The organism is Paenalcaligenes suwonensis (assembly GCF_011290505.1).
Classification (GTDB): domain Bacteria; phylum Pseudomonadota; class Gammaproteobacteria; order Burkholderiales; family Burkholderiaceae_B; genus Paenalcaligenes; species Paenalcaligenes suwonensis.
In genome coordinates, this window is the sequence record NZ_JAANPV010000006.1 from 1 (window position 1) to 115343 (window position 115343).

A 115343-nucleotide genomic window follows, 5' to 3' on the forward strand; every position below is an offset into this window, starting at 1 on the left:
CATCAGTATGATGCAGTGTTTCATGTTTGGGATTGCGTTATTGTACTACTAAATTTGTTTGAACGACACTTAAAACTTATAACCTTAAGAGTTATAGGATCAAGCCGCACGGGCAATTAGTACTGGTTAGCTACGTGCATTACTGCACTTACACACCCAGCCTATCAACGTCCTGGTCTAGAACGACCCTTTAGGGGAATCAAGTTCCCGGGATACCTAATCTTCAGACGAGTTTCCCGCTTAGATGCCTTCAGCGGTTATCTCTTCCGTACTTAGCTACTCGGCAATGCCATTGGCATGACAACCGATACACCAGCGGTACGTCCACTCCGGTCCTCTCGTACTAGGAGCAGGCTCCGTCAAGTATCCAACGCCCACGGCAGATAGGGACCAAACTGTCTCACGACGTTTTAAACCCAACTCACGTACCTCTTTAAATGGCGAACAGCCATACCCTTGGGACCGGCTACAGCCCCAGGATGAGATGAGTCGACATCGAGGTGCCAAACACCGCCGTCGATATGAACTCTTGGGCGGTATCAGCCTGTTATCCCCAGAGTACCTTTTATCCGTTGAGCGATGGCCCTTCCATACAGAACCACCGGATCACTATGTCCTACTTTCGTACCTGTTCGACTTGTCAGTCTCACAGTCAAGCACGCTTATGCCATTGCACTATCAAGACGATTTCCGACCGTCTCTAGCGTACCTTCGAACTCCTCCGTTACACTTTAGGAGGAGACCGCCCCAGTCAAACTGCCCACCATGCACGGTCCCCGATCCCGATAAGGGACCTAGGTTAGAACCATAAACAGACCAGGGTGGTATTTCAAGGTTGACTCCACGCGAACTAGCGTCCACGCTTCAACGTCTCCCACCTATCCTACACAGGCCGGTTCACAATCCAATGCAAAGCTACAGTAAAGGTTCATGGGGTCTTTCCGTCTAGCCGCGGGTAGATTGCATCATCACAACCACTTCAACTTCGCTGAGTCTCAGGAGGAGACAGTGTGGCCATCGTTACGCCATTCGTGCAGGTCGGAACTTACCCGACAAGGAATTTCGCTACCTTAGGACCGTTATAGTTACGGCCGCCGTTTACCGGGGCTTCGATCAAGAGCTTGCACCCCATCACTTAACCTTCCGGCACCGGGCAGGCGTCACACCCTATACGTCCACTTTCGTGTTTGCAGAGTGCTGTGTTTTTAATAAACAGTCGCAGCCACCGATTCACTGCGGCCCTTTCATGCTTTGCGCGCAGGCGCATCACACTACCGGGGCATACCTTCTCCCGAAGTTACGGTATTAATTTGCCGAGTTCCTTCTCCTGAGTTCTCTCAAGCGCCTTGGAATATTCATCCCGTCCACCTGTGTCGGTTTGCGGTACGGTCTTGTAAAGCTGAAGCTTAGAGGCTTTTCTTGGGACCACTTCCAATCAGTTTAGAGCCGTAGCTCTATCAGTGACATCCTTGAATTCGCGCCCGGATTTGCCTAAGCGCCTTCTTCGATGCCCCAACGGAGATATCCAACACTCCGATGACCTTCTGCAATCCGTCCCCCCATCGCACTTTACAACGGTGCGGGAATATTAACCCGCTTCCCATCAGCTACGCATTTCTGCCTCACCTTAGGGGCCGACTCACCCTGCGCCGATGAACGTTGCGCAGGAAACCTTGGACTTACGGCGAGGGGGCTTTTCACCCCCTTTATCGCTACTCATGTCAGCATTCTCACTTCTGATACCTCCAGCATTCCTTACGGAACACCTTCGCAGGCCTACAGAACGCTCTCCTACCACGCACAGTCAAACTGTGCATCCGCAGCTTCGGTAACTGGCTTAGCCCCGTTACATCTTCCGCGCAGGACGACTCGATCAGTGAGCTATTACGCTTTCTTTAAAGGGTGGCTGCTTCTAAGCCAACCTCCTGACTGTCTATGCCTTCCCACTTCGTTTCCCACTTAGCCCGTTTTAGGGACCTTAGCTGGCGGTCTGGGTTGTTTCCCTCTTGAGTCCGGACGTTAGCACCCGGTGCTCTGTCTCCCGTACTGTACTTGTTGGTATTCGGAGTTTGCCATGGTTTGGTAAGTCGCTATGACCCCCTAGCCAAAACAGTGCTCTACCCCCAACAGTAATATACGAGGCACTACCTAAATAGTTTTCGGAGAGAACCAGCTATCTCCAGGCTTGTTTAGCCTTTCACTCCAATCCACAGTTCATCCCCTAATTTTTCAACATTAGTGGGTTCGGTCCTCCAGCACGTGTTACCGTGCCTTCAACCTGACCATGGATAGATCGCCTGGTTTCGGGTCTACACCCAGCGACTAAATCGCCCTATTCGGACTCGCTTTCGCTACGCCTCCCCTATTCGGTTAAGCTTGCCACTGAATGTAAGTCGCTGACCCATTATACAAAAGGTACGCAGTCACACCACAAGGGTGCTCCTACTGTTTGTATGCATGCGGTTTCAGGATCTATTTCACTCCCCTTCCGGGGTTCTTTTCGCCTTTCCCTCACGGTACTGGTTCACTATCGGTCGATCACGAGTATTTAGCCTTGGAGGATGGTCCCCCCATATTCAGACAGGATTTCACGTGTCCCGCCCTACTTATCTAACGCCTAGTACCACCGATTTGATTTCGCTTACGGGACTATCACCCACTACGGTAAAACTTTCCATTTTCTTCAGCTATCAAATCGACTATCACGTTAAGGCTGGTCCGGTTTCGCTCGCCACTACTTCCGGAATCTCGGTTGATTTCTTTTCCTCAGGTTACTTAGATGGTTCAGTTCACCTGGTTCGCTTCGCTACACCTATGTATTCAGTGTAGGATACAGTATCGCTACTGTGGGTTTCCCCATTCGGACATCTACGGATCAAAGCTTGTTTGTCAGCTCCCCGTAGCTTTTCGCAGACTACCACGTCCTTCATCGCCTGTGATCGCCAAGGCATCCGCCGCATGCACTTATTCGCTTGATCCTATAACACTTAAGGCTACAGGATTATGAGTTTTAGCAATTGTGCCGTTCATCAAGTTTCGCTTGGATTCGATTTCTCGAATTCAATAAAAGAACTTTGTTTGAACAAAATTGTTGATTTGCAATCACAACCCGTCTATTCATACAGCCAACAATTAAGTTGGTGTATACATGAATACACTTCGTTGTGCTTTTTCCAGATTGTTAAAGAACATAACCAGCATTGAGCTTTATCAGCCCAACGAGTAACACTGTCATAAACAATGCTATTCGTTAAACTGTCAGAACCCGAGTAACTCGACGTTTCAAGCTACCCTTCACTGATTGTCATGACCAATTTTCAAATCACCACCGCAAAAATCGTGGTGGAGGATGACGGGATCGAACCGACGACCCCCTGCTTGCAAAGCAGGTGCTCTCCCAGCTGAGCTAATCCCCCGTGGTATTCGTGGTGGGTCAAGTTGGAATCGAACCAACGACCCCCGCCTTATCAAGACGGTGCTCTAACCGACTGAGCTACTGACCCAATTCGTTACTGCTTCGTTGGTGACTACCTTGGTCATGAACTTTTATAACAGCCAATAAGTGTGGACGCTTTCGCTTTGTGAACCTTCGCTCTTAAAGGAGGTGATCCAGCCGCACCTTCCGATACGGCTACCTTGTTACGACTTCACCCCAGTCATGAATCCCACCGTGGTAAGCGTCCTCCTTACGGTTAGACTACCTACTTCTGGTGAAACCCACTTCCATGGTGTGACGGGCGGTGTGTACAAGACCCGGGAACGTATTCACCGCGGCATTCTGATCCGCGATTACTAGCGATTCCGACTTCACGCAGTCGAGTTGCAGACTGCGATCCGGACTACGATCGGGTTTATGAGATTAGCTCCCCCTCGCGGGTTGGCGACCCTCTGTCCCGACCATTGTATGACGTGTGAAGCCCTACGCATAAGGGCCATGAGGACTTGACGTCATCCCCACCTTCCTCCGGTTTGTCACCGGCAGTCTCACTAGAGTGCTCTTGCGTAGCAACTAGTGACAAGGGTTGCGCTCGTTGCGGGACTTAACCCAACATCTCACGACACGAGCTGACGACAGCCATGCAGCACCTGTGTTCCGGTTCCCTTGCGGGCACTTCTAAATCTCTTCAGAATTCCAGACATGTCAAGCGTAGGTAAGGTTTTTCGCGTTGCATCGAATTAATCCACATCATCCACCGCTTGTGCGGGTCCCCGTCAATTCCTTTGAGTTTTAATCTTGCGACCGTACTCCCCAGGCGGTCAACTTCACGCGTTAGCTGCGCTACTAAGGCCTAACGGCCCCAACAGCTAGTTGACATCGTTTAGGGCGTGGACTACCAGGGTATCTAATCCTGTTTGCTCCCCACGCTTTCGTACCTGAGCGTCAGTATTATCCCAGGGGGCTGCCTTCGCCATCGGTATTCCTCCACATCTCTACGCATTTCACTGCTACACGTGGAATTCTACCCCCCTCTGACATACTCTAGCTAGGTAGTTAAAAATGCAGTTCCAAGGTTGAGCCCTGGGATTTCACATCTTTCTTTCCTAGCCGCCTGCGTACCCTTTACGCCCAGTAATTCCGATTAACGCTTGCACCCTACGTATTACCGCGGCTGCTGGCACGTAGTTAGCCGGTGCTTATTCTACAGGTACCGTCATCTACAGAAGTTATTAGCTCCTGTCATTTCTTCCCTGTCAAAAGTGCTTTACAACCCGAAGGCCTTCATCACACACGCGGGATGGCTGGATCAGGGTTTCCCCCATTGTCCAAAATTCCCCACTGCTGCCTCCCGTAGGAGTCTGGGCCGTGTCTCAGTCCCAGTGTGGCTGGTCGTCCTCTCAAACCAGCTACGGATCGTCGCCTTGGTAGGCCTTTACCCCACCAACTAGCTAATCCGATATCGGCCGCTCCAATAGTGAGAGGTCTTGCGATCCCCCCCTTTCCCCCGTAGGGCGTATGCGGTATTAGCCACTCTTTCGAGTAGTTATCCCCCGCTACTGGGCACGTTCCGATACATTACTCACCCGTCCGCCACTCGCCACCAAGAGAGCAAGCTCTCTCGTGCTGCCGTTCGACTTGCATGTGTAAAGCATCCCGCTAGCGTTCAATCTGAGCCAGGATCAAACTCTTCAGTTCAATCTCTGTATATTTTGCTTCAAATAACCGTAGTCATCTGAAGCGGAGTAATTCGTACTCAAAGAAACTTAGAGTGTTTTGCACAAGGCAAAAACCTAATTTTCTTTATGTGAGCACTTGATCTATATGTTTGGCGAACCTTCGTGAGAAGGTTGGTCCACTCATTCCAAGCGCCCACACTTATCGGCTGTTAAATTTTTAAAGAACACTCACTACCGAAGTAGCTCGTCGCTGCCGTTGCAGCTAAACTAGAGAAGCGAAATTATGAAGCATTTTGTTTTTGGTGTCAAGTTGTTGCTGCCTTGCTGAACAATCTGTTTGTTTAGCGAAGAAGAGAACTATAACTCGCTTTCTTTGTGCCTGTCAAACATTTGTTTTGCTTGGCTTTTGCTGCTTCGTTTTGAGCCCCCCCTAGGGAAAACCCGTATGCGCTGCTGCGAAGAGAAAGAACTATAGCACCGTTAATGAACAACCCACAAGCTATTTATGACAAATAAATGAAGAATTTATGAAGATTTTCACAATACCTCATTAATTCAATGGGTTAGTAGTTTGAGGGTTTTGAGGATACTCGCCTCTCAACGCTGCTACCTTAACCAAAGCGCACTCCGCACGCCTCAGAACACACCAAAAATTAGCTGCGCATACACTATATGCGCTCACTCCCCTCAGCAATCCAGCATAAAAAGGCCAAAAACTTGCCACTTCTCTACATTCCCAGCCTAGCAGTCAAATGATTTACTCCATCTGTAATGACAAACATGGCGCATGCACTCCATCGTAAACAAAATCAGAGGTAGGCTCTGCCACCCCTGTTTACATTAGGCCAATCCGCTGGCGCTACACAGCACACACTTACGGAGAATGCGGCTTCCTCTATTAGGTATTTCACTTGATTGCTATATAGAGACAGAGCCCCTCTTCCTATACCTCTCTCTATCTATATATAGGGAGAATAACTAACACAGCCCCATGTTCAACCAACCTTGATGAATGGCGTTACCTGCTAGACCCATAAAGTTGCTTACAGCTCTGTCACTTTATGCTAGCCCGTACAGGCACCCCGTCCACAGCTGAGAAAACCGGCGTTGTTTTCCATCTATAGTGCCACCTGCTATCTATATAGAGCATATGCAGGCCACCTCTTCTAAGCTAAAGCCATCCAACAAGTTTCCGTGAGTCTTCATTCACTACACTATCTATATATAGTCTCTATAGCGTAATTAAAGAAACTCTCACTCTTCTTACTCTATAAAATAGAACACTAGCACCTTCTTACACTTCCCCCTACACTGGGTTGATTGCAACTTTGCCCCTACCAACATGCCTGAAGATATTCTGATCAACATCACCCCCTTTGAAACTCGCGCCGTTGTGGTAGAACAAGGGGCCGTGCAAGAGCTACACATAGAACGTAGTATTCAACGCGGATTCGTGGGTAATATTTATTTGGGTAAAGTGGCTAGGGTATTGCCTGGCATGCAAAGTGCTTTTATAGACATAGGCCAAGAGCGTGCCGCCTTCGTGCATATTTCTGACCTGCGACAAAATCGAACTGAGCGCCTAAATGGCAGTAACCCTACTCCTATAGAGAAACTGCTATTTGAAGGTCAGTCGCTTATTGTTCAGGTAACCAAGGATCCACTAGGAACAAAAGGGGCTAGAGTTTCTACACAAGTCAGTATTGCTGGCCGCATGTTGGTGTATTTGCCTTTTGATCCACACATAGGCGTATCGCAACGCATAGAGGACGAAGCTCTGCGTTTTGCGCTGAGAGAGAAAATTGAAGCGCTAAATGGCCCAGATGAAAAAGGTGGCTTTATCGTACGCACACAAGCAGAGCAAGCAAGTGATGAAGAACTGCGTGCCGACTGCGAATATTTGCGAAAACTATGGAGCATTATTCAGCAGCGACTGCGTACACAGCCCTGCCCTTCTACGCTGTATACCGATTTAGATCTGACTCAACGCGTGTTGCGCGATATGGTTACGCCCGAGACGCACAACATTATTGTGGACTCACGCACTGTTACGCAGAAAATGAAAGAGTGGGCTGAAATTTATACCCCCTCCGTACTAGATAGAATCCAGCTTTACACTGGTACTCGCCCCCTCTTTGATACCGTGCATGTGGATGAGGAAATTTCTAAAGCCTTGTCTCGTCGCGTGGACTTAAAATCGGGTGGCTATTTAATTATCGACCAAACTGAAGCGCTCACTACCGTAGATGTAAACACAGGCGGCTATGTGGGTGGTCGTAATTTTGGTGACACAATATTCAAAACCAATTTGGAAGCTGCGGGCGCCATTGCTCGCCAATTACGTTTGCGTAATCTAGGCGGCATTATTGTGCTGGACTTCATCGATATGGATAACGATGAACATCGGCAAAGCGTATTACGCGAATTAAACACGGCGCTCAGCAAAGACCGCACACGTATCACGGTGAGCAACTTTAGTCAGTTAGGTCTGGTAGAAATGACCCGCAAGCGCACCAGAGAATCATTAAACAATCTACTGTGTGAACCCTGCCCTACCTGCCAGTCTCGCGGCAGCGTCAAAACTTCACGCACGATTTGCTACGACATTTTGCGCGAAGTACTTAGGGAAGCCAGGCAGTTCAACCCTAAAGAATTTAGGGTTCTGGCGTCACAAGAAGTTGTAGATTTATTTCTTGAAGAAGAAAGTGAGCACTTAGCCCAAACTGGGGATTTCATTGGCAAGCCCATTTCGCTTGAAGTCGATCCCCAGCATGCACAAGAACAGTACGACATCATACTGTTCTAAATACCGCGTTATCACTCTTCAGTAGCCCAGCACACTTTAGGGTCTTGCAAGATACGCAAGGCCTTAGTGGCTTCTTTACCCGACATGGGGAAGTAGCTATATACCGTCGCAACAACGTAGCCTGTGCCATATGACGTCAAGTCAAACAAAATGCTTTCTTTAAGCTCTGCACCAGGTTGGGGCTTATACACGACTGTGGCGTAATGAATTTGGTAGGGGTCTAATACCCAATCAAACTCAGAACCACATAAACGTTGGTTTGCAAATAAATTCTGCTGCACATCGGCCAACGAGGCATAAAAACGATATTCGTCTCTTTTATAGAGATCCTGTCGCAATGTGCTTTGCCCCTCATCTACCGGAGCCGTGGCCACACACCCGCCAAGCCCACGGCAGCCACCGCCATTATTTTCCCCAACACATTCATACCTGCCTTCCTTGTTTCGAGTTTCACTGCGGTTTGTTTGGTTTTAGGATACCTACTGCGAGGCATCATTATCTTTTTCGGTAAATTCCATGTTATAGAGCGAGGCATACATACCGCCCAGCTCTAACAACTCTTGGTGCGTACCTTGCTCAGCAATTTGACCTTTATCCAATACCAAAATGGAATTAGCGTTTTGAATGGTCGTTAACCTATGCGCGATCACCAAAGTTGTGCGGTTTTCCATCAGTTTGTCTAACGCATTCTGAATTTGCCATTCAGACTCGTTATCCAGCGCCGATGTCGCCTCGTCCAGAATCAAGATCGGACTATCTTTAATCAAAGCACGCGCTATAGCCAAACGTTGTCGCTGGCCACCCGACAACATATTTGCTTTTTCACCCACCGGCGAATTCAGCCCCTCAGGCAAAGCGCGCACAAAATCAGCAAGGCTTGCTGCCTCTAAGGCAGCCCACACTTCATCATCTGTTTTATCAGAGTAACCACCATACGCCACGTTTTCGCGGATGCTACCTTCAAACAGCACCACATCTTGGCTCACCATAGAAATCTGAGAACGTAGCGCTCGCAGTTCGATATCTTGAATATCCATGCCATCAATAAGCACTTGCCCACTATCAGGCACGATAAATCGCGGCAGCATATTCGCCAAGGTCGTTTTCCCGCTGCCTGAACGCCCTACCAAAGCAATGGTTTGCCCTGCCTGCACACTGAAGCTTAAGTTACTCACGACGGGGTTATCAGAACCATCAAAAACATGCGTAACCTGCTTGTACTCTACATTCCCAACTACTTTAGCTGGCAGAGGTTGCTTCGCCCCCTCTTCTTCCACTTCCGCATCAATCAGCGAGAACACGCTTTCTGCAGCCACCAACATACGTTGTGTGGTGCCAGCCATACCCGTAATACGGCGAATAGGGTCAAATAGCTGCGCCAAGGCTCCCAAGAAAGCCGCAAAACTACCTACCGTCAAACCACCTACGGATGACTGGTACAACGCCATAGCAACCACCCCTGCCACAGCCAGAGAGATAAAGAACTGGGTAATGGGCGACAAGGCCGAGTTCGCTGTGGCCGCACGCATTGCAAAACGACGCAGCTTGCCATTTACATAAATAAAGCGATCGTTCTCATGTTTATAACCATCGAACAACTTAACAACACGCTCGCCCTCAATAACTTCGCTTACCACTCGCACCATCTCGGCGTTCATGTTGATGGTGTCGCGGTTAATTTTCTTTAAGCGCAGCGCCACAATGCGCGCCGTAATAAAGGAAATGGGCAGCATGATAAATACAATCAGCGTTAGCTGCCACGACATGTAGAGCAATACTGCAATCAGCGCGATGATCGCAATGGTTTCCCGCACTAACACAGTAATGACTTCGGTTGCCACCGTTGCCATTGTTCCCGCATCAATAGTGAACCGGTTTAATAAGCGCCCTGTATCACCACGCTTGAAATACACATCGGGTAGCGTCAGCAACTTTTTAAACATATCAGCGCGCATAGTGCGCAACATATTGTTGGCAATTAAAGCCAATAAGTAATCGCTACCAAATGACGCCACACCACGTACAAACATCAACAACACAATGACAAGCGGAATGCTCCACACATAGTGTGGTTTTACGCCGGAGAACCCCTCATCCAGCAATGGCTCCATAATCAAGGCCAACACTGGTTTCGTAGCGGCAACAACGACCACTAAGATCAAAGCTACGATGGTCAATTTCCAGTAAGGAGCTACACGCTGATAAATACGCTGCCAAACGTCGGCATCAAATAACTTCTTTTTTAGATCCGATGATACTTTTTGTGTCTTCAACTGTGGCTCACTTTATACTAAGAGTCTGCGTGCATTTTAACGCTGATCTGCACCCAGTACTCAACCCATGACGTGATGCTGTTTGTATGCCTGTTACTACCACCTCTGAATCGCCTGTAATTTATCTACGGATGCCCAACTGGGTAGGTGATTGCCTCATGTGTTTACCCATACTGCATGCGCTGCTAGAACAACGTGTGCGAGTCGTTGTGTGTGCCCGTCCTTGGGCCAAAAGCCTACTGTCGGCTTATACACCACAACTGGAAGGTATTGTCGCAATATCGGGAAAAACGGTGGCAGATGCCTCGACAGTACGTAAGTTTCGTCAGCAACACGAACACTCTACTGCCTACGGCCTTATTCTACCTGACTCACTTTCTAGCGCCTTGGTGTTTAAACTCGCTGGGTTACGTAGTGCCGGCTATAAAGATGAAGGGCGTGCCATTTTGTTGAAATGGCCAGAAGCTAAACCTTCTACCCCCATGCATGCCGTAGAGTTCTGGTACCACTTAGCGCGTCAAGCCTGCCTACACTGGCAGATCGCTTTACACTATGCTCCCGCCAAACGATTAGCCTTGCTATTACGCCCTGAGGCGACGTCTACATGCTTACAGGCCATGCAAGCAGCAGGATTGGAATCAGGCCGCTTTATACTGCTGGCCCCTACAGCCAAAGGCATACATAAAGGACAAATCAAAACCTGGGCGCAGTATGACGAGTTATATAAAGCGCTACAGCCCTTAGGCATCCCCATCGTAATGTGCCCTCCCGCCAATGAAGTCGCTGCGGCACATCAACAAGCCCCTACCATTCCCATCCTGCCTGCTTTACCATTAGATAGTTTTGCAGCACTGTGCCAACATGCCGCCCTTGTGGTGTGTAATGATTCTGGTGTTTCCCATTTAGCTGCCGCCGTGGAAGCTCAACAGCTTAGTCTCTTTGGGGTCACATCCCCCTCTCGCACGGGTCCTTGGTCTCCCGTTGCCCATAGTTTGGGGGAACAAGGCAAATGGCCTACTTTGGATGAAGTGGTGCACGCAAGCCAAGCATTGTTAAACGCTCACGAGAACGTTGTAGTATGAACCTGACCTCCTGGCTCCCCCAACTCGTTATTCCCATCAACCTCGCTGGCACGCTGCTGGTTGTAGCCTTCTTGTTTTTCCTGATACGCTGGCGAAAATTTGCTGCGTTACTGACCTTACTCGCCGTAACGTGGGTGGTGGGCTGGTCGCTACCTGGTGTGTCGTTATGGGCAGGCGGCTACTTAGAGCAACGCTACCCCCATATCAGCATAGACAGAATCCCTGAGGCCCAAGCCATTATTGTGTTGGGTGGAAACACCGCCAATAACCGTACCAACTGGTTTGAGGAGCTAGATCCAAACAACACGTTGTCTAGAGTAGATTACGCCGCCTCACTGTATTCTGCTGGCAAAGCCCCCCAAGTCATTGTGTCGGGAGCCGCTCTAGATGGCGGTATGAGTGAAGCCCAGATGATGGCTCGTTCGTTAGAGCAATTAAATGTGCCTAGCAACAAAATCTTGCTAGAGCCTGAAAGTCAAAACACACGCGAAAACGCACTATTCAGCATTAATAAATTACGCACTAACAGTATTACTAAAGTACTACTGGTGACGTCTGCCCTGCATATGCCACGCTCTATGGCCACATTCGAAAACCGAGGCATAGAAGTGATTCCTGCTCCCGTAGCACCACAAATTGTGCTGCCTGAACGTAGTGATGTGGATCTATGGGTGCCATCATGGCGTACGCTACATGCCAGCCGCTCTATCATCAAAGAGTACGTAGGCTTAATCGTATATTGGGCTAGAGGCTGGATTTAATGCAATGTAGGCCGCAATGCGGTGCATGCTGCACCGCCCCTTCCATTAGCAGCCCTATACCAGGTATGCCACAGGGCAAACCAGCCGGCATACCCTGTATACAGTTAGACCAGCAATTACGGTGCAAAATCTTTGGTCTACCAGAACGCCCTAGCTGCTGTTCAGGCTTACAACCCTCGGAAGAAATGTGCGGCGATACAAGGGAAGAAGCACTAATTTGGCTGGGCACCCTTGAGCGCCTGACGCTTCCCTCATAATAGAAACCACCTAAACCTAGCGGTTTTTCAGTTTTCTACTAAGCAACTTCCAGTTATTAAATACCGGTGCGATCAACGGATGATGGCTGGCTCGTATGCGTTTAGCTAAGGTTTTAGCGGAACGATTACGTACTGCAAAACGGTGTATGCGTGCGCTATCTGTATCAGACGTGTTTCTGCCAAAAGCCATCGTTGTATAAAGATGGCTAAAGCCATTCTTCTGCGCAATGGCGATGTAGTCATCATCGAAGTAACCTTGCGGCCAACACAGGTGTTCAGACACTTCACCTAACTCTTTTTGCAAACACAGTCTGGACTGCTCTAGCTCCCACTGCATGCGTTCGTTCTTAGCTTCATCTGGCATCAAATCCCAGCGTGTATGAGTATGGGTATGGCTATGAAACTCAATGAGGCCACTCTCGCGCATGGCGTGCACCTCACTCCAACGGGCAATGACCTCATCACTACGGCCTGCCTCAATTAAGGCTTCACACTCTCTATGTTCTGGGCAATTTGGTACATTTTCTTGCCCCATTACCGGACGTACTGGCCCATGGTGCAACCATGAGGTCACCAAGAAAATAGTCGCTTTGAACTGATATTTTTGCAGTAAGGGAAACGCATAGACCCAATTATCGAGATAACCATCATCAAAGGTGATCAGCACTGCTTTACCTTGATCTTTCCCTGCCAAGTGCTGCGCGAACTCATCTAAGGTCAGTGACTTATAGCCCTCTTGTTTCAACCAACGCAGTTGGTCTTCAAAATGCTCAGGCGTGCAACCAATCATGCCGCCAACTGGACTCACATGATGGTACATCAACACAGGTACAGAAGACTTAAACATGTTGTAATTGCTCCAACCAACGGTAATAACTGCGTTCGGTTTGATCGCATAAGGCACTGAGCGTAAATCGATTCTCGATAATAGCGTACTGGTAGCCGACATCCCCCATTTTCTGCCGCAACACAGGGTCATCCAATAAGCGCGATATCGCTTGCGTTAATGCAGGTACATCACCTAAAGGCACTACAAATCCGCTTTTCTCAGGGACCATCATTTCAGATACGCCCCCCACATCGGTACCTACAACAGGAACACGCGCAGCAGCCGCTTCGGCAAAGGCGGTACCCGATGCTTCTATATGAGTCGCTAAGGCAAACACATCAAAATCACCAATAAGCTCAGGCACATCATTGCGGTTGCCTAGAAAATGTACCTGTGACGCAACTCCCGCTTGCTGCACCTGTGCTTGCAACTTCTGCATTTCACCACCATCGCCCACAATCACTAGGTGTGCGTGCGACTTAGCATGTAACAATGGCACCATCGCCTCAATCAGGGCATCCATCCCCTTAGGGCGACGCAATACGGCAATACTACCCACAACCAAATCGCTGGCTTCTAAGCCTAGCTCTTGACGCAGCTTTTGCGGCGGCAAAGGATCAGGCAAATTGACCGCAGGCGGTGCAATATCCACGTAATCTTTAGGTATACCTCTGTCGGTAATTTGTTTGCGTACAAACTCACTTACCGTGATGAGCCTATGCGGAATCCATTTGTAGGTCAGCAAAGAACCTATGGGTCTCGCTAAATGCCGGCTACGCACTACCAATGGCACTCCAGCCAAGCGCGCTGGAATACCAACTTGCACGGTATCAATGCGACTTGCTGTATTGACTACATCATAATGATGAACTTTGAAGAACTTACGCAGTCTGAACAGGTTACGCCAGAAATCCAACCCTTTTTTCATTCTAACCGTGTGCACAACAAAACCGTCTTGCTCTAACAAGGTGCGCAATTGAGCCTGCGGCTGGCACAGCATCTCCACCGAATGTCCTTTAGCGCGCAGTTCTAGCATCAGGCGGTGCACATAGCGTTCCTGGCCACCATAACTGGTGGCTGCTTCAGCAAATAAAATGCTTAATTTACGCATGCTTAATACTCTATTTCCATAGCGTCTTCCCCTAACCAGTCCGCAAGTTGTACGAACATAGAGTCAGCCAAACGCACCCTCCATTCATCACCCAATCGTACGGTACACGAATAATCCGGGTGATGAATTTGTACATCCACCCATACGCCCGGAATGTTATTTTCAGGTTCTGCTCTAAACGGGTTCAAGACTTGGCGTAAGCGCTGTACGTCTTGATTGTCTTTCAACACCAAGCTCAAACTGCGTGCTCTGGCTTCGCGAGCACCCTGCAAGCTAAGAATTTCATCGGCTGTCACGCGTAAGCCACCGGTGTAATCATCGTGGCTGACTTTGCCTTGAATAATCACCAACTGATCTTCGCGCAAATGCTGCTTGTTGGCTTCAAAGACCTCGTTAAAGATAGATACCTCTACCTGCGCGGAACCATCATCCAACAAGGCATAGAGCATTTTTCCTCGGCGAGTCATGCGTACACGCACAGACGCCAGCACACCAGCAAACCACTGCGGTGAACGAGATGGCTCTAATTTGGCTAAGGGACGTGGAGCAAAACGTCGTACCTCATCACGCCATGCATCAAACAAGTGCGCACTGAAATAGAAACCAATGGCGGTTTTCTCTTCGCGTAACTTAGTTTGCAAATCCCACGGACGCACACGCGCCAATTCGCTTTCTACAATTTCATCGGTACCGCTGTCATCAAACAAACTCGCTTGATTAGCATTTCTAGCCACTTGTTCGGCGGCTTCTACAGCATGTCCAAGAGAGGTTAACAACGCGGCACGGTTTTCTTCCACACTATCAAACGCTCCGGCACGTATTAACGCTTCAATGGTACGCTTGTTCACCACTTGGCGGTCTACCCTACGGCAGAAGTCGAATAAGCTGACAAAGTTGCCGCCCTCTTTTCTGGCTTGAACAATAGACTCTACAGCTGCTTGGCCTGTGCCTTTAACCGCCCCCAAACCATATCGAATGGTGCGAGGTGGCTTACCTTCTTTGGTATAGCGATCTTGTACCGGTTCAAATCTATAGTTAGACGCATTGATATCCGGTGGCAACACATCAATACCGTTGGCAATAGCGTCTTGCCAGAAAATTTGCACTTTGTCGGTATCGTCCATATCCGACAACATCGTCGCGGCCAAGAACTCAGCCGGGTGATGCGCTTTGAGCCACGCCGTATGGTAGGCAATCAATGCATAGGCGGCAGAGTGACTTTTGTTAAAACCATAACCTGCAAATTTTTCCATCAGGTCAAACAGCTTCACCGCCAAATCGCCGTCATACCCTTTTTCTATCGCGCCTTTTTCGAAGATCTCGCGGTGCTTGGCCATCTCTTCGGGCTTTTTCTTACCCATGGCTCGACGTAATAAGTCTGCACCGCCCAGCGAGTAGCCACCGATGATCTGTGAAATCAGCATCACCTGTTCCTGATACACAATCACCCCATAGGTGCTGCTCAGTACAGCTTCTAGATCTGGGTGAAAGTAGTCTACTTCGGCCCTACCGTGCTTACGGTTTACGAAATCCACCACCATCCCAGACTCTAACGGACCGGGACGGTACAAGGCTAACATCGCGATAATATCTTCAAAGTTACTGGGTCGTAGGCTACGCAGTAACTCTTTCATCCCCCGCGACTCCAGCTGGAATACGGCGGTGGTATTGCCCTCACACAGAATACGATACGCATCTGGATCATCTAAGGACAAAGACATTAAATTGAAGTCAGCTCTGGACGGGTTAAAAGCACGCACGTACTTCTCGGCCCAGTCCAAAATGGTCAGGTTACGCAACCCCAAAAAGTCGAACTTCACTAACCCAGCTTGCTCAACGTCGTCTTTATCGTACTGGGATACAGCATTGGTATCGATGCCTGGCTGTCGATACAGCGGGCAGAAATCCACCAATTTACCGGGGGCAATTAATACGCCCCCAGCGTGCATGCCTACACTTCGCGTCAAACCCTCTAGTGGCTTAGCCAAATCGATGAGCGCGCGCACTTCCTCATCGTTCTCGTACCTGTCTTTAAAAGCAGGTTCGTCCGATAACGCTCTAGATAAGGTCCATGGGTCAGCCGGGCTAAAAGGAATCAGCTTAGATAAGCCATCACACATGCTATAAGGCAGTTCTAATACACGCCCTACGTCACGCACCACGGCCTTCGCCCCTAAGGTACCGAAGGTGGCAATCTGACTGACGGCCTGAGGACCGTATTTTTGCTTAACGTAATCAATGACCCGCTCGCGGTTATCCTGACAAAAGTCGATATCGAAGTCAGGCATGGATACACGTTCAGGATTCAGGAATCGCTCGAACAGCAAGTCATAACGTAAAGGATCCAGATCGGTGATCCCCAAACTGTACGCCACCAACGAACCAGCACCGGACCCACGCCCTGGGCCCACAGGCACGCCATTGTTCTTACCCCAGTTAATAAAGTCGGCCACGATTAAGAAATAACCGGGGAACCCCATCGTCACGATGGTGTTGCACTCCCAATCCAAGCGCTTACGGTATTCCGGGTACTGTGAGTTGCGTTCTTCCTCGTTGGGATACAACTGCTTCATGCGCACATCTAGCCCTGCTATGGCTTCTTGCACCAAGAAGTCATCCAGACTCATGCCATCAGGTGTAGGGAAGTCAGGTAGGCAGGCTTTACCCAACGTCAGCGTCAAGTTACAGCGTTTGGCGATTTCCAAGGTATTTTCTAACGCAGAAGGAATGTCAGCAAATTTGCTGTACATTGCCTCTGAGTCTAAAAAGTACTGCTCTGTAGTAAAACGCTTAACCCGGCGTGGATTTGCCAGTTGCTCACCTTCGGCAATACACACCCGTACTTCGTGAGCACGGAAATCCTCAGGCTCCATAAACTGAATGGGGTGTGTAGCCACTACAGGCAGACTAAGCTCGGCCGCTAAGCCGCACGCTGCCTGCACATAAGCGTCATCACCATCGTGCCCGGCACGCTGCAACTCTATAAAGAAACGATTGGGATAATGCTCTGCCCAGAAGCTGGCATACTCACGCGCCAAATCGGCATTACCCGCATCAATAGCCTGACCTATATCACCCATGCGTGCGCCAGATAACAGGATCAAGTTTTGTTGGTTTTCTAGCCACTCGCGACGTACTTCGCCGCGGCCTTTGTATTGGTTTTCCAACCACGCTTTGGTCAACAAATCACACAGGTCTAAATAACCTTGATGATTCATCACCAACACTAAAAGCCGGAATGGTTTTTCCCGGTCGTGCTCGTTTTCCACCCACAAATCAGAACCAGCAATCGCCTTGATACCTTTTTTGCGTGCTTCTTTATAGAACTTGATCAACCCAAACAAGTTACACAAATCAGTCAGCGCCATGGCGGGCTGCTCTGAAGCGACTGCTCTAGATACCAGGTTTGGTATGCGTGCAATACCATCCACCACCGAAAATTCGGAGTGACTACGTAAGTGCACAAAAGGAAAACTCGTCATCGTTATAGTGCCAACCTGTATTCAATTCGTATTTAGCGCTGCATGGCTGCCCATGCTTTTTCCAAACGTTTGGCGGAAATAGGCATAGGAGTGCGTAGCTCCTGAGCAAACAGCGAGACCCGCAACTCTTCTAGCATCCAGCGGAACTCTTCTAACTGCTGGTCTTCAGCCCCTTTAGCCGCCACAACCGCTCGCAAAAACTTTGTTTGCAACGGTAGTAATTCTGCCATCCAACGCGCATCTCGCGCTGGATCAGTACGTAACTTATCTATACGCACCTGCGCAGCTTTCAAGTAGCGAGTAAAGTGCGCAAGTCGCTGAGGGCTATTGTCGCTGATAAAGGCCTTATGCATCAAACGAGATTGGTGCGCTTGCATGTCTTCATACGTTTGAGTATGGCTCTTAATACCTACTACCTTGCGCTGCAATGCCGTCCACTCTGTTAGTACTGCCAAGGTTTGTCTGGCGATTTCTCGCACAATCAAGCCTAGTCGTGGGCGTGCTTGCTCGACGCGTGCAGCAAACTGCTCTGCATTCACGGGCAACGGGTCCATCAAACAGACGCTATCAATCGCGGCATCCAAGATTTGGTCGCGCAGCACATTCTGTGTACCTAATGGCATAAACAACATGCTCATTTTGGTAAGATCCGGAATATTTTTTTCCTGGAACTTCAAGGGTTCACGCAAGGCGATTCTAAATAGCCTACGCAACCCTGCACGGTGCTGACGCAAGGCTTGTTCTGGCTCGTCAAAGACGTCCAACTCGCAATACTCACCTTGATCTATCAGTGCCGGATAGCCTACTACGCTGCGCTGATTTCTACGTATTTCCAGCAGTTCAGGCAACTCACCAAATGACCACTCGGTAATTTTTTCGTGGTCTAACGCTTTGGCCACCTCTGTATCTTCAGCGGCTAAGCGTTGGAAGGACTCTTGTGCTTTTTTCCCATGTTCTGCTTTGAGCTTATCAAGATTGCGACCACCGGCCAGCATACGCCCATGCTCGTCCACCACTTTAAAGTTCATGAACAAGTGAGCAGGTAAGGTTTCAGGCTTAAAGTCGGTAGCTTGCAAGCGCTGTCTACGCTCTTGCCATACATCGTCTATCAAGGCTTGTATCAGCGACAGCTTAGGGTCTTGGGCTTGTTCAAACCACCGCTCATGAAAGCCCTCGGCGTACTCAGGAATGGGCACGCAATGCCGGCGCATGCGCTGCGGCAATGAACGCAACAACCACTGCACTTTTTCTTTCAGCATCCCCGGCACCAACCATTCACAACGCTGATTGTTCAGACGGTTTAACTGAAATACCGGTACCGTCATGGTGACACCGTCACGCAAGGAGCCTGGCTCGAAGTGATAATCCAACGCCATGCTGACGCCTTCCCACGTCACGTTACGCGGAAACACATCGGTGGTAATACCGGCCGCATCATGACGCATCAGCTCATCGCGGTTCAGTAACAATGCTGCCGCTTGCTGTTTATCCAGCCCCTTGTACCATTTCTCTAGTGTGGCAGTCTGATGTATATGAGCAGGAATATGGCGTTCGTAAAAGGCTTGAATCAGGCTATCGTCCACCAAAATATCAGGACGTCTAGATTGATGCTCCAGCTTTTCAATCGCTTGCACCTGCTGCTTGTTATGACGCAAAAAAGGCAAGTTGGATTGGATTTCCCCAGCCACTAGCGCATCGCGGATGAAGATCTCGCGAGACTCCTCGGGATTGATACGACCATAGTGCACACGTCTACCATTGTAGATTTGCAGGCCATACAAGCTGGCACGCTCATTAGCCACTACGCGGCCACTACGCTTATCCCAACGCGGATCAGACCACAGTTTTTTCAGCAAGTGATCGGCTACTTTTTCAATCCACTGTGGCTCTATACGTGCTAAGCAACGGGCAAACAAACGCGTGGTTTCTACCAGCTCGCCAGCCAACACCCAACGCCCCGCCTTCTTACCTAAGGTAGAGCCGGGGTGCAACACAAAACGAATGTCTCGTGTGCCTTGATAGAACGAACCTTCCTCTGCTTTATAGCCTACGTTCGCCACCAAACCTGTTAGCAGCGCACAATGAATTTGTTCGTACGTGGCTGGTTCGGTATTCACACGCCAGTCTGCCTCACGCACCAAATTCAATAACTGCTTGTGCACTTCGCGCCATTCTCTAAAGCGCATGGGCGACAAGAACTGATCTTTCAGCGCTTTACTGAGTTTTCGCTGTGACAAGCGACTTTTCACCTGCTCGCCATACCATTCCCACATTTTCAGAAACGACATGAACTCTGACTGTGCATCGACAAAACGTTGATGCGCACGCTCGGCCCCTTCCCTGTCATGCATAGGGCGCTCACGTGGATCTTGTACCGACAACCCCGAAGCAATAATCAGCATTTCGTGCAAACACTGCTGATCTTGTGCGGCCAAAATCATGCGGGCTACACGAGGGTCTACCGGCAGGTGGGCCAATGAGCGGCCTACTTTGGTTAAGTGACGCTCGTCATCTAATGCCCCCAATTCGTGCAAGAGTTGATAACCATCGGCAATCGCCCTGCCTGTGGGTTTATCAACAAAGGGGAAATGCTCTACATCGTCTAGCTTGAGCACTTTCATGCGCAAAATCACCCCTGCCAAGGATGAGCGCAGAATTTCCGGATCACCAAAGGCAGGACGCTGCGCGTAATCTTGTTCGGCATAAAGCCTAATGCATACACCTGGACCTATACGACCACAACGCCCCGCACGCTGGTTTGCAGATGCTTGGCTGATCGGCTCTATACGTAGCTGCTCTACTTTGTTGCGCCACGAATAACGCTTAATGCGTGCCAAGCCGCTATCAATCACATAGCGTATGCCGGGTACGGTTAGCGAAGTTTCAGCCACGTTAGTCGCTAACACGACTCGTCTAGCATTACCCTGAGGGTGAAAAATACGACTTTGTTCGGCATTACTCAACCGCGCATACAGCGGCAAAATTTCCGTGCCACGTAATTGCGCTTTACGCAGGCTTTCCGCGGCATCACGAATCTCTCGCTCACCAGGCAAGAACACCAAAATATCGCCTTCGCCATAGCGACTACATTCGTTCACCGCGTCTACGATGGCGTCATTTAAATCACGCTCATCGTCTTTTTCTTTCTCTTTGCTACTACCCTCTTCGGTTTTCTTATCTTGCAGTACCGGACGGTAGAGCACCTCGACTGGGTACAATCGCCCTGACACCTCGATAACAGGTGCCGCCACACCGTCTATGGCGAAATGCTCGGCAAATTTTGCTGCATCAATGGTGGCCGACGTAATGATCAGTTTTAGATCTTTGCGTCGTTGCAACAACTGCTTCAAAAACCCCAGTAAAAAATCGATATTCAAACTGCGCTCGTGCGCCTCATCGATAATCAGGGTATCGTAGCGGCGCAGCAAAGGATCTCGTTGGCTTTCCGCCAACAAAATACCATCCGTCATCAGCTTAATGGCTGAGTTGGGGCCACTACGATCGGCAAAACGAATTTGGTAACCTACCCATTCGCCTATCTCGGTATTCAGTTCCTCTGCGATACGCTGGGCCACTGAAGTCGCCGCCAAACGGCGCGGCTGGGTATGGCCTATCATTTTTTTGTGGCCACGTCCCAGCTCTAGACAAATTTTTGGTAGCTGCGTGGTTTTCCCTGAACCGGTTTCACCGCTTACAATAACCACTTGATGCTTTTGTATGGCGCGCGCGATTTCCTCGCGGCGGGCGCTAACCGGCAACTCTTCTGGGTACTCAATTACTAGGGGAAATGTTGGCTTTCCCGCAACGTCTACAGGCTCTTGCATGAAACTCGCTTCTCTAAATAGTCCCTCATTATAATTTTGTTTTGGTTTTGATCACTGACCCATTCAGGCAGGCTTATGAGCAACAATGACAGCGACACCCTTTCCGCCCATGATGCACCAGAATTCGCTCCCGCGCAGTTTGTACGCTGGTTTAGGGAAGTTGCTCCGTATGTGCACCGATTTCGTGGAAAAACCTTTGTAGTAGGCTTTGGCGGTGAGCTCATTGCTGATGACTTTCTATCCACGCTAATACCCGACTTATCCTTGCTTTCTGCGCTAGGTATACGCCTAGTGCTGGTTCACGGTTCTCGCCCCCAAGTCAATGAGCAGCTACTGTTAAAGGGCGAGAAAAACACCTTTGGACGTGGAACATCGCCCACCAGCCCCGCCGCCTTAGAATGCGCTAAAGAAGCCGCAGGTGAAATACGTTTGGATATTGAAGCGGCTTTTAGCCAAGGTTTGCCCAATACCCCTATGTCCCATGCGCAAATACGCGTGATTTCCGGTAACTTTGTGACGGCTAGACCTGTGGGCGTCATTGATGGTGTGGACTACCAACACGCTGGTGCCGTACGCAAAATGGATACCGAATCCATGCGTAAGATTCTGGACCAAGGCGCTATTGTACTGCTGTCACCGCTGGGCTTCTCGCCTACCGGTGATGCCTTTGACCTGAGCATGGAAGAATTGGCGTTAAATGCCGCTGTAGCCTTGCGTGCAGAAAAACTGATCTACCTAACCCCAGCCCCTCTCGCTAACCTAGACGCTGACCAAACCATTGATGGCGAGCTAGCTCGTGCGGATGCGGATCAGCTCTTGAGCGCTAATGCATTAAGCGAGGACTCCAGCGTATTTCTACGTAGCGCCTCTCAAGCCGTCAAACGCGGTATTGCTCGTGCACACATCGTGCCCTACCCGCTGGATGGCAGTATTTTGTTAGAGATCTTTACCCACGACGGTGTAGGCACCATGGTGGTAGAAGACACACTGGATGACCTGCGTCCCGCTACGTTGGATGATGTGGCATCCATCTTGCAATTAATTGAGCCCTTAGAGGCTGATGGCACCCTAGTACCTCGCGGCCGTGCTGTGGTAGAGCGCGAAGTAGAACGCTTCACCGTACTAGAGCACGACGGCATTATTTACGGTTGCGTGTCGGTCACTCCGTACCTGGACGAAGGCATGGTAGAAATGGCCTGTTTGATCGTCCACTCAGAATGGCAAGGCAGTGGTGAGGGTGAACTCTTGCTGCGCCACGCAGAAAGTCGCGCCCGTGCTATGGGTGCAAAACGTTTATTCGTACTCACCACTCGTACATCGCACTGGTTTATTAAGCGCGGTTTTGTGCAAGGTGGCGTATCCGATCTTCCCAAAGAAAAACGGGCTTTGTACAACCGCTCGCGCAATAGCCTAGTATTCATCAAAAAACTTTGACGAGGAATTCTTCATGACCCGTATGGTTGACTGTATCAAACTCAAACGCCAAGCCGAAGGGCTTGATTTCCCACCTTACCCCGGTGAGGTAGGCGTCAAAATCTGGCGTTCCATTTCCAAAGAAGCTTGGAATAACTGGATGGGTATTCAAACCCGTTTAGTGAATGAAAACCGCCTGAATTTGGCTGATGCTCGTGCTCGCCAATATTTGGCTGAACAAATGCAAAACTACTTGTTCGACGATAAAGACGTTGAAGCTCAAGGCTTCGTACCGCACAACGACTAACGTGTAGAGTCGCTCATCAGTGGCTCCAGCAAACGCGTTAAGCTGGGCGAAAAACACTTACTACGATGAGCAATGCGATACAACATGCGTTCTAGGGGCGGTAACGCTGTAGTCAATACAGTCAACCGCCCCAGTGCTAACAAATCTTGCACTGAACAGCTAGACAAACACGCAATCCCTAACCCCGCCCCCACCGCCTGCTTAATGGCTTCCGTACTGCCCAGTTGCATACTGCTGGAAAAGCCACCCAAATGCGGCAGCAACACATTATCTACTGACTCTCTAGTACCTGAACCTGCTTCTCGTACCAGCCAGCGCTGCGCGCGCAATGCCTCTATAGAGCAACGCTGGGAGTCCCTGGCCAGTTTGTGCTCAGGCGATGCCACCACCACCAGCTCATCAATACCCCAAGGTTGCACATCCAAATCATCTGCATGACAGGGGCCTTCAATGACTCCCGCGTCTACATCTAGTCGCTGCACAGCACTGATAATTTCTTGTGTGTTGCCTATACGCATCTGTACTTGCGTAAGCGGCTCGGTACGTAGCAGCTTAGCAATACGCTCAGGCATCACGTAATTACCCAACGTAGTACTAGCCCCCAAGCGTATCCACGCTGGCAAACTACGCCCTTCACCCATACCAAAATTGCGCTCTATTTCTTGCACATTATTGATAGTCCCCCGCGCCGCCTCCAGCAAACTACGACCTGTCTCGTTTAGCGATAAACGTTTACCTATGCGGTCAAAGAGGCTAGTACCCAACAATAGCTCTAGCTCTGCCAAGGCCGCACTGGTTGCCGATTGAGACAAGGGGATTTGCTCGGCCGCAGCCGTGGTACTGCCATGCTCGGCAATAGCGACAAAGATCTGCAACTGACGCAAGGTAATTTTCATGACGCTCTATATCTATAGATTAGATCAACTATAACTATATAACCAATTTAACAAATAAGACAAAGACGGTCATGATGTCTATCACTGTTGTATTGCGAGTACTATCATGGCCACATCACATTCTTCATCTCATCAGGTTACGACTTGGCCCAAGTCGTCTTCTATGTTCGCAGGTTTGCTGCTCACCGGTTTACTGGGGCTAGTCTCCATGTGGTTAGGGCAACAACCTTGGTTTATGGCCAATGGCTTAAGCCCGCTTACCATTGCCATTGTGCTGGGCATGATTTGTGGCCATACCTTCTACCCTAGCGTTCAACCCTATACATCAGCAGGCGTGGATTTTTCCAAAACCCGTTTGTTGCGTACCGGCATTGTGCTCTACGGCCTGCGCCTGACCTTTCAAGACATTGCACAAGTAGGCGTGACAGGGGTTGTGATTGATGCGTTGATGTTAGGCTCCACCTTTGCGATCGCCTGCTTCTTAGGGATGCGCTTATTCAAGATGGACCGACACACCACCTTGCTGATTGGTACCGGCGCTTCAATTTGTGGTGCTGCTGCGGTGATGGCTGCAGAACCCATTGTGAAAGGCCGTGCTGAACACGTCACCGTCGCCATTGCTACCGTCGTCATCTTCGGTACCATCGCTATGTTCTTGTGGCCCGTGCTGTACAACCTGTTCTTCCAACAAGGTTGGTTAGCCATGGATGCCCAGCAATACGGTGTGTTCGTTGGTTCTACCGTGCACGAAGTAGCCCAAGTCGTGGTAGCAGGTCGTGCTGCAGGTGAAGAAGCGGCTGGTGCGGCCGTGATCAGCAAAATGGTACGCGTGATCATGTTGGCTCCTTTCCTGATGCTGTTGGCCTGGGGCTTGCTGCGCTACGAGCGCAAACACAACCCACAAGCCGAACAATCCGGTAAGAAAATTGTGATCCCTTGGTTTGCCTTAGGCTTTATCTTGGTGATAGCCATTCACTCCACATCGGTACTGCCTCGTACTGTGGTTGAAAACGGTATTGTGTTGGATAACTTGCTGCTGGCGATGGCGATGGGTGCCTTAGGCTTAAGCACACACGTTTCTGTGTTGCGCCGTGCTGGTATACGCCCACTACTGTTAGCGTTGATATTGTTCGGCTGGCTGCTGGGTGGTGGTTTACTGATTAACTTGGGTGTGCATGCTTTGCTAGGCTAACCCCAACGTTGCAACGTATAAAAAGTCCCGCTTCGGCGGGATTTTTTTGTGCTTGCAATCTCGTAATATTGCCTCTTCATCATGTCGTCAGTGCATACTCAAGGCTCGCTGCCATAGCCTAAGGTTAGCCTCTAAACGCATGTAATGAGCTTAAAGCCCACTTACTCACGACTGGACTGCATTAGCCTAAGGCTGCGAAAGTATTTTTTTATTTGAGACACCAAATAAAAAAACACTTCCATCCGCCTTTTGCTCGTCGCTTGCAGAGGTTTTTAGGTAGGTGATTTCTGTGGGTGTGCGTACTTCTGTACAAACACATAGTGTCACGCTGTGCCTTTTATTCAATGCTGTTGCTAATTGCCTGGCTTACCTCAGAGTCGCAGTCGCTAAGCTAAAACAAAACTGTCCCAGTAGCTCCCCAACACTCAGCATAGAAGCCTACCTCAGCTCTTAGCAGGGCATTTCGAGCCTACTAGAACGGCCCACAAGAAAGGGCGGTAAACCTATCAGTAGCAGCATGTTCAGGGGGGCGGAAAGAAAATTTTTTTGATTTGGTGTCTCAAATCACAAAAAATTCTTCTGCAGCTCCCCAGCATGTGCGATGGATACAGCCGTTATCTTGAGCCAGTATGACGAGTAAAGGCCACTCACCGTTAACCCACATCACGAATAAAACCGTATGACGCTTAAGAGAGGGTAGTAAATCTATCAATCGCGAACAACCCTGAGGAAACGGAGGAAACAAAAAAGCTCCGGCATCACACCAGAGCTTTTTTAATCGTCGCCCCGCTTTCACGGAGCGTTTAGCACAACCTCACAACCTCTTAGGCTTGCTCAGACGCTGTGCTATCTGTTGCTGCAGCTTCAGCAGTCGCTTCAGGGATAGCATCCATGCTTTCCCCTCTGGCCACACGCTCAGCTGTTTTCACACCAGCGTGACGCACATCATCGCCATGCACCATGTAAATCACACGTTCTGCCATGTTTTTCGCATGGTCACCAATACGCTCTAGCGCACGGGCCAAGAAAATCAGGTCTATAGAACGCGAGATAGTACGTGGGTCTTCGATCATGAAGGTACTGATGTGACGCAAAGAGGCTTTCCACTCACGGTCCACTTCTTTGTCGCTACGTACGATTTCTGCTGCACGAATCGCATCTTGGCGCGCAAAGGCATCCAACGTGTTTTTAATCATGCTAATCACAGACATGCTCATGTGGCGTAGTTCTACGACTGGCTCGTAGCCAGATTCGTTTTCGTAAAGTCGGCGCACCATTTTGGCAATGCGTTCGGCCTCATCACCACAGCGTTCCATGTCGGTCAGCATTTTGGAGATGGACAGCAGCATACGCAAGTCGATAGCGGTAGGCTGATTACGAGCGATCAAGTGAGTAATGCGACTGTCGATTTCGACTTCCAGTGCATTCACCTCTTTCTCTCGCTCACGCACTTTTTCAACTAAAGTGAGATCACCGCTGAACAAGGCTTCCATTGCTTCACGCACCATAGACTCCACGATGCCACCCATTTTCAAGAAAAGGGAGCGTGTGTTTTCTAAATCGCTGTGAAATTGTTTGTTGGTGTGTTCAATCATGGATACTACCCTTGATAGACGCTACTGAATAAAAATAAACCTTAGGATACCGCCTCATTATGACAGAGGTGTTACGAGTCCGATAGCTCTCGTCGTTGTACACCCTCTTGAGAGGCGATCAAGGCGATACTCGCACCTGACAAGGCAAACAAGCCACAACACACCACACCAGGAATATTGTTAATACGTTGTTCTAAGGCTTTAGGATCTTGAATCTGCAAACCATGCACATCCAAAATCTGGCAACCGTTATCCGTGATGAAATCAGCACGCAACACAGGATTACCACCCAATGCTGCCAGTTGACGCGCAACGGCTGCACGCGCCATAGGAATCACCTCTACGGGTAGAGGGAATGCACCCAACACGGCTACTTCTTTGGAAGCATCTGCAATACATAAGAAGTTCTTAGCAACCGACGCCACAATCTTCTCGCGAGTTAGTGCACCGCCACCACCTTTGGTCATGGCAAGACTAGGATCCAACTCATCGGCGCCATCCACATACCACAGCAAGGACTCCACATCGTTTAAGTCGTAAACCGTAATACCCAAATCACGCATGCGGCGAGTAGAGCGCTCGGAGCTAGAAACCGCCCCCTTAAATGCCCCTTTATGTGCCGCCAGAGCATCTATAAACAAATCCACAGTGGATCCGGTACCTACACCTAAAATGCTGTCGGTACGCAGTTGTGGCAATACAAATTCCACAGCTGCTTGTGCAACGTGGGCCTTTAGTTCTGTTTGGGTATACATAGTCATTTTTACTCGTTACAACCACAACCACGCAAAACGCGTGGCCTACGTATTGAGTGATAGGCTTAGCCTAAAAACTCTATCATTTTCTTTTCGTTAAAACCGGCTATGGCACTACCATCCGCTTTAACCGTTACGGGACGACGCACCACTGTTGGATGTGTCGCAATAATGGCCAACCAATCGGCATCGCTTGCTGGTGTTTTTAATGCATCGTCCAAATTACGCCATGTCATCGAAGCACGGTTAACCAGCTTGGGCCATTCGCCTAATTGCTTTACCCAGTCTTGCAACAGTGCAGGATCAACCGGATTAGCACGGTAATCGATGAACTCCACTTGCTGGCCTTGAGCTTCCAACCATTTCAGGGCTTTTACACACGTACTGCAATTTTTGATGCCATAAACACGTAGCATGGTGACTCCTTACTGTTCTGCTTTATTCACTTGGTGCTGAAGACGATTCGCCACAATCACCACCAAGCCAACGATTAAGATAAACAGTGTAGCAAGCGCATTGATTTCTGGCTTCAACCCTAAGCGCACGCGCGAGAACACCTCTACTGGCAAGGTGGTATAACCCGGGCCAGACAAGAAGGAGGCAATCACCACATCGTCTAAGGACAAGGTGAAGGCTAACAGCCATGCTGCCATTAATGCAGGCGCTATCAAGGGCAAGGTAATCAGGAAAAACACCTTTAGTGGTGTTGCCCCCAAATCCATGGCCGCCTCTTCCAGTGAACGATCGAAGTCACGAATACGCGACTGCACCACCACCGCCACATACGCCATACACAGCAACACATGCCCCACCCAAATGGTGAAGATGCCATTTTCTGCAGGCCAACCAAAAAGCTTGGAGAACTCCACAAACATCAACAACAGAGAAATACCCAGTACCACCTCGGGAATCACCAGCGGCGCGCTGAGCATACCTACATACATAGCAAAGCCACGGAATTTACCCATGCGTGCCAACACATAGCCTGCCCACGTGCCCAAAACCACCGCTGCCGTCGCTGTCATGCCAGCGATCAAAAAGGACAGCTTTGCAGCATCCAGCAGCGCATGATCGTTCATTAGCGATTTGTACCAACGCAATGAAAAGCCAGACCACGACGTCATCAAGGTGGAATCATTAAATGAAAACACCATTAAGAACAGGATGGGCATGTACAAGAAGCCAAAGCCTATGAACAGTACGATGCCTCGTAACCAAGGATTAGGACGCACCATCGCTATTTCCTTTCGTTTTGCAGATGTCGCATTTGGCTGTACTGGAACAGCACCAACGGGATAATCAACAGCAACACCATCACACACGTTACCGCTGCTGCCATCGGCCAGTCTGCATTATTAAAGAACTCGTTCCACATAATGCGCCCCATCATCAAGGTGTCCGCGCCACCCAGCATTTCCGGGATTACGTATTCACCTATAGAAGGAATAAAGACCAACATGGCACCGGCAATCACACCCGGCATAGAAAGCGGCAAGGTCACATGCAAAAATGTGGACCATGGACGCGCACCTAGGTCAGATGCTGCCTCTAGCAAACGCACATCTAGCTTCACTAGGTTGGCGTACAAGGGCAAAATAAAGAAAGGCAGATAGGCATATACCAGCCCTATATATACCGCCAATTCAGTGCGGTACAACGTTAAGGGGCTGTCTATCACCCCCAGCCACAGCAAGACGTTATTGATCACACCGTCAGTACGCAACAATCCTACCCATGCATAGACTCGCAGTAACAGTGAGGTCCAAAAGGGCAAAATTACCGCTAACAACAAATAATGCCGAATACCCGGCTTGGCTCTGGCGATGTAATACGCCATGGGATAACCTATCAACACACAAAAGAAGGTGGAGATAGCAGCAATTTTGACCGAGCTGAAATAGGTATCCAGATACAAATTATCGCTAAACAGCAGCACGTAACTACGTAAGTGCAACAGCAGCGACAAGGTATCGTCTTGCATTTCAGCCAGCGGCGTATAGGGCGGCACGCCAAATTTAAGATCCGCAAAACTGATCTTAAATACCAGCAAGAAAGGAATAAACAGGAACAAAAACAGCCAGACAAAAGGCAGACCTATGACTAACGACCTGCCTGATGGCACATAGCGGCGCCAGCTAAAAATCTTCATGATGGCAACACAATCGCACTGTCGTCAGACCAACTGACGTACACCTCATCATCCACGCCGGGCGCATCGGCTTGAGCCAAGGTTAGGCTAGGCATGTGGGACTCCACCACCTTGCCCGAATCTAGGCGTACTTGGTAGCGCACGTAGCTACCCATCCAAGCCATATGGCTGACCACACCGTGGCCCCAGTTTTTTTCCTGCTCGGGTTGAGCATGGCTAACCACTATCTGTTCAGGGCGTATGGACACATAGACTTCCATGCCCAGTGGCTCACTAATACCGTGGTTCACATGCAGCACGCGAGACAGTTCATCGCTACCTATTTCCACATGGTCAGGTTCGTCTACTACGATCTCACCGGTAAACAAGTTTGTAGAACCGATGAAACCCGCCACAAAACGCGAATTAGGAAAGGCATACACATCGTAAGGCGTACCACATTGCTCTATCTGGCCTGCCGTCATCACTGCAATACGGTGCGCCATGGTCATGGCCTCTTCTTGGTCGTGAGTCACCATAATGCAGGTCACACCCACTTGCTCCAAGATTTTGACCAACTCAACCTGTGTTTTGGTACGAATCTGCTTATCCAATGCCGACATGGGTTCGTCTAGCAGCAACAGCTTAGGTCGCTTCACCAAACTACGCGCCAATGCTACACGCTGCTGCTGACCACCCGACAGTTGGCTAGGCTTACGACGTGCATAGCCTGCCATTTGTACTAAATCTAACGCCTCAAAAACGCGCTCATGAATTTCATTCTTAGGCACACCTTCTTGCTTCAGACCAAAAGCCACGTTGGCTTCTACTGTCATGTGCGGGAATAGCGCATACGACTGGAACATCATGTTGACCGGCCGCTTATAGGGCGGCAGGTCAGTGATGTCTTCGTTGTCGAGATAAATACGGCCGGAAGTCACTTCCTCAAAGCCAGCTAACATGCGCAGCAGTGTAGACTTTCCACACCCAGAACTGCCCAACAGAGCAAAAAACTCGTGACGCTGTACCGATAAATTTACGGATTTCACCGCCACGGTATCGCCAAAAATCTTGACGACGTTTTCTACTCTGACGAACTCATCCTCTGCTCCCGCCCACGATGTTGCGGCTGAACGGTTTTCCAACATCGAGTTAGCGTCCTGATTTCAGTTCTGCCCACATGCGTGTTTGCAAACGCTGTACAGGCAATGGTTGCGGCTTAATCACAAACAACGTTTGTGCTACCTCTGCAGGTGGATAAATCATCACGTTATCCGCCACTTCTTTCACCACGAACTCACGTGCTGATTTATTCGCGTTGGGGTAGAACATGGTGTTGGTAATAGCAGCGTGTACTTCAGGCGTTTCAATGTAGTTAATGAACGCGTGTGCAGCCTCTACGTTGGAGGCATCCTTAGGGATAGCCATGGTGTCAAACCAGATGGGCGCACCGCCTTCAGGAATGTAGTAATCCACCTTGTAGGTTTTACCTGCTTCTTTGGCACGATTCGCTGCAATCATCACGTCGCCCGAGAAGGCATACACCATACACAAATCGCCGGTAGCCAACTCGTCAATAAAACCTGACGAACTAAACTGGCGAATGTAAGGGCGTATTTGCTTGAGCAACGCCAAGGCTTCTTTGTAATCTTCTGGGTCAGAACTATTGGGGTCTTTACCCAAGTAGTACAGTACGGCGGGGAACACTTGTGCTGCCTCATCCAACACGGAAATACCGCAGGACTTCAGCTTCTCAGCGTTCTCGGGTTTGAACAACATATCCCAGTTACCTAGGTCTACGTCATCACCAAAAATCTCACGTACTTTGTCTACGTTATAGCCTAGACCATTGGTGCCATAGCCCCATGGAATCAAGTAATCGTTACCAGGGTCTACATCGGCCAATACCGCCATGATGTCGGGATCCAAGTGTTCCCAATTAGGCAGTTTGCTTTTATCTAATTTTTGAAACAGGCCGCCTTCAATTTGGCGCGCTGCATAATGCGTAGAAGGTACTACAACGTCGTACCCTGATTTGCCCGTTAACAATTTGGCCTGCAACGTATCATTACTGTCGTACACATCGTACCGAACCTTGATACCTGTTTTTTCTTCAAAACCGGATAAGGTATCTGGAGCCGTGTATTCTGCCCAGTTGTATACATTAACAACTTTCTCTTGGGCCAAAACGGAAGTAGCTGAAAGCACCAGCGCGGCACCCAACAGGGTGTGTTTTGCATAACCGAAGCTCATTGGCGAACCCCTTTGAAAACGTACAAACCAAAAACCGTGATGATAGCGGTTTTAGCATGGCGAGGTCATCGTTTATTTGGCTATTGTTGCAGATAAGCCCGATTTAATTCCTGCCACCATAATCCGCCATCCGGACCACACACTTTCTGCAAAGATCGCTGCAATCTTTGTAGGTTTCCTTGGCGTTTTTTATCGTCCATGGTGACGCGTCTGGCCCTATCAAAATCGATAAGCCAAACCTGATCAAACGCATCCAACAAAATATTGTAGGCATTCAAGTCAGCGTGCCACACACCCACCTCATGCATCGCCAAAATAGCCTTGGCGACGACTTGTGGATCGGCTTTATCCAAACAAGTCGCCAAGGGCTTAACGTTAGGCACTCGCTCAACAATAATGGCGGCCTCGTACGACCAGCCAAAACGTTGATACATCGCAGCTAACGGTGCAGGCACATGCTGTGGAATACGCGCATGTAAATACTGCATGACCACGAACTCAGCCCACGAGCGTGTATTACCCGCCCCTAACCACGCGTAACGTTGACGCACTACCTTGCCGACTAACCCGCCACGTCTATAAAAACGCAGCACCCCTTGCATATCTATAGGTAGATCCACAAACCATGCCGCTTGACGCCCCCCTTGGCTCACCTTCTCGGCACGTAGCTCTGGGTTTTCAGGATCAAACAAGTTTTCGTCAAACACCCTGCCTAAAGGATTGGCATACAAGGTGTGATACTGCCCATGATGCACATGGAAGGTACGTGAATCCAGCAATGTCATATCAAATCTTTAGAAGCAAAAGCACCATGATTAACAATAACATGCAGGCAAAAATCAGCTTTAGCCTTGGCTCTGGCATACCGTGCGCTAACCGCACACCTACGGGCACCAAACACATACTGCCTAGCGCCATAGGGATACCAATATGCCAATCTACCTGCCCATGTGAAGCGTAGGTTAACAACGCCACCGTCAACCCCGGTAGCACCATCGTCAACCCTAATGCTTGTGCATTGAATTGGGATAATTTAAAAAACCGTGTTAGCACGGGTACGGCGACTACCGATCCACCCACACCAAAAATACCGCCCGCTAAACCCGCTAGCACACCCAATAACGCAAAAGAGGAACGCGAATGGTCTGAGGCTTGTTTGGTAGGTGGTGAGCGGCGATTCCGCAGTGCAGCACTTTGCTGAAAATAGTACAACGCCACTGCCAATACGAACAGGGCATAGATCAAACGTAAGGTATCGGAAGGCAAGCTTAATGCAAAAAAAGCGCCTACCCAGGTAAACAAACTGGCACTGGCAGCACCCGCCAGCGCAGAACCTCTATCTATACGTGCATATTGGTTGTACTTACGTATAGTCAGCATAACGGCGGGTAACACCATAATCAAGGCCGTACCTTGTGCTAACTGTTGATCCATATCTTGCATCAACACGAGCAAGGGAATCGCGAGCAAGCCGCCACCTATACCCAAGATACCACCAATAAACCCTATACCGGCACCTATTGCCATGAATAGGATAAGCTGCAGCACCATATCCATGACTTAGCGTCCTCGCAGTCTATCTACCGCTTCTTCTATTCGTGCCACAGGCCATACTTCTAAGCCTTCAATAGCTTGGCGGGGAGCATTAGCCTGTGGGATCAAGGCGATGCTAAAGCCCAGTTTCGCGGCTTCCTTAAGGCGCTCTTGGCCTCGAGGTGCCGGACGTATTTCGCCTGACAACCCCACCTCTCCAAACACCACCAAACCTTCAGGTAAAGGCTTGTTATTAAGCGACGACATGATAGATAGCAGCACAGCCAAGTCAGCGGCAGGCTCCGTAATACGCACACCGCCTACCGCATTCACAAACACGTCTTGATCATAAGTAACGATGCCAGCATGACGGTTCATCACTGCTAGCAACATTGCCAAACGGTTACCTTCTAGCCCTACCGATAAGCGTCTTGGGTTAGGTACGTGGGCTGTATCAACTAACGCTTGGATTTCCACTAATAAAGGACGGGTTCCTTCTTGGGTGGCCATCACGCATGAACCCGGTACTTTCTGCTGGTGCTGCGACAAAAACAAGGCCGATGGGTTGCTCACCCCTCGTAACCCTCTGTCGGTCATCGCGAATACGCCCAGTTCGTTTACCGCACCAAAGCGGTTTTTGAAGGCTCGTATTAACCTATACGACGAATGGGTGTCCCCTTCAAAGTACAAGACCGTATCAACGATATGCTCTAACACACGAGGGCCTGCCAGCGAACCATCTTTGGTCACATGCCCTACAAACACAATAGAAATACCTTGCTGCTTGGCAACGCGTGTCAATTGCGCCGCGCACTCACGTACTTGCGACACAGACCCCGGTGCAGCGCTAAGCTCACCGGAATACAAGGTTTGAATAGAGTCAATCACCGCCACCAACGGGCGACGCTCTATCAAGGTTTCAATAATGGATTCCAGCCGGATCTCAGCCAGCAGATCTACCCCTTCCGTATCTACCGCTAAGCGCTTAGCACGTAAGGCTACCTGCTCGGCGGATTCCTCGCCGGTGACATAAAGTACAGGCTCAATTTTGGCCAAAGCCGCCATGGCTTGTAGCAACAAGGTGGATTTCCCAATACCGGGGTCACCCCCGAGTAAGATCACCCCACCAGGTACTAAACCACCGCCTAATACCCTGTCAAACTCTTCTATACCGCTAGGCTGGCGCGGCAATTCTCGCGCCTGCACGTCAGTCAGTTTTTGTACAGGACTCGCACCGGCCAGCGCTGCAAACCTATTCGTTTCACCCGCCCCGCCAGAGCTATCTTTAAACTCTTGCAAGGTGTTCCACTCATTACAATGTGGGCACTTACCTTCCCAGCGAGGGCTTTCGCCCCCACACTCGGAACACACAAAGGTAATTTTTGCTTTTTTTGCCGCGCGGCGTTGTGTCACCATAAGGCTTTATCGTCCTGCCAAACTACTTCCACCATCTACACCAATTTCTTGACCTGTGATGTAGCCAGCTTCATCACTTAATAAAAAGGCGACTACAGCAGCCACTTCGCTGGCCTCGGCAATACGCCCCATAGGGATAGACGCCAGCGTTTTTTTCTCGGCCTCGCCACCGTGAGGGTGACCTGCACGGAACAGTTCAGTTTCCACTGGCCCTGGCGATACGGCGTTTACCGTGATGCCATAAGGAGCCAGCTCCAGTGCCCAGGTACGTGTGCACCCCAACAAGGCACTTTTAGCTGCCGAATAACTGGTGCGATCGTAGGCACCATTCACTACTCGGCTACAAATATTCACGATACGCCCTTCTCTGCGTGCTTTCATGGAGGGCAGAAAAGCTTGGGTAACCTGCACGGCGACACGTACGTTTAGATCAAACACTTCGTACAACGCCGCCAGATCCACTTCACCCAATGGGCTAGGCCGCACAATACCTACATTATTAACAATAGCGTCTACCGGGTATTTTTCGCGAATCAATCGCAACATTTCCTCGGTTTCCCCAGCATTGGTCAAATCACATGCGTAGAGATAGCCTGGAAAGTCTATATCTTGCGTGTTACGCGCCAACCCCACTACATGCGCTCCCGCATCGGCCAAACGCTGACTGATCGCCCAACCTATGCCTTTGGTGGCACCCGTTACCAGTACACATTTATTTTTCATTGTAGACCTCGCGATTATTCTGCCTGAAAGTCTAAACCAGAATGTGGCAATACGCTAAGGGGTGAGCACCTTGCGCCACACTGTGCTTTATACTTGCTACATGTCTGTAGATCACTATGAAAACTTCCCAGTAGCCTCTGTTTTACTGCCTAGAGCATTGCGCCCGGCCGTACACGCCATCTATAGGTTTGCACGTAGCGCCGATGATATTGCTGATGAAGGCGATGCAAGCAGCGAACAACGCTTGACAGCCTTGCACAACTATGAAGAGGCCTTGCAATACCTAGAAAAAGGCCACGCGCTTCCTGCAAAACTGGCTGAGCTACAACCCATATTTGAGCCACTGGCCACCCAAATACAGCAGCATCACCTGCCGTATAAACCGTTCTATGATTTGCTGTCGGCCTTCTGCCAAGACGTTCAACAAAGCCGCTATAACGAGCTAGAAGAACTCATGGATTACAGCCGTCGTTCTGCCAACCCAGTGGGACGCTTGATGCTGGGGCTGTATAAAGCGGACAACGCCGAAAACCTGCACTGGTCAGATGCAATTTGCACAGGTCTGCAATTAACCAATTTCTGGCAAGACGTCGCCATTGATTGGCAAAAAGATAGAGCCTATTTGCCACAACACTTGATGCAGCAATACGGGTTGCCGCACGATTTCCCCACACTCTGCCAACAAAACCCTAGCGCGTATCTAGACCCAGCATGGCAAGCACTCATGCAGTTTTTAGTGCAACACGCTCGCCACTTGCTACTCAGTGGTGCTCCGCTGGTTAAACAGTTACCTGGCCGTATAGCCCTAGAGCTAAAGTTGGTAATCTTGGGAGGCTTGCGTATACTTGAACGCCTTGAGCAAGTAGGCTTTGATATGTTCCATCAACGCCCCGTTCTGGCCAAAGCCGATTGGGGGTGTTTGCTCTGGCGTAGCCTACGACCATTGCCTTCCCCTACTCCTTGATAGATGCCCGCTACGCCGCATGAGTCCTGACGAATATTGCCAAAACAAAGCCGCCCAGAGTGGCTCCAGCTTTTATTATGCATTCCTGTTTCTGCCACAGGAGCGACGCCGCGCCATCACCGCTTTATATGCTTTCTGTAGGGAAGTAGACGATGTAGTCGATGAAATTCGTGAAGCATCCGTTGCGCGTATGAAACTGGTTTGGTGGCGCGAGCAAGTCGATGCGCTTTACCAAGGCCAAGCTACACACCCCGTAATGAAAGCATTGTCTGAGCATGTAGCTGTTTACGACATTCGTGCCGAAGAACTCTTGGCCGTTATAGACGGCATGGAAATGGATCTGGACGAAGTTCGGTACGAAACCTGGGAAGATCTACAACGCTACTGCTGGCATGCCGCTGGCGTAGTAGGCGTGATGTCTGCCAAAATCTTTGGTCAGACCTGCCCTGAAACTACCGAATATGCCCAGAAGTTAGGCTTGGCTTTTCAGCTCACGAATATTATTCGTGATGTGGGTGATGATGCCCGCCGTGGGCGTATCTACTTGCCTATTAATGAATTAGAAAAATTTTCGGTCAAAGGCGTCGATATTCTAGACCGTAGACACAGCAGCAACTTTGAAGCCTTAATGGCCTTTCAAACTGAACGCGCCTATGGTCTATACCGTGACGCCCTACAAAGCTTGCCCGAACAAGATCGCCGTGCTCAACGCCCAGGGTTATTGATGGCCGCCATCTACCACGCGTTATTGGTAGAGATCGCACGCGACAAATGGCCCGTACTGGATCAGCGCATTTCTCTGACCCCCATTAGAAAATTCTGGCTAGCATGGAAAACATGGGTACGTGGTGGCCGTAACCTAAAACGTCTTTTTGCACGATGAAGATTGCCATTGTTGGTGCTGGTTGGGCAGGTGCTGCGGCAGCCAGCCAGCTTAGCCACCAACATCAGGTCACCGTTTTTGAGGCAGCACGACAACTAGGTGGACGTGCGCGTTGTGTGCCCAATAGCGTCTTTGGTCATCCCATAGACAACGGCCAGCACCTGATGCTGGGTGCCTATACTCAGACCCTGCAATTGATGCGCAAGCTGGGTATCAACACAGAACAAGCGTTCCATCGTACTGAACTGGGAATTATCAGCGCTGATGCCCAGTATCAATTACGCGCTAAAGCGCTACCCGCCCCCTTACACATGGCGGCAGGTTTACTGATGGCTAAAGGCTATAGCTGGTCAGACAAACACAAGCTCATACGCTTACAACTGGCACTACAACAGCAGCAGTGGCAAGTTCCCCCACAACAAACCGTGCAGCAACTGCTACAACAGCACCAACAGAGTCACACCCTGATTGAGCACTTCTGGCAGCCCCTCTGTTTGGCAGCCATGAACACCCCCATAGACATTGCGTGTGCCCAACTGTTTGCCAATGTGCTGCGCGATAGCCTAGGTGGTAGGCGCGTAGACAGCCAAATGCTCATCCCCAAGCAGGACCTCTCAACACTATGGGCTAGCCATGCATTGCAGCACAGTGAACTATTGCTTGGTCATAGAGTACAAAGTCTGATCCCTACCGATATGGGCGTACAAGTAGATGGGCAGCACTTTGATGCGTGTATCCTAGCGCTCCCCCCGTACGATTGCGCACGCCTACTGGAACCTCTTGCCAGCACGCTTCAAGAGCAAGCGTGGCTGCAGCAGGTGCAAAGCGTGCGCCATCGCCCTATTGCCACCCTGTACTGGCAACCACGTAGCCCTTGGTTAGAACCCGAACCACTACTGATGTTGCACGAACAGCCGCACAAACAGCATTACGGACAATGGCTATTCAACCACCACGCTATTCCCAATAGCTTTGCACGCAATTTAATTAGTGTAGTCATTAGCAATGCAGGTGATGCCAGCCTACTGGGGCGCGAAACACTGGCTCAAAAGACGGAAGCACAACTACGTGAGCAAACACAATCACGCAGCCCGTTACCTGCCTTTAAACAACATGAGTTGATCATAGAAAAGCGCGCTACCTTTGAAGCCACCCCCACCGCCTTCAGAGCCGAAGAAAACACATTCTGGCCTGCTATTAAACTTGCTGGAGACTGGTTACAGAACCCCTACCCTGGCGTGCTGGAAGGTGCCGTACGTAGCGGCATTAAAAGCGCACAAGCACTGACCAAACAGCCATAAAAAAAGCTGAAACGCATCAACGTTTCAGCTTTTTCTTCCCTCTTGCCTACAACTTACTGAGGCAACGCAGCAATCACTACAATTTCCACGCCCAACTTAGGGTTAGCCAGTTCTACTTTACCTGTAGCACGTGCAGGCGGGTTTTGTGGATCAATCCACGCATCCCATACGGCATTCATGGCCGCAAAATCATTCATATCGCTTAGCCAGATAGTGGCTTGCAAGATGTTGGATTTGTTAGTACCTGCCAAGGCCAGAGCACGATCAACCTCGGCCAACGCGGTGCGAGTTTGCTCGGTGATATCTTGGCCTTCGTTACCAATCTGGCCTGCCAAGTACACGGTATTACAGTGCACCACAGCTTCACTCATTCTGGCATTGGGTTCAAAACGTTGAATACTCACGCTGTGCTCCTTGTTACGTGTGCGTGATCATTAAATAGCCGCGTGTGTTTCCACATAACGGCGGATTTGCTCTACATCAGCATCCAGCACTTCTACTTTCTGTGGCAACGACGCCAAGTGTTGCAGATGTGCAGGTACCGGTGCGGGTTGGCCAATAGCTTCTTCAATAGTTTCCGAGAACTTGGCCGGCAAAGCTGTTTCCAGCACCAGCATAGGAATACCCTCTTCCACAAACTGAGCCGCTACTTTTACACCGTCAGCAGTATGAGGATCGATGAGTACACCCGTTTCTTGGTGCACCGAACGAATGGTTTCTAAACGGTCTGCGTGTGAGCTTGTACCCGCAACGAAACCATAGGTGTTTTCAAACTCAGCTTTTTTATCGCTAAGATCGAAATAACCTTGAGTGCCCAATTGTGCCCACAAAGCGGCTAGAGCCTTAGGATCACGCCCCACTAGATCAAACACAAAGCGCTCAAAGTTAGAGGCTTTGGAAATATCCATAGAGGGGCTAGAGGTAGCATAGGTATTTTCTGAACTGCGAGGCTTGTACACACCGGTGCGGAAGAACTCTTCCAGCACGTTGTTTTCGTTAGTCGCCAAGACCAACTTACGTACAGGCAAGCCCATTTGTCGTGCAATATGGCCCGCCAGAATATTACCGAAGTTACCTGACGGTACGGCAAATGATACTTGCTGACCGGGTTTCTCGGTGGCACGTAGCCACGCCCAGAAGTAATACACCACCTGAGCCGCAATACGTGCCCAGTTAATGGAGTTCACTGCGCCCAAGTGCCAGCGTGATTTGAAATCCAAATCACCAGCCAAGGCTTTAACGATATCTTGGCAATCATCAAACACCCCTTTCACCGACAGGTTATGGATGTTGGCATCTTGCAAGCTGTACATCTGTGCACGCTGGAATTCACTCATACGGCCAAAAGGCGACAGCATGAATACATTCACGCCTTTTTTGCCTTTCAGTGCGTACTCGGCAGCAGAGCCCGTATCACCTGATGTTGCGCCCAGAATATTAATGGTGGTGCCGCGCTGTGTCAGCACGTACTCAAATACTTGGCCTAAGAACTGCATGGCCATGTCTTTAAAGGCTAAGGTAGGGCCTTGCGACAAGCCTACCAAACTAATTTGCCCTTTCAAGGGCTTCAGAGGCACCATCACGCCACCGTCGTACAACGCAGGGTTGTAGGCAGCTGCTGTCAGTTTAGCTAAGTCAGCACGCGGAATATCGGTCACGAAAATGGACAGAATTTCCAAAGCCAATTCGTGGTATTCCAGCTTGCGCCAGCTTTCTAATGTAGTGCTGTCTATTTGTGGGTAGTGTTCGGGAATAGCCAAACCGCCGTCTGGAGCCAAACCTTCCAACAAAATATCAGCGAATTCTTGGGGCTGCATGCCACCACGTGTAGAAACATAACGCATTACAAACTCTCCACGCGCAAACGGATTAGGTCTGAACGCACAAATGGCAATTGCTGAATTTGAGCAGTAGCTTGGTCAATATCGCCTTCGCGAGCCACGTGTGTCAGGAAGATGATATCGGCTTCACCATCTTGTGCAGGCTCTTGGAACATGGACTCAATAGAGATTTTGCCCTGCGCCAGAATACGGGCTACATCTGCCAACACGCCGGGTTGATCGGCTACACGCAAGCGCAAGTAGTAAGCGGAACGCACTTCTGCCATAGGCAAAATGGGGGTGTCAGCCATCGCATCTTGTTGGAAAGCCAAGTACGGTACGCGGTGTTCGGGATCAGCCGTCATTAAACGTGCCACATCCACCAAATCTGCCACTACGGCAGAAGCAGTAGGCAACTCGCCAGCACCAGCACCGTAATACACGGTAGAACCTACCGCATCACCATGCACCATTACCGCGTTCATGGCACCTTGCACGTTAGCCAACAAGGAGTCCGTAGGAACCAGTGTTGGGTGCACGCGCAGCTCAATACCTTCTTCGCGGTGACGGGTAATACCCAACAGCTTCACGGTGTAGCCAAGACGCTCAGCATGGCGAATATCTTCAGCAGCCAAGGACGTGATGCCTTCAATGTGTGCCGTGCTGAACTGTACAGGAATACCAAAGGCCAAAGCCGACAACAAGGTCAGTTTGTGCGCCGCGTCCACACCTTCAATATCGAAGGTAGGATCCGCTTCAGCGTAGCCTAGCTTTTGTGCATCAGCCAGCGCTGCCTCAAAAGACAGGCCTCGCGAGCGCATTTCAGACAAAATAAAGTTGGTTGTACCGTTGATGATGCCTGCTACCCATTGGATGCGGTTAGCACTCAAGCCTTCTCTAATGGCTTTAATGATAGGAATACCACCGGCCACCGCCGCCTCAAACGCCACCATCACACCTTTGTTATGTGCAGCAGCGAAAATTTCATTGCCATGCACAGCCAACAGTGCTTTGTTCGCAGTGACTACATGCTTGCCTAGTTCAATTGCGCGCATGATCCAGTCTTTGGCCAGTGTTTCACCACCCACCAACTCAACCACTACATCAATATCAGGATTATTCACTACATCCATGCCATCTGTACTGATGCTTACACTGTCGCCCAGTAAGTCACGTGCTTTTTGCACATCACGAACAGCTACAGCAACCACTTCAATACGTCTACCTGCACGTCTAGCGATTTCATCCGCATTCTGTGTCAAGACTTTCCAGGTGCCACCACCAACAACACCTAAACCCAGCAAACCAACTTTTATTGGACTCATTTCAACAACCCGTCCTTTCGGAACATTTCTTTGATACCACGTACCGCTTGGCGTGTACGTTGCTCATTTTCTATCAGTGCAAAACGCACATACTCGTCGCCGTACTCGCCGAAGCCAATACCAGGGGACACCGCAACTTTGGCATCAGCCAACAAACGCTTGGAAAACTCTAATGAACCTTGAGCACGGTAAAACTCAGGAATTCGTGCCCAGATGTACATAGATGCTTTTGGCACGTCTACATCCCAGCCAATTTCTTTCAGGCCTTTGGTCAATACATCGCGGCGGCTACGGTATTGCTCTACCACTTCTTTGACGCAATCTTGTGGACCTTCCAATGCTGCAATTGCTGCAACTTGCAGCGGAGTGAACGTACCGTAGTCATGGTAGCTTTTGATACGAGCCAATGCAGACACCAGCTCTTTATTACCCACCATAAAACCAATACGCCAGCCGGCCATGTTGTAGCTTTTGCTCATGGTGAAAAACTCCACCGCTACATCACGCGCCCCTTCAACTTGCATAATAGAAGGTGCTTCGTAACCATCAAAAGTGATGTCGGCATACGCCAAATCGTGCACCACCAAGATGTTATGTTCTTTTGCCAAGGCCACAATACGCTCAAAGAAGGACAAGTCCACACATTGCGCTGTAGGGTTACTTGGAAAACCCAAAATCATCATTTTAGGTTTAGGAATCGTTTCGCGCACTGCTCGTTCTACTTCTTCAAAGAAGTCAGTACCTGGAATCACCGGTACGGAACGAATATTGGCACCCGCAATAACTGCACCATAAATATGAATAGGGTAGCTAGGGTTTGGTACCAGTACAGTATCGCCTTGGTCCAAGGTAGCCAGCATTAAGTGCGCCAGACCTTCTTTGGAACCAATAGTCACAATGGCTTCGTCATCAGGATCGATTTTCACATCAAAACGACGCTCATACCAATCAGAGATCGCTTTGCGCAAACGAGGAATACCACGGGAAACAGAATAACCGTGCGTATCTGGACGAGAGGCTGCTTCAACCAGCTTATCCACAATATGCTGTGGTGTAGCCCCATCGGGGTTCCCCATCGACATATCGATAATATCCTCACCGCGACGGCGCGCCGCCATTTTTAATTCGCCAGTGATGTTAAACACATAGGGCGGTAAGCGTTCAATACGAGGAAAACCGGTCATGATCGTCCTTGAGATCAACAAAAGCCACAAAAAATTAATACTAAACCAACAAGTTTAATCTATCGCTGGCAAAGAGGAAAACATCTGCAAAATATTGGCAACACCGTAGTTTGCGCTATGATCATAATTGTTCTCTGGAGATGCACCGTGCTATTGCAAAAAGAAAACAATCCTCACCTAAATACGATTACTGCTTATGGCGATGATTACGTGGAAATCAACCGCGAAAAACACCACCAAAGCATCTGGTTTATGCCTGAAGGCGCCGTACAACCATTGGCCATAACATCGGTCAGTCAGATCACGCCAGATACGCTGCGCATGCTGGCAGGCCTTGATAATATTAAGCAAGACCCTATGGCTTTCTTAGAAGGTGCACCACAAGCACTGCCTGACGATGCCCCCGAAGTATTACTGGTGGGCACTGGTCTGCGCCAACAAATGCTGCACCCTTCTCTTACCGTAGAGTTACTACGTTTGCGCATAGGCGTGGAAGTCATGGACACGCCCGCTGCCGCACGTACCTACAATATTTTGATGTCTGAAGGCCGCAGGGTTGTGGCCGCCTTACTACTCTAAGGAGCACCTATGACTACCTTGGCTGTTGGCCAACCCATTCCCGCTTTTAGCGCTGAAAGCACACAAGGCACCATTTCTGCAGAATCGCTGAAAGGTCAAGCTTATGTGCTGTACTTTTATCCACGCGATAACACGCCTGGCTGCACCACAGAAGCCCAAGGCTTTAGAGACGCTATTGCTGACTTTGAAAAGCTAGGTGTACGCATTATTGGCGTCTCACGCGACAGCATGAGCTCACACCAACGCTTCATCGAGAAACAGGCTCTACCTTTTGCTTTAATCAGTGACCCCGATGAAACACTGTGCGAATTATTTGCTGTCATGAAAATGAAAAACATGTACGGTAAACAGGTACGTGGTATTGAACGCAGTACTTTTTTAGTGAATGCCGAAGGTAAACTGGTACAGGAATGGCGTGGGCTGCGCGTCCCGGGCCATGTTCAAAATGTACTGGAAGCCGTCCAACAACTTTAGTCTTAAGCTGTTCACACTACTTACGGACTAACTCAGTCAGGAGCACTGAATACATGCCTCTACCTCCGCTGCCCAAACGCCTTGGTAGTACTCTGGATGCACAAAGCATCCGTACCACCAACTCTAGTAAAAAAACAGCCAGTGCCGCCAAGAAAGCAGCACCAGCCCCCAAACCAGCGTCAGTGGCCGCCCCTTCAGTACCGGTTTCCCCTCCCCCTGCTGTGGCAACAGCCGAGGTAAAAACCACAACCCCTGCACCGGCGAAGCGCACTGAACGTCGCAGCACACCGCCTAGCACGACCAAAAAACCTATTCGTAGTAGCAAACGCAACCAGTCTCACAAACTGTTTGTGCTGGACACTAACGTATTGCTGCACGACTCGAATTCGCTGTTCAAGTTTGAGGAACACGACATTTACCTACCTATGATGGTCCTAGAAGAATTGGATCATCAGAAAAAAGGGATGTCTGAAGTTGCTCGCAATGCCCGCCAAGTCAGCCGTAACCTCGATGGTTTAGTGGGTGACAATACGCTGGATCACGGCTTACCACTGAATGCTCTGGGAAACATCGAAGCCAAAGGGCTGCTGTTTTTCCAAACCGAAGCACTGGAAGCTGATCTAAGCGTTAAGCTGCCTCTGGGCAAAGCTGACAACCTTATTTTGAGTGTTGTAAGCGCATTGAAAAAAACCATCACCGACAAAGATGTGGTGATGGTGTCTAAAGACATCAATATGCGCTTGAAAGCCAAGTCACTAGGCTTACTAGCAGAAGACTACCTGCACGACCAAGTGCTGGATGATTCAGACTTGCTGTACGAGGGCGCTCGCGCTCTACCCGAAGATTTCTGGCGTCAACACAGCAAAAAGCTCGAGTCATGGCAGCAAGCTGGCGCGACGTACTACCGCATACATGGCCCCATTTGCAATCAGCTACATGTCAATGAGTTCGTCTACACCGAAGGCGAGCAACCGTTGTATGCACAAGTAAAAGAAGTGGCCGCTAGCACCGCTGTGTTGGCAACGATTCGTGATTACAGCCATCACAAAAATAACGTGTGGGGCATTACCGCACGTAATCGTGAGCAAAATTTTGCGTTAAACCTGCTCATGAACCCAGACTGTGATTTCGTCTCACTACTGGGGCCTGCTGGTACAGGTAAAACCTTGTTGGCCTTGGCCACAGCTCTGACACAAACACTAGAAACACGCCTGTATAGCGACATCATCATTACGCGTGCCACAGTACCTGTAGGTGATGACATCGGCTTCTTGCCAGGTACTGAAGAAGAGAAAATGGCTCCGTGGATGGGTGCACTGGAAGATAACCTAGAAGTGCTACATCTAGGCCCTAACAGCAAAGGCGGGGCGAATAACACGTCAACGGAAAATAACCGCAGCAGCACCATGGAAGTGATCCGATCCAAAATTCAGATCAAATCCATGAGCTTTATGCGTGGCCGCACCTTCCTCAATAAACTGCTCATTATTGATGAAGCGCAGAACCTCACCCCTAAACAGATGAAAACACTGGTGACCCGTGCGGGCCCCGGTACCAAAATCATCTGCTTGGGTAACCTCTCGCAGATTGATACCCCTTACCTCACCGAAGGTAGCTCAGGTCTAACCTACGTGGTAGATCGCTTTATGGGGTGGCCACACGCTGGTCATATCACCTTGCAACGAGGTGAGCGCTCCCGATTGGCTGATTACGCCAACGACGCTCTGTAATCGTCCAACCCCGCCCCGGCATTTCGCCGGGGCTTTTTTGTTTTTTGCATTATGACAGCCCTTAGCTCCCTCCCTCTGGGGATCACCATGGGTGATGCTGCAGGCATTGGCCCTGAACTCATAGTCTCTCTACACCACCAAGGCCTTCCCCACCCCACAGTGGTGTACGGCGATGCTGGCATACTTAGACGAGCCGCCAAAGTACTAGGGCTAGAGCAACACATCACCGTTGTAGAGGCCCACAACCTACCCGACAACAGCACACCACCTGCAGGCACCATTGTGGTGCGTAATCGCTGGCAAGCCCTGCCTGACGACCTCGCTTTTGGTGAAATCAATGCTCAGGCAGGACGTGGCGCTTACGAATACCTGTGCCATGCCATTGATGACGCACAAGCCGGCCTCATACGCGGGATTGTGACAGCCCCCTTGCATAAAAAGGCTATGCAAGCAGGCGGTATTGATGCGCCCGGGCACACAGAAATTTTGGCAGAACGCTCACAAACCCAAGACTTTGCCATGATGCTTGCCAACCACGAACTGCGCGTATTGCTAGTCACCATACACATGGCTTTAGCCGATGTACCACGCCACATCACCTTTGATGCTGAATTACGTGCTATACGCTTGGCGCACCTAGCCTGTAAGCAAGCAGGCATTGCTGCCCCTCGCATTGCTGTAGCAGGCTTAAACCCCCATGCAGGCGAGGATGGAAAATTTGGGCTAGAGGAACAACAGGTGATCACGCCTGCCATACAAGCAGCCTGCGCCGAAGGCTTAATCGTCAGTGGCCCATGGCCAGGCGACACCATTTTCATGCGTGCCCGTAAGGGAGAGTTTGATGTGGTAGTTGCCCAATACCATGATCAAGGTCTGATTCCGGTCAAGTATTTGGGGGTAGATGAAGGGGTAAACATCACAGTGGGACTCCCCTTTGTACGTACCAGTGTAGACCACGGCACCGCATTTGATATTGCTGGAAAAGGAATCGCTGACCCCTCATCCTTGCGTGAGGCTTTTGACATGGCACTGCGCATGAGCGCAGCACCCTTATAAGCCTTATTCGTTATCGACGTAGGCGTTACCGCTAGTGTAGTTAAGAAAGCGCGTACTGGCTCCCTGGAAGGCCACACGAACCGTACCAATAGGACCATTACGCTGCTTACCGATAATCAGCTCTGCCGTACCTTTATCCGGTGAGTCGGGGTTATACACCTCGTCACGGTAAATAAACAAAATCAAGTCGGCATCCTGCTCAATCGCACCAGATTCACGCAAGTCACTCATCACCGGACGTTTGTTGGGACGTTGCTCCAAACTACGGTTTAACTGCGACAATGCAATCAGCGGGCAATCCAGCTCTTTAGCTAACCCTTTTAGGGATCGACTGATTTCAGAAATCTCAGTTGCTCGGTTCTCACTACCCGAGTTACCCGACATCAACTGCAAGTAATCGATAATGATGAGGCCTAGCCTTCCGCATTGTCTGGCCAAACGGCGTGCACGAGCACGCACTTCCATCCCCGATAAACCGGGTGTTTCATCAATATAAATCTGTGCTTCTTGTACTTTTTGTACGGCGTGCGTGAGCTTAGGCCAATCTTCAGCCACTAACTTACCTGTACGCATACGGTGTTGGTCTAGCAAGCCTACGGAACCCACCATACGCATGGCCAACTGCACGGCCCCCATCTCCATAGAGAACACAGCAACGGGCAAGCCTTGCTCAATAGCAACATGCTCACCAATGTTCATAGATAACGAGGTTTTACCCATGGACGGACGCCCTGCCACAATGACTAAGTCACCGGGTTGCAAGCCTGAGGTCATACGATCCAAGTCTACAAACCCTGTAGGGATCCCCGTGATCTCGGAATCGCCTTCACGATGGTAGAGCTCGTCAATACGCTCTACCACTTGGGTCAGCAACGGCTGGATTTCCAAAAAGCCCGCACTGCCCCTAGAACCTTCTTGCGCAATTTGAAAAACGCGAGACTCTGCGTCATCTAAAATTTGACGAGCTTCTTTACCTTGAGGATTAAAGGCCGCAGACGAAATTTCATCGGCTACCGTCACCAGCTTACGCAGCATGGAGCGCTCGCGCACAATCTCGGCATAGCGCCTAATGTTCGCCGCCGATGGCGTGTTATGTGCCAGCGCGTTTAAATACTGTAGCCCACCTACTTCTTCTGCTTTTCCGGCTGTGGATAACGACTCGTATACCGTCACCACATCGGCCGGGCGTCCTAAGCCGATTAGACGCGTAATATGCTGCCAAATAATGCGGTGATCGAAGCGATAAAAGTCTTCATCTACCACAATATCAGCAATACGATCCCACGCGGCATTATCCAGCAACAAGCCACCCAACACCGACTGCTCGGCCTCGATGGAATGCGGCGGAACACGCAAATAATCTAGTTTAGTATCCGTATTAGGAATATCTTCAGCCAACGCTAAACCCCATGAAAAGCAAAAGAAAAAGCCGGCTAGGTGCCGGCTTTTTTCACACGTGGTACACCAATTTAAAATGTACCATGTTCACGTGCTGATTAGTCGATATCGCCTTCAACGATAACGGCCAAATCAACAATCACGTCTGGGTGCAGAACCACTGCAACGGTGTACTCACCAATTGCTTTCAGTGGACCATCAGCCAAACGGATTTGCGAGCGCACGATGTCTGTGAAGCCAGAAGCAACCAGCGCAGCAGCGATGTCCATGTTTGTTACGGAACCGAACAAACGGCCATCAACACCAGCTTTTTGAACCAGTTTTACACTGTGCTCAGCCAGTTTAGCGCCTACTGCTTGAGCAGCAGCCAAACGGTCGGCTTGTGCTTTTTCCAATTCAGCACGACGTGCTTCAAATTCTTGGATAGCACTGTCAGTAGCACGACGGGCCATTTTGCGGGGCAGCAAAAAGTTACGAGCGTAACCATTGCGCACGCGCACTACATCGCCCAAATCGCCCAAATTAACAACTTTTTCTAGCAGAATAACTTGCATGACTTAGCTCCCGAATTATTTGTGATTATCGGTGTACGGCAACAACGCCAAGAAGCGAGCACGCTTAATAGCGGTGTCAAGCTGACGCTGATAATGAGCCTTAGTACCAGTCAAACGTGCAGGAATGATCTTGCCGTTTTCTTGGATGAAATCACGCAGTGTGTCCAAATCTTTGTAATCGATTTCTTTAACTTCAGCTACAGTGAAGCGGCAGAATTTACGACGTTTGAACAACGGATTCTGCTGACCAAATCTGCGGCGTTTATCTTTGCCGCCTTTACGACCAAAAGCCATGATATACCTCTGTATTGTTCCGGTTTAACCGGAAATTTATTTCGTGCGGTACAACCCGCACCTTGACTTACACAACAACCGTTGCACTGCCTGGATAACGAACGCGTACTTCTTGTATATGCACAATCATTCGTACCGACGCTTTACGCAACGGGGCGATAAAACCAGTGATATCTACTGTTGCCCCTAGAGGCACATCGACTAACAACAAGGCTGTATCACCAAGCGCCACGGCATCAACCTGAAAATCAAGGCGGCGTTTAAGGCCAGCTTCTATTACTTCTGACTGGTGTTGCAGTGTCAGCTCTATGGCTGGCAATCCCGCTGGGGTGTAACGTAACTCCCCGGGGGTAGCAACAACAGCCGTAAATGTCAGATGATTCACGTACGCTGTTGGAACCTAATTAGGACTCAGAGACTTCTTCGTCCTGCTCGTCAACTTCGTCCTCGTCGTCAGCTTGGCTGTCGGCGCTAGCACGACGGCTGTCTTCACGCTCAACGGACTTCATCATGACGGATGCGCCTTCAGGAGCAGCATCAGTCTTAGCGACCAAGTAACGCAGGATGGCATCGTTGTAACGGAACGAGTGCTCTAGTTCGTCCAAAGTGCTCTGGCCAATTTCAATGTTCAGGCAAACGTAGTGAGCCTTAACCAGTTTTTGGATAGGGTAAGCCAATTGGCGACGACCCCAATCTTCGTGACGGTGGATTTTACCGCCTTCAGAAGTGATGATCGCCTGATAGCGCTCAACCATGGCGGGCACTTGCTCGCTTTGGTCTGGGTGCACAATAAACACTACTTCGTAGTGACGCATGAAACAACTCCTTGTGGATATCGCCTGAAAAAACGTTTTCAGACACGACAGCCCACCCTATACAACTGGGTGAGCAAGAAACCAAGTATTCTACCTTGCGATGAGGCTTACACACAAGCCCCATCATGCACAAACTTGAATCGCGTTAACCTTCCACCACAGCGTAAGCCGAGTGGTTATGGATGGACTCAAAGTTTTCCGCCTCGATGCGGTAATTCAGAACAGACGGCATATCACGTACCAACACCGCTACATCACGCACCAAATCTTCTACAAATTTGGGGTTTTCGTAGGCTTGTTCAGTCACGTATTTCTCGTCTGTACGCTTCAACAAGCCCCACAGCTGGCACGATGCCTGCTCTTCCACTTGCTGAATCAGCGCATTCACGTCTACAGCAGCCGGATCCTCTAACATCAAGTTCACGGTAACGTGCGAGCGTTGGTTATGGGCGCCATATTTAGAGATAGCTTTAGAACATGGGCACAGACTGGTCACGGGTACCAGCACGCTTAGCTCGAACTCTACATCTACCTCGCCATCGTCCGTACGAACAGCATTAGCCGACCAGCCCAACTCGTAATCCAACAAGCTTTGTACACCAGACACTGGCGCTGCTTTGTTAATAAAGTACGGGAAGGAAACGGTGATCTCACCAGCTTCGGCCTTCAGCAGATCCAGCATTTCAGCCGCAATCTGACAGTACAGCGTAGGTGTGATGGGAGTTTGTCTATATTTTTCCAGCAACTCCATGAAGCGGGACATGTGCGTGCCTTTTTCTTCAGGAGGCAACGCAACGGTTAACTCCCACTCGCCCACAGTAGGCGCAGCATCGCCAGCCAACTGAACGAAAAGCGGGTAACGCACGCCACGTACGCCAACCTTCTGAATCGCAACGTGGCGGGTATCCACACTGCTTTGCACGTCCGGCATTGTTCCAGCCGTTTTAGTAGTACTCGTCATGATAATTGTCCAAATATGCCCACCTGGACATAACTGAGAAAATCGTAATGCTTTAATTATGAAATAGATACACGCTGCGCTCTCACTATAACCCCACTAACTACAGGCGTATAACGAGAGCGCAGCGTATAAATAGCTTATTTATTTTCCACGAAGGCCGACACGGACCGCTCAATACCCGCCGCATCCAAACCCAATTGGGCATGCAGCACTTTTTGATCACCGTGGTCGATGAATTCGTCGGGGTAGCCCAAATGCAACATAGCTTTGATGATGCCGTTGTTAGCAAAGCATTCACTAACCGCACTACCTGCACCGCCCATAATGGCCGCATCTTCTACGGTGACAAAATGCGTGTGCTCAGCGGCGAGCTTCACCAGTAACTCTTCATCCAATGGCTTCACAAAGCGCATATCTACCACTGTGGCATTGCTGTGCTCGGCTGCTTTCAAGGCGGCAGGCAGCAACGTACCAAACACCAAGATAGCAACCTTGCTACCCTGACGACGCACCACTGCTTTCCCTATTTCCACACCTTCCAAGCTCTCGCTTATCTCTACTCCCGTACCGGTACCACGAGGGTAACGTACAGAAGCAGGCCCTTCGTGCAAATAGCAGCTATTTAAGAGCAGACGGGTTTCATTTTCATCTGATGGAGTCGCTATCACCATATTTGGCACACAGCGCAAAAAGGCAATATCGTAATTACCGGCGTGTGTAGCGCCATCCGCCCCCACCAATCCCGCACGGTCTAAGGCAAAAGTAACGTCTAGATCCTGTAGTGCGACATCATGCACCAACTGATCGTACCCACGCTGCAAAAACGTAGAGTAAATCGCCACCACCGGTTTTTGTTTCTCACAGGCTATGCCGGCGGCAAAGGTCACAGCGTGCTGCTCGGCAATGCCCACATCAAAATAGCGCTCGGGGAAACGTGCCTCGAACTCGACTAGGCCGCTACCTTCTCGCATTGCCGGTGTAATACCGTACAAGCGTTTGTCGTGTGCGGCCATGTCACAGAGCCACTTACCAAACACCTGTGTATAAGTAGGAGAGCTTGCCGCTTTACCCTGACGTATACCTACATCGGGGTCAAACTTACCTGGACCGTGGTACAGCACCGGATCAGCCTCGGCTAACTTGTAGCCCTGTCCTTTGCGGGTAACCACGTGCAAAAACTGCAAACCGCCTCGTTCTTGCAGGTTTTCCAAGGTAGGAAGCAAAGAGTCCAGATCGTGCCCATCAATAGGGCCTATATAGTTAAAGCCCAGCTCTTCGAATAACGTCGCTGGCGCCAACACGCTTTTGGCATGCCCTTCGAATCGTCGCGCAAGCTCCAGCACAGGAGGGACATGCTGTAAAACAGCTTTGCCCACATGCTTCGCTGCAGCGTAGAAGCGGCCCGACATCAACCGTGCAAAATAACGGTTTAACGCGCCCACGGGTGGTGAAATAGACATATCGTTGTCATTCAACACCACCAACACATTCACACCTGGTGTAACGCCGGCGTTGTTCAGTGCCTCAAAGGCCATCCCTGCCGTCATTGAGCCATCGCCAATCACCGCAATATGCTGACGCGAAATGCCTTGATTGCGTGAAGCCACCGCCATCCCCAACACAGCCGAGATAGAGGTAGAGGAATGCGCTGTGCCAAAATCGTCGTACTCAGACTCGCTGCGCTTAGGAAAACCAGAAATACCACCAGCCTGACGCAGACCACTCATTTGATCGCGTCGGCCTGTCAGGATTTTGTGCGCGTACGATTGATGCCCCACATCCCACACAATGCGGTCATGTGGTGTATTGAATACATAGTGCAAGGCTACCGTCAGTTCTACGGTTCCCAAGTTGGATGACAAATGCCCACCCGTGCGCGACACGGAGTGCAAGATAAACTGACGCAACTCAGCCGTCAGTGTGTCCAGATCACCCCGACTTAGAGCACGTAAATCCTTAGGGGACTGAATTTGTTCAAGTGAAACGGTAGTCATAAAAAAATACTGATCCAGTACGAAGACTTATGCAAGCCTTGATACAAATTGCAGGTAATTGATCATTGTAGACGTAAATAGCAGGCAGCACAGCCGCCTGCGTTCAACAATTAGTAAGCTCGCCCAACAATGTAATCTGCCATATAGCTGAGATACTGACCACCATTGCCCAGCGCTCTAATCGCCATACGCGACTGCTCATGCAATGACGCCAAAAAGGCTTTTGCCTCATCCAGCCCCATCACAGAAACATAAGTAGGTTTATTGTCTACTGCATCTTTACCTGCAGTCTTACCCAACGTTTGGGTATCGGCGGTCACGTCTAGGATGTCGTCCATAACCTGGAAACCCAACCCCATCGCATTACCGTAATCGTTCAACATTTGTCGCTGAGTAGAACTTGCACCCGCCACAATACCGCCTAACACAATGCTGGTTTTCAGCATAGCACCCGTTTTCAGCCTATGCATTTCTTGCAATTGCTCAAGGTTCAGCGCAACCCCCACGCTCTCACAGTCAATAGCCTGACCTCCTGCCATGCCCATTGAACCTGCCGCTTTCGCCAGTAACGTTACCGCTTGCACAGTTAATGCTGGAGCCACAGGCATGGATGCCAACAACTCAAATGCCAAAGGCTGTAGCGCATCCCCCGCCAACATAGCCGTGGCTTCATCAAACTGTATATGCACCGTAGGACGCCCACGACGCAGCGTATCATCGTCCATGCACGGTAAGTCATCGTGCACTAATGAGTACGCATGAATCAGTTCAACAGCGGCTGCCGCGAGGTCTAGTGCTTTTTCTTGAGCTGCGGTGGGGGCCGCGCCTTGCAGCACCGCTTCGCCCGCCGCATACACCAAGGCAGCACGCACACGTTTACCACCGCCCAATACGGCATAACGTATTGCCTGATGTAAACGCTGAGGCTTCACATCTTCTGCCGGCAACATACTCGCCAGCACTTGCTCCATATGCTGCACCCGCTCTTGCAACCAGGCCTCACCTACCGTTTTCTCTACACCCATATCAATCCTCTATGCCGTTATCGCCAAGGGGTTTGAGCAATTGTCCCTGCAGCACTTTTACCTGTTGTTCCGCTTTTTCTAAGCGCTGCTGACAGACCTTAGCCAATTCCACACCACGCTGATAGGCGTTGATGGACTGCTCTAGCGATAACTCTCCACTTTCCAAATGTTGAACCAACTGTTCTAACTCGGCTAATGCCCCTTCATAATCTTCGGGTAGCGGCGCACCCGCAGCATCTGTGTTCTGTATATCACTCATTACTATTTCCTTTCAGGCTGAAAAGGCCTAAAAGGGCCCAGCCTACATGCCGCATTAGCGGTAAACTTCGCCATTTTAACGGCATATGACTAAAGGGTAACAACTCTACGCGAAATCTCAGGGCTTTATGCTTAACACCCGCCCTTTCCCCGCGCAGACACAGTGTATTGCCTACTGCTGACTCACACCCTAGGGGTATATGCATAACCCGTGAAGTTAGCTCCAACAAAAAGGCCTGAGTATCGTTAGTAACTCAGGCCTTCAGATGACAACAGCAGCGCAAAACTACGCTTCACCTACCGCCACAGGTCTATCCGCATCGCTCACCCACTCGCTCCACGAACCTGGATACAAGCTAGAGCCCGTCATACCTGCCAATTCCATTGCAAACAAGTTATGACATGCCGTAATACCGGAACCACACTGATGTACCACTTGCTCAGCAGGACGTCCGCCTAATAAAGAAGCAAACTCAGCGCGCAACGCAGAGACATTTTTGAATGTGCCATCCGCCTGCAAGTTAGCACTGTTAGGACGATTTAACGCCCCAGGAATATGGCCCGCCACAGGGTCTATAGGCTCCACCTCTCCTCGGAAACGCTCAGCAGCGCGCGCATCAATCACCACAAAGTGGGGGTGATCAATGTTCTTCAATACCTCGTCAGCTTGCACCGTAGGCATATCAGGCACAGCACTTTCCAACCACTGGCTAGGTACACGCCCTGCTGTAGTCGCATCGGTTTCCACGCTACCGCTTTCTGCGATCCACGCTTGCCACCCACCATCCAAAATGGCGACTTTCTCGTGACCTAACCACCGCAACATCCACCATAAGCGAGCCGCAAACATGCTATTTCCCGCATCATAAATCACCACTTGAGTCTGGCTTTCCAAACCGTGTGCACGCATCAAGTTGGCAAATGTAGAGCGATCAGGCAAAGGATGTCTGCCATTTTTACCGTTCACCTTACCGACTAAGTCAGAATCGTTATCCAAGAAATGAGCGCCAGGAATATGCCCTTGAGCATAAGCGAGCCGTCCCGCCTGCGGATTCATTAAGTCGTGTCGTACATCGAACAACAGCCAATCAGGTTGATGTTCTTGTTGTAGCTCGGCTGCGGTAATCAAATAGCTATACATTGCCACTCCTTCACTTAATTACTTTTTGCTGCGGTCTCACCACGCAACAATTTGGATTCTGTGTATGTGCGCCACGATGACAACATACCAGACGCAATCACCAATGCCATACCTAGCCATGCTAGCAGATCAGGCACGTCTGCCCATATCACGATGCTTAGCAAAGAGGCAAAGATAATCGTGGAATACTGCAATGCTGCGGACAACAAAGGCGACCCTGCACCAAAAGCCCGCGTCATCGCTAACTGTCCACCCAAGCCAGCTACCCCCACACACAGCAGTGCTAACCATCCCTGCCATGGCAGATCGTGCCACCCATGTATGCCCAACCCGCCAATACTGGATAGGCACACAAAGACTGAAAACCAAAATACGGTGCGCCACTCAGACTCACCCATTTTTCCTAGCTGACGAATTTGCATCATGGCAACCGCCGAGCAAGCACCCGATACCAACCCCACGGTTGCAGCAAACCACTGGTCCTCGCTGATACTGGGGCGCAACACCGCGATGACACCGACGAAGCCCAACAGCACCGCAAACACCCTCACAAAATCGCGACGCATACCCCCCAAGAACACCATCCAGATACCAATAAACAAAGGCCCGGTATAGTTCAAGCTGACGGCAGTAGAGAGGCTTAAATTGGTTAGCGCGAAGAAACCTGCCCACATGGAGGTTACGCCAAACAAATTACGTAAGAGATGCGCTTTCCAGCTTACCGGTCGCAAGCTACGCTTACGCCATTGCGCCCACGCAAAAATACAGATTACAGACGGCAAGCCCCTAAAGAGCACTATTTGTGCCAGGCTTGCGTCATATTCGGCAGAGATCTTGATACCTGCCCCCATGATGGCAAACATAAAACTGGCCACCAACATCCATAACGATTGCATGCAGAAATCCGCTGGAAGGGAAAATAGTCAAAGATTAAAACTATACTCCCCCTATCTTGCAATAGCAGTCTTCAACCGCATATAACACAGTAAACTACTAGGATGTGGTGTTACTCTCGCAAAATAACCACATCAAGACTTATGCAGCACCGCAGTAGTCTATTTATTTTTCTGATCCTCACGGTAAACAACCATGACTCGTATCCTGCTTTTCTTAGCTACTAACTTGGCTGTTATGCTGGTTCTTAGCATTGCTATGAACGTACTGGGCATAGGCCGCTTCCTGACCGCCGAAGGTCTAGACCCTACCGCCTTGCTGGTGTTCTCGGCCATCATCGGCTTTACCGGCGCCATTATCTCGTTGTTAACCAGTAAATGGATGGCTAAACGCAGCACAGGCGCACACGTCATCGACCCACAAGCACCACGCAATGCCCAAGAAGCTTGGTTGGTAGAAACCGTACATCAGTTGGCCGACCGTGCCGGTATTGGCAGACCAGAAGTTGCTATTTACGATGGCGCACCCAACGCTTTTGCTACTGGTGCTTTCAAAAATGATTCATTGGTTGCTGTGTCTACAGGCTTGCTGCAAAGCATGAATGAAGAAGAAGTCATGGCGGTACTGGGCCACGAAGTAGCCCACATCGCGAATGGCGATATGGTGACGCTCACCCTAATCCAAGGGGTAGTAAACACCTTTGTTATCTTCTTTGCACGCTTAGTAGGCTATTTTGTAGACCGCGTCATCATGAAAAATGAACGTGGACTGGGTATGGGTTACTATGCCGCGTCTATTGTCTGTGAGATCATTTTCGGCATCTTGGCCTCCATTATCGTAGCGTGGTTCTCTCGTCGCCGTGAGTACCGTGCCGACGCAGGCTCTGCCTCTCTCTTGGGTTCACACACTCCCATGATTCGCGCCTTGGCACGTTTGGGTAACGTAGAAGCCGGCGAGCTGCCAAAAAGCTTCGAAGCCTCTGGCATTTCTGGCGGTGCTAGCATCGCAGCCCTCTTTGCGTCGCACCCACCTATTGAGGATCGCATCCGCGCTCTGCAACAAGCTCAATAATGAAAACAGGGCAGTCTTGCATTTGCCCCACTTCACACTCACACACCATACCGTCGTGTGTCTGCAAAACAAAACGCCCGATGACATCATCGGGCGTTTTTTATAGTGCTTGGTGACACGTCATCATGATGAGCACAGCTAAAAGTTAGTGCGCTTGCCCCCAGTTATCACCCTCACCTACTTCAGCAACCAGAGGTACATCCAAGGTAGCGATGCCACACATCAAACCAGGCAATGCCTCCTTCAAACGCTCTACCTCATCTACTGGCACATCAAATACCAGTTCATCGTGCACCTGCATCACCATTAGGGTTTTCAGTTGCTCTTGATCCAACCAGTGCTGAACAGCCACCATAGCTTTTTTAATCAAGTCGGCTGCAGTACCTTGCATAGGTGCATTAATGGCGGCACGCAGTGCACCTGCCATTCGTGGGCCCTTCGCCGTTTTTAGCTCAGGGAATGACAACCTACGACCAAAGACAGTTTCCACATAACCTTGATCTTTGGCCTGCTCTTTGATGCGCTCCATATACTGCGCCACACCGGGATAGCGGCTAAAGTAACGATCAATGTAGGCTTTGGCGGCAGCACGGGTAATACCCAAGTTATTCGCCAAACCGAATTCGCCCATGCCGTAAATCAAACCAAAGTTAATCGCTTTAGCTGCATAACGTTGGTCTGGTGTTACTTCTTCTGGCGTCACACTGAAGATCTCAGCGGCGGTCGCTCTGTGCACGTCACCGCCGTCCACAAAGACTTGCTGCAAGTTCTTATCGCCCGACACATGCGCCATGATGCGCAGCTCAATTTGCGAATAGTCAGCCGACACCACCTTACCTTGCGTCGCAACAAAAGCGTCACGCACCTTGCGGCCCTCCGCTGTACGCACCGGAATGTTTTGCAAGTTAGGATCAGATGACGCCAAACGCCCTGTCACTACCGCGGCTTGCGCATAACGCGTATGCACCCGGTTCGTTTTGGGGTTAACCATCTTAGGTAGCTTGTCGGTATAGGTAGACTTCAGTTTCGCTATACCACGATGCTCCAGCATGAGTTTTGGCAATGGGTAATCATTTGCTAACTCGGTCAACACTGCTTCATCTGTAGAAGGCGCGCCACTGGCAGTTTTCTTCACTACCGGTATGCCCAATTTTTCAAACAAGATCTCGCCCACTTGTTTAGGCGAATTCATGTTAAAAGGCTGACCAGCCAACTCATAGGCCTCTGCTTCCAGCTCTAATAAGCGCTGGCCTAGCTCATGACTTTGCTTGTGTAACACATCCGCATTAATAGCCACACCATTGGCTTCAATGGTGGTAAGCACAGAAGACGTGGCTAGTTCTAGCTGATACGTAGCTTCCAACCCTTCATGCGCAGCAATTAAAGGACGCATGACCTGATGCAATCGCAAGGTAATATCCGCATCTTCGCAGGCATAGGCAGTTGCCACATCGACGGACACATCAGCAAACGCAATTTGTTTAGCGCCCTTACCGCAAATGCTTTCATACGGTGTGGTTTGCACATTAAGCCAACGCTGTGCCACATCGTCCATATTCACACGCAAATGCGAATCCAATACATAGGCTTGCAACATGCTGTCTTCAGCAATACCTTGTAGACGCACACCTTCAGTCGCAAATACATGCGCATCATACTTTGCATGGTGCAAAATTTTGGCGTGCTTAGACGACTCTAACCACGGCTTCAACGCCGCCAGTACCACAGCCGGACTTAACTGTTCAATCACCTCGCACCCTTGGTGCGCCACAGGGATATAGCAGGCTTCGCCCGGTTTCACCGATAACGACACCCCTACTAATCTGGCCATCATAGGATCTAACGAGGTAGTTTCCGTATCCAGCGCGGTGAGCTCAGCATGTTCAATTTTTTCTATCCACCGCTGCAAGTCGGCTTGCGTCGTGACCGTTTCATACTGTATGGAAGCGGGTGCTTCAGGAAACTGGTGCTCTACGGCCTCATCAGACGAAACCTCAACGGCAGCTTTGCGAGGTGCTACACGGCCATCTTGCGCAGGAATTCTAGTGGCATCGCCCGTTAACTCACGCAACCACGTTCTAAAACCGTAGTCTTCGTAAATATCCAACAACGTGTTTTTATCTAACGGCAAAGGACGTAATTGATCCAATGACGCATTCAACTCGCCCAAATCGCAATCTAACTTAACTGTCACCAGCTTACGAGTCATCTCGAAACTAGGAATAAAGTCGCGCAGATTCTGTCCTGCTACACCTTTAATTTCATCCGCATGCTGAATGAGCGTATCCAGGTCTTGATACTCATTTAGCCACTTTGCTGCCGTTTTAGGCCCAACCTTAGGCACACCGGGAATGTTGTCCGCGGTGTCACCAATCAGCATCAAATAATCAATAATTTGCTCAGGCCGTACACCATAACGATCAATCACACCTTGGATGTCTTGGCGCTCATTGTTCATGGTGTTAATCAGCTCTACGTGTGGATTTACCAACTGTGCTAAATCTTTATCGCCAGTAGAAATCACACTATGAATACCTTGGGCCGACGCTTGCACCGACAGTGTGCCAATGATATCGTCTGCCTCTACGCCCGGCACGCAAATCACGGGCCATCCCAGTGCTCGCACAGCACGATGAATGGGCTCAATCTGCTGTGCTAGGTCTGTTGGCATAGATGGTCGGTTAGCTTTATAGTCGCTAAATAGATCATCCCTAAAGGTTTTACCTTTAGCATCAAACACGCAGGCCATATAATCTGGCTCATAGTCCTGCAAAATTTTACGCATCATTGCGATGACGCCGTAAAGAGCACCAGTTGGCTCGCCACGAGCGTTACGCAGATCCGGCATGGCATGGAATGCCCTGTACAGATAGCTGGATCCATCAACTAATAATAAGGTTTGTTTCATGTCTGACACTAAAAATGTTCATTTACCCGCCACAGAGCAGATTCCCGTTATATCAGCAGAACTAAAACACGCCGCAGAAACACTACAGGAAGTAGGCTTTGGGATCAGTGTATTCGGTAGCGCTCGCATCCCTTCCGACAATAAATATTATGAAATGGCATGCGAGCTTGGCAAGCGCCTCGCTGAAGCCGGACTGATGCTGATTGCTGGTGGTGGCCCAGGTATTATGGAAGCCGCCAACAAAGGCGCCTACGAAGCAGGCGGTCGAAGTGTAGGCCTTAACATACGCCTACCACGCGAAACCAGCAACAATCCATACCAAACGCACAGCCTGCAATTCGAATACTTTGTATCCAGAAAAGCGACTTTTTTCATGCACAGCTCAGCCTACATTGCTTTACCAGGCGGCTTTGGCACCATGGATGAAGTGTTTGAAGTCATCACCTTGGTGCAGACTCGCAAACTACCTGCTGCACCCATTGTACTAGTGGGATCTGCTTTCTGGGGTGGGCTAATTGACTGGGTTCGTGAACAGCTACTGGGCAACAAGCTGATTTCCCCCGGCGATCTAGACTTGATCACCGTCACCGACGATTTAGACGAAGTTATGCAAGTGGTTAACGCATGCTGCTCGCAATTTGCATTAGAACCCACATGTGAGCCTACGCTGCCACATTAAGCTTTTGCTCCAATTTTCTGCCAACCGTAGCCCTAACCTCTTGTAAGATACAGGGTTTATACGTGTTGGCAGACATAGCCCTACCGCTATGATTTCTACTACATCCTACAGACTTATTACTGCTTATTCCCACAAGGAGAGCATCTTGAAAAAGAATTTGCTGCGCTTTCTGTCTCTGGCTATTTTTAGCGCTGCTACTGCTACCGCAGCAGCTCAGGATTTTACCGAAATCCGTATCGCTACCGAGGCAGGCTACCCTCCCTTTGAATACCTGAATCCATCAGGTGAGATCGTTGGCTACAACATAGAAATCGGTAACGAAATCTGTAAACGCCTGCAAGCTGAGTGCGTATGGGTTGACCAATCTTTCGACAGTTTGATCCCCGGCTTGCAAGCGCGCAAATTTGACTTGGCCCACTCCACCATGACTGCTACCGATGCGCGTCGCAAAGTTATTGACTTCAGCGCACCTCTGTACGTCGTTGCATCTCGTCTGGTTGCCAACAAAGACAAAAACCTAGAACCCACAGCTGACTCGCTTAAAGGCCTGCGTATTGGTGTGCAACAAGGCACCACCATGGAAGCGCATGCGCGTAAAGAATGGGCTCCAAATGGCGTAGAAGTGATTGCTTACCCTAGCTACACCAACGCTTACATAGATTTAGCCTCTGGCCGTATTGATGCGTCGTTCCAAGAAGCCCCTAATGCTGTACAAGGCTTCCTGACCAAACCCGAAGGTGCTAACTTCACCTTGATGGGCGATACCGTTCACGACAGCGCTATTCTTAACGAACCCATCGCTATTGGTGTACGTAAAGGCAATAAAAAGCTTAAAGACGCGGTAGATCAGGTCATCCTGGACATGCAAGCTGATGGTACACTTGCTGCCATTACTGCTAAGTACTTTGAGCCCGGTAACGTTGAGCTACCTAGCACACAGCCTTAACCCTATTCTTTCTTAACCCGTACGAAGCAAGCTTGATTGCTTCGTACCTAGTGCGATCTTTTTTATGTACCTGATGGGCTATGGTCCCCAGCTGCTGGCAGGCACGCTGGAAACCATCCAATTAGCCGTTCTGTCTTTGGCGGTTTCTCTTGTGCTTGGACTGGGCGCGGCAAGTTGCAAGTTATTTGCACCTAGCCGCCTTTTGCGTTTTAGCGCCGCAGTCTATACCACCGTCATACGCGGCATTCCTGATCTAGTATTATTGCTGCTGATTTTCTTCAGCTTGCAGCTTTACCTAAACGATCTGACAGACGCTTTATCGTTACCCTATATAGATATAGAGCCCTTCAGTGCGGGTGTAGCCACGCTAGGCTTCATCTATGGCGCGTACTTTACCGAGACCTTTAGAGGCGCTTTTATGGCGGTTCCTCGTGGGCAACTCGAAGCTGGCATTGCCTACGGCATGTCACGCTGGCAAGTATTTAGCCGTGTTCTCTTTCCACAAATGATGCGTCACGCACTACCTGGCCTAGAAAATAACTGGCTAGTACTGCTTAAAGCTACGGCGTTGGTGTCACTGATTGGCTTGAACGATTTAGTCAAAGTTGCCCAGAATGCAGGGAACGTGACCTTCCATATGTTCCTGTTCATTTCCATCACAGGGCTCATTTATCTCGCGCTCACTACCTTATCTAACAGTGTGTTTTATTTCCTCAATCGCCGCTACTCTGTAGGCATTAAAAAGGCAGAGCTATGGTAACGGTGATTGAAGAATTCTGGCGCGCCTACCTCTATAGCAACCACGGACAGTGGTCTGGCCTAGCCGTCACATTGTGGCTGCTGGTGTTATCGCTATTCTTTGGCTTTATCTTATCGATTTTTACCGCGATAGGACGTAACTCTGCCCGCTGGTACATTTCCAAGCCCATCTGGCTATTCTCTTATGTATTTAGAGGCACACCGTTATACGTACAGATACTGTTCATTTACGGCGGCCTATATGGGTTAGACTTCATCAAAGAAACACCCAACCTGGCGGCTTTTTTCCAAAGCGGCTTTAACTGCATGGTGTTGGCCTTGGTGCTGAACAACGTCGCCTACACAACAGAAATTTTTGCGGGTGCCATCCGAGCCACGCCTGCTGGCGAAATAGACGCTGCACGCGCTTATGGCATGACACGCCCCACCATGTACCGACGCGTGATCCTTCCCTCCGCACTACGCCGTGCCTTGCCTGCCTACAGCAACGAAGTCATCTTGATGCTGCATGCCACCTCGTTGGCCTTTACTGCCACTGTGCCGGATATATTAAAGATTGCTAGGGACGCCAACTCGGCCACCTATGAAACCTTTGCCTCATACGGTTTAGCGGCCTTGCTGTATTTAGCTATTACCGTCGTACTAGTAGGCGGATTCCGCATCATTGAAAAACGTACACTTTCATCTCTGCAACCCCTGAAGCCTTAGTCATGCAAAAACTGCAAGTTAAAAACATTCATAAAGCCTATGGGCAGAATCAAGTGCTCAAAGGTGTCTCTCTGGATGCTAATGCAGGCGATGTCACGTGCATTATCGGCTCCAGCGGCTCAGGTAAAAGTACCTTTTTACGCTGCATTAACTTTCTGGAAATTCCAGATCAAGGTAGCGTGCAACTCAACGACCAAGTCATACATGCCGTCACCAAAGACAATGGCACTACCCGTGTATCCGACTTGAAAATGCTACGTGATATGCGTACACGCCTAACCATGGTGTTTCAGCACTTCAATCTGTGGGGCCACATGAACGTTCTACAAAACGTCATGGAAGCACCTACCCACGTATTGAAAGTGTCTAAAAAAGAAGCCATGGAGCGTGCACGTCATTACCTGAACAAAGTAGGCTTACCTACCAGTATCGAGCAACAGTACCCTGCCCATTTATCCGGTGGTCAGCAACAGCGTGTTGCCATCGCTCGTGCCTTGGCCATGGAACCTGAGGTCATGCTGTTTGACGAACCCACTTCAGCCCTAGACCCTGAGCTGGTTGGTGAGGTTCTGAAAGTGATGCAACAGTTAGCCGAGGAAGGCCGCACTATGTTGATCGTGACACACGAGATCGGCTTTGCACGCCAAGTGAGCAATAACATTGTGTTCTTACATCAGGGTGTGGTGGAAGAATGCGGTAGTCCTTCAGCAGTGCTGGATACCCCGCAAAGTGAAAGGCTGCAGCAATTTTTAACGGGCAATTTGAAGTGATGATTGCTTGAAGATTGCTATGCTGCACTAAAAACTCCCTCCTTGAGAGGGTGTTTTTATTTCTGCTGCTGGATTCTACTGACTTCGGTATAGGTGATGAGTGCAATGCAAAAGCCTCTTAGCAACCACCTGCTGCCGTAGCCTAAGGCGGTGGCATTACGAGCAGAAGACCACACCGCACACCCATAACGCCACCAAACAAAAAAGCCCACAAATCCAAGAGGACTCATGGGCTTCTTCTAGCTGTTACCAGCTACATACCGCTTACCTGATTATGCTTCTTCACGAGCAAACTTACGACGCTCATGCTCTTTCAGGTGACGCTTACGCAGACGGATGGACTTAGGTGTAACTTCCACCAACTCATCGTCATCAATAAAGTCTACCGCGTATTCCAACGACAAACGGATAGGAGTGATCAGGTCGATGTGCTCATCTTTACCCGATGCACGAACGTTAGTCAGTTTCTTCTCACGAATTGGGTTCACGATCAGGTCGTTATCACGGCTGTGAATACCGATGATCATACCTTCGTAAACGGGGTCATTAGGCGAAACGAACATTTTGCCGCGCTCTTGCAGTTTCCACAGTGCGTATGCAACTGCTTCACCATCGTCTTGGCTGATCAGAACGCCGTTACGACGCTCACCCACGGAACCTTCACGCATAGGCTGGTAGGAGTCAAAAATGTGACTCATCAAGCCTGTACCGCGTGTCAGTGTCATGAAATCGCCTTGGAAGCCGATCAGACCACGTGCAGGAATACGGTATTCCAAACGGGTACGACCACGACCATCAGGGATCATGTCTTGCAAGTCACCACGACGACGACCCAACTCTTCCATCACACCACCTTGGTGACCGTCTTCAACGTCCACTGTCAGGTGCTCGTAGGGTTCCATCTTCACGCCGTTTTCTTCTTTGATCAGCACGCGTGGACGGGATACCGCCAACTCGTAGCCTTCGCGACGCATGTTTTCCAACAAGATGGTCAAGTGCAACTCACCACGGCCACATACTTCAAATGCCGTATCGTCACCGGTGTCATTCACACGCAACGCTACGTTGGATTTCAATTCCAAATCCAAGCGGTCACGGATCTGACGGCTGGTCACAAACTTACCTTCACGGCCTGCCAATGGCGAGGAGTTCACGATAAAGTTCATGCTCAGTGTAGGCTCGTCAATGCGCAGCAATGGCAGAGCTTCTGGCTTAGCAGGATCCATCAGTGTGCAGCCAATACCGATTTCATCAATACCGTTAATCAGTACGATGTCACCCGCTTGAGCTTCTTCCACTTGTTGACGGTTCACACCTTTAAAGGTTTGCACTTGGTTGATACGGCCTTTGATAGGCTCGCCTTCAGGACCAAATTTCAGAATCACGTCTTGACCAGCACGTACACGACCACGGTTTACACGGCCTACACCGATCTTACCGACGTAGCTGTTGTAGTCTAAAGAACAGATTTGCAGTTGCAATGGACCATCTGGGTCATCATCACGCTGAGGCACGTGATCCAAGATAGCTTGGAACAGTGGGCGCAGATCGCCGGAACGCACATCGTCAGTCAAACCGGCATAACCGGACAAACCTGAAGCGTAAACAATTGGGAAATCCAACTGCTCTTCTGTAGCACCCAACTTGTCAAACAAATCAAATGTTTCGTTTACAGCGAAATCTGGTCTAGCACCTGGACGGTCAACTTTGTTGACCACCACAATAGGTTTCAGACCCAGTTCCAACGCTTTGCGGGTTACGAAACGGGTTTGAGGCATAGGGCCTTCTACCGAATCCACCAGCAACAACACTCCGTCAACCATCGACAGTACACGCTCTACCTCACCACCGAAGTCAGCGTGTCCGGGGGTATCAATAATGTTGATGTGTGTACCCTCAAACTCTGCCGCGCAGTTTTTGGCCAAGATAGTGATACCGCGTTCTTTCTCGATATCGCCAGAGTCCATAACGCGATCGCTAACATGTTCATTCGCACGAAACGTGCCAGACTGTTTCAGAAGCTGATCAACCAGGGTAGTTTTCCCGTGGTCTACGTGAGCAATAATAGCCACATTGCGCAATGCGCGACTCATAATGTTTCCTTAAGGTTAAGGTTAGCTGGGCGTAGCGTTTCGGGTAAATCAGCCAGCCCGATTAAAAGGGATTCAGGTTCCTCAGAATCCTGTATTGTGTCCAGCGTTACCGCCTTTTCCAATAGAAAGGGTCCCACAGCCGTACGACGCAACGCCGTCAGGTGAGCCCTATAACCTAAACGTTGACCAATATCTTGTGCCAAAGTTCGGATATACGTGCCTTTGCTGCACTCCACTGCTATACGCGCAGTGTTCCCTTCACAGGATAACAATTCAATACTATGAATCGTTACCGTACGGGGTGGTCTTTCCAGTTCTATGCCTTGCCGTGCATATTCATACAGCGGCTTACCATCACGCTTTAAGGCCGAGTACATAGGTGGAATTTGTTGAATTTCACCTAAGAATTCTTGTAATACTTGTTGGACTGCTTCTTTATCAGCCCCACCTTCAGGCAGTTCAGCCGTTGCAACCACCGTACCGGTTAAATCACCCGAGTCAGTTTCCGCACCGAAGGTGAGCTCTGCTTCGTATGCTTTATCAGCATCCAAAAGCAATCCAGAAATTTTAGTTGCTTTACCAAAGCAGCACACCAACAGCCCTGTAGCAAAAGGATCCAAGGTGCCGGTGTGACCTGCTTTACGAGCATCCATCGCTCGTCGGGCGCGTTGCAATGCGTGGTTACTGGACAGACCTTCACCTTTGTCCAGCAACAGCACACCATCGAGCACACGTCCGCGTTGTCGCCTCGCCATCGTATTTATTTTCCGCTAAAAAACGACGCGCCGACTCAGGCTTGGTCGTCGTCAGGATCGTCAGGAACAGCGTCAGTAGCTGTACTGAAAGAAGAACGGTTTGCCTCGTCGATCAGCTTGGACATGGCCATGCCACGCACCACGTGATCATCGTAGAAGAAACGCAGAGTAGGAACAGTATGGATATGCAACAAGCGGTATAGCTGCGAGTGCAGCCAGCCAGCCTTGGCATTCAGTACTTCAGTTGCAATCTGTGGCTCAGCGCCGAAGACCGTAAAATACACTTTAGCGTGTGCATAATCCGCTGACAGTTCAACTTCTGTCAGCGTGATTAAGCCAGCGCGAGACATATCTATCTCTCGCTGAATGAGCACCGCCAAATCTTTTTGAATTTGGTCGGCAAGGCGGACATTACGTCCGCCGCCAGCTTTGTTTTTGTGTCTTGCCATGAATTACAGTGACCGGGCGATTTCCTTGATCTCGAAGATCTCTAGCTGGTCGCCCACTTGAATATCATTATTACCACGTAAGGTGATACCACAATCGAAGCCTTGGCGTACTTCGCGGACATCGTCCTTGAAGCGTCGCAGGGATTCGAGATGGCCCGTCCAATGCACCACGTTGTCGCGCAGCAGACGTACCTGAGAATCGCGCTTGACGATGCCTTCGGTAACCATACAACCAGCCACACTCCCAATACGAGAAATGTGGTACACCTCGCGAATTTCTACCATACCGATAACCTCTTCGCGTTTCTCTGGTGTCAACATGCCGGACAAGGCTGCTTTCACTTCGTCTACCGCATCGTAAATGATGTTGTAGTAGCGAATATCAATACCGTTCAATTCGGCCAGTTTACGTGCGCTTTGTTCTGCACGTACGTTAAAGCCAATTACTACTGCGTTAGACGCGATAGCCAAGTTGATGTCGCTTTCAGAAATACCACCCACCGCAGCGTGCACTACTTGTACTTTCACTTCGTCCGTTGCCAGTTTCAGCAAGGAAGACACCAACGCCTCTTGAGAACCTTGTACGTCGGTTTTGATGATCAGAGACAATGTCTGTACACCTTCACCAATGTTCTCAAACAGGGAATCCAATTTCGCTGCTTGCTGACGAGCCAATTTCACATCACGGTATTTACCTTGACGGAACAAAGCAATTTCACGTGCTTTACGCTCATCTTGCATAGCAACCAGTTGATCACCCGCTGCAGGCACTTCAGTCAAACCTTGAATTTCCACAGGCATAGATGGGCCTGCTTCTTTCAGGGACTTACCCGTTTCGTTCACCATGGCACGAATACGGCCAAAGCTTGCGCCTACCAGCACGGTATCACCGTGATGCAATGTACCTGTTTGAACCAGCACTGTCGCCACCGGGCCGCGACCGCGATCCAGACGGGCTTCAATCACAGTACCTTGTGCAGGTGTGTTGATTGGCGCTTTCAGTTCTAGCATTTCTGCTTGTAGCAGCACTTGCTCCAACAAGTCATCAATACCGTCACCAGTGCGTGCCGATACAGGTACGAAAGGCACATCGCCACCGTACTCTTCAGGCACCACCTCTTCCACCAACAACTCTTGCTTCACGCGCTCAGGGTTGGCTTCAGGTTTATCTACTTTAGTGATGGCTACAACCAGCGGTACGCCAGCGGCGCGTGCATGGTGAATAGCTTCACGTGTTTGTGGCATCACGCCGTCATCGGACGCAACCACCAGAATAACAACGTCGGTCGCTTTGGTACCGCGAGCACGCATGGCCGTAAAGGCTTCGTGACCGGGGGTATCCAAGAACGTTACATTACCGCGTTCAGTTTTAACGTTGTACGCACCAATGTGCTGAGTAATACCACCAGCCTCGCCCGACGCTACTTTAGTGCGACGGATGTAGTCCAGCAAGGAGGTTTTACCGTGGTCAACGTGACCCATTACGGTCACCACTGGAGCACGTGGGCCCTCTTCAATCTCGCCAGTGAACTGATCTTCCAAGAAGGACTCAGGATCGTCCAGTTTGGCAGCAATCGCTGTATGGCCCATTTCTTCAACCAAGATCATGGCTGTTTCTTGATCCAGCACTTGGTTAATGGTAACCATTTGACCCAGCTTCATCAGATGCTTGATCACTTCTGCTGCTTTCACAGCCATTTTGTGAGCCAGGTCAGCAACAGTAATGGTTTCAGGCACAGCCACTTCGCGAACAATTGCTTCCACTACTTGTGGTTGCTGCTCTACTTGGTTCTGACGGCCACGGCCACGTTTACCACCACGGTTGCTGGCATGCCATGCTTCGCGCTCGGTAGAGGCAGAAGCCACTTCAGCTTTGGAAGGCTGTTTACGACGGCTATCGCCCACCCAACCGGTTTCACCTTTAACTGCTGGTTTAGCCGTTGTTTTCTTGGTGCTATCGCCGTTTTTCGCATCTTTCTTCGTAACCGGTTTACCCGCTTTACGAGCAGCGTCTTGGCTTTCTGCCGCACGCAATACTTTGCGAGGACGGTTCAGCATCTCACTGATGGCAGCCGCTTCCGCTTCTGCTGCTGAGCGAGCGCGATCACGATCGCCATCGCTCACAGCAGCCTGGGGCGCTGGTCGGCGAGTAGCAGGATTGCCGCTGGATTGCGGACGGCCTGCGCCTTGCGGACGATCCGAATGACGGTTTGCGCCGGACGACGTATTGCCGCCACGCTGCGCATTCGCTCCACCTTGCGGTCTTGGGCTACGAGTTTGATTGTCAGCTTTCGCTGTAGGGGTGTCTTTGACAGGCTTGTTTTTAACGGCCACGTTATCCAGCTCTTCAGTTTGTTCTGCCTTCACAGGCGTTTCTTGCTCTACCTGTGATGTAACTTCAGGCACTTGCTTTTCAGACTGACTGACAGCGGGTGACACAGGTTGCCGTACCTGTTCTTCCTTGGCTGCTGTTTCTGCAGTCGGTTCGGTTTTTTGAGTCTCTGCAACCGGTGCCTTTTTAACTGGCTCTGGCTGGGCCTCAACGTTGGTTTCCTGTGCAGGAGCAGGCTCTTGCTTAGGAGTTTCTACTGCTACTGGTGCTTCAGCAGCTACTTCAGGTGTAGCTACTGGTGCAACAGTTGGTTTGCTTACTTCTGCTGGTGCAGTATTTTCTACTGCTACCGGTGCGGTCTCAGCAGGTTCAACAGCATTTTGTTCTTCATCACGGGCTGCTGTTGCAGCTTTAGCGGCTTCAGCAAGAAGCTCAGCCGGATCCCGTTTCACAAATACGCGTTTCTTGCGGGTTTCTACCTGAATAGTGCGAGAACGCCCTGATCCATCAGCTTGGCGGATTTCTGAGGTTTTGCGACGAGTCAGCGTGATTTTATTTCCACGCAATGACTCTAGCAGCTTCGCCTTATCTGCTTCGGTGACGGAATCGTCTACCGATCTGAGCTGAACACCTGCAGCACGCAATTGCTCCAACAACGATTCTGCAGGCATTTTCAGTTCTTGAGCGAACTGGGCGACTGTGTTACTCGGCATTCGACTCTCTCTTGCTTACAACTACTTATTCTATTAATAATAACCCCTGATAGTCGGCTCTCCTCTCTAGAGCAGGCCGACCTGCTGCAACGTCATCATGCGTCACCATCAAACCAGTGGGCTCGTGCACGCATAATTAGGTTGCTAGCGTCTTCAGCATTTAGGCCAGTGATTTCGGACAGTTCATCTGTCGCCAATTCGGCCAAATCATCCAGCGTGGTTACTTCTTTTTCAGCCAAAGCCGCCACGATATCAGGAGTCATTCCTTCGATTTCTAACAGGTCTTTCTCAACTGCCTGTACCAGTTCGTCTTTAGCGATAGCTTCAGACAACAAGGCATTACGAGCACGTGTACGCAGCTCGTTAACGGTTTCTTCGTCAAAGGAGTCTATATCTAGCAGCTCTTGCAGCGGCACATAGGCCACTTCTTCTAGACCACTGAAACCTTCGTCAATCAGCACGTCGGCAATACCTTCGTCTACATCCAAGCGCTGCATGAACATATTTTGCAGTTCACGACGCTCTTCTTCCTGACGGTTCTGGCTTTCTTCTGGTGTCATGATGTTGATTTGCCAGCCAGTCAGTTCGGAAGCCAAACGTACGTTTTGACCACGAGCACCAATAGCCTTAGGCAGGTTCTCTTCATCCACCACTACGTCCATGGCATGTTTGTCTTCATCAACAACAATGGATTCCACATGCGCTGGAGCCAGTGCACCAATCACAAATTCTGCGGGATCTTCAGCCCACAAAACGATATCAACCTGCTCGCCGCCCAACTCGTTACGAACGGCAGTCACACGCGAACCGCGCATACCTACACATGTACCGATAGGGTCAATACGCTGGTCATAGGCGATAACGGCAATTTTGGCACGTACACCCGCATCGCGAGCAGCGGCTTTAATTTCCAGCAAGCCTTGTTCGATTTCTGGTACTTCGTTCTCGAACAGTTCCTTGATGAAATCAGGAGCGGTACGAGACAGAATCACCTGTTGACCACGAGCAGCGCGATCAATTGTTTTTACCAATGCGCGAACACGGTCACCCATACGAATATTTTCTTTGGGGATCATTTCGCTACGTGGCAAACGGGCTTCGATTTTACCCATCTCAATGATGGCATCGCCCTTGTCTATACGACGTACTGTACCAGAGACGATTTTCTCGCCACGATCCAAGAAGTCGTTCAGCACTTGCTCACGCTCTGCATCACGTATACGTTGCAAAATAGCCTGTTTAGCTGCTTGCGCACCAATACGTCCAAATTCTATAGGCTCTAAGGCCTCTTCAATGTAATCACCGATCTGCACATCAGGCACGATTTCAATCGCGTCACTGTACATCTCTTGACGATCAGGTTCTTGCAGGCCTGCTTCATCAGGCACTACCAACCAACGTCTGAACCCTTCGTGTTCGCCCGTTACGCGATCCACCGCTACCCGTATGTCGGCATCTTCTTCGAAGCGTTTTTTCATTGCAGACGCTAACGCACCTTCTAGGGCGCCAAACACCACATCTGCTTCTACACCTTTTTCACGCGCCAGCGCATCAACTAGCAAAAGAATTTCGCGACTCATCGCTTTCTACCCTTGAAATCAAGAACGGGATCCAATTTGGCACGATCCACTTCATCAAATGTGAATGTTAGGTCTCTGACATTGCCAGAAGCTTGCTCTAACTCCAACACAAACTGCGTGTCTGCATCCACATTATCCACAGTGACGTCTTCAGGGCTGATCAACACACCCTTAAACACTTTCTGGTTATCCACCGCCTCGTAAAAGCGCAGTTCTACCCTAGCACCGGCAAAGCGTACAAAGTCTCGCAATGTTCGTAGCGGACGATCTATACCAGGAGAACTCACTTCCAGACGAGCGTAATCGACGTTTTCTACTTCGAAAACGCGCGACAACTGTTTGGACACCCATTCACAATGGTCAATGACCACCCCTTCAGGATGATCGATCACGACACGCAACACGCCCAGAGGCGCACGCTCTACATCGATCAATTCGATGTCGCTGCCCAGCAAGGCTTCTTGTGTTAAAGCGAAAATATCTGCCATAAAATCCAAAAAAAATGGGCTGACTGCCAGCCCACTGCTACCTTAAAAGCTTAGATCCGGTAAGTATCTAACATTACATACAATAACGATGATACCGTGCCAAGCTTTACATTTTAACAGAATTCGAGAAAAAATCCTGCCACATCCAGCGCTTAGCCCAGAAATAAAGCCTTCAACTCACAGAAACCGGACTACACCTACCTCATAGCCCGGCCCTGTGGTGCATTAACGACGGTTAGTCCCTATGCGAGCCAAGCGGGATTCATGCGCATTGGAGGAACGCGGCTGCCAATCATCACCCGAGCGATTGCCTGAACGACCACCACGCGCTGGTGCACGCTTCGCAGCAGATCGAGGTGCCTGTTGCCCTTCCTCTGCACCACGCTCACTACCACGACGGCGTTTATTGGCCGGACCAGCTTGCGGGTCTCTAGCTTGCTGCCCTCTTGCGGAAGGCCCTGCATTACCACGCTGCGGAGCACCGCTACGCCCACCACCACGACGACCGCCTCGGCCCGCCTCTGGGTGGCCGTTAGCCAAGCCACCACTAACCAGCATGCCGGTAGTCGCTGTTGGGTCCACATAACCACCACCTTCACTGGTACGCAGACGGCCACGTCGGTTGGTACGAGCACCATTGGTACCGTTTTGCTCCATCGTGCCAAAACCTGGAGGCAATGCACTGTCATGACTTAACGGCTGACTATGGCGACGTGCGCCACGACGACCACCCGCGCTTTCTGTCTCGCCGGTATCACGCCACAACCCTACACGCAGCATCAGCGCAGCGACCATGTCGGCGTTTAACTCTTCCCAACGACCACGACGCAAGTTACGAGGCAACACCACCTCGCCAAAACGTGTACGGATCAATCGGCTCACCGTTACACCGGCAGCCTCAAACATGCGGCGCACTTCGCGATTACGCCCTTCATGCAAGGTCACGCGGTACCAGCGGTTACTGCCTTCACCACCGATAAACTCCAACTCACCAAACTTAGCCTCACCATCTTCCAGCTCAATGCCAGTAGTCAGACGTTTAGCTTGATCATCCGCCAGCTCACCCAACACACGCACAGCGTACTCACGCTCAGCGCCATAACGTGGGTGCATCATTTTGTTGGCCAGATCACCAGAGGTTGTGAAAATCAACAAACCTTCGGTGTTCAAATCCAGCCTGCCTATGGACAGCCATTTACCCACACGCATTTTTGGTAAACGAGCAAATACCGTTTCGCGCCCCTCTGGGTCATCATGCGTCACGATTTCGCCTACCGGCTTGTGATACAAAATCACGCGTGGTGGTTTATTAGCGTTTGGACGTGCAATCAAACGGCCATTCACGCGTACTTTGTCATCCTGACCTACGCGCTGACCAATGTGTGCAGGCTCGCCGTTAACCGACACGCGCCCTGCCACAATCATCTCTTCCATTTCGCGGCGTGAACCCACACCCGCATCAGCCAAGACCTTATGCAACTTAGGCTGTATAGCCTCGCTGGTCAGGTAACGCCCCAAGCGTTGGGACATTCTGGCTGTTTTATCCAAGTACGACAGTGCGTGATCCGCTTCTTGATCATCCTCAGCACTCATACGCACCGGTTGCTCTTGCTCTACCGTCTGAGCTGGCGCCGCTTTAGCACGTGTACTCGTTTTACGCGCACGAGGTGCGCGGGGAGCACGTGGCTGGTCGGCGTTCGCTGCAGCAGCTGGCCTACGTCTGCCTTTAGCGGCTGGCTGCTGATCCGAAACCTCTTCTTTTACTTCAGAGGTGGAGGAGGCATCATCACGATTACGCGCACCGGCTTCGGTTGCGTCACCACGACGACGGCGAAACGGCGTACGCAACTTACGCCCTTTGCCTCGCGATGCCGTAGAAGTGGCATCAGCCCCTTCCGCGCTACGCTCAGGCGCTTGTTCAATATTTTCCGTCATTGATTAAAAGACTCCAGTTTTTCTCATTCATTATGCTTTGATGAAAAGTGTCACTTCTCATCGCTTTCTTCATGTTCCGTAGTGTCGGGCTCATGCAACGTCCCTTGTTGCGTGTTATCCAGCTCCACAAGCTGTTGCATAAACACATCCTGAACCTGCTCTTCATCCAAAGAAGGCAAGTCCTGCAAAGAACGTAAACCTAAATCATCTAGAAATTGTCGCGTTGTACCTAACAACGCAGGGCGCCCAGGCGCATCTCTATAGCCCAGAACTTCGATCCAACCCCGATCTTCCAATGTACGCACAATCTGAGTAGAAACACCCACTCCACGTATATCTTCAATATCACCACGGGTAACCGGCTGACGCCACGCAATGATGGCCAGCGTTTCCAATACCGCACGTGAGTATTTAGGCGGACGGTCCGGATTAAGTCGTGCCAGATAAGGCTGCATTTCAGGTCGGCTTTGAAAACGCCAACCGCTGGATAGGGATACCAGCTCAAGCCCTCTATCGTTCCAATCCAGCTGCAACATCGCTAGATGGTGACGCATCTGATCGGCGGAAATTTCATGCACACCGAACAACTGCCGTAATTGTGACAGATTAAGCGGCTCTTCTGTACATAATAATGCCGCTTCCAACACTTTTAAAATCTCATTATCTGTCATACCTAGTCTATTTTCCAAATGAAGCTTGCTTTTTTGAAACAGTCAGGTTACTATGATTTTTCTGACGCGGGGTGGAGCAGCATGGTAGCTCGTCGGGCTCATAACCCGAAGGTCGTAGGTTCAAATCCTGCCCCCGCAACCAAATTCCGAAAGGGCTGATTTCTTAGAAATCAGCCCTTTTTCTTTGCCCACATTATTTGCACACAAAATAAAGGCGCAACCCATCCCCTGTTCCTGCACACAGCTATTGAACACGAAGGCATTTTGAGTTTTCATCTTTAGTACACGTGCTTAGCTCGCATAACAACCATGCGACTAAACCATTTGGGCTATAAGAAAAAGAAAGGAAGTGTTGGGCTAAAGGATCTGTGGCCTGCACAGCAATCTTGTAGACGTTATTTACGTCACTGATGCCCAGCTAATAAAACCGTGGGGAAAAGACCTCCCCACCAGTTTTACCATTACATCATCAGAGCCCTGCTTTACGCAAGACCGTTTTACTCTTTGGGTTTACGTGTTTTTTCTTTAGTAGGCGCAGGGGACGCAAAAGGAAAGGCCGTAAACAACCCATACATTTGGTCTTGCATCTGGTCTTGCACCTGCGTAAACATTTTCTGACTTTGCTCCGCATAAGAGTTCATCATTTTCTGGATCATCGGTGTTTGCACAGTCATAAACTGTGCCCACGCCTCAGGCCCTACAGGCTTGCCATACACATGCTTAGACTGTGCTAGCAAGCGCTCTTGAATTTCGATGAACGCTTGAATGTTCTGCTCAAGATAGCTGCCCATTACGCCCTGCATGGCACTGCCATAGAACCGTATGATGTGCGACAGCACCTCGGTTGAAAACATGGGCACGTTCGCGCTTTCTTCTTCCAAGATAATCTGCAACAGAATACTGCGCGTAATATCGTCATTAGTCTTGGCATCCACCACAGTAAAGCTTTCGCTTGCCATCACCAATTGTTTTACATCTGCCAAGGTGATGTACGAGCTGGTGCACGTATCGTAGAGCCGCCTATTTGGATATTTCTTAATTAATCTTACAGTTTCTGCTGCAGAATCTTGTGTCATAGACTACCTTTTAATTCCAAAAATACCGTGCATTAGCCCATATGCAGGCCACCGTTGACTGAAAAGTCAGCACCGGTAGAAAAGCCTGAATCATCAGAAGCCAGCCACGCCACAATAGAGGCGATTTCGTCAGGCTCACCCAAGCGACGCACTGGAATCGTTGCAACGATTTTCTCTAGCACATCGGGACGTATGGCACGCACCATATCCGTACCAATATAACCTGGCGAAACAGTATTCACTGTTACCCCTTTGCTGGCAACCTCTTGCGCCAGTGCCATTGTAAAACCATGTATACCTGCTTTGGCCGTGGAATAGTTTGTTTGACCAAATTGGCCGCGCTGCCCATTCACCGAGCTGATATTAATAATACGCCCCCAGTTGTTGGCCAACATGGGCTCTAGCACTTGCTTCGTTACGTTAAACAAACTGTTCAAGTTCGTATCGATCACAGAGCGCCACTCTTCTAGAGTCATTTTACGAAATTGGCCATCGCGTGTAATACCTGCGTTATTCACCAATACCGCAACGTCGCCGTGCTCACGTCGTACTTTTTCAAACGCCTCAACGGTGGAGTCCCAATCCGAGACGTTTCCAGCCGACGCATGAAACTCGAAACCCAGCTGACGTTGCTCATCTAACCACTTTTGGGCGTCTCTGTTTGGCCCACACCCAGCAACAACTTTAAAACCTTCACGCGCTAAACGCTGACATATTGCCGTACCGATACCACCCATGCCCCCGGTCACATATGCTAATTTTCCAGACATACACTTTCTCCTTGTAGTCCTCACTCATACAACAGCACGAGTTGGCCAGCTCTGCACCAACATACTTTTTTTACTCTTGTAGCGGTTACGCTCTGACTCGCACGTAGTTGCCCGGTGCTGCCAGTAAGGCAGGATACTGCGCATTGCCTGTTTGCGTGGTAGCAGTAATGTCTGCTCCGCTATGCTTCTCCAACCAGCTCATCCAATCACCCCACCAACTACCGGGCAACTGCTGCGCTTGATCAAACCAGTGCTCAGACTCTTGCGTCTTATCTAAGCTTCCGGCGGTTGTTTGCGTCCAGTAATGACGCTTTTGATCGGCTGGTGGATTAATAACACCAGCAATATGACCCGACGCCCCCAACACAAAGCGCACGTCGCCCTGTAGTAGCTGGGCGCTGCGGTATGCACTACGCCACGGCACAATATGATCGTCACGCGATCCATATACGTAAGCCGGCATAGTGAGTGTATTCAACGTTAACGTGTGCCCATTAATGGCTACACCTTCTGGTTTTTTTAAATTATTTTCCAGATATGTATTACGGAAATACCACGTAAAAAATGGGCCGGGCAAATTTGTACCATCAGCATTCCAATACAACAGATCAAAAGCTGGCGGCGTTTTGCCCTTTAAATAGTTATCAGTGACGTAATTCCAGACCAGTTCCGCTGGACGCAAAAAGGCAAAGGTCGTGGCCAGCTCATTCGCCGCCAACAATCCACCAGAACCTATTTGCCATTCCCTGAAGCACGCCAACGCTTCATCCACAAAGACTTGCAATGCGCCTACGTCTTCAAAATCCAGCATGGTTGTGAGCAGGGTTAACGCGTTCACTGGGTGCTCACCCTGCGCTGCCGCCAAACTAAGCGCAGAGCTTAATAGGGTACCACCTACACAAAACCCCAATGCATTGATCTTGGGCTGCTGTGTAATGTCGCGCACCACATCAATGGCTTGCAAGACCCCACTCTCTAGATAGTCGCCCCACGTTGCTTGCGCAATGCCATCGTCATCATCCAGCAACGGGTTACGCCATGACATCAAAAACACCTGATAGCCTTGCTCTACCGCGTGCCGCACAAAGGAATTACGCGGCTGTAAATCTAGGATGTAGTATTTGTTAATGCAAGGCGGCACAACCAACAGCGGAATAGCCTTCACTGTCGCCGTGGAAGGACGGTAATGCAGCAGTTCAAACAACGCATTGCTGTACACCACATCACCGGGCGTGGTGGCCAAGTTTTCGCCTAGCTGAAACTGGCTTTCGTCGGTTTGACTCAAGCGCCCTTTTTGCAAGTCTTGCCAGAAATTCTGCGCACCTGTGAGCAAACTCGCCCCTTGTGTGAACAGCAAATCTTGCTGCACATCCGGATTAGTGGCCAAGAAGTTTGCAGGTGAAATAGCCTCTATCCACTGCATTAATGCAAAAGAGAGGCGTTGCTGCTGCTCCCCCCCTATAGAGGCCTGATCAGCAAGCTTTTGTAAGGTGTCGGCGTAGAGTTCCCACACATGAGCAGCCATCAAAGACTGGGGATGCGACTTCCATGCCTCACCTTTAAAGCGACGGCTTTTAGGCATGCCCAATGAGGCTTGCGCAGCAGCTTGTTGCAACGCCTGCCAGCGATGCTCAAAGTCGGCACGAATGCCCTGTAGCGCATCGCTATCAATAAATAGAGAAAGAGGGTGTACCGCAGCCTCAGCCATCGTAATTTGTCTCCCTGTCGCCAAAGCCATCTAGGGGCTTTTATTGAACTACTGAACAACGAATCACACGCAGCAAGCTTGCATGACAAGAAATGCGCAACACATTCCACTTGCCGCCACACCTACACTTTGTAACATCCAGAATAAACAACTAGTTGCCGCTTTGCAACCACGCTACCGTCACCAACCGTCCTGTGGTGGCGTGACGCCTATACGAGTAATAGCGATCAGTGCGCTCAAAACTGCATTCACCACTTAGGGCTACGGCAATACCGCCATCGCAATGTTGGTATAAACGATGCCGTGCAATGCTAGGCAAATCGGCAAAATACTTGCCCGCGTTTTTTGACGGAACAAAATACATGTCATAGCACGCATCTTTAGCTAGGAAAGCTTCACGTACTTCGGTGCCCACTTCAAAATGCTGCTGGCTAATGGCTGGCCCTACCCAGGCTGACAATGGACCTGAGGTGCGAGTTTTAGTTTGCATCTGATCTACCATGCGTTCCAAAACTCCTGACGCTAAACCACGCCATCCGGCGTGCGCCACCCCCACCACACCACCAGCCGCATCATACACCACCACCGGCAGACAATCGGCCGTCATAATGGCTAATACGCGGTTGGGCTCAGACGTAATTGCTGCATCGGCTTGCGGTGGCTCACCACCGGTGGTCACATTGTTATCTGCATTAAATACGCCTGTGCCATGCACTTGCTGCAACCATACTGGTTGACTAGGCACATGCTGTCCCAATAAAGCTCTGTTATCCGCAACTAACAGCGGATCATCTCCACAATGCGCCCCCACATTCAGCCCTTCCCAGTCGCCTACGCTGTAGCCCGGGTATCGCAACGTACTGAAGTAAGCGCACCCCGCCCAAGCGGGGCCCGTAACCGTAGAGAGCTTTAGTTGTCTTTCCATTCAATACACTCCCGCACAGCGTTCATGTCGTCGGGAATCGCTGACTCGAACTTTACCAACTGCCCTGTAGCAGGGTCCTCAAAACCCAAAGCCTTAGCATGCAGCATCTGGCGCTCAGCCCCAAGCATGTGTTTACCGCCGTACAGATCATCACCCAATAATGGATGCTTTTGGTTAGCCATGTGTACCCGAATCTGGTGGGTACGACCTGTTTCTAGCTTACACACTACCTCACTAAAAGCTATGCCTCGCTCTGCTAAGCCATGACGCAAGCAGTGAAAGTGCGTAATGGCTTCGCGTGGCGCCGAGCCATTAACCGCCATACGTACAGGCACGTGAGGGTCACGGCCTATAGGTGCATTGATCGTACCTTCTGCCGCTACAAAACCATGCACTAACGCACGGTACTCGCGTTTTACGCTACGACTTTGCAACTGGCGCACCAAGTGCGTTTGTGCCGTTTCAGTACGTGCCACCACCATTAACCCGGAGGTCATTTTGTCCAAACGGTGCACAATACCCGCGCGAGCCACTGACGCCAGCTCTGGATAGCGGTACAACAAACCGTTTAACAACGTGCCCGTCCAATTTCCTGCCCCAGGATGCGTTACCAATCCAGCAGGCTTATTTACCACAATCCAATGCGGACTTTCCTCTACCACTGGAAAATCCACCGGTTCTGCGGTAAATGCTGTGGATTCAGGTGCCGCCTGTTCCTGCACCGTGATAACATCGCCGGGATACAAAATATGGCGTGTGCGCACTACCTGCTGATTCACCTGTACATGCCCATCTTCTATCCAGGATTGCAGACGGCTGCGCGAATGCTCTGGCAACAATAAGGCCAGTGTTTTATCTAAACGCTCGGGTTCCTGAGTGATAGGTAACACAAAGCGACGCTCTTCTACTGCCTCGTCGGACAGGAGATCGTGTAAATTTTTTGCAGTATTAGTGTCTTGCATAGCAACAAATCATATAATCAGTCTGAAATGCTAACACCAAGGATGCTTCTGTGACTCGTCTTGCTCGTTTTTTTCTATCTCGAATCGCCAACGTTCAACGTTCAGCCAAAGCTCTGGCCACACTTTGCGTAGTATTGGTGATCGCGGGTTGTGGTGCCACTAAACCTACCGTAGACCCTACTGCAGGCTGGACAGCAGAAAAACTTTACCAAGATGCGCGTGAAGAAATGAACGCCGGCAACTGGAAAGCTGCCCGTACTAGACTGGAAGCCATTGAAGCGCGTTACCCATTTGGTACCTATGCGCAACAAGCGTTGATTGACCAAGCCTACATTAACTGGAAAGACGAAGAGCCTGAGCAAGCCTTGGCCGCTATTGATCGCTTCCAAAAGCAATACCCTAACCACCCAGGCAGCGATTACATGCTGTACCTGAAAGGTTTAATCACATTTACGCCACCTAGCGCTATGCTGACTCGCTTTACTCAGCAAGACCCTAGCGAGCGTGACCCTCAAGGTTTACGTGAATCGTACGAGTCCTTTAACGAGCTTATCAATCTTTACCCAGAGAGCCGTTATGCTGCTGACGCTAAACAACGTATTACATGGTTAGTAAGCACCATTGCTGAAAACGAAGTACACGTTGCCGAGTACTACTACACACGTGGCGCTTATGTTGCTTCTATCAACCGTGCTCAACGTGTGATTACCGACTTCCACGGTGTAGCGATTGCTGAAAAAGCACTGTACTTGATGTACCTGTCTTACGACGCACTGGGTGAAACTGCCTTGCGTGATGACACCAAACGCATCATGGACGAAAACTTCCCTGACAGTATTTTGTGGAAACAAGGGCTGAAACCCCCTAGAAACTACTGGAACCCCATCAACTGGTTCTAAACATTTCCGCACAAAAAAGGCTGCCTCATGGCAGCTTTTTTTATTCCTCGTTTTGCCTTTCTTGGAAAAAGGCCAATGCGCGTTGCGGATCACGTGTACGCGAAAAGGGCGGCAACCCACGCCACAACAGTTTTCCATACGGCTTATCCACAATGCGTGAATCCCCCACCACTAAGACCCCCCAGTCCTGCTCGGTACGGATCAGACGCCCCGCCCCTTGCTTCAACGCAATCGCCGCATCCGGCAACTGATATTCCATAAAGGGGTTACCGCCACGCTCGCGGCAAGCATTAATGCGTGCTTCCAGCACAGGATCATCTGGCGGCGCAAAAGGTAGCTTATCTATCGCCACCAAGGTCAATGCATCACCAGGCACATCAATACCTTCCCAGAAACTCGCACTACCCACTAGCACCATGTTGTGCCCATTACGGAACTCTTCTAACAACACGCGCCGTGAACGCTCGCCTTGCCTTAATAAGGGCCTAGTAATCCCTTCATCTTCAAAGCGTTCTTGCAGCAGTTCAGCAATACGCTCTACTGATCGCAAGGTAGTACACAACACCAACACACCGCCCTTAGCCTGCTTAATCAAGGGCATTAATAAGTTAACGAACTGCTCATTAAACTGTGGCGAAGAAGGTGCAGGTAAGCTATTGGGCACAAACATCAGCCCTTGCTGTGGATAATCAAAGGGAGATGGCCACACTTCCGTTCTGGCCTGCCACAACCCCAATTGATGCACAAAGTGGGCAAAATTACCGTGCACCGATAACGTGGCCGACGTCAGCACCCACGCTTGGTGTGGCTCTCTATAACGTGAAAAAATCTTAGCAACCGATAAGGGAGCGCTGTGAAAACGTAAAGACGTTTGTGTGTGTTCTACCCAGCGCACCATTTCATCAGCAGCTGACTCTTTGAGCTCTGCCGATGCTGTGTCTGGCGCCAAGGCATGTCGCCCTTGCCTATCGGGCTGGCTCCATAAGAACAACCGTGCGCGTAACAGCAAAGCCTGCTTATGTGCTGCCCCCAAATCCGGATGTTTCTCTGCCAGCATTTCTAGCAGCTTGATAATTTTATCTAGCTTTTCCAGCAGTACTTCTAAGGCCTCATCGAATGCCTCTGCTTCGGGAATCATCTCGAAAGTTGCTCTAGCCCCTGGCATTCTGGCGACTTCAGCCGTGGCCAGACGCAAATCTCTACAGGCTTGCTCTAGGGCGCCGGCAACGGCAGTCCAATCCACCACACCACGCGCATGCCCCAAACCAGCCACCTCGGTTTGTTTGGCCAAGTCTAGCAAGTGATGCAGCGATACCGATGTACCTAAGAAACGCGTCGCCACATCGGGTAACTGATGTGCCTCGTCGAACACCACCGTATCTACGGCAGGTAATAGGTCAGTGATACCTTCTTCTCGCAGCGCCAAATCAGCCATGAACAAAGCGTGATTCACCACCACTACATCAGCCTCTTGCGCTTTGCGACGCGCTTTCAACACAAAGCAATCGCCCACATAAGGGCAATCCTGCCCCAAGCAGTTTTCTCGCGTGGAAGTGACGCGCGACCAGATTTCGGCGTCTTCGGGGATACTCGCCAACTCAGACTTATCCCCCGAACTACTCACTTCACTAAAACGTTGGATCTCACGCATCCATGCCACTTCACGGCGCGACGCAAAACCTCGGTTATCTTGCTCGGTACGTTCCAAGTGGTAATGGCACACATAGTTGCCCCTACCTTTTAGCAGGGCGACTTGAACCGGCAATCCCAGTGCTTTACGTAGATGCGGTAAATCGCGCCTAAACAACTGATCTTGTAGCGTACGCGTACCGGTAGACACCAAGGCTTTAGCACCACTCAAAAACACCGGCACCAAATAGGCCCATGTCTTCCCTGTACCCGTACCCGCCTCGGCAATCAGTATTTCATGGTCTGTGATGGCCTTATGAATAGAGCGCGCTAGCTCTAATTGGCCCATACGTAAATGGTATTGCTGCACAGACTCCGCTAAAGGTCCACCCTCAGCAAAAATTTCGTCAAGTTCCTGTGTCAGCATAGTCATAGTTCTTTCAATATCTCTGCACGGCTCTATAATCAAAGCCGATCATTTTTTACTGGGTTCCCGTTCATACACGGGATTCACGTCAGCCTCCGGCATGGCACCAAGCCCGACCTCTTGTTTTTTGGCCGTATTGAATCCATGACAACTACCCCCTCCTCTTCCCCGCGTACCATTGACCAAAACCGTATCTTGCAACAGCTCGCTACCGAGTTGAGCATACGCCCTAATCAGGCCACTGCGGCAGTGGATTTGCTGGATGATGGTGCCACCGTACCGTTTATTGCCCGTTACCGCAAAGAAGCTACCGGCGGTCTAGATGACGGCGTACTACGCGAGTTGGAAGTGCGCTTATTGTATCTGCGCGAACTGGAAACCCGTCGTATCGCCATTTTAGATTCGATTGAGCAACAAGGTAAGCTCAATCCCGAACTTCTTTCTGAAATTACGTCTGCAGACACCAAACAACGTCTAGAAGACTTATATACCCCCTACAAACCCAAACGCCGTACGCGTGCACAAATTGCACGTGAAGCAGGGCTAGAGGCCTTGCTGCAGAAAATTTTGGACAACCCTGCTAATGATCCATTGGTCTTGGCAGAGGCCTTTGTAGGCGAAGCCCCCTTTGATAGCAGCAAAGCAGCCTTAGATGGCGCGCGCGACATTCTGTCTGAGAACCAAGCCGAAAATGCCGACCTATTGGCTAGCCTGCGTGAATACCTGTGGAACAGCGGTTTGCTGTACGCCAAAGTCGTAGAGGGCAAAGAGCAAGAAGGCAATAAATTCCAAGACTGGTTCGATTTCAGCGAAACCTTACGTACCCTACCATCGCACCGTACCTTAGCGTTGCTACGCGGTCGTCAACAAGGTGTGCTAACACTGCGTCTAGGCCTAACCGAAGAGCAAGAAGCTCTGCACCCGCACCCTTGCATCGAGCGCATTGCTGAACTTAGTAATAGCGCTGCACGCTTTGACAGCCAAGCCACTGCACACGAAGCATGGATGGCTGAGGTATGTCGTTGGACATGGCGCGTCAAACTGCTGACACTGTTTGAAACTGAATTGATTACTCGTTTGCGCGAACAAGGTGAGCAAGAAGCCACACGCGTATTTGCCGCCAACCTGCGTGACTTATTGTTGGCAGCACCTGCCGGCCATAAATCTGTATTGGGCCTAGACCCTGGTATTCGTACTGGCGTAAAAGTGGCTGCCATTGATACCACAGGTAAATTGCTAGAGACCGTCACCATTTACCCGTTTGAGCCCCGCCGCGATGTGGAAGGTAGCTTAAAAACCTTGGCTGCTATCGCCAAGAAACACAACATTGAGCTAGTAGCCGTAGGTAACGGTACGGCATCACGCGAAACCGAAAAACTGGTAAGCGAACTGCAAAGCCGCCATCCAGAACTGCAACTGACACGTGTGTCCGTATCCGAAGCTGGCGCATCGGTGTACTCTGCGTCAGAACTGGCTGCCAAAGAGTTCCCTGAGCTGGACGTAAGCTTGCGTGGTGCGGTATCTATCGCACGTCGTCTACAAGACCCTCTGGCTGAGTTGGTAAAAATCGAACCTAAAGCCATTGGCGTAGGCCAATACCAGCACGACGTGAACCAGCGTGAGTTGGCTCGTTCGCTAGAAGCTGTGGTTGAGGATTGTGTGAACGCTGTAGGCGTGGACGTAAATACCGCCTCTGCCCCTCTGTTGATGCACGTATCCGGTTTGAATGCCACCTTGGCTAAAAACATTGTGGAATGGCGTAACAGCAATGGCGCCTTCCTGTCGCGCAAACAACTGCTGGACGTACCTCGCTTCGGCCCTAAGGCCTTTGAGCAAGCCGCGGGCTTCCTACGCATTCCTAATGCCGAAAATCCACTGGATGCTTCCGCCGTTCACCCTGAAGCCTATCCTGTAGCTGAACGCATCTTGGCTCGTATTCAAAAGCAAGCCAAAGAAGTAATGGGACAAAGTGGTGCTCTCAAAGGTTTGTCCCCTAACGACTTTACCGATGAACGCTTTGGTTTACCAACCGTGCAAGACATTTTTGCCGAGTTTGAAAAACCTGGCCGTGACCCACGCCCAGAGTTCAGCACGGCGACGTTCATGGAAGGCGTAACCAAGATTTCTGACCTGATCCCTGGTATGACATTGGAAGGCGTAGTCACCAACGTGGCAAACTTTGGTGCATTTGTGGACGTAGGCGTACACCAAGACGGTTTGGTGCACATCTCGGCGTTGTCTGACCAGTTCGTAAGCGACCCACGCGATGTAGTGCGTGTAGGCCAGACGGTTAAGGTGAAAGTGTTGGAAGTGGATGAGCCACGTAAACGCATTAGCTTAAGCATGCGTTTGAACGATGACATCCCTAGCTCACGCCCTGCAGGCGGTGATTCAGACCGACGCTCCTCGGGTGGCGGCAAGCCTCAACGCAACAACAGCCGCGCACCACAACGTCGTGAAGAACCTGCGATGAATAATGCGATGGCAGCAGCGTTTGCTAAATTGCGTAAGTAATACGCGTTAGGTTGGCGATGAAACGGCTCCTGTTTTTTTAGGGGCCGTTTTTTATTGCTGTTAGGTCTAGCTACTGCACAACTTACTTCTTCGAAAGAGGGTTTGCATGCCTAGAAAGAAAAAGCCCGCTGATCAATCACTGCCTGCCGTAGCCTAAGGCTGCGAAAGTATTTTTTTATTTGAGACACCAAATAAAAAAATACTTCCATCCGCCTTTCCTTCGTCGCTTGCAACGAGCTTGGCGTTGGTTGCTGCTGTAGAGCACCCTGCTTCTTGTAGAAATATTATGTGAGGTAGACGCAATCAGGTAGTGTACGAGTTAACTCCCGTAATCACCTCTCCACCGCTGATGCTGCAAACCTAGCGTTTATTACTATCGTTCGAATCTACTCTGACGTAAAAACACCGCTGAACAGTCCCCATTGCAACAAAAGAAAGGGAGGTAAGCCTCGCCACATTCAAAACAACCGGGGGGACGGAGAGGAAACTTTTTTGATTTGGTATCTCAAATCAAAAAAGTATTCCTGCAGTCCCCCAGCATGGGCGATGAACACAGCCCCAACGCATTCCTCATCATCCTCCATCAAATGTGTACGATGGATGACTTACCAATCACAAGCATCTGAACAATAAAAAACGGCCCCAATTCTAGGAGCCGTTCTTACCACTCAGAAACCAGACGACAGCACTTACTCCGCCCGCATCCCTTCCAAAGTTTCCAGCAACGCATCCAGCTCAGCAGCAGGCAAGCTAGCAACTTTAGCGCCCTCTACTACCACCAAAGCCTCATCACCGGCTACCTCAAACTGGTTACGGCTGTTTAATGCAGCCAATGCCTTCTGCGCCATACCAGCTTGACGTGGATCAGCAAACACCTCGGATACCAACAGCTCTGTACCTGCGGCATCCAACAGACGGAAGCGGAAGCCTTCTTCTTCGCGGAAGCTCACAAAACGGCCTTTACGAGCAGCTTTCTTCTCGGCTGGTGCCGATACGGCGACACGCTTCGCTTTACGCAGACCTACCGCATCACGCACTCTTTCCATCAAAGGCTCAGTGTGCTGACGCGCTTTAGCTGCACCTGCCAACAAGATATCTTCAATATCGTCTGGACGTGATAACAAATCTTGGTAACGATCACGCATAGGGGCCAAGTGATCATTGAGCAAGGTGAACAAGGCGTTTTTCGCATCCCCCCAACCCATGCCACGCTCCAATTCAGCTTTCAAGGCCGTAGTTTGAGCATCGCTAGCAAAGCCTTTGTAGATCTGGAAGATCATGGAGGACTCAGCGTCTTTAGGCTCACCGGGCTGACGGGAATCCGTCACAATGCGCATAATCGCTGCTTTCAGTTCTGCTTCAGAGCTTTCAAACAGAGGAATGGTGTTGTCGTAGCTCTTAGACATTTTGCGACCATCTAAACCTGGCAAAATAGCCACGTTTTCTGCGATCTGCACTTCGGGCAACACAAAGGTTTCACCGTACATGTGATTGAAACGCTGAGCAATGTCACGCGCCATTTCCAAGTGCTGAACTTGGTCGCGGCCTACCGGCACTTTGTTGGCGTTAAAAATCAGAATGTCGGCAGACATCAGGACTGGGTAACAGTACAACCCCATGGTCACGCCATCATCTAACTCTATACCTTTAGCCGCATTCTGATCCTGAGCTGCTTTGTAAGCATGCGCACGGTTCATTAAGCCCTTAGAGGTCACACAACTGAGTATCCAGTTCAGTTCAGGAATCTCAGGAATGTCAGACTGACGATAGAACGTTGCTTTATCAGTATCCAGACCTGCAGCCAGCCACGTTGCCGCCAACGCTTGGCGCGAACGGGCTACCCGTTCTGGATCATCGCATTTCACTAATGCGTGGTAGTCGGCCATAAAAAAGAATGCGTCGTTACCCGTTTGGCGACTCATTTGAATCGCAGGTTGGATAGCGCCAGCATAATTTCCCAAATGAGGGATACCCGACGTCGTGATGCCTGTAAGTATACGTGTGCTCATCAGATCAAGACTTTTAAAAACAATTAGTAAGTTAGAGGGTCACAGCGCTGCGGCGCTCGGACTCCAGGTACTCTTTAGACTGCATTTCTACCAGACGTGAGACCGTACGGTGGAATTCAGATGCCATAGGGCCTTCCACATAGAGCTCATCTGGCTCACATTCTGCCGAGATAATCAGTTTGACTTGGTGGTCGTATAACACGTCCACCAACCAAGTAAAGCGTCGTGCTGCCGAGGCATCACGCACCGTCATACGGGGCACATCGGACAAAATCACGGTTTGGAAACGGCTGACCAAATCCAAGTAGTCATTTTGGGAACGCGCACCCTCGCACAACACATCAAAACCAAACCACGCCACACTACCACTGCGAGCCACCATCGGCAAGGTACGATTTTCAATTTCAATGGTGGGTTCCATTGGCGCTGTGTCAGACAACTTATCGAAGACCGACTGTAAGTGTGCACGGCTATCATCGTTTAAAGGCGTGAAATACGCCTGCACTTGCTCTAACGAGCGTCGACGGTAGTCTACCCCTGTGTCGATGGTTAGAACGTTCATGCGGCTTTTAATGAGCGCAATAGCTGGCAAGATACGATCACGATGTAGCCCATCAGGGTACAAACTGTCGGGCGGATAGTTTGAGGTCATCACAAAGCACACACCACGCTCATACAAACCCAGCAAGAGCTTATACAAAATCATGGCGTCAGCAATATCTGACACGTGAAACTCATCAAAGCAGATCAAACGGTAGCGATCAGCAATCACTTGCGCAACTGCCTCTAGAGGGTCAGTTTGGCCTTTGAAGTTGTTCAACTGCTGATGCACGCTGCGCATAAATTCATGGAAGTGCAGACGTGTTTTGCGCTCTATGGGCACGCTACGATAAAACGCATCCATTAAAAAGCTCTTACCACGCCCTACCCCACCCCATAGGTACACGCCTTCGGGTGGAGCCTCCTTAGAGAACCAACGCTTCATCAATGAGCGCTGACTGCGCTCATACGCCTGAAGTTCATCGGAAAAGCGTTGCAAGCGATCAATACCCGCCAATTGGGCGGCATCGGCTTCGTAACCACGCTCTGCCAGAGCATCCTTGTAATATTGACGAACAGACATGTAAATGGGGTAAAAACAGTAAAACGACCAGTATAAACCCTTAACTCGCACGGGGCTGGTCTAAGAAGCATAACGTCGCAAGACGCGTACACACATAGTGCTAGCCGCAACATTATGACCATAAAAAAAGCAGGCCTAGGCCTGCTTTTTCCTGCACAGTACTTGGATTAGAAGTTCAGTGCACGTTTGTCTACCGCCAAAGCAGCTTCTTTCATTGCTTCGGACAGTGTTGGGTGTGCATGGCAAATACGGGCGATGTCTTCAGACGCGCCACGGAATTCCATGATTGTTACCGCTTCAGCGATCAGCTCAGATGCCATAGGACCTACGATGTGTACGCCCAAGACTTCGTCTGTTTTAGCATCAGCCAATACTTTCACGAAACCAGTAGTATCGCCCAGCGCACGTGCACGGCCGTTAGCCATGAACGGGAAGCTGCCAGCACGGTAGTCGCGGCCTTCTTTTTTCAGTTGCTGCTCAGTTTTACCTACCCAAGAGATTTCTGGGGATGTGTAAATAACCCAAGGCACTGTGTCGAAGTTCACGTGAGGGTGTTGGCCAGAGATACGCTCAGCCACTGCAACACCTTCTTCTTCCGCTTTGTGAGCCAACATAGGACCACGTACTACGTCACCCACTGCCCATACGTTAGGCAAGTTGGTCAGGCAGTCGTCGTCTACTACAACGAAACCACGCTCATCTAGTTTCAGACCTACTGTTTCAGCACCCAGACCGTCAGTGTTAGGTACACGGCCGATGGATACGATCAGGCGATCTACTTTCAAGGACTGTTCTGCGCCAGAAGCATCTTCGTAGCTAACTTCTACGCCTTTGCCTTTACCATCGATGCCTTTAACTTTTGCACCCATTTGGATGTTCAAGCCTTGTTTGGTCAACGCTTTCAGGGCTTCTTTAGCTACATCACGATCCGCAGCTGCCAAGAAATCAGATGCACCTTCCAAGATCGTGACTTCAGCACCCAAACGACGCCATACGCTACCCAATTCCAGACCAATTACACCAGCGCCAATAACGCCCAGTTTTTTAGGTACGGAGGAGAAACGCAATGCGCCATCGTTGGATACGATTTTTTCTTCGTCGAAAGGCAGATCAGGGAATTGACGTGCGGAAGAGCCTGTCGCCACAACCACGTGTTTAGCGATCAGTTCTTCAGCATCTTTGCCTTCAACTTTCACAGACCAGCCAGCATCTACTTTGGCGTTAAATACCGCTTTACCGTGGAAGAAGCTAACTTTGTTCTTTTTGAACAGGTACAAGATACCCTGGTTGTTTTGAGTCACTACGGTGTCTTTACGACCCAAAAGTGTATCCAGTTTCAGGCCCAAGCCTTTTACTTCGATACCGTGCTCGGCAAAGTGTGTGCCGGCTTGTTCGTAGTGTTCGGAAGACTGCAACAACGCTTTGGAAGGAATACAACCTACGTTAGTGCATGTACCACCTGGGGCTGCTTTGCCGTTGACATCGCTCCATGCATCCACACACGCTACCGACATACCCAACTGGGCTGCACGGATTGCTGCAATGTATCCACCAGGGCCTGCACCAATCACTACTACATCAAATTGTTTTGCCATTTTCTTACCTTTAGCTTTTTCGTGCAGCTCAACAGTAGCCCTTGTATACACAAACAGGACTGGAGCTCTTCACAGGGAAGCACTGCACTGAAAATAAGACCGGCCAGATACGATGCGCATCTGGCCGAACCATTAAAACATGATCAAAGACCTGATGCTAGATTAAATATCCAGCAACAAACGCTGAGGATCTTCCAGCGCTTCTTTCATTGTGACCAAAGCCAAAACGGCTTCACGGCCATCAATGATACGGTGGTCATAAGACATTGCCAGGTAGTTCATTGGACGAATAACGATCTGGCCATTCTCAACCACTGCACGCTCTTTAGTGGCGTGGATACCCAAAATAGCGGACTGAGGTGGGTTGATGATTGGTGTGGACAGCATGGAACCAAATACACCACCGTTGGAGATGGAGAAGGTACCACCAGTCAACTCTTCCAGAGTCAGTTTGCCATCACGGGCACGTGCACCGAAATCAGCGATTTGCTGTTCGATTTCAGCGATGCTCAGTTGGTCAGCGTTACGCAGAATTGGTACTACCAAACCACGTGGGCTACCTACTGCGATACCGATATCGAAGTAACCGTGATAGATGATGTCTTTGCCATCAACAGAAGCGTTGATGATAGGGTATTTTTTCAGCGCAGCAACAGCCGCTTTCACGAAGAAAGAAGTGAAGCCCAGTTTCACGCCGTGCTCTTTTTCGAACACATCTTTGTACTGTTTACGCAGATCCATAACCGCTTGCATGTTCACTTCGTTGAACGTGGTCAGAATAGCGTTTTCTTGTTGTGATTGCAGCAGACGCTCAGCAACACGAGCACGCAGACGGCTCATAGGCACGCGTTGTTCTGGACGGCCATCCAGAGACACACCTATAGGTGCAGCAGGAGCAGCCGCTTTCTGTCTGCTACCAGCTTGTGCGTTTACAGCGTCTTCTTTGGTTACGCGACCACCACGACCAGAGCCAGCAACATTTTCAACTTCCAGACCTTTTTCTGCCAGGATTTTTGCAGCAGCAGGAGATGCAGCCGCAATCGTCGTAGATTTTTCTGCAGGTGCAGCAGCGGCAGGCGCAGTTGGTGCGGCAGCAGCTTCAGCTTTAGGTGCAGCTGCTGCTGTTGCAGCTGTATCGATACGCGCCAATACTTCACCAGCGTATACAGTAGAACCGTCACCTTTAACGATCTCAACCAATACACCAGCAGCCGGAGCAGGAACTTCCAACACCACTTTGTCAGTTTCAACGTCGATCAGGATTTCGTCTGCGCTAACGGCTTCACCTGGTTGTTTTTTCCATTCGAGCAATGAAGCTTCAGAAACGGACTCAGACAGCTGAGGAACTACAACTTCGATAATAGACATAATATTTTCTTTCCGTAAATGTGTGTATTTGCTAAAAGTGGCCCCGCTTATTTAACCAGCGAGAAGCCCTTGATACGTGGCGAAAAGGCTTGCTCAAGCAAGGCTTTATGCTGTTCTTGGTGTTTAGCCAAGTAACCCACCGCAGGCGAGGCTGATGCGGGACGACCTGCATAGCTCAACTTCTGACCTTCAGCCATATTCTCAATCAGGTGATGCTGGATGTAGAACCAAGCACCTTGGTTCTGAGGCTCATCTTGCACCCAAACCACTTCCTTCAGGTTGGGGTACTGCTGTACAACCGCTTGGAAAGACTTATGTGCAAATGGGTACAGCTGCTCTACACGAACAACCGCTACGTCACCACGCTGCAGTGCTTCGCGCTCAGCAACCAGGTCGTAGTAAACCTTACCCGAACACACCAACAAACGTGTCACGTCTGCAGCTTTGATGTCCTCGTTTACCTCGGCAATGATAGGCTGGAATTTGCTGCCTTCAGACAAATCACTCAATGGCGAAGTTGCTGCTTTGTTACGCAGCAAGGACTTAGGTGTAAACAGCACCAGCGGTTTACGGAAAGGACGAATCATCTGGCGGCGCAACACGTGGAAAATTTGCGCACCAGTAGTGGGTTGAACCACTTGAATATTGTTATCAGCACAAGACTGCAAGAAACGCTCAATACGTGCAGAGGAGTGCTCTGGACCTTGGCCTTCGTAGCCGTGTGGCAGCATCATGGTCAGACCGCAATGACGGCCCCATTTTGCTTCACCAGAGCTGATGAACTGATCAATTACCACTTGGGCACCGTTCACGAAGTCACCAAACTGAGCTTCCCAGATAGTCAGAATATTAGGTTCTGCTGATGCGTAACCGTATTCAAACGCCAATACAGCCTCTTCGGACAGTACGGAGTCAATGACCAAGAAAGAGGCTTGGTTTTCGGAGATATTTTGCAGCGGAATGTAGCTGCCATCATCCCAACGTTCACGTTTTTGATCGTGCCATACGGCATGGCGGTGACTAAACGTACCACGGCCGGAGTCCTGACCGGTAATACGAACGGCGTAGCCAGTGTTTACCAATGAAGCAAACGCCAAGTGCTCACCCATACCCCAGTCTACGTTCTGTTCACCACGGGCCATCGCACGACGGTCGTTCAACAGACGGTTAACCAGAGAGTGTACAGTGAAGCCCTCAGGCACTTCAGTAATACGTTCCCCCAGACGCTTTAGTTCAGCCAGAGGCAAGCCAGTGTCGGCTTGATCTGTCCATTTAGCGCTCAGGAATGGAGACCAGTCGGTAGAGTACTTGTTTTTATAGTCTGTCAGTACAGGCTCAACAGTACGCTTACCGTCTTCCATCAGTTGACGGTAGGCTTTCACCATGCCTTCGGTTTCTTCATCGGACAGCACGTTCTGGGCTACCAGTTTGTCAGCGTACAGCTTACGTGTACCTGGATGCTTACCAATGCTCTTGTACATCAGCGGCTGAGTCAGTGCTGGCGTATCTTGTTCGTTGTGGCCCAGTTTACGGAAACACACAATATCAACCACTACATCGTGGCGGAACTGTTTGCGGTAATCCAAAGCCAAGCGCGTAACAAATACTACCGCTTCAGGATCATCACCGTTCACGTGGAACACAGGTGCTTCGATCATTTTCACTACATCTGTACAGTACAGCGTAGAACGTGCATCACGCGGATCGGAGGTTGTGAAACCAATCTGGTTATTAATCACAATGTGTAGGGTACCGCCTGTGCCGTAGCCACGTGTCTGGGCCAGGTTCAGGGTTTCCATCACTACACCTTGGCCTGCAAACGCTGCATCACCGTGTACCAACACAGGTAATACCTGCTCACCAGTGCTGTCGCCACGACGATCTTGACGAGCGCGTGTGCTCCCTTCTACCACTGGGTTTACGATTTCCAGGTGGGAGGGGTTAAAAGCCAAAGACAGGTGGATTGGACCGCCACGTGTGGACAAGTCGCTTGAAAAACCGTTGTGGTATTTGACGTCACCATCAGTCAGACCTTCGGTGTAGCGGCCTTCAAACTCGGCAAACAAATCACCAGGCATTTTGCCCATGATGTTTACCAGCATGTTCAACCTACCACGGTGGGCCATACCCACAACAATTTCCTGCACACCGTTATCACCTGCGTGGTTCACAACTTCGTCCATAGAAGCGATGAAACTTTCACCACCTTCTAGCGAGAAGCGTTTTTGACCAACGTATTTAGTGTGCAAGAAACGCTCTAAACCTTCTGCTTCAGTTAGCTGCTGCAGAATGTTGCGTTTTTCGTCTGTATTAAATTCGAATGCGCCATGCACGGACTCCAGACGCTCTTGTATCCAACGTTTGGCTACTGGGTCAGAAATGTGCATGAACTCAGCACCAATGGACTGACAATAGGTGTCACGCAATGCTTTCAGCAAATCGCGCAATGTCATTGTCACATTGGTAGTGAAATAGGTGTTGGTGGCCGAGTAAACCTGATCGAGATCAGCTTCGGTCAAACCATAAAAAGAAGGATCCAGCTCAGCAAAACTAACACGTTCGGAGCGTTTCAGGGGATCCAGCATAGCCAGCCTTACGCCCAAAGAGCGGTAAGCGGCGATCAGCGATTGTACCGATACCTGCTTAGCGGCAACACTTAAGTCCACTGAAGGAATACGGGCAGCCAAAGCATTTGCCTTAGCACGCTGAGCAAAAGATTCTACGATTGGAGCGTGTGCTTGGTCACGTGTATGTTCACGACCATCGGTAGCAGGCAGATGCTGCAACTGGTCGAAATAATCACGCCATTCACCAGGCACCGCAGTGGGATTGTCCAGATAAATCTCGTACAAATCTTCCACATAGGCAGCGTTGCTACCAAAAAGATAGGACGTGGACAGCAATTCTAGTTGCGATGATGACATTATATGCTTCACCTGTCCGAGTGTTTCACTCGTAATGAGATGCAGGAATACCTTCCGCGATCACGGCCACGCCGTATAGCGGATAGCAGAGCAGAAGGCTACTTAACGCCTTTAAACAAGCCGTATGTAATTTAGTATACATGTGAGCCTTAAACTATGCACATCGGCTTCTTGAAAAGCCTTTACCAGAGCCACTTTGTTGCGCATACGCCAAAAAAACCAGGTCCACTTGGTACAATGTAGCCCTGCAATTTCGTAGAACCACTTGGTTCTGCGTGCTCTTTTTGTACCTGTCAGGCTTCAATACTTTTACTATGCTGCGTTGCGACATGCATTACTTTGCACATTCACGCTATAACATGCAATTCATCGTAATTTGCCTGATGAACAAAAAAGAGCAAATCCGCTTTTAGCTTTTACACAGATAGATATCCCGCAGGAGCACATCAACAATGGTTGCCAAAGCAGATCTGGCCAAAATGGCGCTGGATTACCACGCTTACCCTACACCCGGAAAAATTTCGGTTACTCCCACCAAGCCTCTGGCGAATCAAGACGACTTGTCCCTTGCTTACTCCCCTGGCGTAGCTGAAGCATGTATGGCTATTCATGCTGACGGTAACGAAGCTGCAGCAAAGTACACATCGCGCGCTAACTTGGTAGGTGTGATCAGTAACGGTACCGCCGTACTAGGCCTAGGTAATATTGGCCCTCTGGCATCGAAGCCAGTTATGGAAGGCAAAGGCTGCCTGTTCAAAAAATTTGCTGGTATTGATGTGTTTGACATCGAGCTGGCCGAAAACGACCCACAAAAACTGGTAGATATTATTGCTGCCATGGAGCCCACACTGGGCGGCGTGAACCTGGAAGATATTAAAGCACCTGAGTGCTTCTACATCGAAACAGAACTGCGCAAACGCATGAAGATTCCGGTCTTCCACGATGACCAGCACGGTACAGCAATTATTTCTACCGCTGCGATTGTTAACGGCCTGAAAGTCGTTAACAAGAAAATCGAAGATGTGAAACTGGTATGTTCTGGCGCAGGCGCTGCAGCGATTGCTTGCTTGAACTTGCTGGTAAGCTTGGGCCTGCCACGCGAGCACATTTATGTTGCTGATTCTCGCGGCATTATCTGGAAAGGCCGTGAAGAAAACATGGAGCCTAGCAAGGCTCAATACGCTCAAGAAACCGACTACCGCACATTGGCTGACGCTATTGTGGATGCAGACGTATTCTTAGGGTGTTCTGCTGCTGGTGCCTTGACCCCTGCTATGCTGACCAGCATGGCTGCTCAGCCACTGATTTTGGCCTTAGCTAACCCTGAGCCAGAAATCCGTCCTGAGTTGGCTAAAGAAACACGCCCAGACTGCATTATCGCAACAGGCCGTTCTGACTACCCTAACCAAGTTAACAACGTTCTGTGCTTCCCCTTCATTTTCCGTGGCGCGCTGGATTGCGGTGCAAGCGTCATTAACGAAGAAATGAAGCTGGCTTGCGTAAAAGCCATTGCAGAATTGGCTGAAGCTGAAATCTACGATGACAGCGAACTGAGCTTTGGTCCTGACTACATTATTCCTCGTCCATTTGATCCACGTTTGCTGGCACACATTGCCCCAATCGTGGCACAAGCAGCGATGGACTCTGGTGTAGCCACACGCCCTATCGCTGACATGGAAGCCTACCGTCAGAAGCTGATTGCGATGACTTATCGCTCCGGCCCTCTGATGCGCCCACTGTTCATGCAAGCCAAACAAGAACCTAAGCGTGTGATTTACGCTGACGGTGAAGACGAGCGTGTATTGCGCGCAGTGCAGTCTGCCGTAGACGAGCGTATTGCTAAACCAATTTTGGTTGGCCGCCCTTCTGTGATCGAAATGCGCATCAAACGCTTTGGTTTGCGTCTGCAACCTGGTGCGAACGTGGAAATCGTTGACCCAGAAAATGACGATCGCTTTAACGAAACATGGACCAGCTACTACCAGCAACGCGCCCGTTTTGGCGTAACACCTGAAGTCGCTAAAGCCTCTATCCGCAAAAACAACACCTTGATTGGTGCAATGTTGCTGGAACGCGGTGATGCAGACGCCATGCTGTGCGGTGTCACTTCCCCGTTCGTAAACGAACTAAACCACGTACAAGATGTTATTGGCCTGCAAGAAGGTGCTACTACTTTCGCTGCCATGAACGCATTGGTACTGCCTACACAGACTTTGTTTATTTGCGATACGCACGTAAACGAAAATCCTACTGCAGAACAAATCGCTAACATGACCATCTTGGCAGCACACGAAGTTCGTCGCTTTGGTGTTGAGCCTCGCGTAGCACTGCTGTCGCACTCCAACTTTGGTAGTCGCGATAACGCTTCATCCAGAAAAATGGCTGAAGCACGTCGCTTGCTGGCAGAGATGGCTCCTGAACTGGAAGTGGATGGTGAAATGCACGCTGACTCCGCACTGGATGACAGCGTACGCTTCAAAGCCTTCCCAGACAGCACATTGAAAGCCCCTGCTAACCTGCTGATCACTCCTAACTTGGATGCCGGTAACATTACCTACAACATCCTGAAAACCACAGGCAGTGGCGGCGTAGCAATGGGCCCAATCCTGCTGGGTGCAAAACGTCCAGTACACATCCTAACCACCAGCGCTAGCGTACGTCGTATTCTGAATATGACTGCTATTGCGGTATTGGATGCAGTGGAAGCAGCACAAAAAGCCTAATAAAAAGCAGACCTATACTGCTACAAGCAACTCCCCCTCAGCACACGCTGAGGGGGAGTTTTTTATGCGTGCTCGCTTTTCATACAGACACAAAAAAACCCAACCGTTCAATAACGATTGGGTTCATTAATTCAGAGCTGTTATCTAGTTTATTAGATATTGCGCTCTGTTTCGCCTGTGTACAACTGACGAGGACGGCCAATTTTGTAGCCTGGATCGGAGATCATTTCATCCCACTGCGAGATCCAACCTACTGTACGTGCCAAGGCAAAGATAGCCGTAAACAATGGAGTAGGAATACCGATAGCGCGCTGTACGATTCCGGAATAGAAATCTACGTTCGGATACAGTTTACGCTCAACAAAGTATGGGTCTTCCAGAGCAATACGCTCCAATTCCATTGCCAGTTTGAACAGAGGATCGTTTTCCAGACCCAAAGCAGCCAATACTTCTTTGCATGTCTCTTGCATCAATTTGGCGCGTGGATCGTAGTTTTTGTATACACGGTGACCAAAGCCCATCAGACGTACGCCTGAGTTTTTGTCTTTGACCTTTTCCATGAACTCGCCAACTTTCTCTACACCACCGTTAGCTTGCAACTCTTCCAGCATGTTCAAGCATGCTTCGTTTGCGCCACCGTGAGCAGGACCCCACAAGCACGCTACGCCAGATGCAATCGCTGCAAATGGGTTGGTACCTGAAGAACCGCACAGACGTACTGTAGAAGTAGAAGCGTTTTGTTCGTGCTCTGCGTGCAGAATAAAGATACGATCCAGTGCGCGCTCTACCACTTCGTTTACTTGGTAGTCATCGCAGGGGGTACCAAACATCATGCGCAGGAAGTTACCTGTGTAGCTCAGGTCATTGCGCGGGTACATCAAAGGTTGACCCAATGTGTACTTGTGCGCCATCGCAACCAACGTTGGCATTTTCGCGATCAAACGGATAGCGGAAATACGACGGTGCTCAGGATTAGTGATGTCAGTGGAATCGTGATAGAAAGCCGACATGGCACCAACCAAACCGGTCAGAATAGCCATAGGGTGCGCATCACGACGGAAGCCATGCAGGAATGTCTGCATTTGCTCTTGAACCATCGTGTGGTGTGTCACCAGCCAGTCAAAATCAGTTTTCTGTTTTTCATCAGGCAATTCGCCGTTCAGAATCAAATAGCAAACATCTAAGAAGTTGCAGTTCTGAGCCAATTGCTCGATAGGGTAGCCACGGTACATCAGCTTGCCCTGGTCCCCATCAATGTAAGTGATAGCGGACTCACATGAGGCCGTTGCCATAAAACCCGGATCATAGGTAAACATACCTGTAGAACCGTACAGTTTACGGATATCAATTACCTCAGGACCCACCGTCCCTTTGTATACGGGAAACTCTACCGAAGGACTTCCATCGGAAAACGATAGTGTCGCTTTCTTATCAGACAGTTGCATCACATATCTTCCTCAAAAATTACAGCTCACGAATCTGAGCTACCAAACGCCGAATATCGGTCGTGTCATACTGGCCCTCAACTTCTTTTCGGGCCAGTAAAACATCGAGTAATTCCGTGTCATCCATTTCAAACAGAAGCGTTAGAGCAGAAACGTCAACGTCAGTTAGAGTTTCTTCATAACGATCCAGAAACTTGGTCACCATCAAATCGTTTTCAAGCAAACCTCGGCGTGCTCTCCAACGCAGGCGAGCCCGTTCTAACTGCGTCAACGTTCTCATTTCTACTCCTAATTACACGCTGCGGCGAACCAGCATTTCTTTGATTTTGCCGATGGCTTGTGTGGGGTTCAGCCCTTTAGGACATACATCCGCACAATTCATGATGGTATGGCAACGGAACAAACGGTATGGGTCTTCAAGGTTATCCAGACGCTCAGCTGTTGCCTCGTCACGCGAGTCGGCAATAAAGCGGTACGCCTGCAGTAACCCTGCTGGACCCACAAACTTATCAGGGTTCCACCAGAACGATGGGCATGATGTAGAACAACACGCGCACAGAATACATTCGTAAACACCGTCGATCTCTTCACGAGCTTCTGGTGATTGCAGACGTTCTTTTTCTGGCGGTGGTGTTTCGTTGATCAAGTACGGCTTGATAGAGTGGTACTGATCAAAGAAGTTAGTCATGTCCACGATCAGATCCCGAATGACTGGCAAGCCAGGCAATGGGCGCAGAACAATAGGTTGTTTCAAATCGTTCAAGTTAGTGGTACAGGCCAAACCATTCTTGCCGTTGATGTTCATGGCATCAGAGCCACAAACGCCTTCGCGGCAAGAACGACGAATAGCCAAGCTATCGTCTACATCGTTTTTGATGCGAACAATAGCGTCCAACAACATTTTGTCGGTAGGCTGGAGTTCTACTTCCAGCTTTTGCATGTAGGGGCGCTCGTCCTTATCAGGATCGTAGCGATAAATTTCGAATTTAATAGTCCGTGTTTTACTCATGACAGCGTCCTGATTAGAAGGTACGTGGCTTAGGCGGAATAGTTTCGGCCGTTAAAGGTTTCATCTGAACTGGTTTGTAGTCCAGACGGCTGCCATCGGCATACCACAAGGTATGGCGCAACCAGTTCTCGTCATCGCGCTCAGGGAAGTCGTTCAGTGCATGAGCACCACGGCTTTCTGTGCGGTTGGCAGCAGAACGGGTTGTGGCACGAGCCACTTCAATCATGTTGGACACTTCCAGCGCTTCAATACGTGCTGTATTGAATACTTTGGATTTATCCTTAAAGTAAATATCGTTAACTTCTGGCACCATCTCTTCGATCAAGCGCTCGCCTTCTTTCAGCAGGTCCATAGTACGGAACACGCCACAGTGAGCTTGCATGATGGTACGCATTTTGCCAGCCACATCTTGAGCTTTTTCGCCCGATGTACGGCTTTCCAGATGCTCCACACGTGCGACCGAGTAATCGATAGCAGATTCTGGAATATCTTGATGGCTGTGTTCTTTTTCTGGGTGGGAATCCACAATGTGGTTACCCGCCGCACGACCAAACACGATCAGATCCAGCAAGGAGTTAGTACCCAAACGGTTAGCACCGTGAACGGAAGTCGCCGCACACTCACCTACTGCGTACAGGCCATTAACGACTTTAGTTTCGCCGTTTTTGTAGTCCACAACTTGACCGTAGTAGTTAGTAGGAATACCGCCCATCTGATAGTGAATGGTTGGTACCACTGGGATTGGGTCTTTGATTGGGTCAACGTTCGCAAATTTGATGGAAATTTCGCGAATGGATGGCAGACGTTTCTTAATAACATCTTCGCCCAGGTGATCCAATTTCAGAACCACATAGCTACCATCGCCACAACCACGGCCTTCTTTGATCTCTTGGTCCATAGAACGAGACACGAAGTCACGTGGGGCCAAGTCTTTCAGGTTAGGTGCGTAACGTTCCATGAAGCGCTCGCCGTCTTTATTCAGCAAGATACCGCCTTCACCACGCACACCTTCAGTAATCAGAACACCAGCGCCAGCCACACCAGTTGGGTGGAATTGCCAGAACTCCATGTCTTCCAGCGCCAAGCCTGCACGAGCTGCCATACCCAGACCGTCACCAGTGTTGATGAAGGCGTTAGTAGAGGCACCCCAGATACGACCAGCACCACCAGTTGCCAACACAGTACGTTTGGCTTCCAGCACGAATATCTCGCCGGTTTCCATTTCTAGCGCAGTAACACCCAGCACATCGCCAGCTTCGTTACGCAATAGATCCAGAGCCATCCACTCAACAAAGAAGTTGGTACGGGAGGCTACGTTTTGCTGGTACAACGTGTGCAACATGGCGTGGCCAGTACGGTCAGCAGCGGCACAGGCGCGTTGAACAGGCTTCTCGCCGAAGTTAGCTGTGTGACCACCGAAAGGACGCTGGTAAATAGTACCGTTAGCGTTACGGTCAAACGGCATACCAAAGTGCTCTAACTCGTATACAGCGTTAGGCGCTTCACGGCACATGAACTCAATAGCGTCTTGGTCACCCAGCCAGTCCGAACCTTTAACGGTATCGTACATGTGCCATTGCCAATGATCTTCGCTCATGTTACCCAGCGAGGCACTTACCCCACCTTGCGCTGCAACCGTATGGGAGCGTGTTGGGAAAACTTTAGACAGTACAGCTACCGACAGACCAGCACGGGCAAGCTGTAACGAACAACGCATGCCAGCACCGCCGGCACCTACCACCACCACATCGAACTGGCGGCGGGGCAATGATTTATGAATAGCAGCCACGGCTTACAGGCTCCAGATAATTTGTGCAAAGAAAATGATGGATGCTACCAACCACAAAATGGTCAGGACTTGCAAAGTCAGACGCAAGCCAGTGGGCTTAACGTAATCCATCCAGATGTCACGTACGCCAATCCAAGCGTGCCATGCCAAGGACATGAAAAACAGGCTTGATAGCAATTGACCCAAAGGCAGTCCACCCACCTTGAATGCAAACAGGCTACGCCAGGACTGGTAATCCAAAGGCATGTTTACCAACAGACCTACCAAAAACACCAGGGTATAGATGATCATGATCACAGCGGTGACACGCTGGATAATGAAATCGAATGTCCCGTAGTGGGCGCCCACTACCAGACGATGTTGCCCAACTCGTTCTGGACTCGCCATTACCATGCTCCAAACAGTTTCAAACCAAATACAACCGTCAAAGCCAGACTGACGATGATGACTGACGCAGCCGTTTTACAGGCGCTGTATTTATCTATACCTTTGCCCAGATCCAGTGCCAAATAACGAATACCAGCACAGAAGTGATGCAAGTAACCCCAGATCAGAACCAGCAATACCAGTTTGAACAATGGGTGACCTACGTAGGCGCCAATCTGGTTGAACCCAGCCTCAGAACCCAAGCTTGCCGCCAACAAAGGCAACAGAACCACAGGTAGGCTCAAGAACAACAGAGCGCCGCTAATGCGGTGCAGAATGGAAGTTTTGGCCGCCAACGGTAAGCGGTATGACAATATCTGCGGTATGCCGATATTGCGATACTCCGGACGCGGTTTGGATGCGGTATCAGACATTATGGCCTCTATAAAAACAAAATGAGTGCATCGTGGTTACGTGAAGATTTTAGTTTTAGTATTTTCGCCTATTTACTTCGTAAAGCGCCAGACTTGACGCACACAAAGATCAATTAAGCAGGTTTCGGTAGTGGAATCGGTCCGTTATATACAACCCTCTACGTACTTCCATAGGGCGATCGCCATAGGTGTAAGCCACTCGCTCAACTTGCAATAGGGGGGTTCCCTCTGCCACACCTAGGTGTTCGGCAGCCTCTGCGCTGGCTGCCACAGCCCGTATAGATTCATCGGCGCGCACCATGCTGACGCCAAATCCACTCTCGAACCACGCGTACATAGGACGTTTATTCGCCGCCACGCTTTCTGCCGTTACACCCTTAAACGCAGAGCCTGGCAACCAAATGTCATCCAAAATAGTAGGCATGCCGTCAAAAGACAGTACTCGCCGCACATTCACCACCACATCTGCAGTACGCAAACCCAATAGGTTCGCAATATCGGCAGGCGCTTTGATGCGTGAGCAGCCTAAAATCACACTACTTGTTGCAGGTTGATGGCCATCATCAGGTGTCAGTCGCAAAAACCGGTAGCGCACTTTCGCTTCGTGATGTGTAGATACGAAGGTACCTTTACCTTGGCGACGAATCAGCAAGTTATCGGCAGCCAGTTCGTCGATGGCTTTACGCACCGTACCTTGGCTGACCTGATAGCGGGCCGCTAAATCAAATTCGCTGGGAATTGCTTCGCCCGGCTTCCACTCCCCACGGTCAAGGCTTTGCAGCAGCAAAGACTTGATCTGTTGGTACAACGGACTGTACGCTGCACTGGCAGCGTTTCGCTCCGAGACCAACAATCGTTCGGGTGTAGCAATGGGATCTGTCATAAGCCTGCTAGCCGGTTACGTGTCATCAATAACCGTGCACAAGAATTTAAACGTAGCCTTTATTTTCGCACGCTATACCGAATCTGTCTAACACTCTTCTGTCTTATATAAGATATAAGAGATTTGACTAGCCCCCCATTTTGGTCTAGTGTTCGCACCATGGGAACCCCCGTTATGAGCCACATCAAAAATCACATGCATTTTTAGGTTTCAGTAACGCAAACTGGCAGTACACTAGGTTCCAAGAACACTGTTTTTCCAACCCAACTGGAGTCAACTCTCATGTCCAAACCCGCAATGCGCGTAGCCGTTACCGGCGCCGCAGGCCAGATCGGTTACGCTCTATTGTTCCGCATCGCTTCCGGCGAAATGCTGGGCAAAGACCAACCCGTTATTCTGCAACTGCTAGAAATCCCAGACGAAAAAGCCCAGAAAGCCCTTCAAGGCGTAATGATGGAGCTGGACGACTGCGCTTTCCCTCTGCTGCAAAGCATGTCTGCTCACAGCGATCCACGCACAGCATTCAAAGATGCTGACGTTGCTCTGCTGGTTGGCGCCCGTCCTCGTGGCCCAGGCATGGAACGTAAAGATTTGTTGAGCGTAAACGCTAAGATTTTCACTGAGCAAGGCCGTGCATTGAACGATGTAGCCAGCCGCAACGTGAAAGTATTGGTAGTAGGTAACCCTGCTAACACCAACGCTTACATCGCGATGAAATCCGCACCTGATCTGCCTGCGAAAAACTTCACAGCCATGCTGCGTTTGGATCACAACCGTGCGTTGTCGCAATTGGCTCAGAAAGCCAATATCGCTGTTGCAGATATCGAGAACCTGATTGTATGGGGCAACCACTCCCCTACCATGTACCCAGATATTCGCTTTGCTACCGTTAACGGCGCATCGCTGGAACAGAAAATCAACGACCAAGAATGGAACCGTGACACCTTTATCCCTAAAGTAGGTAAACGTGGCGCCGCCATTATTGAAGCGCGTGGCCTGTCCTCCGCTGCTTCTGCTGCTAACGCTGCAATTGACCACGTACGCGACTGGGTACTGGGCAGCAACGGCAAGTGGGTCACGATGGGTGTTCCTTCCGATGGCTCTTACGGCATCCCAGAAGGCATCATCTACGGCGTACCTGTAACCACTGCAAACGGTGAGTACACTCGTGTAGCTGGTTTGGAAATCGACGAGTTCTCCCGCGAACGTATGGACTTCACCCTGAACGAACTGCTAGAAGAACGTGACGGTGTGAAAGACTTACTCGCGTAAGACTTTAGATCAAGGCCTGCTCTATGCAGGCCTTTTTTTTAGGTATGCTAGAGGTTCCTATCACCCTTTTTCAAACTTGTAGTAGAGCACCCAAGTCTTTGAACTAACACGTATGACCGAATACAAGCCCAGGCTTTGATTCGTCCCGTAAGTAGTAGTGGCGCATTAAGGTAAGCACACCAGCCCCTTATGATGCACGCGCCAAAAAGCCGCTGCTGCCGTTTCGTTCACATCATTCGGCATCAGAAAATACGCGCACCCCGTTCACAAAATGGGATACCAGTCGTATCGGCGACCACACCTTTGAATTTAAACGCTACTTCTGTGCACACAGAAGACACCCAAAGCAGTTCAAAAGGAGGCAGACATGGCTACAACAACTCGACGCACCGCATCGACCAAACCCGTCAAGTCAGCGGATGCGAGCATTACCCCACCACCCAAACCCAAAAAATCAGTAGCCTTATCCGGCATTGTTGCGGGTGATACCGCCCTGTGTACCGTAGGCCGTAGCGGCAACGACTTACACTACCGTGGCTATGACATCTTAGATATCGCACACACCTGCGAGTTTGAAGAAATTGCCCACCTACTGATTCACGGCAAACTTCCCACCCGCCCCGAACTTAAAGCCTACAAAGACAAACTACGCCGTTTACGAGGTTTACCGGCAGCACTAGTCTCCGTGCTGGAGACGCTCCCACCCGCTAGCCACCCCATGGATGTAATGCGTACAGCGGTATCGGTCTTAGGCTGCGTATTACCCGAAAAAGATGACCACAACCTGCCCGATGCGCGCGATATTGCCGATCACCTTATCGCCAACCTAGGCTCTGCCCTACTGTACTGGTATCACTTCAGCCATAACGGCTGCTCCATTAGCTTACAGACCGACGACGACAGCATAGGCGGACATTTTTTGCATCTACTGCACGGCCAAGCCCCCTCAGAAGACTGGGTACGCGCTATGCATACCTCGCTGATTTTGTACGCAGAACACGAATTCAATGCCTCTACCTTCACCAGCCGGGTCATTGCCAGCACAGGTTCAGACATGTATTCCGCCATTACAGGTGCCATTGGTGCTTTACGAGGCCCCAAACATGGCGGCGCCAATGAGGTGGCCTTCGAAATACAAAAACGCTATGACAATCCTGACGAAGCCGAAGCCGATATACGCAGACGCGTGGAAAACAAAGAGGTGATCATAGGTTTTGGGCACCCAGTCTATACCGTGGCCGACCCACGTAATCAAATCATCAAAGAGGTGGCTTACAAGCTGTCCAAAAAACAAAATAGCACCAAGATGTATGACATCGCTGAACGCTTAGAAACCGTCATGTGGGAAGCCAAAAAAATGTTCCCGAATCTGGATTGGTTTTCAGCGGTGTCCTACCACATGATGGGTGTACCCACCTCTATGTTTACGCCACTCTTCGTGCTTGCCCGTACCGCAGGATGGGCCGCGCACATTATTGAACAGCGCGTCGACAACAAAATCATCCGCCCCACAGCCAACTACATTGGCCCTAACGACCTGAAATTCGTCCCCATCAACCGTCGTACCTAATACAGGAGCTGCTTGTTATGTCTGCAACCATTTCCAACATTCGCCCTGAAGCGGATCAAGTTTTAGTCGATATTGCTGATTACGTCCTGAATTACGAGATCAAGAGCACGCTCGCTTACGAAACAGCACGCCATTGCCTGATGGACACCTTAGGCTGCGGCTTAGAATCCTTGGAATACCCTGCTTGCCGAAAACTGTTAGGACCTATTGTCCCCGGTACCATCGTTCCTCATGGCGCTAAGGTACCCGGTACACAGTTTCAACTTGATCCGGTACAGGCAGCCTTTAACATAGGCACTATGATTCGCTGGCTAGACTTCAATGACACCTGGCTAGCTGCCGAATGGGGACACCCTTCTGACAACCTAGGCGGCATACTTGCCACGGCTGACTGGCTTTCCCGTACAGCCATTGCGGCAGGCAAACCAGCGCTCACCATGCGTGACGTGCTCACCGCCATGATTAAAGCGCACGAAATCCAAGGCTGCATCGCACTGGAAAACTCGTTTAACAAAGTAGGGTTAGACCACGTAGTTCTAGTCAAAGTAGCATCCACGGCGGTAGTCGCCCACATGCTGGGGCTAGACCGTGATGAAATCATCAACGCACTGTCATTGGCATGGGTAGACGGCCAGAGCCTGCGCACCTATAGGCACTCGCCCAATACAGGCAGTAGAAAAAGCTGGGCAGCAGGCGATGCCACTAGCCGTGCAGTACGTTTAGCCTTAATCGCTAAAACCGGAGAAATGGGCTACCCCTCTGTGCTGACCGCCAAAACCTGGGGCTTTTACGATGTGCTGTTTAACGGAAAGCCCTTCACGTTCCAGCGCCCTTACGGCAGCTACGTGATGGAGAACGTCTTGTTCAAGATCTCTTTCCCTGCCGAGTTCCACTCACAAACGGCAGTGGAATGCGCCATGACCCTACACGATCAACTGAAGGCTAAAGGCAAAACCGCCGAAGACATTAAAAAGATCACCATACGTACCCACGAGGCGTGCATACGCATCATCGACAAAAAGGGGCCACTGAATAACCCCGCTGACCGCGATCACTGCATACAGTACATGGTGGCTGTGCCCCTTTTGTTTGGCCGCTTAACCGCTGCCGACTACGAAGACCACATTGCCAGCGATCCCCGTATTGATGCCCTACGCGACAAAATAGTCTGCGTGGAAGACCCCAGCTTCACAGCCGACTATCACAACCCTGAAAAACGCTCCATTGCGAATGCCGTCACGATTGAGTTCAACGATGGCAGCAAGTTGGATGAAATCGTGTGCGAATACCCCATTGGCCACAAGCGTCGCCGCGCCGATGGCATTCCGTTGCTGGAAGCGAAGTTCCGTACGAACTTGGCCCGCATTTTCCCCAGCAAGCAACAACAGCGCATTGTAGAGGTGTCTCTGGATCAAAAAGCACTAGAGAACATGCCTGTACATGAGTACATGGATATGTATGTAATTTAAGCGCTGATCGGCGGCGTTACGAGTAGCCACCCCTGCTCGTAACGCTCTAATTTTTCGTGCTATCACGCACCAGTCACCCATCAAGAATCACTACAAAACGTAACCACTCTTGCTGCGCCACGGTGTTGTTATAACGGCTATGTTACATTTGTCAGACCACTGACTTTTTCCTTGTATGAACATGCGTAACGTCACTCATAATACTGCCGAACACCGTTTCGAAATTCTCGAAGATTCGTATCTGTGCACACTGGAATATCAGCTACGGGATAACAGCTTTACCATCAAACACACCGTAGTTCCACGAGCAGTGGGTGGCAAAGGCATTGCAGGTGAATTAGTCAAAGCGGCCCTGAATTACGCCCGTGAACAACAGCTACGCGTGATCCCACAGTGCAGTTATGCCGCTGTGTATGTTCAGCGTCACCCCGAATACCAAGATCTTGTGTTGTAAAGCAAACAGGCGCATATCAGAAGTCTTATGTCTTATATAAGACCATTGCGTTGAACCTTGCTTCCACCTACAATAGAGGCATTACAAGCCTCTTGTCCCACCCTTTACTTAAATAGGCCTGCAACATGCTGGATTCTTATCGCCAACACGTTGCCGAACGCGCCGCGTTGGGCATCCCCCCACTACCGCTGACGGCACAACAAACCGCTGATCTGATCGAACTGATCAAAAACCCTCCCGCTGGCCAGGAAGAATTTTTGCTGGACTTGATCACTCACCGCGTACCAGCGGGTGTGGACGATGCCGCTAAAGTTAAAGCCTCTTACCTTGCAGCCGTTGCATTTGGTTCCGAAAGCAACTCGCTTTTCGATCGCAAACGCGCCTGTGAGCTGCTGGGCACCATGCTGGGTGGCTACAATATTGCTCCATTGCTGCAATTGCTGGATGACGCCGAACTGGCTCCTACCGCAGCTGAAGCACTGAAACACACACTGCTGATGTTCGACTCTTTCCACGACGTGAAAGAAAAAGCCGACAAAGGCAACAAATTTGCTCAAGAAGTACTGCAAAGCTGGGCTGACGCTGAGTGGTTCACCAGCCGTCCTGAAGTACCTGAGAGCATGACCGTGACGGTATTCAAAGTCACTGGCGAAACCAACACAGACGATTTGTCTCCAGCCCCTGATGCATGGAGCCGTCCTGATATTCCACTGCACGCTTTGGCGATGCTGAAAAACCCACGTCCAGGCATTACTCCTGACGACGCAGGTAAAGTGGGCCCCATCCAGTTCTTGGAGTCCTTGAAAGAAAAAGGCCACCAGATCGCTTACGTGGGTGACGTAGTGGGTACGGGTTCTTCCCGTAAATCCGCCACTAACTCCGTACTGTGGTTCACTGGCGATGACATCCCATTTGTTCCTAACAAACGCTTCGGTGGCGTATGTTTGGGCAGCAAAATTGCTCCTATCTTCTACAACACCATGGAAGATGCTGGTGCGCTGCCAATCGAATTGGACGTTTCCAAAATGGAAATGGGCGACGTAGTAGAACTGCGCCCTTACGAAGGTAAAGCCTTGAAAAACGGTGAGGTAATCGCCGAGTTCAAAGTAAAATCCGACGTATTGTTTGACGAAGTACGTGCCGGTGGCCGTATTCCTCTGATCATTGGTCGTGGTCTGACTACCCGTGCTCGTGAAGCCCTGGGCTTGCCTGCTACTGACTTGTTCCGTCTGCCACAAGCGCCTGTAGACAGCGGCAAAGGTTTCTCCTTGGCACAAAAAATGGTGGGTCGCGCATGTGGCTTGCCAGAAAACCAAGGTATTCGTCCAGGTACATACTGCGAGCCTCGCATGACTACCGTTGGTAGCCAAGATACTACTGGCCCAATGACTCGTGACGAACTGAAAGACTTGGCTTGCTTGGGCTTCTCTGCTGACTTGGTGATGCAGTCCTTCTGCCACACAGCCGCCTATCCAAAACCAGTAGACGTAAAAACTCACCACGAATTGCCTGAGTTCATCAGCACTCGTGGCGGTGTTTCCCTGCGTCCAGGTGATGGTGTGATCCACTCGTGGTTGAACCGTATGTTGTTGCCTGACACCGTTGGTACAGGTGGCGACTCCCACACACGTTTCCCAATTGGTATCAGCTTCCCAGCAGGTTCCGGTCTGGTAGCGTTTGCGGCAGCTACAGGTGTAATGCCTTTGGATATGCCTGAGTCTGTATTGGTACGTTTCAGCGGCAAAATGCAGCCCGGCGTAACACTGCGTGACTTGGTTAACGCTATTCCTTTCTACGCCATCAAGCAAAACCTGCTGACCGTAGAAAAAGCAGGCAAGATCAACATTTTCTCTGGCCGTATTCTGGAAATCGAAGGTTTGCCTAACCTGAAAGTTGAGCAAGCATTTGAGTTGTCTGACGCGTCTGCTGAGCGCTCCGCTGCAGCATGTACCGTACGTCTGGACAAAGAGCCTATCATTGAATACCTGAACAGCAACATCACACTGTTGAAGTGGATGATCGCTAACGGTTACGAAGATGAGCGCACATTGGCCCGTCGTATCCAGAACATGGAAAGCTGGTTGGCTAACCCACAATTGATGGAACCTGATGCAGATGCTGAATACGCTGCCATCATCGACATCAACATGTCCGAAATCCACGAACCTATCGTTGCTTGCCCTAACGACCCTGATGATGTGAAAACACTGTCAGACGTATCCGGCACAGCCATTGATGAAGTGTTTATCGGTAGCTGCATGACCAACATCGGTCACTTCCGTGCCGCCTCCAAACTGTTGGAAGGCAAACGTGACATCCCTACCCGTCTGTGGATTGCGCCTCCTACCAAAATGGATCAGGCTCAACTGACAGAAGAAGGCCACTACGGCGTTCTGGGTACAGCCGGTGCACGTATGGAAATGCCAGGTTGTTCGCTGTGTATGGGTAACCAAGCTCAAGTACGTGAAGGTGCAACAGTCATGTCCACCAGCACACGTAACTTCCCTAACCGTTTGGGTAAAAACTCTAACGTGTTCTTGGGCTCTGCCGAGCTGGCTGCTGTATGTTCCCGTTTGGGCCGCATTCCTTCTCGCGAGGAGTACTTGGCTGACATGGGTATCTTGGAAAAAGACAGCGACAAGATCTACCATTACTTGAACTTCGACCAAATCGAAGAGTACAAGGAAATTGCTGACTCCGTCGGCATTTAAGCAACACACTTGACCTAAAGTGTATAGAGGGGCTGCAGGAATGCAGCCCCTTTGTTTGTGTTCTGTCACAAGGCAACCACCGCGCACTACTTCAAGGGTAAACTGAATCTATTGTTACTGGTCACCTACTTCTGGCATGCATTCCTCTTTGTTACCTGACTATCAGCACCTACACGCACATGCCAAACGCTTGTTGCTCTGTGCAGACGCGCTCAGCCATTCTGTATCCAAAGTGGAAGATTCCTACTGGGAACACTTGGCCGAACAATGCATTGAAACGCTACTGCTTTCTGATGAAAGCACCATTATTGAGCAGCTATTTCAATACTTAAACGAGCACCAGCTTACCGAACACCTAGAGATCATCGCCAGCCTACTTGAAGGCTGTAGTGAGTCCATCACACTAGAAGATGCCTCTTCGGGTCAACGTTATGAAGCCCTGCTGATTAGCATTCCAATCACCACATGGACACGATACAGCTTGCCTGAAGGGCCCATGGAAACAGAGCTGATCCACGCCTTGGAAGCACAGTTGCATCAAGACATCTTGGCCCCTAATGTAAAAGTCGTACTGCACCCTGAGCTATTGTGCTTTGAGGATGTACCGCACAACCTGCATCAAGCCAGACAACTATTAGAGTCGCTAGCCAAGCAAGCGCTAGGTGTACATGGCAAAAGCACCACTAAACTGCCACCACGCTCTGAGCACCCTACCCTCTTAGCCGATGCACGATTTGTACTGGCCGTCATTCTTGCCCCAGAACATGCGCCGTTGTTTGCGTGGCAACAAAACAAAGAACCTGCCGCAGCACTGCAAGAACGCCTATTAAGCACCTGGCAAGAGCACAGCCAAGAACTCTTTGCGGGCGTGTTTACAGGCTGCCAAACCGAATACTGGTTACCGAATGCGTTCCATGCCAACAATCGCGTTGCAGAACAGCATTTACGTCCACTGAATCTTAAAGCGACCGTAACGTGGCTACAAACGGTGGCTCAAGTACCTAAGGGGCAATTAACCGCCGTGATTGCTGCCTGCGGGCAAGAGCAAATAGAAGAATACCGCATCGGTTTTTGCGTAGCCGATAGCGATGTGGTGATACATGGCTGTATCTGGCCACTGCTAGACCCTGATGACCAATCCGACACCCTTGCTCAAATAAGTGCCCTACTTAAAGAGCTAGAGAGCGGAGACGTACTCTTGCTGCCTGGGCTTTACGAGCCTGAGTTTTGCGATGATTGCGAAACCCCCTACTTTCCCAATCCGGACGCTCAATTAGTGCATCCGGAATTCCCTGAACAAATAGATTCAGAACCTCCGCTTCTACATTAATATCCGTGTTTCATTTTGATATTTTCTGCCGTGTTGTTGATAACTACGGCGACATAGGTGTCTGTTGGCGCCTGGCTCGCCAGTTGGCAGCCCCCCCACATCACAAAAATGTCCGCCTATGGGTAGACGATCTACAAAGCTTCAAACGTTTGGAGCCCCGCGTAGACTTAGCTGCAAACCAACAAGAAATAGATGGCGTTACCGTTTATCTATGGAATGAGGATCACGCTTTCCCCACCCCTGCTGAAGTGGTAATAGAAGCCTTCGCCTGTGAGCTACCCGACACCTATAAGGCAGGCATCACCTCGCAGTCGCTCTGGTTGAACTTGGAATACCTTAGTGCCGAAGACTGGGTGGAAGATTGTCATGCTCAACCCTCGCCGCAAGCTCAAGGCCAACATAAATACTTCTTTTTCCCTGGTTTTACTGAGCGCACCGGCGGATTACTGCGCGAGCACGAACTTAAACAGCAACGCTTACGCTGGCAGCAAGACCAACGTAATGCTCAAGCGCTGTGGACCAAAATTGGTTTAAGCGAACGCACACAGATTGAGATTATGCACGGCCAGCGTCGCCAGATTTTGTTGTTCTCGTACCCCTCTGCCCCCGTGATGGCATTGCTGCAAGCCTTACAACAAGGTAGCCATGACACCATTGTGCTCAGCCCAACGGCCTTCACCCCTGAGCAACAGGCACTGGCCAATGATCACCTGCTCTTGCATCACTTCGACTTTGTTAGCCAACATGAGTTTGATCAGTTGCTGTGGAGCAGTGACCTCAACTTTGTTCGCGGTGAAGATTCGTTAGTGCGTGCCATCTGGGCAGCCAAGCCTTTTATTTGGCAGCCTTACGAGCAAGAAGAAGGCTTACATACAAAAAAGCTACAAGCTCTACTGAATCACAGCCCTATGAATCAAGCTGTACAGACGCTCATGCACACCTGGAGCAGTCAAGACAGCCTGCAATTCACAGACCAATATCTATCTTGCATGCAGGCTCCTATGTGGCACAGATGGCGTGAGGAAGCCCTGCAGTGGCATAATACACTCTTGCAACAAGAGGATCTGTGTACACATCTGCTGGATTTCTGTACGAAACACCAGCCTACACAGTAAAATAGTCTTCTTTCGATTTTTGCCCCACACCATCACGTGCGGGGCCATCCTTTACCGGAGTTTCTTTAGTTATGAAAACCGCTCAAGAGGTACGCGTTGGTAACGTGGTGCTCGTCAATGGCGAACCTTTAGTTGTACAGAAATCCGAATACAACAAGTCTGGCCGTAACTCAGCTGTTGTAAAAATGAAGTTCAAAAACTTGCTGACAGGCTCTCCTAGCGAAGCTGTACACAAAGCTGACGAAAAATTCGACATCGTCACGCTGGAGAAAAAAGAGTGCACCTACTCTTACTTCGCTGATCCTATGTACGTATTCATGGATACTGAATACAACCAGTACGAGATCGAAGCTGACAGCATGGGCGACGCACTGAACTACCTGGAAGAAGGTATGGAAGCCGAAGTAGTGTTCTACGAAGGTCGTGCGATCTCTCTGGAATTGCCTACTATGATCGTGCGTGAAATCACTTACACAGAACCTGCTGTACGTGGTGACACTTCCGGTAAAGTGCTGAAACCCGCAACTATCAACACAGGCCACACACTGCAAGTGCCTATGTTCTGCGAAATTGGTGACAAAATCGAAATCGATACACGCACCAACGAATACCGCAGCCGTGTGTAACCCACACACTCAGGCAGAAAAAAAGGATCGCTTTATGCGATCCTTTTTTATTGAGTTCGCTCACCGTTACTGCGGCTCACCTATTGCAAACGGTCATCATCTAAATAGTCCGGTATAGGCAATACCGCGATGCCTTCCTCGGCAAGCTCCACACATTCTTCTACTGTCGCGCTACCACGTATAGAACGCTCTTCCACTTCACCATTGTGGATTTTTCGAGCTTCTTCTGCAAAATTTGCCCCTACGTTATCGGCCTGACTAAACAAGTTCCGTACCTGACGCATCACTTCTGCTTGCATAGCTGCCACATCTGCACCGCCCGCTGCTGGCGCTGTGCTGCTTGAAGCAGAGGAAGTGGGCACCTGAGTAGCCGACGACTCTTTTGTGTGACGTAAGTTGAGCCGTGGCGCCGACAGCATTTTATGCACCACAACGGAATGGCACACAGGGCAACTGAGCAACTTCTGTTCTTGTTGCTGCTCGAAGTTTTCCAGAGATTTAAACCAGCCCTCAAACACATGCTGGTTCTCGCATTGAAGATCAAAAACTTTTAACGCCATACCCTACCTAATGAAGGCTACCGTGACAGTAATGTCATCTATTATAGACGCTATCACCCAGCCCTTATCCTCCTTACAAACGAGGCACTGAGGCCAGCAATTGCCGTGTAGATTCGTGCTGTGGGTGTAACAACACTTGCTCAGCACTGCCATATTCGGCAATACGCCCGTTATCCATGACTGCCACTGAGTCAGCCAAGTACTCCACCACCCCAAAGTTATGGGTGATAAACAAGTACGCCATACCACTATCTTGCTGCAGTTGGCGCAGCAGGTTCAATATTTGCGCCTGTACCGACACATCCAATGCAGAGGTAGGCTCATCACACAACAACACCTTAGGTTCTACCGCCAACGCCCTAGCAATGGCCACGCGCTGGCGCTGCCCACCCGAAAACTC

At 50.1% G+C, this 115343-nt stretch carries 93 protein-coding genes, 3 tRNA genes, 2 rRNA genes and 1 pseudogene (1 of these 99 running past the window's edge); 32 read left to right on the forward strand and 67 right to left on the reverse strand.

What is annotated here, in order from left to right; translation table 11 throughout:
- Positions 1-95: 95 nt before the first annotated feature.
- The 4 genes from GY634_RS10120 to GY634_RS10135 form a co-directional block, all read right to left on the reverse strand.
- Positions 96-2978 (reverse strand): 23S ribosomal RNA (locus GY634_RS10120).
- A gap of 362 nt (positions 2979-3340) precedes the next feature.
- Positions 3341-3416, reverse strand: a tRNA-Ala gene (locus GY634_RS10125).
- 10 nt (positions 3417-3426) lie between these two features.
- Positions 3427-3503: transfer RNA gene (locus GY634_RS10130), tRNA-Ile, on the reverse strand.
- 94 nt (positions 3504-3597) lie between these two features.
- Positions 3598-5134: ribosomal RNA gene (locus GY634_RS10135) — 16S ribosomal RNA — on the reverse strand.
- Together the 16S and 23S rRNA genes with 2 tRNA genes alongside form the textbook arrangement of a ribosomal RNA operon.
- Positions 5135-6457: 1323 nt before the next feature.
- Here GY634_RS10135 and rng point away from each other — a divergent pair.
- Positions 6458-7921, forward strand: coding sequence for a ribonuclease G (gene rng / locus GY634_RS10140; protein ID WP_166408429.1), 1464 nt, complete (start codon positions 6458-6460; stop codon positions 7919-7921).
- An 11-nt stretch (positions 7922-7932) separates the two neighbouring features.
- Here rng and GY634_RS10145 read toward each other — a convergent pair whose 3' ends face one another.
- Positions 7933-8295 carry a hypothetical protein gene (locus GY634_RS10145; protein WP_166408430.1) on the reverse strand — a complete coding sequence of 121 codons (363 nt, stop codon included), beginning with the start codon at positions 8293-8295 and terminating at the stop codon, positions 7933-7935.
- 105 nt (positions 8296-8400) lie between these two features.
- The gene (gene msbA / locus GY634_RS10150) at positions 8401-10194 is read right to left on the reverse strand and encodes a lipid A export permease/ATP-binding protein MsbA (RefSeq protein ID WP_166408431.1); all 1794 of its coding nucleotides are present in this window, start codon (positions 10192-10194) and stop codon (positions 8401-8403) included.
- 158 nt (positions 10195-10352) lie between these two features.
- Between msbA and GY634_RS10155 the strand changes: the two genes are divergently transcribed.
- Genes GY634_RS10155 through GY634_RS10165 form a run of 3 tightly spaced genes read left to right on the forward strand, consistent with a single transcriptional unit; the run spans position 10353 to position 12294 of the window.
- On the forward strand, positions 10353-11276 hold the full coding sequence (locus tag GY634_RS10155) for a glycosyltransferase family 9 protein (protein WP_166408432.1): 924 nt from the start codon (positions 10353-10355) through the stop codon (positions 11274-11276).
- Complete coding sequence (locus GY634_RS10160) at positions 11273-12037, forward strand: YdcF family protein (RefSeq protein ID WP_166408433.1); 765 nt, start codon at positions 11273-11275, stop codon at positions 12035-12037. The genes GY634_RS10155 and GY634_RS10160 overlap by 4 nt, the downstream gene beginning before the upstream one ends.
- Positions 12037-12294, forward strand: a complete 258-nt coding sequence (locus GY634_RS10165) for a YkgJ family cysteine cluster protein (protein WP_166408434.1) — start codon at positions 12037-12039, stop codon at positions 12292-12294. Before GY634_RS10160 ends, GY634_RS10165 begins: the two co-directional genes overlap by 1 nt.
- Before the next feature lie 16 nt (positions 12295-12310).
- Here the strand turns inward: GY634_RS10165 and GY634_RS10170 are convergent, their stop codons facing one another.
- From GY634_RS10170 to hrpA, 4 genes are read right to left on the reverse strand one after another with little or no spacing between them, the layout of a single operon-like run.
- Positions 12311-13141, reverse strand: coding sequence for a polysaccharide deacetylase family protein (locus GY634_RS10170; protein ID WP_166408435.1), 831 nt, complete (start codon positions 13139-13141; stop codon positions 12311-12313).
- A complete protein-coding gene (locus tag GY634_RS10175) occupies positions 13134-14234 on the reverse strand; it encodes a glycosyltransferase family 4 protein (protein ID WP_166408436.1) in 1101 nt (366 codons plus the stop codon). The genes GY634_RS10170 and GY634_RS10175 overlap by 8 nt, the downstream gene beginning before the upstream one ends.
- Positions 14235-14236: 2 nt before the next feature.
- Positions 14237-17716 (reverse strand): DNA polymerase III subunit alpha, encoded by a 3480-nt coding sequence (gene dnaE, locus GY634_RS10180; RefSeq protein WP_166408437.1) that lies wholly within the window; start codon positions 17714-17716, stop codon positions 14237-14239.
- Positions 17717-17748: 32 nt separating this feature from the next.
- The gene (gene hrpA / locus GY634_RS10185; RefSeq protein WP_166408438.1) at positions 17749-21540 is read right to left on the reverse strand and encodes an ATP-dependent RNA helicase HrpA; all 3792 of its coding nucleotides are present in this window, start codon (positions 21538-21540) and stop codon (positions 17749-17751) included.
- A 75-nt stretch (positions 21541-21615) separates the two neighbouring features.
- Between hrpA and argA the strand changes: the two genes are divergently transcribed.
- Positions 21616-22974, forward strand: coding sequence for an amino-acid N-acetyltransferase (argA, locus tag GY634_RS10190; protein ID WP_166408439.1), 1359 nt, complete (start codon positions 21616-21618; stop codon positions 22972-22974).
- A 13-nt stretch (positions 22975-22987) separates the two neighbouring features.
- Positions 22988-23260: an oxidative damage protection protein gene (locus GY634_RS10195; RefSeq protein ID WP_166408440.1), complete on the forward strand. Its 273-nt coding sequence runs from the start codon at positions 22988-22990 to the stop codon at positions 23258-23260.
- On the opposite strand, the gene GY634_RS10200 is transcribed toward GY634_RS10195, so the two are convergent.
- On the reverse strand, positions 23257-24156 hold the full coding sequence (locus GY634_RS10200; RefSeq protein WP_166408441.1) for a LysR family transcriptional regulator: 900 nt from the start codon (positions 24154-24156) through the stop codon (positions 23257-23259). The two genes, GY634_RS10195 and GY634_RS10200, sit on opposite strands and share 4 nt — an antisense overlap.
- Before the next feature lie 106 nt (positions 24157-24262).
- Between GY634_RS10200 and GY634_RS10205 the strand changes: the two genes are divergently transcribed.
- Positions 24263-25348 (forward strand): YeiH family protein, encoded by a 1086-nt coding sequence (locus GY634_RS10205; RefSeq protein WP_166408442.1) that lies wholly within the window; start codon positions 24263-24265, stop codon positions 25346-25348.
- Positions 25349-26172: 824 nt separating this feature from the next.
- Here the strand turns inward: GY634_RS10205 and phoU are convergent.
- The 11 genes from phoU to GY634_RS10260 all read right to left on the reverse strand — a co-directional run bounded on the left by phoU (position 26173) and on the right by GY634_RS10260 (position 35751).
- Positions 26173-26943 (reverse strand): phosphate signaling complex protein PhoU, encoded by a 771-nt coding sequence (gene phoU, locus GY634_RS10210; protein ID WP_166408443.1) that lies wholly within the window; start codon positions 26941-26943, stop codon positions 26173-26175.
- Positions 26944-27014: 71 nt separating this feature from the next.
- Entirely contained in the window at positions 27015-27698 is a 684-nt protein-coding gene (gene rpiA / locus GY634_RS10215) for a ribose-5-phosphate isomerase RpiA (protein ID WP_166408672.1), read from the reverse strand.
- A 65-nt stretch (positions 27699-27763) separates the two neighbouring features.
- Entirely contained in the window at positions 27764-28114 is a 351-nt protein-coding gene (locus GY634_RS10220) for a Spx/MgsR family RNA polymerase-binding regulatory protein (RefSeq protein WP_166408444.1), read from the reverse strand.
- A gap of 9 nt (positions 28115-28123) precedes the next feature.
- The gene (locus tag GY634_RS10225) at positions 28124-28933 is read right to left on the reverse strand and encodes an ABC transporter permease subunit (protein WP_166408445.1); all 810 of its coding nucleotides are present in this window, start codon (positions 28931-28933) and stop codon (positions 28124-28126) included.
- A gap of 2 nt (positions 28934-28935) precedes the next feature.
- Positions 28936-29847, reverse strand: coding sequence for an ABC transporter permease subunit (locus GY634_RS10230; protein ID WP_166408446.1), 912 nt, complete (start codon positions 29845-29847; stop codon positions 28936-28938).
- Entirely contained in the window at positions 29844-30974 is a 1131-nt protein-coding gene (locus GY634_RS10235; RefSeq protein WP_166408447.1) for an ABC transporter ATP-binding protein, read from the reverse strand. The genes GY634_RS10230 and GY634_RS10235 overlap by 4 nt, the downstream gene beginning before the upstream one ends.
- Before the next feature lie 4 nt (positions 30975-30978).
- A complete protein-coding gene (locus tag GY634_RS10240; protein WP_166408448.1) occupies positions 30979-32079 on the reverse strand; it encodes a polyamine ABC transporter substrate-binding protein in 1101 nt (366 codons plus the stop codon).
- A gap of 80 nt (positions 32080-32159) precedes the next feature.
- Positions 32160-32864, reverse strand: a complete 705-nt coding sequence (locus GY634_RS10245) for a 3-deoxy-D-manno-octulosonic acid kinase (protein ID WP_166408449.1) — start codon at positions 32862-32864, stop codon at positions 32160-32162.
- Position 32865: 1 nt separating this feature from the next.
- Positions 32866-33636, reverse strand: a complete 771-nt coding sequence (locus GY634_RS10250) for a sulfite exporter TauE/SafE family protein (protein ID WP_423227297.1) — start codon at positions 33634-33636, stop codon at positions 32866-32868.
- Between the two features lie 3 nt (positions 33637-33639).
- The gene (gene radA, locus GY634_RS10255) at positions 33640-35028 is read right to left on the reverse strand and encodes a DNA repair protein RadA (protein ID WP_166408450.1); all 1389 of its coding nucleotides are present in this window, start codon (positions 35026-35028) and stop codon (positions 33640-33642) included.
- Positions 35029-35034: 6 nt separating this feature from the next.
- Positions 35035-35751 carry an SDR family oxidoreductase gene (locus GY634_RS10260; protein WP_166408451.1) on the reverse strand — a complete coding sequence of 239 codons (717 nt, stop codon included), beginning with the start codon at positions 35749-35751 and terminating at the stop codon, positions 35035-35037.
- A 100-nt stretch (positions 35752-35851) separates the two neighbouring features.
- Between GY634_RS10260 and hpnC the strand changes: the two genes are divergently transcribed.
- The 3 genes from hpnC to hpnE are packed head-to-tail and all read left to right on the forward strand — an operon-like array spanning position 35852 to position 38899.
- Positions 35852-36715 carry a squalene synthase HpnC gene (gene hpnC, locus GY634_RS10265; protein WP_166408452.1) on the forward strand — a complete coding sequence of 288 codons (864 nt, stop codon included), beginning with the start codon at positions 35852-35854 and terminating at the stop codon, positions 36713-36715.
- Between the two features lie 19 nt (positions 36716-36734).
- Complete coding sequence (gene hpnD / locus GY634_RS10270; RefSeq protein WP_166408453.1) at positions 36735-37598, forward strand: presqualene diphosphate synthase HpnD; 864 nt, start codon at positions 36735-36737, stop codon at positions 37596-37598.
- Positions 37595-38899 carry a hydroxysqualene dehydroxylase HpnE gene (gene hpnE, locus GY634_RS10275; RefSeq protein WP_166408454.1) on the forward strand — a complete coding sequence of 435 codons (1305 nt, stop codon included), beginning with the start codon at positions 37595-37597 and terminating at the stop codon, positions 38897-38899. Before hpnD ends, hpnE begins: the two co-directional genes overlap by 4 nt.
- A gap of 53 nt (positions 38900-38952) precedes the next feature.
- On the opposite strand, the gene GY634_RS10280 is transcribed toward hpnE, so the two are convergent.
- Genes GY634_RS10280 through alaC form a run of 4 tightly spaced genes read right to left on the reverse strand, consistent with a single transcriptional unit; the run spans position 38953 to position 43228 of the window.
- Entirely contained in the window at positions 38953-39303 is a 351-nt protein-coding gene (locus GY634_RS10280; protein ID WP_166408455.1) for a RidA family protein, read from the reverse strand.
- Positions 39304-39333: 30 nt separating this feature from the next.
- Positions 39334-40743 carry a threonine synthase gene (gene thrC / locus GY634_RS10285; protein WP_166408456.1) on the reverse strand — a complete coding sequence of 470 codons (1410 nt, stop codon included), beginning with the start codon at positions 40741-40743 and terminating at the stop codon, positions 39334-39336.
- Positions 40743-42044: a homoserine dehydrogenase gene (locus GY634_RS10290; protein ID WP_166408457.1), complete on the reverse strand. Its 1302-nt coding sequence runs from the start codon at positions 42042-42044 to the stop codon at positions 40743-40745. Before GY634_RS10290 ends, thrC begins: the two co-directional genes overlap by 1 nt.
- On the reverse strand, positions 42041-43228 hold the full coding sequence (alaC, locus tag GY634_RS10295; RefSeq protein ID WP_166408458.1) for an alanine transaminase: 1188 nt from the start codon (positions 43226-43228) through the stop codon (positions 42041-42043). The genes GY634_RS10290 and alaC overlap by 4 nt, the downstream gene beginning before the upstream one ends.
- 147 nt (positions 43229-43375) lie before the next feature.
- Between alaC and GY634_RS10300 the strand changes: the two genes are divergently transcribed.
- The 4 genes from GY634_RS10300 (at position 43376) to pdxA (ending at position 47067) form a co-directional block, all read left to right on the forward strand.
- A complete protein-coding gene (locus GY634_RS10300; protein WP_166408459.1) occupies positions 43376-43807 on the forward strand; it encodes an Mth938-like domain-containing protein in 432 nt (143 codons plus the stop codon).
- A 9-nt stretch (positions 43808-43816) separates the two neighbouring features.
- Positions 43817-44281, forward strand: coding sequence for a peroxiredoxin (locus tag GY634_RS10305; RefSeq protein ID WP_166408460.1), 465 nt, complete (start codon positions 43817-43819; stop codon positions 44279-44281).
- Between the two features lie 53 nt (positions 44282-44334).
- Positions 44335-46011 carry a PhoH family protein gene (locus GY634_RS10310; protein WP_166408461.1) on the forward strand — a complete coding sequence of 559 codons (1677 nt, stop codon included), beginning with the start codon at positions 44335-44337 and terminating at the stop codon, positions 46009-46011.
- 87 nt (positions 46012-46098) lie between these two features.
- Positions 46099-47067 (forward strand): 4-hydroxythreonine-4-phosphate dehydrogenase PdxA, encoded by a 969-nt coding sequence (gene pdxA / locus GY634_RS10315; RefSeq protein WP_242683681.1) that lies wholly within the window; start codon positions 46099-46101, stop codon positions 47065-47067.
- 3 nt (positions 47068-47070) lie between these two features.
- Here pdxA and GY634_RS10320 read toward each other — a convergent pair whose 3' ends face one another.
- The 11 genes from GY634_RS10320 to GY634_RS10370 all read right to left on the reverse strand — a co-directional run bounded on the left by GY634_RS10320 (position 47071) and on the right by GY634_RS10370 (position 56403).
- Complete coding sequence (locus GY634_RS10320) at positions 47071-48465, reverse strand: replicative DNA helicase (RefSeq protein WP_242683682.1); 1395 nt, start codon at positions 48463-48465, stop codon at positions 47071-47073.
- Between the two features lie 98 nt (positions 48466-48563).
- Positions 48564-49019 carry a 50S ribosomal protein L9 gene (gene rplI / locus GY634_RS10325; protein ID WP_166408463.1) on the reverse strand — a complete coding sequence of 152 codons (456 nt, stop codon included), beginning with the start codon at positions 49017-49019 and terminating at the stop codon, positions 48564-48566.
- Between the two features lie 15 nt (positions 49020-49034).
- Positions 49035-49313 (reverse strand): 30S ribosomal protein S18, encoded by a 279-nt coding sequence (gene rpsR, locus GY634_RS10330; RefSeq protein ID WP_135862647.1) that lies wholly within the window; start codon positions 49311-49313, stop codon positions 49035-49037.
- Positions 49314-49380: 67 nt separating this feature from the next.
- Positions 49381-49698 carry a primosomal replication protein N gene (gene priB / locus GY634_RS10335; protein ID WP_166408464.1) on the reverse strand — a complete coding sequence of 106 codons (318 nt, stop codon included), beginning with the start codon at positions 49696-49698 and terminating at the stop codon, positions 49381-49383.
- A 19-nt stretch (positions 49699-49717) separates the two neighbouring features.
- Entirely contained in the window at positions 49718-50128 is a 411-nt protein-coding gene (gene rpsF, locus GY634_RS10340) for a 30S ribosomal protein S6 (RefSeq protein ID WP_166408465.1), read from the reverse strand.
- A gap of 145 nt (positions 50129-50273) precedes the next feature.
- Positions 50274-51089, reverse strand: a complete 816-nt coding sequence (gene folE2, locus GY634_RS10345; protein WP_166408466.1) for a GTP cyclohydrolase FolE2 — start codon at positions 51087-51089, stop codon at positions 50274-50276.
- Between the two features lie 137 nt (positions 51090-51226).
- Entirely contained in the window at positions 51227-53083 is a 1857-nt protein-coding gene (gene dxs / locus GY634_RS10350; RefSeq protein ID WP_166408467.1) for a 1-deoxy-D-xylulose-5-phosphate synthase, read from the reverse strand.
- A 110-nt stretch (positions 53084-53193) separates the two neighbouring features.
- Positions 53194-54108 (reverse strand): polyprenyl synthetase family protein, encoded by a 915-nt coding sequence (locus tag GY634_RS10355; RefSeq protein ID WP_242683683.1) that lies wholly within the window; start codon positions 54106-54108, stop codon positions 53194-53196.
- A gap of 1 nt (position 54109) precedes the next feature.
- A complete protein-coding gene (locus tag GY634_RS10360; protein WP_166408468.1) occupies positions 54110-54367 on the reverse strand; it encodes an exodeoxyribonuclease VII small subunit in 258 nt (85 codons plus the stop codon).
- Positions 54368-54652: 285 nt separating this feature from the next.
- Positions 54653-55507, reverse strand: a complete 855-nt coding sequence (locus tag GY634_RS10365; protein WP_166408469.1) for a sulfurtransferase — start codon at positions 55505-55507, stop codon at positions 54653-54655.
- A 14-nt stretch (positions 55508-55521) separates the two neighbouring features.
- On the reverse strand, positions 55522-56403 hold the full coding sequence (locus GY634_RS10370) for a DMT family transporter (RefSeq protein WP_166408470.1): 882 nt from the start codon (positions 56401-56403) through the stop codon (positions 55522-55524).
- Between the two features lie 193 nt (positions 56404-56596).
- Here GY634_RS10370 and htpX point away from each other — a divergent pair, with 193 nt between their 5' ends.
- Complete coding sequence (gene htpX / locus GY634_RS10375) at positions 56597-57472, forward strand: protease HtpX (protein ID WP_166408471.1); 876 nt, start codon at positions 56597-56599, stop codon at positions 57470-57472.
- 145 nt (positions 57473-57617) lie between these two features.
- Here htpX and polA read toward each other — a convergent pair whose 3' ends face one another.
- On the reverse strand, positions 57618-60380 hold the full coding sequence (gene polA / locus GY634_RS10380) for a DNA polymerase I (RefSeq protein ID WP_166408472.1): 2763 nt from the start codon (positions 60378-60380) through the stop codon (positions 57618-57620).
- On the opposite strand from polA, the gene GY634_RS10385 reads away from it, so the two are divergent.
- From GY634_RS10385 to GY634_RS10405, 5 genes are all read left to right on the forward strand, one after another.
- Positions 60379-61059 (forward strand): LOG family protein, encoded by a 681-nt coding sequence (locus GY634_RS10385; protein ID WP_166408473.1) that lies wholly within the window; start codon positions 60379-60381, stop codon positions 61057-61059. The genes polA and GY634_RS10385 overlap by 2 nt on opposite strands.
- A 145-nt stretch (positions 61060-61204) precedes the next feature.
- Entirely contained in the window at positions 61205-62005 is an 801-nt protein-coding gene (locus tag GY634_RS10390) for a transporter substrate-binding domain-containing protein (RefSeq protein WP_166408474.1), read from the forward strand.
- Positions 62006-62069: 64 nt separating this feature from the next.
- A complete protein-coding gene (locus tag GY634_RS10395) occupies positions 62070-62765 on the forward strand; it encodes an ABC transporter permease (RefSeq protein ID WP_166408475.1) in 696 nt (231 codons plus the stop codon).
- Positions 62759-63472 (forward strand): histidine ABC transporter permease HisM, encoded by a 714-nt coding sequence (gene hisM, locus GY634_RS10400; RefSeq protein ID WP_166408476.1) that lies wholly within the window; start codon positions 62759-62761, stop codon positions 63470-63472. The genes GY634_RS10395 and hisM overlap by 7 nt, the downstream gene beginning before the upstream one ends.
- A 2-nt stretch (positions 63473-63474) precedes the next feature.
- The gene (locus GY634_RS10405; RefSeq protein ID WP_166408477.1) at positions 63475-64242 is read left to right on the forward strand and encodes an ABC transporter ATP-binding protein; all 768 of its coding nucleotides are present in this window, start codon (positions 63475-63477) and stop codon (positions 64240-64242) included.
- A 56-nt stretch (positions 64243-64298) separates the two neighbouring features.
- On the opposite strand, the gene GY634_RS10410 is transcribed toward GY634_RS10405, so the two are convergent.
- The 9 genes and pseudogenes from GY634_RS10410 to scpB all read right to left on the reverse strand — a co-directional run.
- Entirely contained in the window at positions 64299-64472 is a 174-nt protein-coding gene (locus tag GY634_RS10410) for a hypothetical protein (RefSeq protein WP_166408478.1), read from the reverse strand.
- Positions 64473-64514: 42 nt separating this feature from the next.
- On the reverse strand, positions 64515-66335 hold the full coding sequence (gene typA, locus GY634_RS10415) for a translational GTPase TypA (RefSeq protein ID WP_166408479.1): 1821 nt from the start codon (positions 66333-66335) through the stop codon (positions 64515-64517).
- Complete coding sequence (truB, locus tag GY634_RS10420; protein WP_166408480.1) at positions 66332-67090, reverse strand: tRNA pseudouridine(55) synthase TruB; 759 nt, start codon at positions 67088-67090, stop codon at positions 66332-66334. The genes typA and truB overlap by 4 nt, the downstream gene beginning before the upstream one ends.
- A 35-nt stretch (positions 67091-67125) precedes the next feature.
- The gene (gene rbfA, locus GY634_RS10425) at positions 67126-67539 is read right to left on the reverse strand and encodes a 30S ribosome-binding factor RbfA (protein WP_166408481.1); all 414 of its coding nucleotides are present in this window, start codon (positions 67537-67539) and stop codon (positions 67126-67128) included.
- A 3-nt stretch (positions 67540-67542) separates the two neighbouring features.
- Complete coding sequence (gene infB, locus GY634_RS10430; protein WP_166408482.1) at positions 67543-70584, reverse strand: translation initiation factor IF-2; 3042 nt, start codon at positions 70582-70584, stop codon at positions 67543-67545.
- Between the two features lie 95 nt (positions 70585-70679).
- Positions 70680-72164, reverse strand: coding sequence for a transcription termination factor NusA (gene nusA / locus GY634_RS10435; RefSeq protein ID WP_166408483.1), 1485 nt, complete (start codon positions 72162-72164; stop codon positions 70680-70682).
- Positions 72161-72652: a ribosome maturation factor RimP gene (rimP, locus tag GY634_RS10440; protein ID WP_166408484.1), complete on the reverse strand. Its 492-nt coding sequence runs from the start codon at positions 72650-72652 to the stop codon at positions 72161-72163. Before rimP ends, nusA begins: the two co-directional genes overlap by 4 nt.
- Positions 72653-72877: 225 nt before the next feature.
- Complete coding sequence (gene rluB / locus GY634_RS10445) at positions 72878-74587, reverse strand: 23S rRNA pseudouridine(2605) synthase RluB (protein WP_166408485.1); 1710 nt, start codon at positions 74585-74587, stop codon at positions 72878-72880.
- A gap of 155 nt (positions 74588-74742) precedes the next feature.
- Positions 74743-75258, reverse strand: a pseudogene (gene scpB, locus GY634_RS10450) (SMC-Scp complex subunit ScpB); the annotation flags it as partial.
- Positions 75259-75323: 65 nt separating this feature from the next.
- Between scpB and GY634_RS10455 the strand changes: the two are divergent.
- Positions 75324-75400, forward strand: a tRNA-Met gene (locus GY634_RS10455).
- Between the two features lie 355 nt (positions 75401-75755).
- Here GY634_RS10455 and phaR read toward each other — a convergent pair.
- From phaR to GY634_RS10480, 5 genes are all read right to left on the reverse strand, one after another.
- Positions 75756-76334 carry a polyhydroxyalkanoate synthesis repressor PhaR gene (gene phaR / locus GY634_RS10460; protein ID WP_166408487.1) on the reverse strand — a complete coding sequence of 193 codons (579 nt, stop codon included), beginning with the start codon at positions 76332-76334 and terminating at the stop codon, positions 75756-75758.
- A 32-nt stretch (positions 76335-76366) separates the two neighbouring features.
- Positions 76367-77104, reverse strand: coding sequence for an acetoacetyl-CoA reductase (phbB, locus tag GY634_RS10465; protein WP_166408488.1), 738 nt, complete (start codon positions 77102-77104; stop codon positions 76367-76369).
- 85 nt (positions 77105-77189) lie between these two features.
- The gene (locus tag GY634_RS10470) at positions 77190-78812 is read right to left on the reverse strand and encodes a PHA/PHB synthase family protein (RefSeq protein WP_166408489.1); all 1623 of its coding nucleotides are present in this window, start codon (positions 78810-78812) and stop codon (positions 77190-77192) included.
- Between the two features lie 151 nt (positions 78813-78963).
- Positions 78964-79737: a peptidoglycan editing factor PgeF gene (pgeF, locus tag GY634_RS10475; protein ID WP_166408490.1), complete on the reverse strand. Its 774-nt coding sequence runs from the start codon at positions 79735-79737 to the stop codon at positions 78964-78966.
- Positions 79722-80699 (reverse strand): RluA family pseudouridine synthase, encoded by a 978-nt coding sequence (locus tag GY634_RS10480; RefSeq protein ID WP_166408491.1) that lies wholly within the window; start codon positions 80697-80699, stop codon positions 79722-79724. The genes pgeF and GY634_RS10480 overlap by 16 nt, the downstream gene beginning before the upstream one ends.
- 83 nt (positions 80700-80782) lie before the next feature.
- Between GY634_RS10480 and GY634_RS10485 the strand changes: the two genes are divergently transcribed.
- On the forward strand, positions 80783-81598 hold the full coding sequence (locus GY634_RS10485; RefSeq protein WP_278249034.1) for an outer membrane protein assembly factor BamD: 816 nt from the start codon (positions 80783-80785) through the stop codon (positions 81596-81598).
- A gap of 40 nt (positions 81599-81638) precedes the next feature.
- Here GY634_RS10485 and yoaA read toward each other — a convergent pair whose 3' ends face one another.
- The gene (gene yoaA / locus GY634_RS10490; protein WP_166408677.1) at positions 81639-83654 is read right to left on the reverse strand and encodes a DNA repair helicase YoaA; all 2016 of its coding nucleotides are present in this window, start codon (positions 83652-83654) and stop codon (positions 81639-81641) included.
- Positions 83655-83798: 144 nt separating this feature from the next.
- On the opposite strand from yoaA, the gene GY634_RS10495 reads away from it, so the two are divergent.
- Positions 83799-86168, forward strand: coding sequence for a Tex family protein (locus tag GY634_RS10495; RefSeq protein WP_166408492.1), 2370 nt, complete (start codon positions 83799-83801; stop codon positions 86166-86168).
- Between the two features lie 689 nt (positions 86169-86857).
- Here GY634_RS10495 and GY634_RS10500 read toward each other — a convergent pair.
- The 5 genes from GY634_RS10500 to GY634_RS10520 form a co-directional block, all read right to left on the reverse strand.
- Complete coding sequence (locus GY634_RS10500) at positions 86858-88177, reverse strand: tryptophan--tRNA ligase (RefSeq protein WP_166408493.1); 1320 nt, start codon at positions 88175-88177, stop codon at positions 86858-86860.
- A 31-nt stretch (positions 88178-88208) separates the two neighbouring features.
- Positions 88209-89300, reverse strand: a complete 1092-nt coding sequence (gene zapE, locus GY634_RS10505) for a cell division protein ZapE (RefSeq protein ID WP_166408494.1) — start codon at positions 89298-89300, stop codon at positions 88209-88211.
- A 167-nt stretch (positions 89301-89467) separates the two neighbouring features.
- Entirely contained in the window at positions 89468-90895 is a 1428-nt protein-coding gene (lpdA, locus tag GY634_RS10510) for a dihydrolipoyl dehydrogenase (protein WP_166408495.1), read from the reverse strand.
- Positions 90896-91057: 162 nt separating this feature from the next.
- The gene (odhB, locus tag GY634_RS10515) at positions 91058-92263 is read right to left on the reverse strand and encodes a 2-oxoglutarate dehydrogenase complex dihydrolipoyllysine-residue succinyltransferase (protein WP_166408496.1); all 1206 of its coding nucleotides are present in this window, start codon (positions 92261-92263) and stop codon (positions 91058-91060) included.
- Positions 92264-92310: 47 nt separating this feature from the next.
- Positions 92311-95187, reverse strand: a complete 2877-nt coding sequence (locus GY634_RS10520) for a 2-oxoglutarate dehydrogenase E1 component (RefSeq protein WP_166408497.1) — start codon at positions 95185-95187, stop codon at positions 92311-92313.
- Positions 95188-95639: 452 nt separating this feature from the next.
- On the opposite strand from GY634_RS10520, the gene GY634_RS10525 reads away from it, so the two are divergent.
- Positions 95640-97910: an NADP-dependent malic enzyme gene (locus tag GY634_RS10525; RefSeq protein ID WP_166408498.1), complete on the forward strand. Its 2271-nt coding sequence runs from the start codon at positions 95640-95642 to the stop codon at positions 97908-97910.
- 152 nt (positions 97911-98062) lie between these two features.
- On the opposite strand, the gene gltA is transcribed toward GY634_RS10525, so the two are convergent.
- From gltA to GY634_RS10560, 7 genes are all read right to left on the reverse strand, one after another.
- Positions 98063-99355 carry a citrate synthase gene (gene gltA, locus GY634_RS10530; RefSeq protein ID WP_166408678.1) on the reverse strand — a complete coding sequence of 431 codons (1293 nt, stop codon included), beginning with the start codon at positions 99353-99355 and terminating at the stop codon, positions 98063-98065.
- Between the two features lie 19 nt (positions 99356-99374).
- Positions 99375-99635 carry a succinate dehydrogenase assembly factor 2 gene (locus tag GY634_RS10535; RefSeq protein WP_135865733.1) on the reverse strand — a complete coding sequence of 87 codons (261 nt, stop codon included), beginning with the start codon at positions 99633-99635 and terminating at the stop codon, positions 99375-99377.
- A gap of 12 nt (positions 99636-99647) precedes the next feature.
- Complete coding sequence (locus GY634_RS10540; protein WP_166408499.1) at positions 99648-100364, reverse strand: succinate dehydrogenase iron-sulfur subunit; 717 nt, start codon at positions 100362-100364, stop codon at positions 99648-99650.
- A 13-nt stretch (positions 100365-100377) separates the two neighbouring features.
- Positions 100378-102081, reverse strand: a complete 1704-nt coding sequence (gene sdhA / locus GY634_RS10545; protein WP_423227300.1) for a succinate dehydrogenase flavoprotein subunit — start codon at positions 102079-102081, stop codon at positions 100378-100380.
- 75 nt (positions 102082-102156) lie between these two features.
- Complete coding sequence (gene sdhD / locus GY634_RS10550; RefSeq protein WP_135865739.1) at positions 102157-102540, reverse strand: succinate dehydrogenase, hydrophobic membrane anchor protein; 384 nt, start codon at positions 102538-102540, stop codon at positions 102157-102159.
- The gene (gene sdhC, locus GY634_RS10555; protein WP_135865740.1) at positions 102540-102953 is read right to left on the reverse strand and encodes a succinate dehydrogenase, cytochrome b556 subunit; all 414 of its coding nucleotides are present in this window, start codon (positions 102951-102953) and stop codon (positions 102540-102542) included. The genes sdhD and sdhC overlap by 1 nt, the downstream gene beginning before the upstream one ends.
- 109 nt (positions 102954-103062) lie before the next feature.
- Positions 103063-103836, reverse strand: coding sequence for a GntR family transcriptional regulator (locus GY634_RS10560; RefSeq protein WP_166408501.1), 774 nt, complete (start codon positions 103834-103836; stop codon positions 103063-103065).
- Between the two features lie 282 nt (positions 103837-104118).
- On the opposite strand from GY634_RS10560, the gene GY634_RS10565 reads away from it, so the two are divergent.
- From GY634_RS10565 to efp, 8 genes are all read left to right on the forward strand, one after another.
- Entirely contained in the window at positions 104119-105108 is a 990-nt protein-coding gene (locus tag GY634_RS10565; RefSeq protein WP_166408502.1) for a malate dehydrogenase, read from the forward strand.
- A gap of 367 nt (positions 105109-105475) precedes the next feature.
- The gene (prpC, locus tag GY634_RS10570; RefSeq protein WP_166408503.1) at positions 105476-106678 is read left to right on the forward strand and encodes a bifunctional 2-methylcitrate synthase/citrate synthase; all 1203 of its coding nucleotides are present in this window, start codon (positions 105476-105478) and stop codon (positions 106676-106678) included.
- Positions 106679-106695: 17 nt separating this feature from the next.
- Positions 106696-108147, forward strand: coding sequence for a bifunctional 2-methylcitrate dehydratase/aconitate hydratase (locus GY634_RS10575; RefSeq protein ID WP_166408504.1), 1452 nt, complete (start codon positions 106696-106698; stop codon positions 108145-108147).
- Positions 108148-108328: 181 nt separating this feature from the next.
- Positions 108329-108601: a GNAT family N-acetyltransferase gene (locus tag GY634_RS10580; protein ID WP_166408505.1), complete on the forward strand. Its 273-nt coding sequence runs from the start codon at positions 108329-108331 to the stop codon at positions 108599-108601.
- A gap of 125 nt (positions 108602-108726) precedes the next feature.
- Positions 108727-111312, forward strand: a complete 2586-nt coding sequence (gene acnB, locus GY634_RS10585; protein ID WP_166408506.1) for a bifunctional aconitate hydratase 2/2-methylisocitrate dehydratase — start codon at positions 108727-108729, stop codon at positions 111310-111312.
- 136 nt (positions 111313-111448) lie between these two features.
- Positions 111449-112642, forward strand: coding sequence for a DUF2863 family protein (locus GY634_RS10590; RefSeq protein WP_166408507.1), 1194 nt, complete (start codon positions 111449-111451; stop codon positions 112640-112642).
- Between the two features lie 5 nt (positions 112643-112647).
- Positions 112648-113757: an elongation factor P maturation arginine rhamnosyltransferase EarP gene (gene earP, locus GY634_RS10595; RefSeq protein ID WP_166408508.1), complete on the forward strand. Its 1110-nt coding sequence runs from the start codon at positions 112648-112650 to the stop codon at positions 113755-113757.
- 71 nt (positions 113758-113828) lie between these two features.
- Positions 113829-114383, forward strand: a complete 555-nt coding sequence (efp, locus tag GY634_RS10600) for an elongation factor P (RefSeq protein WP_166408509.1) — start codon at positions 113829-113831, stop codon at positions 114381-114383.
- 80 nt (positions 114384-114463) lie between these two features.
- On the opposite strand, the gene GY634_RS10605 is transcribed toward efp, so the two are convergent.
- A complete protein-coding gene (locus tag GY634_RS10605; protein WP_166408510.1) occupies positions 114464-114943 on the reverse strand; it encodes a DUF1178 family protein in 480 nt (159 codons plus the stop codon).
- A 73-nt stretch (positions 114944-115016) separates the two neighbouring features.
- On the reverse strand, positions 115017-115343 hold the end of the coding sequence (locus GY634_RS10610; RefSeq protein WP_166408511.1) for an ABC transporter ATP-binding protein. The gene runs 1347 nt beyond the window's last position; only the last 327 of its 1674 coding nucleotides appear in the window; its start codon lies beyond the right edge, outside the window — the gene reads right to left on this strand; the stop codon is at positions 115017-115019.

Excerpts from the sequence above, each read along its gene's own strand:
- rng (WP_166408429.1), top strand. The coding sequence starts at position 6,458 with ATGCCTGAAGATATTCTGATCAACATCACCCCCTTTGAAACTCGCGCC.
- GY634_RS10155 (WP_166408432.1), top strand. The coding sequence starts at position 10,353 with ATGTGTTTACCCATACTGCATGCGCTGCTAGAACAACGTGTGCGAGTC.
- GY634_RS10160 (WP_166408433.1), top strand. The coding sequence starts at position 11,273 with ATGAACCTGACCTCCTGGCTCCCCCAACTCGTTATTCCCATCAACCTC.
- GY634_RS10165 (WP_166408434.1), top strand. The coding sequence starts at position 12,037 with ATGCAATGTAGGCCGCAATGCGGTGCATGCTGCACCGCCCCTTCCATT.
- GY634_RS10170 (WP_166408435.1), bottom strand. The coding sequence starts at position 13,141 with ATGTTTAAGTCTTCTGTACCTGTGTTGATGTACCATCATGTGAGTCCA.
- GY634_RS10175 (WP_166408436.1), bottom strand. The coding sequence starts at position 14,234 with ATGCGTAAATTAAGCATTTTATTTGCTGAAGCAGCCACCAGTTATGGT.
- dnaE (WP_166408437.1), bottom strand. The coding sequence starts at position 17,716 with ATGACGAGTTTTCCTTTTGTGCACTTACGTAGTCACTCCGAATTTTCG.
- hrpA (WP_166408438.1), bottom strand. The coding sequence starts at position 21,540 with ATGCAAGAGCCTGTAGACGTTGCGGGAAAGCCAACATTTCCCCTAGTA.
- argA (WP_166408439.1), top strand. The coding sequence starts at position 21,616 with ATGAGCAACAATGACAGCGACACCCTTTCCGCCCATGATGCACCAGAA.
- GY634_RS10195 (WP_166408440.1), top strand. The coding sequence starts at position 22,988 with ATGACCCGTATGGTTGACTGTATCAAACTCAAACGCCAAGCCGAAGGG.
- GY634_RS10200 (WP_166408441.1), bottom strand. The coding sequence starts at position 24,156 with ATGAAAATTACCTTGCGTCAGTTGCAGATCTTTGTCGCTATTGCCGAG.
- GY634_RS10205 (WP_166408442.1), top strand. The coding sequence starts at position 24,263 with ATGGCCACATCACATTCTTCATCTCATCAGGTTACGACTTGGCCCAAG.
- phoU (WP_166408443.1), bottom strand. The coding sequence starts at position 26,943 with ATGATTGAACACACCAACAAACAATTTCACAGCGATTTAGAAAACACA.
- rpiA (WP_166408672.1), bottom strand. The coding sequence starts at position 27,698 with ATGTATACCCAAACAGAACTAAAGGCCCACGTTGCACAAGCAGCTGTG.
- GY634_RS10220 (WP_166408444.1), bottom strand. The coding sequence starts at position 28,114 with ATGCTACGTGTTTATGGCATCAAAAATTGCAGTACGTGTGTAAAAGCC.
- GY634_RS10225 (WP_166408445.1), bottom strand. The coding sequence starts at position 28,933 with ATGGTGCGTCCTAATCCTTGGTTACGAGGCATCGTACTGTTCATAGGC.
- GY634_RS10230 (WP_166408446.1), bottom strand. The coding sequence starts at position 29,847 with ATGAAGATTTTTAGCTGGCGCCGCTATGTGCCATCAGGCAGGTCGTTA.
- GY634_RS10235 (WP_166408447.1), bottom strand. The coding sequence starts at position 30,974 with ATGTTGGAAAACCGTTCAGCCGCAACATCGTGGGCGGGAGCAGAGGAT.
- GY634_RS10240 (WP_166408448.1), bottom strand. The coding sequence starts at position 32,079 with ATGAGCTTCGGTTATGCAAAACACACCCTGTTGGGTGCCGCGCTGGTG.
- GY634_RS10245 (WP_166408449.1), bottom strand. The coding sequence starts at position 32,864 with ATGACATTGCTGGATTCACGTACCTTCCATGTGCATCATGGGCAGTAT.
- GY634_RS10250 (WP_423227297.1), bottom strand. The coding sequence starts at position 33,636 with ATGGATATGGTGCTGCAGCTTATCCTATTCATGGCAATAGGTGCCGGT.
- radA (WP_166408450.1), bottom strand. The coding sequence starts at position 35,028 with ATGGTGACACAACGCCGCGCGGCAAAAAAAGCAAAAATTACCTTTGTG.
- GY634_RS10260 (WP_166408451.1), bottom strand. The coding sequence starts at position 35,751 with ATGAAAAATAAATGTGTACTGGTAACGGGTGCCACCAAAGGCATAGGT.
- hpnC (WP_166408452.1), top strand. The coding sequence starts at position 35,852 with ATGTCTGTAGATCACTATGAAAACTTCCCAGTAGCCTCTGTTTTACTG.
- hpnD (WP_166408453.1), top strand. The coding sequence starts at position 36,735 with ATGAGTCCTGACGAATATTGCCAAAACAAAGCCGCCCAGAGTGGCTCC.
- hpnE (WP_166408454.1), top strand. The coding sequence starts at position 37,595 with ATGAAGATTGCCATTGTTGGTGCTGGTTGGGCAGGTGCTGCGGCAGCC.
- thrC (WP_166408456.1), bottom strand. The coding sequence starts at position 40,743 with ATGCGTTATGTTTCTACACGTGGTGGCATGCAGCCCCAAGAATTCGCT.
- GY634_RS10290 (WP_166408457.1), bottom strand. The coding sequence starts at position 42,044 with ATGAGTCCAATAAAAGTTGGTTTGCTGGGTTTAGGTGTTGTTGGTGGT.
- alaC (WP_166408458.1), bottom strand. The coding sequence starts at position 43,228 with ATGACCGGTTTTCCTCGTATTGAACGCTTACCGCCCTATGTGTTTAAC.
- GY634_RS10305 (WP_166408460.1), top strand. The coding sequence starts at position 43,817 with ATGACTACCTTGGCTGTTGGCCAACCCATTCCCGCTTTTAGCGCTGAA.
- GY634_RS10310 (WP_166408461.1), top strand. The coding sequence starts at position 44,335 with ATGCCTCTACCTCCGCTGCCCAAACGCCTTGGTAGTACTCTGGATGCA.
- pdxA (WP_242683681.1), top strand. The coding sequence starts at position 46,099 with ATGGGTGATGCTGCAGGCATTGGCCCTGAACTCATAGTCTCTCTACAC.
- rplI (WP_166408463.1), bottom strand. The coding sequence starts at position 49,019 with ATGCAAGTTATTCTGCTAGAAAAAGTTGTTAATTTGGGCGATTTGGGC.
- rpsR (WP_135862647.1), bottom strand. The coding sequence starts at position 49,313 with ATGGCTTTTGGTCGTAAAGGCGGCAAAGATAAACGCCGCAGATTTGGT.
- rpsF (WP_166408465.1), bottom strand. The coding sequence starts at position 50,128 with ATGCGTCACTACGAAGTAGTGTTTATTGTGCACCCAGACCAAAGCGAG.
- folE2 (WP_166408466.1), bottom strand. The coding sequence starts at position 51,089 with ATGACGAGTACTACTAAAACGGCTGGAACAATGCCGGACGTGCAAAGC.
- dxs (WP_166408467.1), bottom strand. The coding sequence starts at position 53,083 with ATGACTACCGTTTCACTTGAACAAATTCAGTCCCCTAAGGATTTACGT.
- GY634_RS10355 (WP_242683683.1), bottom strand. The coding sequence starts at position 54,108 with ATGGGTGTAGAGAAAACGGTAGGTGAGGCCTGGTTGCAAGAGCGGGTG.
- GY634_RS10360 (WP_166408468.1), bottom strand. The coding sequence starts at position 54,367 with ATGAGTGATATACAGAACACAGATGCTGCGGGTGCGCCGCTACCCGAA.
- GY634_RS10365 (WP_166408469.1), bottom strand. The coding sequence starts at position 55,507 with ATGTATAGCTATTTGATTACCGCAGCCGAGCTACAACAAGAACATCAA.
- GY634_RS10370 (WP_166408470.1), bottom strand. The coding sequence starts at position 56,403 with ATGCAATCGTTATGGATGTTGGTGGCCAGTTTTATGTTTGCCATCATG.
- htpX (WP_166408471.1), top strand. The coding sequence starts at position 56,597 with ATGACTCGTATCCTGCTTTTCTTAGCTACTAACTTGGCTGTTATGCTG.
- GY634_RS10385 (WP_166408473.1), top strand. The coding sequence starts at position 60,379 with ATGTCTGACACTAAAAATGTTCATTTACCCGCCACAGAGCAGATTCCC.
- polA (WP_166408472.1), bottom strand. The coding sequence starts at position 60,380 with ATGAAACAAACCTTATTATTAGTTGATGGATCCAGCTATCTGTACAGG.
- GY634_RS10395 (WP_166408475.1), top strand. The coding sequence starts at position 62,070 with ATGTACCTGATGGGCTATGGTCCCCAGCTGCTGGCAGGCACGCTGGAA.
- hisM (WP_166408476.1), top strand. The coding sequence starts at position 62,759 with ATGGTAACGGTGATTGAAGAATTCTGGCGCGCCTACCTCTATAGCAAC.
- GY634_RS10405 (WP_166408477.1), top strand. The coding sequence starts at position 63,475 with ATGCAAAAACTGCAAGTTAAAAACATTCATAAAGCCTATGGGCAGAAT.
- GY634_RS10410 (WP_166408478.1), bottom strand. The coding sequence starts at position 64,472 with ATGAGTCCTCTTGGATTTGTGGGCTTTTTTGTTTGGTGGCGTTATGGG.
- typA (WP_166408479.1), bottom strand. The coding sequence starts at position 66,335 with ATGAGTCGCGCATTGCGCAATGTGGCTATTATTGCTCACGTAGACCAC.
- truB (WP_166408480.1), bottom strand. The coding sequence starts at position 67,090 with ATGGCGAGGCGACAACGCGGACGTGTGCTCGATGGTGTGCTGTTGCTG.
- rbfA (WP_166408481.1), bottom strand. The coding sequence starts at position 67,539 with ATGGCAAGACACAAAAACAAAGCTGGCGGCGGACGTAATGTCCGCCTT.
- infB (WP_166408482.1), bottom strand. The coding sequence starts at position 70,584 with ATGCCGAGTAACACAGTCGCCCAGTTCGCTCAAGAACTGAAAATGCCT.
- nusA (WP_166408483.1), bottom strand. The coding sequence starts at position 72,164 with ATGAGTCGCGAAATTCTTTTGCTAGTTGATGCGCTGGCGCGTGAAAAA.
- rimP (WP_166408484.1), bottom strand. The coding sequence starts at position 72,652 with ATGGCAGATATTTTCGCTTTAACACAAGAAGCCTTGCTGGGCAGCGAC.
- rluB (WP_166408485.1), bottom strand. The coding sequence starts at position 74,587 with ATGACGGAAAATATTGAACAAGCGCCTGAGCGTAGCGCGGAAGGGGCT.
- phaR (WP_166408487.1), bottom strand. The coding sequence starts at position 76,334 with ATGACACAAGATTCTGCAGCAGAAACTGTAAGATTAATTAAGAAATAT.
- phbB (WP_166408488.1), bottom strand. The coding sequence starts at position 77,104 with ATGTCTGGAAAATTAGCATATGTGACCGGGGGCATGGGTGGTATCGGT.
- GY634_RS10470 (WP_166408489.1), bottom strand. The coding sequence starts at position 78,812 with ATGGCTGAGGCTGCGGTACACCCTCTTTCTCTATTTATTGATAGCGAT.
- pgeF (WP_166408490.1), bottom strand. The coding sequence starts at position 79,737 with ATGGAAAGACAACTAAAGCTCTCTACGGTTACGGGCCCCGCTTGGGCG.
- GY634_RS10480 (WP_166408491.1), bottom strand. The coding sequence starts at position 80,699 with ATGCAAGACACTAATACTGCAAAAAATTTACACGATCTCCTGTCCGAC.
- yoaA (WP_166408677.1), bottom strand. The coding sequence starts at position 83,654 with ATGCTGACACAGGAACTTGACGAAATTTTTGCTGAGGGTGGACCTTTA.
- GY634_RS10495 (WP_166408492.1), top strand. The coding sequence starts at position 83,799 with ATGACAACTACCCCCTCCTCTTCCCCGCGTACCATTGACCAAAACCGT.
- GY634_RS10500 (WP_166408493.1), bottom strand. The coding sequence starts at position 88,177 with ATGAGCACACGTATACTTACAGGCATCACGACGTCGGGTATCCCTCAT.
- zapE (WP_166408494.1), bottom strand. The coding sequence starts at position 89,300 with ATGTCTGTTCGTCAATATTACAAGGATGCTCTGGCAGAGCGTGGTTAC.
- lpdA (WP_166408495.1), bottom strand. The coding sequence starts at position 90,895 with ATGGCAAAACAATTTGATGTAGTAGTGATTGGTGCAGGCCCTGGTGGA.
- odhB (WP_166408496.1), bottom strand. The coding sequence starts at position 92,263 with ATGTCTATTATCGAAGTTGTAGTTCCTCAGCTGTCTGAGTCCGTTTCT.
- GY634_RS10520 (WP_166408497.1), bottom strand. The coding sequence starts at position 95,187 with ATGTCATCATCGCAACTAGAATTGCTGTCCACGTCCTATCTTTTTGGT.
- GY634_RS10525 (WP_166408498.1), top strand. The coding sequence starts at position 95,640 with ATGGTTGCCAAAGCAGATCTGGCCAAAATGGCGCTGGATTACCACGCT.
- gltA (WP_166408678.1), bottom strand. The coding sequence starts at position 99,355 with ATGCAACTGTCTGATAAGAAAGCGACACTATCGTTTTCCGATGGAAGT.
- GY634_RS10535 (WP_135865733.1), bottom strand. The coding sequence starts at position 99,635 with ATGAGAACGTTGACGCAGTTAGAACGGGCTCGCCTGCGTTGGAGAGCA.
- GY634_RS10540 (WP_166408499.1), bottom strand. The coding sequence starts at position 100,364 with ATGAGTAAAACACGGACTATTAAATTCGAAATTTATCGCTACGATCCT.
- sdhA (WP_423227300.1), bottom strand. The coding sequence starts at position 102,081 with ATGCGTTGTTCGTTACAGCTTGCCCGTGCTGGTCTGTCGGTAGCTGTA.
- sdhD (WP_135865739.1), bottom strand. The coding sequence starts at position 102,540 with ATGGCGAGTCCAGAACGAGTTGGGCAACATCGTCTGGTAGTGGGCGCC.
- sdhC (WP_135865740.1), bottom strand. The coding sequence starts at position 102,953 with ATGTCTGATACCGCATCCAAACCGCGTCCGGAGTATCGCAATATCGGC.
- GY634_RS10560 (WP_166408501.1), bottom strand. The coding sequence starts at position 103,836 with ATGACAGATCCCATTGCTACACCCGAACGATTGTTGGTCTCGGAGCGA.
- GY634_RS10565 (WP_166408502.1), top strand. The coding sequence starts at position 104,119 with ATGTCCAAACCCGCAATGCGCGTAGCCGTTACCGGCGCCGCAGGCCAG.
- prpC (WP_166408503.1), top strand. The coding sequence starts at position 105,476 with ATGGCTACAACAACTCGACGCACCGCATCGACCAAACCCGTCAAGTCA.
- GY634_RS10575 (WP_166408504.1), top strand. The coding sequence starts at position 106,696 with ATGTCTGCAACCATTTCCAACATTCGCCCTGAAGCGGATCAAGTTTTA.
- GY634_RS10580 (WP_166408505.1), top strand. The coding sequence starts at position 108,329 with ATGCGTAACGTCACTCATAATACTGCCGAACACCGTTTCGAAATTCTC.
- acnB (WP_166408506.1), top strand. The coding sequence starts at position 108,727 with ATGCTGGATTCTTATCGCCAACACGTTGCCGAACGCGCCGCGTTGGGC.
- GY634_RS10590 (WP_166408507.1), top strand. The coding sequence starts at position 111,449 with ATGCATTCCTCTTTGTTACCTGACTATCAGCACCTACACGCACATGCC.
- efp (WP_166408509.1), top strand. The coding sequence starts at position 113,829 with ATGAAAACCGCTCAAGAGGTACGCGTTGGTAACGTGGTGCTCGTCAAT.
- GY634_RS10605 (WP_166408510.1), bottom strand. The coding sequence starts at position 114,943 with ATGGCGTTAAAAGTTTTTGATCTTCAATGCGAGAACCAGCATGTGTTT.